Origin of the sequence: Pseudomonas asgharzadehiana, from assembly GCF_019139815.1 — a bacterium.
Classification (GTDB): domain Bacteria; phylum Pseudomonadota; class Gammaproteobacteria; order Pseudomonadales; family Pseudomonadaceae; genus Aquipseudomonas; species Aquipseudomonas asgharzadehiana.
This window is the reverse complement of sequence record NZ_CP077079.1, coordinates 6010355-6107031: the sequence shown is the minus strand read 5'-3', so window position 1 is coordinate 6107031 and position 96677 is coordinate 6010355. Positions and strand designations below refer to the sequence as shown.

The 96677-nt window shown below is 61.3% G+C and carries 96 protein-coding genes and 1 other RNA gene; 51 read left to right on the top strand and 46 right to left on the bottom strand.

The window, feature by feature from the left end; genetic code table 11:
* The first annotated feature begins 255 nt into the window (after positions 1-255).
* Positions 256-1920 (top strand): putative bifunctional diguanylate cyclase/phosphodiesterase, encoded by a 1665-nt coding sequence (locus tag KSS96_RS27875; protein ID WP_017526835.1) that lies wholly within the window; start codon positions 256-258, stop codon positions 1918-1920.
* Between the two features lie 27 nt (positions 1921-1947).
* Here KSS96_RS27875 and KSS96_RS27870 read toward each other — a convergent pair whose 3' ends face one another.
* Positions 1948-3351 carry a NorM family multidrug efflux MATE transporter gene (locus KSS96_RS27870; RefSeq protein ID WP_065879261.1) on the bottom strand — a complete coding sequence of 468 codons (1404 nt, stop codon included), beginning with the start codon at positions 3349-3351 and terminating at the stop codon, positions 1948-1950.
* 152 nt (positions 3352-3503) lie between these two features.
* On the opposite strand from KSS96_RS27870, the gene KSS96_RS27865 reads away from it, so the two are divergent.
* Together KSS96_RS27865 and KSS96_RS27860 are read left to right on the top strand one after the other, a co-directional pair.
* Positions 3504-4424: a LysR substrate-binding domain-containing protein gene (locus KSS96_RS27865; RefSeq protein WP_065879262.1), complete on the top strand. Its 921-nt coding sequence runs from the start codon at positions 3504-3506 to the stop codon at positions 4422-4424.
* Between the two features lie 178 nt (positions 4425-4602).
* Complete coding sequence (locus KSS96_RS27860) at positions 4603-6579, top strand: methyl-accepting chemotaxis protein (RefSeq protein WP_017526838.1); 1977 nt, start codon at positions 4603-4605, stop codon at positions 6577-6579.
* A gap of 41 nt (positions 6580-6620) precedes the next feature.
* Here the strand turns inward: KSS96_RS27860 and KSS96_RS27855 are convergent, their stop codons facing one another.
* Together KSS96_RS27855 and KSS96_RS27850 are read right to left on the bottom strand one after the other, a co-directional pair.
* Positions 6621-8117 (bottom strand): YifB family Mg chelatase-like AAA ATPase, encoded by a 1497-nt coding sequence (locus KSS96_RS27855; RefSeq protein ID WP_017526839.1) that lies wholly within the window; start codon positions 8115-8117, stop codon positions 6621-6623.
* A 152-nt stretch (positions 8118-8269) separates the two neighbouring features.
* Positions 8270-8530 (bottom strand): accessory factor UbiK family protein, encoded by a 261-nt coding sequence (locus KSS96_RS27850; RefSeq protein WP_017526840.1) that lies wholly within the window; start codon positions 8528-8530, stop codon positions 8270-8272.
* A gap of 422 nt (positions 8531-8952) precedes the next feature.
* Between KSS96_RS27850 and glnK the strand changes: the two genes are divergently transcribed.
* The 4 genes from glnK (at position 8953) to sutA (ending at position 11737) form a co-directional block, all read left to right on the top strand.
* Entirely contained in the window at positions 8953-9291 is a 339-nt protein-coding gene (gene glnK, locus KSS96_RS27845) for a P-II family nitrogen regulator (RefSeq protein WP_002555808.1), read from the top strand.
* A gap of 34 nt (positions 9292-9325) precedes the next feature.
* A complete protein-coding gene (locus KSS96_RS27840; protein ID WP_017526841.1) occupies positions 9326-10663 on the top strand; it encodes an ammonium transporter in 1338 nt (445 codons plus the stop codon).
* Between the two features lie 210 nt (positions 10664-10873).
* Positions 10874-11299, top strand: coding sequence for a secondary thiamine-phosphate synthase enzyme YjbQ (locus KSS96_RS27835; protein WP_017526842.1), 426 nt, complete (start codon positions 10874-10876; stop codon positions 11297-11299).
* A 102-nt stretch (positions 11300-11401) separates the two neighbouring features.
* Positions 11402-11737, top strand: coding sequence for a dormancy-specific transcriptional regulator SutA (gene sutA, locus KSS96_RS27830; RefSeq protein WP_017526843.1), 336 nt, complete (start codon positions 11402-11404; stop codon positions 11735-11737).
* Positions 11738-11931: 194 nt separating this feature from the next.
* On the opposite strand, the gene KSS96_RS27825 is transcribed toward sutA, so the two are convergent.
* The 6 genes from KSS96_RS27825 to lptM are packed head-to-tail and all read right to left on the bottom strand — an operon-like array spanning position 11932 to position 16517.
* The gene (locus tag KSS96_RS27825) at positions 11932-12627 is read right to left on the bottom strand and encodes an HAD family hydrolase (protein ID WP_065879264.1); all 696 of its coding nucleotides are present in this window, start codon (positions 12625-12627) and stop codon (positions 11932-11934) included.
* Positions 12624-13523 (bottom strand): tyrosine recombinase XerC, encoded by a 900-nt coding sequence (gene xerC, locus KSS96_RS27820; RefSeq protein ID WP_065879265.1) that lies wholly within the window; start codon positions 13521-13523, stop codon positions 12624-12626. The genes KSS96_RS27825 and xerC overlap by 4 nt, the downstream gene beginning before the upstream one ends.
* Positions 13524-13525: 2 nt before the next feature.
* Positions 13526-14242: a DUF484 family protein gene (locus KSS96_RS27815; RefSeq protein ID WP_065879266.1), complete on the bottom strand. Its 717-nt coding sequence runs from the start codon at positions 14240-14242 to the stop codon at positions 13526-13528.
* A gap of 13 nt (positions 14243-14255) precedes the next feature.
* Complete coding sequence (gene dapF, locus KSS96_RS27810) at positions 14256-15086, bottom strand: diaminopimelate epimerase (protein ID WP_065879267.1); 831 nt, start codon at positions 15084-15086, stop codon at positions 14256-14258.
* A 3-nt stretch (positions 15087-15089) separates the two neighbouring features.
* Positions 15090-16337 (bottom strand): diaminopimelate decarboxylase, encoded by a 1248-nt coding sequence (gene lysA, locus KSS96_RS27805; RefSeq protein ID WP_068935965.1) that lies wholly within the window; start codon positions 16335-16337, stop codon positions 15090-15092.
* Between the two features lie 9 nt (positions 16338-16346).
* A complete protein-coding gene (lptM, locus tag KSS96_RS27800) occupies positions 16347-16517 on the bottom strand; it encodes an LPS translocon maturation chaperone LptM (protein WP_017526849.1) in 171 nt (56 codons plus the stop codon).
* A 238-nt stretch (positions 16518-16755) separates the two neighbouring features.
* Between lptM and cyaY the strand changes: the two genes are divergently transcribed.
* The 3 genes from cyaY to rnk all read left to right on the top strand — a co-directional run bounded on the left by cyaY (position 16756) and on the right by rnk (position 17854).
* Positions 16756-17088 carry an iron donor protein CyaY gene (gene cyaY, locus KSS96_RS27795; protein ID WP_017526850.1) on the top strand — a complete coding sequence of 111 codons (333 nt, stop codon included), beginning with the start codon at positions 16756-16758 and terminating at the stop codon, positions 17086-17088.
* Positions 17089-17090: 2 nt separating this feature from the next.
* Positions 17091-17309: a DUF1289 domain-containing protein gene (locus KSS96_RS27790; protein ID WP_026067180.1), complete on the top strand. Its 219-nt coding sequence runs from the start codon at positions 17091-17093 to the stop codon at positions 17307-17309.
* A 131-nt stretch (positions 17310-17440) separates the two neighbouring features.
* Positions 17441-17854, top strand: a complete 414-nt coding sequence (rnk, locus tag KSS96_RS27785; protein ID WP_017526852.1) for a nucleoside diphosphate kinase regulator — start codon at positions 17441-17443, stop codon at positions 17852-17854.
* A 10-nt stretch (positions 17855-17864) separates the two neighbouring features.
* On the opposite strand, the gene KSS96_RS27780 is transcribed toward rnk, so the two are convergent.
* From KSS96_RS27780 to KSS96_RS27770, 3 genes are all read right to left on the bottom strand, one after another.
* Positions 17865-20705, bottom strand: a complete 2841-nt coding sequence (locus tag KSS96_RS27780; RefSeq protein WP_065879269.1) for a class I adenylate cyclase — start codon at positions 20703-20705, stop codon at positions 17865-17867.
* A 159-nt stretch (positions 20706-20864) separates the two neighbouring features.
* A complete protein-coding gene (locus KSS96_RS27775; RefSeq protein ID WP_003195403.1) occupies positions 20865-21119 on the bottom strand; it encodes a TIGR02647 family protein in 255 nt (84 codons plus the stop codon).
* Between the two features lie 95 nt (positions 21120-21214).
* The gene (locus KSS96_RS27770; RefSeq protein ID WP_017526854.1) at positions 21215-21499 is read right to left on the bottom strand and encodes a hypothetical protein; all 285 of its coding nucleotides are present in this window, start codon (positions 21497-21499) and stop codon (positions 21215-21217) included.
* A 125-nt stretch (positions 21500-21624) separates the two neighbouring features.
* Here KSS96_RS27770 and KSS96_RS27765 point away from each other — a divergent pair, with 125 nt between their 5' ends.
* Positions 21625-22284, top strand: a complete 660-nt coding sequence (locus KSS96_RS27765) for a glutathione S-transferase family protein (RefSeq protein ID WP_017526855.1) — start codon at positions 21625-21627, stop codon at positions 22282-22284.
* A gap of 64 nt (positions 22285-22348) precedes the next feature.
* Here the strand turns inward: KSS96_RS27765 and argH are convergent, their stop codons facing one another.
* On the bottom strand, positions 22349-23743 hold the full coding sequence (argH, locus tag KSS96_RS27760) for an argininosuccinate lyase (protein ID WP_017526856.1): 1395 nt from the start codon (positions 23741-23743) through the stop codon (positions 22349-22351).
* A 502-nt stretch (positions 23744-24245) separates the two neighbouring features.
* Between argH and KSS96_RS27755 the strand changes: the two genes are divergently transcribed.
* From KSS96_RS27755 to rsd, 7 genes are all read left to right on the top strand, one after another.
* Entirely contained in the window at positions 24246-24992 is a 747-nt protein-coding gene (locus KSS96_RS27755) for a LytR/AlgR family response regulator transcription factor (RefSeq protein ID WP_217855552.1), read from the top strand.
* Between the two features lie 138 nt (positions 24993-25130).
* Entirely contained in the window at positions 25131-26072 is a 942-nt protein-coding gene (gene hemC / locus KSS96_RS27750) for a hydroxymethylbilane synthase (RefSeq protein WP_017526858.1), read from the top strand.
* Positions 26069-26818, top strand: a complete 750-nt coding sequence (locus tag KSS96_RS27745) for a uroporphyrinogen-III synthase (protein WP_217855550.1) — start codon at positions 26069-26071, stop codon at positions 26816-26818. Before hemC ends, KSS96_RS27745 begins: the two co-directional genes overlap by 4 nt.
* 41 nt (positions 26819-26859) lie before the next feature.
* Entirely contained in the window at positions 26860-27987 is a 1128-nt protein-coding gene (locus KSS96_RS27740) for a uroporphyrinogen-III C-methyltransferase (protein ID WP_065879271.1), read from the top strand.
* 5 nt (positions 27988-27992) lie between these two features.
* Positions 27993-29234 carry a heme biosynthesis protein HemY gene (locus KSS96_RS27735; protein ID WP_017526861.1) on the top strand — a complete coding sequence of 414 codons (1242 nt, stop codon included), beginning with the start codon at positions 27993-27995 and terminating at the stop codon, positions 29232-29234.
* A 234-nt stretch (positions 29235-29468) separates the two neighbouring features.
* The gene (locus KSS96_RS27730) at positions 29469-29990 is read left to right on the top strand and encodes a disulfide bond formation protein B (RefSeq protein WP_068935496.1); all 522 of its coding nucleotides are present in this window, start codon (positions 29469-29471) and stop codon (positions 29988-29990) included.
* A 210-nt stretch (positions 29991-30200) separates the two neighbouring features.
* The gene (gene rsd, locus KSS96_RS27725) at positions 30201-30659 is read left to right on the top strand and encodes a sigma D regulator (RefSeq protein WP_135196218.1); all 459 of its coding nucleotides are present in this window, start codon (positions 30201-30203) and stop codon (positions 30657-30659) included.
* Positions 30660-30712: 53 nt separating this feature from the next.
* Here the strand turns inward: rsd and KSS96_RS27720 are convergent, their stop codons facing one another.
* Entirely contained in the window at positions 30713-31390 is a 678-nt protein-coding gene (locus KSS96_RS27720; RefSeq protein ID WP_017526864.1) for an FKBP-type peptidyl-prolyl cis-trans isomerase, read from the bottom strand.
* Positions 31391-31582: 192 nt separating this feature from the next.
* On the opposite strand from KSS96_RS27720, the gene KSS96_RS27715 reads away from it, so the two are divergent.
* On the top strand, positions 31583-32515 hold the full coding sequence (locus tag KSS96_RS27715; protein WP_217855548.1) for an AlgP family protein: 933 nt from the start codon (positions 31583-31585) through the stop codon (positions 32513-32515).
* Here the strand turns inward: KSS96_RS27715 and KSS96_RS27710 are convergent.
* Positions 32512-32979, bottom strand: a complete 468-nt coding sequence (locus KSS96_RS27710) for a TIGR02444 family protein (protein WP_068935502.1) — start codon at positions 32977-32979, stop codon at positions 32512-32514. The two genes, KSS96_RS27715 and KSS96_RS27710, sit on opposite strands and share 4 nt — an antisense overlap.
* Positions 32980-33029: 50 nt before the next feature.
* On the opposite strand from KSS96_RS27710, the gene KSS96_RS27705 reads away from it, so the two are divergent.
* The 3 genes from KSS96_RS27705 (at position 33030) to KSS96_RS27695 (ending at position 36234) form a co-directional block, all read left to right on the top strand.
* A complete protein-coding gene (locus KSS96_RS27705; protein ID WP_017530839.1) occupies positions 33030-34940 on the top strand; it encodes an ATP-binding cassette domain-containing protein in 1911 nt (636 codons plus the stop codon).
* Complete coding sequence (locus KSS96_RS27700; protein WP_003176850.1) at positions 34940-35512, top strand: mechanosensitive ion channel family protein; 573 nt, start codon at positions 34940-34942, stop codon at positions 35510-35512. Before KSS96_RS27705 ends, KSS96_RS27700 begins: the two co-directional genes overlap by 1 nt.
* Before the next feature lie 89 nt (positions 35513-35601).
* The gene (locus tag KSS96_RS27695) at positions 35602-36234 is read left to right on the top strand and encodes a LysE family transporter (protein ID WP_217855546.1); all 633 of its coding nucleotides are present in this window, start codon (positions 35602-35604) and stop codon (positions 36232-36234) included.
* A gap of 78 nt (positions 36235-36312) precedes the next feature.
* On the opposite strand, the gene KSS96_RS27690 is transcribed toward KSS96_RS27695, so the two are convergent.
* The 5 genes from KSS96_RS27690 to KSS96_RS27670 are packed head-to-tail and all read right to left on the bottom strand — an operon-like array spanning position 36313 to position 39723.
* Positions 36313-37053, bottom strand: coding sequence for a hypothetical protein (locus tag KSS96_RS27690; protein ID WP_017530841.1), 741 nt, complete (start codon positions 37051-37053; stop codon positions 36313-36315).
* A 3-nt stretch (positions 37054-37056) separates the two neighbouring features.
* Positions 37057-37644, bottom strand: a complete 588-nt coding sequence (lpoB, locus tag KSS96_RS27685; RefSeq protein WP_017530842.1) for a penicillin-binding protein activator LpoB — start codon at positions 37642-37644, stop codon at positions 37057-37059.
* 35 nt (positions 37645-37679) lie between these two features.
* Positions 37680-38051, bottom strand: coding sequence for a YcfL family putative periplasmic lipoprotein (locus tag KSS96_RS27680; protein WP_017530843.1), 372 nt, complete (start codon positions 38049-38051; stop codon positions 37680-37682).
* 10 nt (positions 38052-38061) lie between these two features.
* Complete coding sequence (locus tag KSS96_RS27675; protein WP_065879276.1) at positions 38062-39459, bottom strand: COG3014 family protein; 1398 nt, start codon at positions 39457-39459, stop codon at positions 38062-38064.
* Between the two features lie 42 nt (positions 39460-39501).
* The gene (locus KSS96_RS27670; RefSeq protein ID WP_137220028.1) at positions 39502-39723 is read right to left on the bottom strand and encodes a hypothetical protein; all 222 of its coding nucleotides are present in this window, start codon (positions 39721-39723) and stop codon (positions 39502-39504) included.
* Positions 39724-39725: 2 nt separating this feature from the next.
* Here KSS96_RS27670 and KSS96_RS27665 point away from each other — a divergent pair, with 2 nt between their 5' ends.
* Both KSS96_RS27665 and KSS96_RS27660 read left to right on the top strand, forming a co-directional pair.
* Entirely contained in the window at positions 39726-41621 is a 1896-nt protein-coding gene (locus KSS96_RS27665) for an FTR1 family protein (protein ID WP_068935505.1), read from the top strand.
* Positions 41622-42077 carry a YaiI/YqxD family protein gene (locus KSS96_RS27660; protein ID WP_017530846.1) on the top strand — a complete coding sequence of 152 codons (456 nt, stop codon included), beginning with the start codon at positions 41622-41624 and terminating at the stop codon, positions 42075-42077.
* A 35-nt stretch (positions 42078-42112) separates the two neighbouring features.
* On the opposite strand, the gene elbB is transcribed toward KSS96_RS27660, so the two are convergent.
* Positions 42113-42778, bottom strand: a complete 666-nt coding sequence (gene elbB, locus KSS96_RS27655; protein ID WP_017530847.1) for an isoprenoid biosynthesis glyoxalase ElbB — start codon at positions 42776-42778, stop codon at positions 42113-42115.
* A gap of 116 nt (positions 42779-42894) precedes the next feature.
* Here elbB and KSS96_RS27650 point away from each other — a divergent pair, with 116 nt between their 5' ends.
* Positions 42895-44130 (top strand): sterol desaturase family protein, encoded by a 1236-nt coding sequence (locus KSS96_RS27650; RefSeq protein ID WP_017530848.1) that lies wholly within the window; start codon positions 42895-42897, stop codon positions 44128-44130.
* Here the strand turns inward: KSS96_RS27650 and KSS96_RS27645 are convergent.
* The gene (locus tag KSS96_RS27645) at positions 44111-44743 is read right to left on the bottom strand and encodes a DedA family protein (RefSeq protein ID WP_017530849.1); all 633 of its coding nucleotides are present in this window, start codon (positions 44741-44743) and stop codon (positions 44111-44113) included. The genes KSS96_RS27650 and KSS96_RS27645 overlap by 20 nt on opposite strands.
* Positions 44744-44950: 207 nt before the next feature.
* Between KSS96_RS27645 and hemB the strand changes: the two genes are divergently transcribed.
* Positions 44951-45964 (top strand): porphobilinogen synthase, encoded by a 1014-nt coding sequence (gene hemB / locus KSS96_RS27640; RefSeq protein WP_017530850.1) that lies wholly within the window; start codon positions 44951-44953, stop codon positions 45962-45964.
* An 18-nt stretch (positions 45965-45982) separates the two neighbouring features.
* A complete protein-coding gene (gene ppk1, locus KSS96_RS27635) occupies positions 45983-48205 on the top strand; it encodes a polyphosphate kinase 1 (protein WP_017530851.1) in 2223 nt (740 codons plus the stop codon).
* A gap of 77 nt (positions 48206-48282) precedes the next feature.
* Here the strand turns inward: ppk1 and ppx are convergent, their stop codons facing one another.
* Positions 48283-49785 carry an exopolyphosphatase gene (gene ppx / locus KSS96_RS27630; RefSeq protein WP_017530852.1) on the bottom strand — a complete coding sequence of 501 codons (1503 nt, stop codon included), beginning with the start codon at positions 49783-49785 and terminating at the stop codon, positions 48283-48285.
* A 478-nt stretch (positions 49786-50263) separates the two neighbouring features.
* Here ppx and KSS96_RS27625 point away from each other — a divergent pair, with 478 nt between their 5' ends.
* The 4 genes from KSS96_RS27625 (at position 50264) to KSS96_RS27610 (ending at position 54808) form a co-directional block, all read left to right on the top strand.
* Positions 50264-50920 carry a DUF1120 domain-containing protein gene (locus KSS96_RS27625; RefSeq protein ID WP_026067497.1) on the top strand — a complete coding sequence of 219 codons (657 nt, stop codon included), beginning with the start codon at positions 50264-50266 and terminating at the stop codon, positions 50918-50920.
* 127 nt (positions 50921-51047) lie between these two features.
* The gene (locus KSS96_RS27620) at positions 51048-51758 is read left to right on the top strand and encodes a fimbria/pilus chaperone family protein (RefSeq protein WP_217855544.1); all 711 of its coding nucleotides are present in this window, start codon (positions 51048-51050) and stop codon (positions 51756-51758) included.
* Positions 51748-54240: a fimbria/pilus outer membrane usher protein gene (locus KSS96_RS27615; protein ID WP_217855543.1), complete on the top strand. Its 2493-nt coding sequence runs from the start codon at positions 51748-51750 to the stop codon at positions 54238-54240. Before KSS96_RS27620 ends, KSS96_RS27615 begins: the two co-directional genes overlap by 11 nt.
* Positions 54241-54376: 136 nt before the next feature.
* Positions 54377-54808, top strand: a complete 432-nt coding sequence (locus KSS96_RS27610; RefSeq protein ID WP_317617120.1) for a DUF1120 domain-containing protein — start codon at positions 54377-54379, stop codon at positions 54806-54808.
* 4 nt (positions 54809-54812) lie between these two features.
* On the opposite strand, the gene KSS96_RS27605 is transcribed toward KSS96_RS27610, so the two are convergent.
* Genes KSS96_RS27605 through KSS96_RS27590 form a run of 4 tightly spaced genes read right to left on the bottom strand, consistent with a single transcriptional unit; the run spans position 54813 to position 57655 of the window.
* A complete protein-coding gene (locus KSS96_RS27605; RefSeq protein ID WP_017530857.1) occupies positions 54813-55550 on the bottom strand; it encodes an amino acid ABC transporter ATP-binding protein in 738 nt (245 codons plus the stop codon).
* Entirely contained in the window at positions 55537-56187 is a 651-nt protein-coding gene (locus KSS96_RS27600) for an amino acid ABC transporter permease (protein ID WP_017530858.1), read from the bottom strand. The genes KSS96_RS27605 and KSS96_RS27600 overlap by 14 nt, the downstream gene beginning before the upstream one ends.
* Positions 56184-56852 (bottom strand): amino acid ABC transporter permease, encoded by a 669-nt coding sequence (locus KSS96_RS27595; protein ID WP_010207407.1) that lies wholly within the window; start codon positions 56850-56852, stop codon positions 56184-56186. The genes KSS96_RS27600 and KSS96_RS27595 overlap by 4 nt, the downstream gene beginning before the upstream one ends.
* Before the next feature lie 17 nt (positions 56853-56869).
* Positions 56870-57655, bottom strand: coding sequence for a transporter substrate-binding domain-containing protein (locus KSS96_RS27590; protein ID WP_017530859.1), 786 nt, complete (start codon positions 57653-57655; stop codon positions 56870-56872).
* A 254-nt stretch (positions 57656-57909) separates the two neighbouring features.
* Here KSS96_RS27590 and KSS96_RS27585 point away from each other — a divergent pair, with 254 nt between their 5' ends.
* The 5 genes from KSS96_RS27585 to KSS96_RS27565 all read left to right on the top strand — a co-directional run bounded on the left by KSS96_RS27585 (position 57910) and on the right by KSS96_RS27565 (position 63140).
* Positions 57910-58605 carry a FadR/GntR family transcriptional regulator gene (locus tag KSS96_RS27585; protein ID WP_017530860.1) on the top strand — a complete coding sequence of 232 codons (696 nt, stop codon included), beginning with the start codon at positions 57910-57912 and terminating at the stop codon, positions 58603-58605.
* Between the two features lie 120 nt (positions 58606-58725).
* Positions 58726-59055, top strand: a complete 330-nt coding sequence (trxA, locus tag KSS96_RS27580) for a thioredoxin TrxA (RefSeq protein ID WP_017530861.1) — start codon at positions 58726-58728, stop codon at positions 59053-59055.
* Between the two features lie 234 nt (positions 59056-59289).
* Positions 59290-60549, top strand: a complete 1260-nt coding sequence (gene rho, locus KSS96_RS27575; RefSeq protein WP_003176825.1) for a transcription termination factor Rho — start codon at positions 59290-59292, stop codon at positions 60547-60549.
* A 156-nt stretch (positions 60550-60705) separates the two neighbouring features.
* Complete coding sequence (gene ubiD / locus KSS96_RS27570; RefSeq protein ID WP_017530862.1) at positions 60706-62172, top strand: 4-hydroxy-3-polyprenylbenzoate decarboxylase; 1467 nt, start codon at positions 60706-60708, stop codon at positions 62170-62172.
* On the top strand, positions 62172-63140 hold the full coding sequence (locus KSS96_RS27565) for a CDP-6-deoxy-delta-3,4-glucoseen reductase (RefSeq protein ID WP_017530863.1): 969 nt from the start codon (positions 62172-62174) through the stop codon (positions 63138-63140). Before ubiD ends, KSS96_RS27565 begins: the two co-directional genes overlap by 1 nt.
* Here the strand turns inward: KSS96_RS27565 and KSS96_RS27560 are convergent.
* Positions 63137-63613, bottom strand: a complete 477-nt coding sequence (locus tag KSS96_RS27560; RefSeq protein ID WP_017530864.1) for a hypothetical protein — start codon at positions 63611-63613, stop codon at positions 63137-63139. The genes KSS96_RS27565 and KSS96_RS27560 overlap by 4 nt on opposite strands.
* Before the next feature lie 274 nt (positions 63614-63887).
* Between KSS96_RS27560 and KSS96_RS27555 the strand changes: the two genes are divergently transcribed.
* On the top strand, positions 63888-64541 hold the full coding sequence (locus tag KSS96_RS27555) for a gamma-glutamylcyclotransferase (RefSeq protein ID WP_017530865.1): 654 nt from the start codon (positions 63888-63890) through the stop codon (positions 64539-64541).
* Here the strand turns inward: KSS96_RS27555 and glpT are convergent.
* Both glpT and KSS96_RS27545 read right to left on the bottom strand, forming a co-directional pair.
* Positions 64538-65875 carry a glycerol-3-phosphate transporter gene (glpT, locus tag KSS96_RS27550; RefSeq protein ID WP_017530866.1) on the bottom strand — a complete coding sequence of 446 codons (1338 nt, stop codon included), beginning with the start codon at positions 65873-65875 and terminating at the stop codon, positions 64538-64540. The two genes, KSS96_RS27555 and glpT, sit on opposite strands and share 4 nt — an antisense overlap.
* Positions 65876-66073: 198 nt before the next feature.
* Positions 66074-67051, bottom strand: a complete 978-nt coding sequence (locus tag KSS96_RS27545) for an NADPH:quinone oxidoreductase family protein (protein WP_217855542.1) — start codon at positions 67049-67051, stop codon at positions 66074-66076.
* Positions 67052-67201: 150 nt separating this feature from the next.
* On the opposite strand from KSS96_RS27545, the gene KSS96_RS27540 reads away from it, so the two are divergent.
* The gene (locus tag KSS96_RS27540; protein ID WP_017530868.1) at positions 67202-67609 is read left to right on the top strand and encodes a flagellar basal body-associated protein FliL; all 408 of its coding nucleotides are present in this window, start codon (positions 67202-67204) and stop codon (positions 67607-67609) included.
* Here the strand turns inward: KSS96_RS27540 and KSS96_RS27535 are convergent.
* The 5 genes from KSS96_RS27535 to KSS96_RS27515 form a co-directional block, all read right to left on the bottom strand.
* Positions 67599-69620: an acyltransferase family protein gene (locus KSS96_RS27535; RefSeq protein ID WP_217855541.1), complete on the bottom strand. Its 2022-nt coding sequence runs from the start codon at positions 69618-69620 to the stop codon at positions 67599-67601. The two genes, KSS96_RS27540 and KSS96_RS27535, sit on opposite strands and share 11 nt — an antisense overlap.
* A gap of 81 nt (positions 69621-69701) precedes the next feature.
* The gene (locus tag KSS96_RS27530) at positions 69702-70820 is read right to left on the bottom strand and encodes an ABC transporter permease (protein ID WP_017530870.1); all 1119 of its coding nucleotides are present in this window, start codon (positions 70818-70820) and stop codon (positions 69702-69704) included.
* Entirely contained in the window at positions 70820-73543 is a 2724-nt protein-coding gene (gene rbbA / locus KSS96_RS27525) for a ribosome-associated ATPase/putative transporter RbbA (protein ID WP_017530871.1), read from the bottom strand. Before rbbA ends, KSS96_RS27530 begins: the two co-directional genes overlap by 1 nt.
* On the bottom strand, positions 73540-74505 hold the full coding sequence (locus KSS96_RS27520) for an HlyD family secretion protein (RefSeq protein WP_026067501.1): 966 nt from the start codon (positions 74503-74505) through the stop codon (positions 73540-73542). Before KSS96_RS27520 ends, rbbA begins: the two co-directional genes overlap by 4 nt.
* A gap of 69 nt (positions 74506-74574) precedes the next feature.
* Positions 74575-75024, bottom strand: coding sequence for an EVE domain-containing protein (locus tag KSS96_RS27515; RefSeq protein ID WP_017530873.1), 450 nt, complete (start codon positions 75022-75024; stop codon positions 74575-74577).
* A 195-nt stretch (positions 75025-75219) separates the two neighbouring features.
* On the opposite strand from KSS96_RS27515, the gene KSS96_RS27510 reads away from it, so the two are divergent.
* Positions 75220-75369 (top strand): hypothetical protein, encoded by a 150-nt coding sequence (locus KSS96_RS27510; RefSeq protein WP_017253679.1) that lies wholly within the window; start codon positions 75220-75222, stop codon positions 75367-75369.
* Positions 75370-75376: 7 nt separating this feature from the next.
* On the opposite strand, the gene KSS96_RS27505 is transcribed toward KSS96_RS27510, so the two are convergent.
* From KSS96_RS27505 to KSS96_RS27490, 4 genes are all read right to left on the bottom strand, one after another.
* Positions 75377-76006, bottom strand: a complete 630-nt coding sequence (locus tag KSS96_RS27505; RefSeq protein WP_068935511.1) for a 5-formyltetrahydrofolate cyclo-ligase — start codon at positions 76004-76006, stop codon at positions 75377-75379.
* A 58-nt stretch (positions 76007-76064) separates the two neighbouring features.
* Positions 76065-76243: non-coding RNA, 6S RNA (gene ssrS / locus KSS96_RS27500), on the bottom strand.
* A gap of 30 nt (positions 76244-76273) precedes the next feature.
* Entirely contained in the window at positions 76274-76591 is a 318-nt protein-coding gene (locus KSS96_RS27495; RefSeq protein ID WP_017530875.1) for a cell division protein ZapA, read from the bottom strand.
* Positions 76588-76797, bottom strand: a complete 210-nt coding sequence (locus KSS96_RS27490; protein ID WP_007982902.1) for a TIGR02449 family protein — start codon at positions 76795-76797, stop codon at positions 76588-76590. The genes KSS96_RS27495 and KSS96_RS27490 overlap by 4 nt, the downstream gene beginning before the upstream one ends.
* A gap of 139 nt (positions 76798-76936) precedes the next feature.
* Here KSS96_RS27490 and KSS96_RS27485 point away from each other — a divergent pair, with 139 nt between their 5' ends.
* The 9 genes from KSS96_RS27485 to gcvH all read left to right on the top strand — a co-directional run bounded on the left by KSS96_RS27485 (position 76937) and on the right by gcvH (position 86283).
* Positions 76937-77494, top strand: coding sequence for a YecA/YgfB family protein (locus tag KSS96_RS27485; protein ID WP_015886444.1), 558 nt, complete (start codon positions 76937-76939; stop codon positions 77492-77494).
* Positions 77495-77514: 20 nt separating this feature from the next.
* Positions 77515-78837: a Xaa-Pro aminopeptidase gene (gene pepP, locus KSS96_RS27480; protein ID WP_017530877.1), complete on the top strand. Its 1323-nt coding sequence runs from the start codon at positions 77515-77517 to the stop codon at positions 78835-78837.
* A complete protein-coding gene (ubiH, locus tag KSS96_RS27475) occupies positions 78834-80021 on the top strand; it encodes a 2-octaprenyl-6-methoxyphenyl hydroxylase (protein WP_017530878.1) in 1188 nt (395 codons plus the stop codon). Before pepP ends, ubiH begins: the two co-directional genes overlap by 4 nt.
* Complete coding sequence (locus tag KSS96_RS27470; RefSeq protein ID WP_017530879.1) at positions 80014-80499, top strand: DUF4442 domain-containing protein; 486 nt, start codon at positions 80014-80016, stop codon at positions 80497-80499. The genes ubiH and KSS96_RS27470 overlap by 8 nt, the downstream gene beginning before the upstream one ends.
* Before the next feature lie 9 nt (positions 80500-80508).
* Complete coding sequence (locus KSS96_RS27465; RefSeq protein ID WP_175404223.1) at positions 80509-81726, top strand: 2-octaprenyl-3-methyl-6-methoxy-1,4-benzoquinol hydroxylase; 1218 nt, start codon at positions 80509-80511, stop codon at positions 81724-81726.
* 95 nt (positions 81727-81821) lie between these two features.
* Positions 81822-82829, top strand: a complete 1008-nt coding sequence (locus KSS96_RS27460; RefSeq protein WP_065879285.1) for an extracellular solute-binding protein — start codon at positions 81822-81824, stop codon at positions 82827-82829.
* A gap of 163 nt (positions 82830-82992) precedes the next feature.
* Positions 82993-84609, top strand: a complete 1617-nt coding sequence (locus KSS96_RS27455) for an ABC transporter permease (protein ID WP_065879286.1) — start codon at positions 82993-82995, stop codon at positions 84607-84609.
* Positions 84610-84765: 156 nt separating this feature from the next.
* Positions 84766-85848: a glycine cleavage system aminomethyltransferase GcvT gene (gene gcvT / locus KSS96_RS27450; protein WP_217855540.1), complete on the top strand. Its 1083-nt coding sequence runs from the start codon at positions 84766-84768 to the stop codon at positions 85846-85848.
* 51 nt (positions 85849-85899) lie between these two features.
* Positions 85900-86283 (top strand): glycine cleavage system protein GcvH, encoded by a 384-nt coding sequence (gene gcvH / locus KSS96_RS27445; RefSeq protein WP_017530884.1) that lies wholly within the window; start codon positions 85900-85902, stop codon positions 86281-86283.
* 126 nt (positions 86284-86409) lie between these two features.
* On the opposite strand, the gene KSS96_RS27440 is transcribed toward gcvH, so the two are convergent.
* The 6 genes from KSS96_RS27440 to KSS96_RS27415 all read right to left on the bottom strand — a co-directional run bounded on the left by KSS96_RS27440 (position 86410) and on the right by KSS96_RS27415 (position 91655).
* Positions 86410-87552, bottom strand: coding sequence for a DegT/DnrJ/EryC1/StrS family aminotransferase (locus KSS96_RS27440; RefSeq protein ID WP_068933704.1), 1143 nt, complete (start codon positions 87550-87552; stop codon positions 86410-86412).
* 163 nt (positions 87553-87715) lie between these two features.
* Positions 87716-88030 (bottom strand): DUF2388 domain-containing protein, encoded by a 315-nt coding sequence (locus KSS96_RS27435; RefSeq protein WP_003176799.1) that lies wholly within the window; start codon positions 88028-88030, stop codon positions 87716-87718.
* 69 nt (positions 88031-88099) lie between these two features.
* Entirely contained in the window at positions 88100-88546 is a 447-nt protein-coding gene (locus KSS96_RS27430) for an NfeD family protein (RefSeq protein WP_017530886.1), read from the bottom strand.
* Positions 88547-88556: 10 nt separating this feature from the next.
* Entirely contained in the window at positions 88557-89477 is a 921-nt protein-coding gene (locus tag KSS96_RS27425; RefSeq protein ID WP_003176797.1) for an SPFH domain-containing protein, read from the bottom strand.
* Positions 89478-89580: 103 nt separating this feature from the next.
* On the bottom strand, positions 89581-91233 hold the full coding sequence (locus KSS96_RS27420) for a GspE/PulE family protein (protein ID WP_068933702.1): 1653 nt from the start codon (positions 91231-91233) through the stop codon (positions 89581-89583).
* Positions 91234-91316: 83 nt separating this feature from the next.
* Positions 91317-91655, bottom strand: a complete 339-nt coding sequence (locus tag KSS96_RS27415; RefSeq protein WP_065879290.1) for an ACT-like domain-containing protein — start codon at positions 91653-91655, stop codon at positions 91317-91319.
* Between the two features lie 127 nt (positions 91656-91782).
* Between KSS96_RS27415 and KSS96_RS27410 the strand changes: the two genes are divergently transcribed.
* Positions 91783-92253, top strand: coding sequence for an Lrp/AsnC family transcriptional regulator (locus KSS96_RS27410; RefSeq protein WP_017530889.1), 471 nt, complete (start codon positions 91783-91785; stop codon positions 92251-92253).
* A gap of 64 nt (positions 92254-92317) precedes the next feature.
* On the opposite strand, the gene KSS96_RS27405 is transcribed toward KSS96_RS27410, so the two are convergent.
* Entirely contained in the window at positions 92318-93685 is a 1368-nt protein-coding gene (locus KSS96_RS27405) for a CYTH domain-containing protein (protein ID WP_017530890.1), read from the bottom strand.
* 158 nt (positions 93686-93843) lie between these two features.
* On the opposite strand from KSS96_RS27405, the gene argE reads away from it, so the two are divergent.
* Together argE and argA are read left to right on the top strand one after the other, a co-directional pair.
* The gene (gene argE, locus KSS96_RS27400; RefSeq protein ID WP_068933701.1) at positions 93844-94992 is read left to right on the top strand and encodes an acetylornithine deacetylase; all 1149 of its coding nucleotides are present in this window, start codon (positions 93844-93846) and stop codon (positions 94990-94992) included.
* A gap of 135 nt (positions 94993-95127) precedes the next feature.
* Positions 95128-96429: an amino-acid N-acetyltransferase gene (gene argA / locus KSS96_RS27395; RefSeq protein WP_065879292.1), complete on the top strand. Its 1302-nt coding sequence runs from the start codon at positions 95128-95130 to the stop codon at positions 96427-96429.
* The last annotated feature ends 248 nt before the right edge of the window (positions 96430-96677 follow it).

Sequence of the window (96677 nt, the reverse complement as noted above, 5' to 3'; positions counted from 1 at the left end):
ACAGAGTTCAGGGAGTCGTTGTTCAAAAGGGCGGGCATTTTAACAGGCTGGCGAGATTCTGCTGCTCTGGATCGACGGTGTGACGTACCACTCGATCTAAATTTGCCGCTTTTGCTACTTTGCCGCAGGATGTATTAGTTTTTAAGACAATTGCTTACAGCCTGCGTATTTGATAACCCCTGTCATTGGTGATTGTCAGGTCGCACGTCATAATGCCCGCCGCCAACGAATTTTTGCAGAGTCTAGGGAGCTAGCTTGTCTACGCCTGTCGAACCCTTGCGTTTGCTGCTATTGGCCGATGCGCCTGAGTGGGCAGCTTTGTTGCGCGAGTGCCTGGCGCCGATGGGCGAAGGGGCTGTGCTGATCAGCGCACCCAACTGGGACTCGGTGAGTCGTCTGTTCGATGACGACCAAAGCGCCGTGCTATTGACCACGCCCAGCCTGCAGCCCGGGCCTGGCCGTTGCAGCCTGCCGTGTGTGTTGCTGCTGGAAGAGGAGCCGTTGGTAGCGCCGTTGGGCGTCAGTGATTGGCTGATCCATGATGGATTGGACGCCGACACTGTGCGCCGTTGCCTGCGCCATGTGCGCGAGCGTGGTGTGCTGGAAAACACCCTGCAGCGCCTGGCCGAGCAAGACCCCCTCACCGGTATCGCCAACCGCCAGGGTTTCCAGACCCTGCTGGCCGCGCGGCTGGCCGAGAACGAAGGTCGCGGCCTGGCCCTCGGTCACCTGGACCTCGACAATTTCCGTCACGCCAACGACGCCCTCGGCCACCAGGCCGGCGACCGGTTGATCCTGCAGGTGGTCTCGCGGCTCAAGAACCAGCTTGAGGTCGGCGACCAACTGGCCCGCCTGGGCAGCGATGAATTTGCGCTGTTGATCGACACCCGCCGTGCGCCCCAGCGCGCCGAATGGATGGCCGAGCGCATTACCGAAGCGATGGCCGAACCTTACTGGGTAGATGGCGAAAGCCTGCTGATCGGTTGCAGCCTGGGCGTGGCGCATGCCCGTGCGCGCGCCGGCGCCGACCCGCTGATGTGGCACGCCCATATCGCCATGCAGCAAGCCAAAAGCACTCAGGGCTGCACCTTTCATATCTTCAACGAACGCATCAACCGCAATGCGCGCAGCCTGGCCGACCTGGAAAGTGAACTGCGCCGTGCCCTGCGTCGCGATGAGTTGGAGTTGCATTACCAGCCACGCCTGGATCTGGACGATGGGCATATCGTCGGCCTTGAGGCCCTGGTGCGCTGGCGCCACGGCGAACGCGGCCTGTTGCCCCCCAGCGAATTCGTGCCCCTGGCCGAACAGAGCGGCCTGATCGTACCGCTGGGCTACTGGGTGATCTCCCGGGCCCTGCGCGACATGCAAGACCTGCGCGAGCGCGGCCTGCCGCCGCTGCACATGGCGGTCAACCTGTCGTTCCGCCAGTTCCAGGACAGCCAGTTGCTCTCCACGCTCAGCCGGCTGATCAGCGAGCGCGGCGTGGAGGCGCAGTGGTTGGAGTTCGAGCTGACCGAAACCGCCGTGATGCGCCGCAGTGACCTGGTCAAGCAGACCATGGATGCCCTCGGTCGCCTGGGTGTGCGGTTTTCCCTGGATGACTTCGGCACCGGTTTCTCATCGTTCGTGCACCTCAATAGCTTGCCGATCGCCTTGTTGAAGATCGACAAGAGCTTTGTCGGCGGCATGGAAGAGCGCGAAGAGAACCGCAAGCTGGTACACGCGATGATCAACCTGGCACACAATCTCAACCTGGAAGTGGTGGCCGAAGGCGTGGAAACCCCGGAGCAACTCGCGTTGCTGAGGCTGTTTGGCTGCGACCAGGCCCAGGGTTACCTGATCAGCAAACCGTTGCCGCTGCCGGAGTTGGTGGAGTACTTGAAGTTCGACAAGGGCCAGCAGGCGTTACTGGGTTGAGCTGTAAACCCAACCCAAGTGCCCGCGCTAGTCAGGTTGCATGGCTGGGAATTTCGCGTGTACTTGCGGTTCCTGGCGAATCATTCGCTTCATCTTCGCTTCAAACGCCCAAGTCAGGCTGACCGCTGCACACGCCAGGCCCAACGCCAAACCCCACCACACACCGGTCGGCCCCCAGCCCAGGGTGAAGGCCATCAGCCAGGCCGAAGGCGCGCCGATCAGCCAGTAGCATCCCAAGCCCACCAGAAAGGTGGTCTTGGCATCCTTGAGCCCTCGGATGCAGCCCATGGCGATGGTCTGCACGCCATCGAACAGCTCGAACCAGGCCGCGACGGCCAACAGGCTGACTGCCAGCACGATCACGTCGTGGAACGCCGGGTCGTCATGGTCGAGGAAGAGCCCGATCAAAGGGTCGGAAAACAGCCACAGCACGGCGGCAAATCCCAACATCACCGCCGCGCCAAAACTGATCCCCACTCGCCCCGCCATGCGCGCTTGCAGCAATTGCCCGGCCCCATAGTGCTGGCCGATGCGCATGGTCACCGCGTAGGACATGCCGGCCGGAACCATGAACGCCACCGAGACAATTTGCAGGGCGATCTGATGCGCCGCCAACTGCGTACTGCCCATGGTACCCATGCACAGCGCGGCAAAGGCGAACAACCCGACCTCCACCGCGTAGGTGCCGCCAATCGGCAGGCCCAGGCGCCACAATTCGCGCAGATAGTGGGTGTTGAGGCGCAGCAGGCCGTTGCTCAGCGGGTAGGCAGCGTAGGCGCGGTTGCTGCGGATGTACCACATCAGCGCCAGCGCCATGCCATTGGCGACGATGGCGGTGACCAGGCCGATGCCCATCAAGCCGAGTTTCGGCAGGCCGAACATGCCTTCGATCAGCGCGTGATTGAGCAGGTAGTTGAGCACCGTGCCGCCGAGGCTGATCACCATCACCGGGGTGGCCTTGCCGATGGCACTGGTGAAGCCGCGCAAAGCCATGAAGCTCAGGTAGCCGGGCAAGGCGAACGGCAGCACCGTGAGGAACTGTCCCGCCGACTGCACGTTGGTTTCGGTCTGGCCGAACATCAGCAGCACCGGTTTGAGGTTCCATAGCAGCAAGGCCGCCGCCAGGGCCATCAGCCAGGCAAGCCAGAGCCCGGCCTGGGTCAGGCGGGTGGCGCCTTCGATATCGCCGGCGCCGTGACGGATAGCGACCAGCGTCCCCACGGCGGCAATCACGCCGATGCAGAAGATCGACACGAACGAATAACTCGCCGCGCCCAGGCCGCCGCCAGCCAGGGCTTCCGGGCTCAGGCGCGCCATCATCAAGGTGTCTGTCAGCACCATCAACATGTGCGCCAACTGCGAGGCAATCAGCGGCCCTGACAGCCGCAGAATGGCCCAGAGTTCGGTACGTGCCGGATGCTGCATGATCATCACGCTCAACAAATCAGAGGGTTGGGAGAGGGTTGATTTTCGGCGCTCTGCGCCCAATGCACAAAGGGATAAAAGCGATCGTTCGCATGATTAAAACTCATGCCTGATTGATTCTGGTAGGGTTCGGGCATTGCGCTGTCGGAGCTTTCAACATGTCTCGTCGTCTTCCTCCTCTGTATGCCTTGCGCGCATTTGAAGCGGCCTCCCGGCACCATTCCTTTACTCGCGCCGCTGAAGAGCTGTCGATCACCCAGAGTGCGGTGAGCCGGCATATCCGCACCCTGGAAGAACATTTCGCCTGCCGCCTGTTTCAGCGCAGCGGCCGCAATTTGCAGCTCACCGAAGCCGCGCGCCTGCTGTTGCCCGGCGTGCGCGAAGGGTTTGCCGCACTGGAACGGGCCTGCCACACCCTGAACGCCGAAGACGACATTTTGCGCATGAAGGCGCCGTCGACCCTGACCATGCGTTGGTTGTTGGCGCGGCTCAGTCGCTTCCGGGCGTTGCAGCCGGGCAATGAGGTGCAACTGACCAGCGCCTGGATGAGCGTGGATGAGGTGGATTTCAACCAGGAGCCTTTCGATTGCGCGGTGCTCTTGAGCAACGGGCATTTTCCAGCGGATTGGGAGGCCTGCTATCTGTTCCCCGAGCTGTTGATTCCGGTTGGCGCGCCGAACTTGTTGAGCGACGGGCCTTGGGATATAAACCGCCTGGCCGGCGCCGAGTTGCTGCACCCCACGCCAGACCGTCGCGACTGGCGCAGTTGGCTGGAGCGCATGGGGTTGTCGTCCCAGGTTTCGCTCAAGGGCGGGCAGGTGTTCGATACGCTTGAGCTGGGCATGATCGCCGCCGCCCGTGGTTACGGCGTGTCCATGGGCGACCTGCTGATGGTGGCCGAAGACGTGGCCCAGGGGCGTTTGAGCCTGCCGTGGCCGACCGCGGTGGCCAGTGGGGAAAATTACTACCTGGTGTGGCCGAGAACCCGTCCCGGTGGTGAACGCTTGCGGCGCCTGGCGGATTTCCTTCAGGGCGAAGTGCAAGCCATGGTCCTGCCGGCGGTCGAGCGCCTCGATTGAGGGGGTTGCAGGCCTGGCGCGCAACCGTTTGCGTGATACCCCTGCGACTCGCTCAAGTATTGCCGAGCGCCGCCGAAGTAGGTGTGTTGGCACCATCGTCCTCCAACGTTTCCCACCAGATAATTTGCCGAGCAGCGCTATGAGATCAGGATGATCCTGGCCTCGGCCAGGAGCAGTCATGTCTCAACCTCGCGCCCGGATCGCCTCCCAGTTAGGCCTCGCATTAGCCTTGATTCTGGCTGTCGTCATCAGCGGCAGTACCGTTTTCGCCCTGCGGTCCCTCGATGCCGCCAACCTCGATACCCGCGAGGAGCACCTGGCCAGCGAAGCGCGTTTGCTCGCCGACCAGCTCAATACCTTCCACAGTACGTTGCGCGAAAGCACCCAGCGCCTGACGGGGTTGTTTGAGAAGCGCTTCAGCGCCGGGCTGTCGGTGCAGGCCGATCACCCGGTCACCGTGGCCGGGGTGCAGACGCCGAGCCTGTTGCTGGGCAGCGAAGTGCTCAACAACAACTTCACCGAAGTAGACGAGTTCAAGCAAATGTCCGGCGGCGTGGCCACGGTGTTCGTGCGCAGCGGCGACGACTTTATCCGCGTCAGCACGTCCCTGACCAAGCAGGACGGCAGCCGCGCGATCGGCACCGTGCTTGATCGCCAAGGCCCGGCTTACCAACGTGTTCTCGGTGGCCAGGCCTATATCGGGCGAGCAGTGTTGTTCGATCGGTCCTATATGACCCAGTACAGCCCTGTACGCGACGCCGGCGGCAAAGTGATTGCCGTGCTGTTCATCGGGTTTGACTACACCGACGCTCAGGCCGCGCAGTTCGAAAACCTCAAGCGCTTCCGCATCGGCCAGACCGGCTCCCTGGCGTTGCTCGACGAGCAGAAGCGCTGGCTGGTACCGCCGGCGGGTGTACAGGCGTTGGATCAGGCGGTGCCGGTGATGTTGGATCTGGCCAAGACCCCTGGCAAAGGCCGCTTCTGGAGCGACAAGAACGAAGATTTCTACAGTGTTTCGGTACCCTTCGACGGTGGCCCTTGGGCCGTGGTTGCGAGCATGCCGAAAGCTGAAATCCGCGCGGTTACCTGGGCGGTCGGGATTCGCCTGGTGATCGGCAGCGTGCTGGCGATGCTGCTGGCGGTGGGTGCCACGGTGTGGCTGCTGCGCAGCAAGCTGCAGCCGCTGAGCGACCTGGTGCGCCAGGCCGAAGCCTTGGGCGCGGGTGATTTGAGTGCACGCCTGAACGTGTCCAGCCATGACGAAATTGGCCAACTGGCGCGCAGTTTCAACCAAATGGGTGAAGCGCTGTCGACCATGGTTTCCCATATCCGCAAGGCGGCCGAAGAGGTCAATAGCCGTGCCCAGGCGCTGTCCGGTTTGTCTGGCGGTGCTTATGACGGCATGGAACAGCAGTCCGGCGAGATCACCAGCATGGCCGGCGCGGTTGAGGAGTTCAGCGCCACGTCGCTGAATATCGCCGACAATATGGGCGCCACCGAGCGCCTGGCCCAGGAAAACGCGCAACAAACCCGTATCGGTCGCAACTCGATGCAAGAGGCGTCGTCGTCCCTGGAACACATCGCCACCGCCCTGAACAGCACCGCGTCCGTGATCAACACCTTGGGCCAACGCTCCCAGGAGATCGGCGGAATCGTCGGCGTGATCACCTCCATCGCCGAGCAGACCAACCTGCTGGCGCTCAACGCCGCCATCGAAGCCGCACGGGCCGGTGAACAGGGTCGCGGTTTTGCCGTGGTAGCCGACGAGGTGCGCAACCTGGCGTCGCGTACCCGCGAAGCCACGGATGAAATTTCCGGGATGATCCAGAGCATCCAGAAGGAAACCGGCAATGCCATCAGCACCATGGAGCACGGCAATGCGCTGATGCAGGAAGGCCTGTCGCGCAACGCCGACGTGGCCTCGGCCCTGGCACGTATCGACGAGCAAAGCCGCTCGGCCGGTCAGCAGTTCGCAGCGATTACCACCGCGACCCAGGAGCAAAGCAGCACCGCGACCTTGCTCAGCAGCAACTTGCAGAGCATCGCGCTGGCCAATAGCGAGCAGCGTGAAGTGGTGTCGAATTTGGCGATTACCGCTAAGGAGTTGGAAACGTTGGCGGCGGGCCTGCGCCATGAAGTGGATCGGTTCCGCTGAGATTACGCTGTGCAAAATGTGCGAGGGGGCCTACGCCAGACTCAAGTGATTGCTGGGGGTCGGTATTGCAAGGCCTCCTTGAGATGATCGCGGGTGATCGCCTGCACCTGATCCAAGTCCGCCAGAGTGCGTGCCACCTTGAGTAGCCGATGTGCTGCGCGCAGCGACAACGTCAGCCGCTCGCAGGCACCCTCCAGCCAGCTTTCATCGGCTTTCAGTAATTGGCAGTGCTCGCGCAGGCTCGGTAGATCAAGGAAGGCATTGGCGCAGCCCTGGCGCCGTTGCTGACGGTCCCTGGCTTCGGCCACGTGGGCCGAGGCTGTAGCCGTCGTGTCACCGGCCTGCCGGGTTGGATTCAACGCGGTTGTTTCACGTGCCACGGTAAGGTGCAGGTCGATTCGATCCAACAGCGGCCCGGAGAGCTTGTTTCGATACCGCTGGATTTGCTCCGGCGTGCAGCGACAGCGCCCACTGGGTTCGCCCATATAGCCGCAAGGGCAGGGGTTCATGGCCGCCACCAGTTGGAAGCGCGCCGGGAAACTCACTCGGTCGCGAGCGCGGGAAATCACGATATGTCCCGACTCCAGTGGCTCGCGCAGCACCTCCAGTACTTTGCGATCGAACTCTGGCAATTCATCCAGGAACAACACCCCGTGATGCGCCAGGGTAATTTCCCCTGGCTGCGGTTTCGAGCCGCCACCCACCAGCGCCGGGCCTGAAGCGGAATGGTGCGGCTGGCGAAACGGCCGGTGTGGCCAGTGGCTCAGCGGCGCGAGGCTGACCACCGATTGGATCGCCGCCACTTCCAGAGCCTCCTGTTCGCTCAGTGGCGGTAGCAAACCGGGCAGGCGGCTGGCGAGCAAGGTCTTGCCGGTGCCCGGTGGCCCGCTGAACAGCAGGTTATGCGCACCCGCCGCTGCGATCAGCAATGCACGCTTGGCGGCGAGCTGGCCCTGCACTTCGCTCAAGTCTGGGTAGGGCTTGTTCAGGTACAGCAAGCCATCGGATTTGTAGGGCTCAATCGGCACCTGCCCATTCAAGTGCGCTACCACCTGCAGGAGGTGATCCACCGCTATCACCTTCAACCCGCAAGCCAGGCAGGCCTCCTCGGCATTCGCCCGCGGCACTATCACGGTGCGCCCGGCCTTGCGCGCCGCCAATGCGGCTGGCAACACACCTTTGACCGCGCGCACTTCACCGGACAGCGCCAATTCGCCCAGGCATTCGACCTCATCGAGCATCAACGCCGGTACCTGCACGCTGGCCGCCAGAATCCCCAAGGCGATGGCCAAATCAAAGCGCCCGCCGTCCTTGGGCAGGTCGGCGGGCGCGAGGTTGAGGGTGATGCGGCGCGAGGGATATTGCAGGGCACTGTTGAGGATGGCGCTGCGCACGCGGTCCTTGCTTTCCTTGACGGCGGTTTCGGGCAGGCCCACCAGGGTCAGGGAAGGCAAGCCATTGGCCATGTGCACTTCTACGGTGACGGCGGGGGCTTCGACGCCGACCTGGGCGCGGCTGTGGACAATGGCGAGGGACATGCTCGTTCCTTGAAATGGGGGGCCGCTTCCTGCGGTTTTTCAAGGGTAGACGAGGTGGGGAAGAGCGAAGCGCGGAGGTTTTACAGAACGTATCCAGAGAAAAAGGTGACGCGCGTGTGGAGGGAGCCAGCCCCCTTCCACACGGGCTGCGTTTATTCAGCGGGTGGTGTTAACCGCGCTTCCAACTCCGCGACTTTCGCTTCCAGGCTCTCCAGCCGCGCACGCGTGCGGGCCAGCACCACCATTTGGCTATCAAACTCTTCTCGGCTTACCAGGTCGAGCTTGCTGAAGCCACTTTGCAGCAAGGCCTTGAACTGGCTTTCGATTTCATTGCGGGGCAGCGGGGTTTCGCCGCTGAACAGGCGAGAGGCATGGCCGCTCAGGGCGTCGAGGAGGTCTTTGGGCGCGAGCATGGGAAATATTCCGGAAAACTGTTGGCGGGCAGTGTATCACGCAGCGTCTATAGTCTTTTTCACGGCCTGCGGCGCACGCTTTTCGCGCATCGCGCCGGACGGCGGCGCACTGTTTTCGTGCGCATTGCGGCCGCCAGACAGCCCTGCGGGTGGGCTTAAGTGGGCAATGGACTGATTTCAGTGGTTTTTACGGAGCTGGCAAGGTTTCTGCTTAGACGATCATGACCCATGCACTGATGCAGTCGCTGTGACGAATGCAGTGCGCCGACGGATCAGGGGTACAGGTTTCGTCACCAGTGGTTAGCTGGCGTCGCAATGGCAACTGCCCTTGCGACGATGCGTTACAAAGCCAGGCACTGCGCTTAGACTTGAGACGGGTTTGTTTTCCTGGGGCAAGTCCACCAATTCGGGAGAGAGTTTTCATGAAGCTAGTCACTGCCATCATCAAGCCGTTCAAGTTGGACGATGTACGCGAGTCACTGTCCGAGATCGGCGTGCAGGGCATTACCGTTACTGAGGTCAAGGGCTTCGGTCGGCAGAAGGGTCACACCGAGCTGTATCGCGGCGCGGAATACGTAGTCGATTTCCTGCCGAAGGTGAAGATCGATGTCGCTATTGACGACAAGGATCTTGACCGGGTTATCGAGGCGATAACCAAGGCCGCCAACACCGGCAAGATCGGTGACGGCAAGATCTTCGTGGTCAATCTGGAACAGGCGATTCGCATCCGTACCGGCGAAACCGATACCGACGCAATCTAAGCCGCCAAACCCCAACGCCCCAGGAGAAAACAATATGACTCTGCGTAAATTCGCAGGGCTCGGAGCCCTGTTGTCCATCGTAATGCCAAGCCTGGCCATGGCGGCAGACGAAGTGGCTGCTCCAGTCCTCAACTCCGGCGACACCGCCTGGATGCTGACCGCCACCGCACTGGTGCTGTTCATGACCATCCCGGGCCTGGCGCTGTTTTACGGCGGCATGGTCCGCTCCAAGAATATTCTGTCGGTGATGATGCAGTGCTTCGCCATCACTGGCCTGATCAGCATCCTGTGGGTCATCTACGGTTACAGCATCGCGTTCGATACCACCGGTATGGAGCAGGGCGTAGTCAACTTCAATTCCTTCTTCGGCGGCATGGGCAAGGCGTTCCTGGCGGGTGTCACTCCGGCCAGCATCACCGGGCCTGCGGCGCTGTTCCCGGAAGCGGTGTTCATCACTTTCCAGATGACCTTCGCCATCATCACCCCGGCGCTGATCGTCGGTGCGTTCGCTGAGCGTATGAAGTTTTCCGCAATGCTGATTTTCATGGGCATCTGGTTCACGCTGGTCTATGCGCCGATCGCGCACATGGTCTGGAGCGGCAACGGTGGCCTGATGTGGGACTGGGGCGTGCTGGACTTCGCCGGCGGCACCGTGGTGCACATCAACGCCGGTGTGGCCGGCCTGGTAGCTTGCCTGGTACTCGGCAAGCGCAAGGGCTTCCCGACCACACCGATGGCCCCGCACAACCTCGGTTACACCCTGATCGGTGCGGCCATGCTGTGGATCGGCTGGTTCGGCTTCAACGCCGGCTCGGCTGTGGCGGCCAACGGCACTGCGGGCATGGCGATGCTGGTGACTCAGATTGCAACTGCCGCTGCGGCGCTGGGCTGGATGTTCGCCGAGTGGATCACTCACGGTAAGCCAAGCGCACTGGGCATCGCCTCGGGTGTGGTGGCTGGCCTGGTCGCGATCACGCCGGCCGCCGGCACCGTGGGCCCGATGGGCGCACTGATCATCGGCCTGGCGGCGGGTGTGGTGTGCTTCTTCTGTGCCACTACTCTCAAGCGCAAGCTGGGCTACGACGATTCCCTGGATGCCTTCGGCGTACACGGCATTGGCGGTATTCTCGGCGCGATCCTTACCGGTGTATTCGCAGCCCCTTCTCTGGGCGGTTTCGGCACCGTGACTGATATCGCGGCTCAAGTCTGGATCCAGTGCAAAGGCGTCGGTTTCACCGTGATCTACACGGCCATCGTCACCTACATCATCCTGAAGGTGCTGGACATGGTCATGGGCCTGCGTGTCAGCGAAGAGGAGGAGGCTGTTGGCCTCGACCTGGCGCAACACAACGAACGCGGCTACAACTTGTAAGTACGCGAAAAAAAGATGCCCGGCTTGCCGGGCATTTTTTTGTCTGGCGTTTGTCAGTCATAACAAGCTGTGCCGGTTTTACGTCGAGTTTGTGATAGGACGCACACGGCACTTTTTAGCGTGCGAATGTCTTACAGGCATGTAGGCGTATTCGGCACTTTGTTTTTTCCCAGAGCGCGCTAGAATGCGCGCCGATGGGCGGAGAACTGTATGTGGCAACAGACCCTGATAACCCTGCGGGCCAAGCCTCGGGGCTTTCACCTGGTAACCGATGAGTTGCTTGCCGGCCTGCCTGAGTTGAAGGCGTGTCGTGTGGGCCTGTTGCACCTGTGGTTGCAGCACACTTCGGCCTCGTTGAGTGTCAACGAGAATGCCGACCCGGCGGTTCGCCGTGACTTTGAGCGTTTTTTCAACTCGCTGGTGCCGCAAGGCCGGGCAGGTTTCGAGCACAACGACGAAGGTCCGGATGATCTGCCGGCGCATTTCAAGGCCAGTCTCCTGGGCTGCCAGCTGAGTTTGCCGGTGAAGGCCGGCCGCTTGGCGATGGGGACCTGGCAAGGTGTTTATCTGGGCGAGCACCGTGATCATGGCGGTGCTCGTAAAGTCCTCGCCACCTTGCACGGTGATGAGGCATAGGCCACTGGTTATCCGGTGGACGTTGATTTTTTTCCGGCAGCCTCGACAGAGGATGAAGCTGGGCTATAACTAATCTGCTTTTCGCAAGTCATGAGGTAGAACATGAGCGACGATGATCTGGAAAACGACGACCTTGAAGTAGGTGAGGACGACGAGGCTGAAGACGGTCTTGATGCGGCAGCAGTTGACGACGTTGCTGAGGACGCCGATGAAAGTGGTGGCGACGACGCCGCGCCCAAGGCCAAAGGCAAAGCCAAGGCTGCTGTTTCGGTAGATGAACTGCCGAGCGTTGAGGCCAAGAACAAAGAGCGCGATGCCCTGGCCCGCGCGATGGAAGAGTTTCTTGCCAAAGGCGGCAAAGTGGTCGAAGTCGAGCCCAATGTGGTTGCCGACCCGCCCAAGAAGCCGGATAACAAGTACGGCAGCCGACCTATCTAAGCTCTGCCACCTGCTTGTCAGAAAACGCCCGCCGTCGCTGCGGGCTTTTTCATGGCTGATGATTTATCCGGGCCTTGTGGTGTTCTAACTGTGGGAGGGGGCTTGCTCCCGATAGCGGCAGGTCAGTCGACTCCTCCATCGACTGTCACTCTCCTATCGGGAGCAAGCCCCCTCCCACATTTTGATCGACAGTGTTACTGCCAACTCTGCAGCAACGCAGGCAACTCCGTCAGGCTACGAATTTCTGCATCCGGGCGCTTTGATGCTTCCCACACTTTGCCCGTCGGGTTAAACCACACCGCCCGCAACCCGGCCAGCTGTGCCCCGGCGATGTCATCCCCAGGGTGATCGCCTACATGCACTGCCGCACCGGCGTCCACGCCACCGCGCTGCAACGCCTCTTCAAACAAGCGCGCATCCGGCTTGGCGATGCCGATATCTTCGGCACGTAGCGCGAAGTGAAAATAGTCCGCCAGGCCCACGCGCTGCACATCCGCATTGCCGTTGGTGATCACCCCCAGCAAAAAGTGCTGGCGCAGGGCTTTCAACATGGGCTCGGCTTCAGGGAATACGGTGAGTTGATGGCGCGCATCAATGAACGCCTCAAAGCACACATCCGCCATTTCCCTGGCCTCAGGCTGTGGATAACCCGCCTCTTCAAACGCGTGGATCAGTACGCGGTGGCGCAGGAGGCTGATGCGGTGTTTCAGCTCGGGGTGACGCTGCAGCACCTGCTGGCGCAGGCTGGCGAAATGTTCCAGCGGCAGGTCGCCCACCTTGGTGGCGTTAATCGCCAGCCATTCGCGCATCGACGCTTCGGCGCTGATGATGACCGGTACGTTGTCCCAGAGCGTGTCGTCCAGGTCGAAGGTGATCAGCTTGATACTCATGAGTCGCCGCCCTTGATGCGTTTGGCCCGTGGATGGGCGCTGTCATACACCGTTGCCAGGTGTTGGAAGTCCAGATGGGTGTAGATCTGGGTGGTCTTGATATCGGAGTGGCCGAGCAGTTCCTGCACGGCGCGCAGGTCCTGGGACGACTCCAGCATGTGGCTGGCAAAAGAATGCCGCAGCATATGCGGGTGCAGGTTCTGGCCCAGTTCGCGTTCGCCGGCGGCCTTGACCCGCACCTGGATCGCACGAGGCCCCAGGCGCCGGCCTTGCTGGCTGATAAACACCGCATCGTCCTTGGGGTTGGCCAGCGCTCGCAGCGGCAACCACAGTTGCAACGCTTCGCGGGCCTTCCTGCCCACCGGCAGCACGCGGGTTTTGCTGCCCTTGCCCAGCACTTGCACCAGGCCGTCCGCCAGGTCCAGTTGGTCGATGTTCAGGCCGGTAAGCTCCGACAGGCGCAGGCCCGAGGAATAGAACAGCTCAAGGATCGCCTGGTCGCGGTGGGCGAGGAAGTCATCCTCCACGGCGCCATCGAGCAATTGCAGGGTGCGGTCGGTGTCCAGGGTCTTGGGCAGGCGTCGCTCGCCCTTGGGCGGAGACAGGCCGTTGGCCGGGTCGTGGTCGCACAGGCCTTCGCGGTTGAGGTAGTGATAAAGCCCACGTACTGCCGACAGCAGGCGCGACAGACTACGGGAAGACTGACCTTGCTGATGCAGGCGCGCGATCAGGCTGCGCAGGCTTTGGATATCCAGGGCTTTCCAACTGGTGACCTGTTGTTTTTCGCAGTACGCCAGAACCTTGTTCAAGTCCCGGCGGTAAGCTTCCAGCGTATGGGGCGACACTTGGCGCTCATTGCGCAGATGCGCGCAGTAAGCGTCCAGTTGTCGTTCCATGGTTAGCGCACCGCGCGCAGGGCGGTGGTGAAGCGTGGCAGGACGCGGCCCAGCACTTCGGCTATGTAAGTCAGAAACAGTGTGCCCACCGAGCTTTTGTAGTGCGCAGGATCGCGGCTGGCGATGGCCAGTACGCCATGCAAGCCTTGATGGCTGAGGGCGACCACGGCGGTGGAGCCGATCTGCTTGCGCTGTTCGGCGCCAAACAGGAAGTCCAGCTCATGCTCGCGCAGGGTGCCGCTGATAGTCTTGCCCTCGGACAACAGCCCGCCAATCGCGGTTTGCGCTTCGCTGCCGCTGACCCAGCGACCCACCGGCATCGGGTTGTCGCTGAACAGGATCAGGCTGACAAACGGCACCTGGAAGTCCTGGCGCAGGCTGTCTTCCACGGCAATCACGGTTTCTTCCAGGCTGGTGGCATCCATCAGGCCAAGAATCAGTCGACGGGTCTTTTCGAACAGGCGGTCGTTGTCGCGGGCTACTTCCATCAGGTGCGAGAGCTTGTGGCGCATTTCAATGTTGCGCTCGCGCAGGATTTTCATCTGCCGCTCCACCAGCGACACGGTATCGCCGCGCTGGTGGGGTATGCGCAGCGCCGGCAGCAGTTCTTCGTGTTCGACGAAGAAGTCCGGGTTAGCCTCAAGGTACGCCGCGACAGCAGCGGCCTCCAGACTTTCGCTTGGGGTAGCTTGGGCGGGTACTTGAGGCTTATCGGTCATTAGCTTGGCTCACTCATAAACGGACCTGTCCTTCGTATACACGCGAGGCCGGCCCGGTCATCAGCACCGGGTGGCCAGGGCCTGCCCATTCGATGGACAAGCGTCCACCGGGCAGGTCGATCAGCAGCGGCGAATCCATCCATCCCTGGCTGATCGCGGCCACGGCAGCGGCGCAAGCACCGGTGCCGCAGGCCTGGGTTTCGCCGGCACCGCGTTCCCATACGCGCAATTGCGCGCGGGAACGGTCGATCACCTGCAGGAAGCCCACATTGACCCGTGCCGGAAAGCGCGGGTGGTGTTCGATCTTCGGGCCCAGTTCATGCACGGGAGCATTGTTGATGTCGTGGACCCGCAGCACGGCGTGGGGGTTGCCCATGGACACGGCGGCGATGTCCAGCGATTGGCCATCCACGTCCAGTGCATAACTGACGGCCTGCTCACTGGCCTGGAACGGAATATCCGCCGGCACCAGGCGCGGCTCGCCCATGTTGACGCTGATCTGGCCGTCGTTGCGGATGTCCAGTTCGATCACGCCGCTCTTGGTCTCGACGCGGATCTGGCGCTTGGCGGTCAGGCGCTTGTCCAGCACAAAGCGCGCGAAGCAGCGGGCACCGTTGCCGCACTGTTCCACTTCGGAGCCGTCGGAGTTGAAGATCCGGTAACGGAAATCCACCTCCGGGTTGCTCGGTGCCTCGACGATCAGCAACTGGTCAAAACCAATCCCGGTATGCCGGTCGCCCCACTGTTTGGCGTGTTTGGGCAGGATGTGCGCGTGCTGGCTGACCAGGTCGAGAACCATGAAATCATTACCCAGCCCGTGCATCTTGGTAAAACGCAGCAGCATGGCTTACTCCGGCAGCAGGCTTTCGCCAGCATACAACTCGGCTACCGTCTCGCGGCGACGCACTTCAAACGCTTGATCACCGTCCACCAGCACCTCGGCGGCACGCCCGCGAGTGTTGTAGTTGGAGCTCATGACAAACCCATAGGCACCGGCCGAATGCACGGCCAGCAGGTCGCCTTCTTCGAGGGCCAACTGACGATCCTTGGCCAGGAAGTCGCCGGTTTCGCAGATCGGGCCGACAATGTCATACGCGCGCGCTTCGCTGTTGCGAGGCGCAACGGCCGTGACGTTCATCCAGGCCTGGTACAGCGCCGGACGGATCAGGTCGTTCATCGCCGCATCGACGATGGCGAAATCCTTGTGTTCGGTGTGCTTGAGATACTCGACCTGAGTCAGCAATACACCGGCGTTGGCGACGATATAGCGGCCCGGCTCGAACATCAGCGTGAGGTCGCGGCCTTCGATGCGCTCGCGTACGGCAGCGATGTAGTCGGCAATCAGCGGCGGCTGTTCGTCGCGATAACGTACGCCCACACCGCCACCGAGATCGATGTGGTGCAGATAGATGCCACATTCGCCGAGGCGTTCGATCAGCGCCAGCAGGCGGTCGAGGGCATCGATGAACGGCGGCAGGGTGGTCAGTTGCGAGCCGATATGGCAGTCGACGCCCAGCACTTCCAGGTTCGGCAACTGCGCGGCGCGGATGTATACGTCCTCCGCGTCGGCAATGGCGATGCCGAATTTGTTCTCTTTAAGACCGGTGGAGATGTACGGGTGGGTGCCGGCATCGACATCCGGGTTGACGCGCAGGGAGATCGGTGCGCGGACGCCCATCTCGGCGGCCACGACTTGCAGGCGCTCCAGCTCGTCGGTGGACTCCACGTTGAAGCAATGCACGCCGACTTCCAGGGCGCGGCGCATGTCTTCGCGGCTTTTGCCGACGCCGGAAAATACGATTTTGTCAGCCTGGCCGCCGGCGGCCAGTACACGTTCCAGCTCGCCACGGGACACGATGTCGAAACCGGCGCCCAGGCGCGCCAGGACATTGAGTATGCCGAGGTTGGAGTTGGCCTTGACCGCGTAGCACACCAGGTGAGGTACGCCGTTCAGCGCGTCGGAGAACGAGCGATATTGCGCTTCGATATGCGCACGGGAGTACACATAGGTCGGCGTGCCAAAACGTTCGGCAATCGCGGACAACGCCACGCCTTCCGCGAACAGCTCGCCGTCCCGGTAGTTAAAAGCGTCCATGGAGTTCCCTTATTCGAAGGTGTCGTGCTTATGCGCTTTGGATGGCTTTTGCGACGATTGCGCCTGTTCATTCGGGTCTTTGCTGTCATCGGGCAGGTACAGCGGGCCTTTTTGACCACAGGCACTAACGAGGCAAGCGACCGCGACGAGCGCAGCAAGGGAAGAGATCAGGCGCTTCATGGCGAAATCCTTGAATATGCATTAATTGCGCCCGAGTATACCGACCACCCGCCAGCTTGCCTATGCGCTGGAATACCCGTCCGGCGGGGGTTTGCCGACACGACTGAGAAGCGGACTACGCTGGTTGGGGATATTTCACGCCGTCAATCGCGTTGAAATCGGTATCCTTTGCAATCGGCGAAGCTCGCCCGTATCGTGCGGCGCTTGAGCAAAACCAGACACTTTTGAGGTTGCCACAATGAGTTTGACCGAAGCCCGTTTTCACGACCTGGTGGATGCCACCCAGGAGAAGCTGGAAGATATTTTCGATGACAGCGACCTGGATGTGGACCTGGAAAACTCGGCCGGCGTGCTGACCGTCAAATTCGAAAGCGGCCAGCAATTGATCTTCAGTCGCCAGGAGCCTCTGCGTCAGCTATGGCTGGCGGCGCGCTCAGGCGGCGTTCACTTCGACTACGACGAAGAAAGCGGCAAATGGCAGTGCGACAAGAGTGAAGAGTTGCTGGGTGAGATGCTCACGCGACTGGTGCAGGAATACACCGGCGTCGAGCTGGATTTCGACGAGATCTGATGGTGAGTGAGCCTGCAACCGTACGCCCGCCCAAGCCGCTGTTCAGCAATGTCAGCCCGGCGGTGCCGTCACCTTGTATCAGTTTGTGTCGGCTGGATGAGCAAAAAGTCTGCCTCGGCTGCTTCCGGCATGTGGAAGACATCCGCGAATGGCGCTCCGCCGACGATGCCCGGCGCCGAGTGATCTGCGCGCAGGCCGCGCAGCGCAAGGCAAACGCCTGAGGCTGTCTTGTTTATTTGTGACGCTGTGGTAGTGTCCGGGTACGCCTCAACTCATCGAGGCCCGTGAGAACCCCGCCTTTTCCTGGCGGGGTTTTGCTTTTTTGTGCAGAAAAAAGGAGTCTGCCTGAATCATGACCACCGCACCGTCCATCATCCTCACCCGCCTTGACGTGCAGCGTCTGGAGCAATTGATCGACCGCTTGGGCGACGAATTCCCCGGCGTCGAAGCGTTGCAAGCCGAACTCGACCGCGCCGAAGAGGTGGTGGGTCACGATGAAGTGCCTGCGGGTGTCGTGACCATGAACTCCAGTGTGCATTGCCGGGAACAAGGCAGCGGCAAGGATTACCACCTGACCTTGGTCTACCCCAAGCACGCGAATGCCGACGAAGGCAAGATTTCGATCATGGCGCCAGTCGGCAGCGCCTTGCTCGGCCTGCAAGTGGGGCAGCACATCGATTGGCCGGCACCCGGCGGCAAGACCCTCAAGCTTGAATTGCTCAGCGTCGAAGGCCAGCCCAAAGACGGCGGCGCGTTTCCTCTGTGAAGGCGTCGCGCTAGATCTGGCTTAACGCCTCGTTGAGCGACAGTTCCAACTCGGCTTTATAGCGCAGGTACAGGTTGCTCGGGCTTTGCACGTCACCGAGCAGGCCCGACAGGTCGAGGTCGGTGATATAGCAGCGGTAGCGCTCGGTCTCCCGGCGCTGCCCGATGATCTCTTGGGCGACCACGGCAAATAGCTGGTCGCCGAATTCCAACTCACAAAACTCCCGCTGATTACAGTACAAGGTGATGCCTACCTGGCCAGGCGAGGCCTTGCCGATAATCGCCTGCACGTCGTAAAACGGTTTATTCGCCGGGTTTTGCGGCGCCGGCCGAGGTTCGATGCTGCGTGCGCGATTGCCGCCAGACGGCAACAGTTGGTAATACAGGGTTTGCACCGCACCCGTCGGCTGTTGCGGGTCCAGCGTGGAAAGCGCGTCGCGACGGTAAATGATCGACTGAAGGAAGCGCTGCAGCGGTGCCAACAGGCTCTGCTCATCATGAAACGGCAGGCGCTGCTGCCAGAGCGCGTTGAATTCATCCAGTACATACAGCTCGGCAAAACCTTCATTGACCCGGTAAAACACTTGCACGCAGTCGGGCATGCCCATGGGCAGCAAGAGTGCCAGGTCATGGTCTTCCAGGGCCATGGCGTCCAAGTGCAGCGGGCTGTAGCTGGCCAGCTCTTCGCTGAGGTAGGCGATCAATGCGTCCCGGGTCGCCAGTGACACGTGGGTGGCTTGGCCCGGTATCAATTCCATCACGTGATAATGCTGCTGCACCTGCAGCAAATAGCGGTGGTTGGACTGGCCCAGCAGCAGGTGCTGCGCGGTCTCGAAGATTTCTTCCACGCGTTGGGCAATGAACTGCGCGCGGTTGTGACAGAAGCAGCGCACCCGCAACCGTGGCAGGTGGTCCGGCGGCAATTGGTTGAGGTAATCACGCAGGCAGTCTAGCAAGGCGTGCGGGCCGTCGTAGCGGCTGACCATGACCTCGTTCCAGCTGTTGAGCGTGACCTGGTCCAGGGTCAGCACCAGGTTGTCGCGCACTCCGGCGTAACTGAGGGAGTCGGTGCGCTCGGTGGTCATCAGAATGTTCAGGTCACGGTGATGCTTGAGCGGGTCGACGCCGACGTTGATCAGCAACAACACTTCCTCGGGCACCGCCGAGCGCAGCAGGCGGACTTCATCGACGCTGCTCAGGGGCAGGGCGACAGTCTGTTGCAGGCTGCCCAGCAGGTTGAACAGCTCGAACTCGGTCATGTCGCTGGTGCCGGGATGCAGCGCCAGGCGCGTGCTGCTGTCGATCACGCCATTACGATGGCACCAAGTGAGCATCTCCAGCAGGTCGCGGCTGCGCTTGATCGGTGCAAAGTGCTCCCATTCCAACGCGGTGAGGTTGCCGTTGTAGAGGCCCCAGTGGTGTTGGCCGGGCTCCTTGCGATTGGGCGAATGCACCAGGGTCAGGGTGTCTTCGGCCAAATCCGGGGCTATACCGGGGTTGATGAATTCGACTTTGCCCGCCTTGCGCTCGAAGGCCGCATACAGGCGTCGCCCAAGTACATTGAGGTCGCGCTTGTTGATCAGGCTGACGGTTTGCTCGGTGCGAGCGAACTGGGTCAGGAAGCGGTAGCTGTAGTTCAGTTCAGCGACCAGGGCGCGGCGTTCAGAGGCGACCTGGCGTACTTTCCACTGGCTGCGGCTGTCCAGCAGGGCCAGTTGGCGCTGGTCCCAGCCCCATTCGTGGGCCAGTCGCTCCAGCAGCAAACGCTGCCAACTGGGGGTGCGCTGACCGGCGCTGAGTTTGCGGTTGACCTTCAGATACAGCGCGCGCCGCACCAGCTCCAGGCGCTCGGGCTCGTTGCGCGCCTTGAGGTATTCCTCAATGCGGCGGTACACCACGATGTACGGGTCCAGCTCATCCAGATCCACCTGATTGGCGAATACCGCCCGCTTGAAACGCAGGCTCAGGCACTGCACGTTCGGGTGTTCGCTGGCGTAGACCTCGGTCAACAGCAGCTTGAGCACCGACTTGTAGGGCGACTCGATGCCCTTGAACAGTTGCCACAGCCCAGCGCCGATGAATTCGCCCGGAGGGATGCGCGCCAGGTGGCCGAGGTCGAGGGTTTCATCAGCGCGGATAAACCGCTTGGAGATCAGCGTGTGGGTAAATTCGGAGTACCGGCGTTCTTCGTACACAGGCACCAACCACCAGATCGGCGTGCGCCCGGCCAGCCAGATGGCGGTGCGGTAGAACTCATCCAGCAACAGGTAATGCTGGGTGGTGCCACAGTCATCGGAGCTCAGTTGGGTATCGCGCTCGCCCAGCACAAAGCGCGTCGGCTCGATCAGGAAGAAGTGCGCCTCGGCGCCCATGCCCAGGGCCCAGGTTTCGAGCAGTTGGCATTTCTTGCGCAGTTCGGCCAGTTCGCTCTCACCCAGACCGGGGGCATGGCACACCCACACGTCCATATCGCTCTGGTCCGCCTGCGCCAACGTACCAAGGCTGCCCATCAGGAACAGGCCATGGATCGGCCTGGGCTGATTGACCGGGCGCGGCTTGTAAGAGAACGAACGGGTCAGGCGCTGAGCTTCGGTAAGGGCCTGGGCGTCGGGTTCGAAATTGGACAGGCCGGCTGGCGTGCTGCCTGACACATAACCGGGCAGCAGCGGGTGATTGACGTGGAAAAACAGCGGCAGCAGGGTCAACACGCTTTGCTGACGCGGCGTCAGCCCCTCGACGGCCCTCGCCATGCGGCCTTCATTGAGGGCCATGAAGCGCGCACGCAATTGGCCCAGCACCTTGCGGTCGATGCCTTCGTCCAGGTCGGGGCGGATTTCATGGGTGCGGGTCATGTCGAACTCGGTGGCTCGCAGGCCCGACGTGGGCGGCCGTGTAGGAGTTTACAGACAGTAGCGTAGGAGGTTTAGAGGGAAATGGTTTTTGGCGTCAATTTTCATCCCGGCAAAGCCCTCGGAATCCGCAGGAGGCGGACTCCATGGGCGGGATGAGTATCAGGCGGCTTCTTTGGTGCTGGCAGTGGTCAGAATCGTCAGCAGAGTTTGGGCCTGCTCGGCGGCGTCCCGGCCAAGGCTGGTCAGGTAGCCTCCGTCCGGTTGATCGATCAGTCCTTTGGCATGGAGGCGCTTGGCAGCGGCGATGGCAGTGGGAGCAGCGGTCTGGTGGACTTTCAGACCTTCCTTGGTGCTGTCCAAGGGAAAGAGTACAAGGATTTCCAGTTCGGCAACCAACTCAGGGGTATACGACATAAGGACTCCAGACTTTCTAAAATTTATTAGAGGCTAGCAGGCCATAAGGTGAACGCACTTTGCCGAACTGTCCAGCGTGTTGCTGCGTGCCGGGATTATTCCTTTTCAGGCGGCAGCTCAGGCAGTGCCCGCAGCGCTGTTTCATACCATTCGGTATTGAAGGCGCGGTCGTCGTCCAGCATGGCGTCGATTTCGAACGCCAGCACGTGAGCCATGAGATTCAGGATTTCTTCACGGTCATAACCCACCAGGGTCAATTTGTTGAAAGTGGCCTTGGCCGCCGGCGGGTTGTCGCTTTCGATCTGGTTTTCGATCGCTTCGATCAGCGTGGTTTCGGTGAATTCTTCTTCGTCGTTGTCGATATCGGTCGGCTCGCTCATGGCAGGCTCCTCAAGGAAAGGGCGCCAGTCTACCCCCATTCAGCCAGGTGATGCTGCTGGTCAGGTCGGCGGCTTGGATCTATAACTCTTGCAGCCAACCCCGCACACGGCCTGGAGGCTTTGCGATGCTCAAGCTTTACGGATTTTCGGTCAGCAACTACTACAACATGGTGAAACTGGCGCTGTTGGAAAAAGGGCTGCCCTTCGAAGAAGTGCCTTTTTATGCCGGGCAAACCCCCGAAGCCCTGGCAATCAGCCCGCGCGGCAAGGTGCCGGTGCTGGGTGTGGAGCAAGGGTTTATCAACGAAACCAGCGTGATCCTCGAGTACATCGAGCAGACCCAGCAAGGGCCCGCGCTGCTGCCGGCTGACCCGTTCCAGCGAGCCCAGGTGCTGGCGTTGTGCCGGGAAATCGAGCTGTACATTGAGTTGCCTGCACGGGCGTGTTTTGCCGAAGCGTTTTTCGGCATGCAGGTGCCAGAGGCGATCAAGGAGAAGTCCAAGGCTGAATTGCTGCTGGGCGTCGGTGCTTTAGGTCGGCACGGCAAGTTCGGGCCTTTTGTGGCCGGGGAGAGCTTTACGATTGCGGACCTGTATTTCATGTACAGCATGAACCTCGCCTTAGGCGTGGGCGAGAAGCTGTTCGGGATGGATTTGCTGGCTGAGTTGCCGAAGGCGAAGGGGTTGCTTGCGCGCCTGAATGAAATGCCCAACGCGCAGAAGGTGGAGGCGGGCAGGCAGGCGGCGATGCCGGCGTTCATGGCGATGATTGCGGCCAAAAAGTAAATGAGGAGCGTCGTAAGACGAACTAAATGTGGGAGGGAGCAAGCCCCCTCCCACATTGTTTGGTTTAGCGGCTGGCGAGCAACGCCTGGCCGCGCACCACCGCTGCCTTCACCTGAGCCGGCGCCGTGCCGCCCACATGGTTACGGGCATTCACCGAGCCTTCAAGGGTCAGTACGGCAAACACATCCTGCTCGATCTGGTCACTGAACTGGCGCAGTTCTTCCAGGCTCATTTCCGCCAGGTCCTTGCCGGTGTCCACGCCGTATTTCACGGCATGACCGACGATTTCATGGCAGTCACGGAACGGCAGGCCGCGACGCACCAGATAGTCCGCCAGGTCAGTTGCGGTGGAGAAACCGCGCAATGCCGCTTCACGCATGATGGCGTGCTTGGGCTTGATCGCCGGGATCATATCGGCAAAGGCACGCAGTGAGTCGCGCAGGGTATCGGCGGCGTCGAACAGCGGCTCCTTGTCTTCCTGGTTGTCCTTGTTGTAGGCCAGGGGCTGGCCTTTCATCAGGGTCAGCAGGCCCATCAGTGCGCCGAAGACACGGCCGCTCTTGCCACGCACCAGTTCCGGCACGTCGGGGTTTTTCTTTTGCGGCATGATCGAGCTGCCGGTGCAGAAGCGGTCCGGCAGGTCGATGAACTGGAATTGCGCGCTGGTCCACAACACCAGCTCTTCGGAGAAGCGCGACAGGTGCATCATCGCGATGCTGGCGGCGGCGCAGAATTCGATGGCGAAGTCACGGTCCGACACGCCATCCAGGGAGTTGCCGCCGACGGCGTCGAAGCCCAGCAATTGCGCGGTGTATTCGCGGTCGATCGGGTAGGTGGTGCCGGCCAGCGCGGCACTGCCGAGGGGCATGCGGTTGGCGCGCTTGCGGCAGTCCACCAGGCGCTCGTAGTCGCGGCTGAGCATTTCGAACCAGGCCAGCAGGTGGTGGCCAAAGGTTACCGGTTGCGCGGTCTGCAGGTGGGTGAAGCCGGGCATGATAGTGCCGGACTCACGTTCGGCCTGCGCCAGCAGGCCTTGTTGCAGGCGGGTGATTTCAGCCAGGATCAGGTCGATTTCATCGCGCAGCCACAGGCGGATATCGGTGGCCACCTGGTCGTTACGGCTACGACCGGTGTGCAGTTTCTTGCCGGTCACACCGATGCGATCGGTGAGGCGGGCCTCGATGTTCATGTGCACGTCTTCCAGGTCGACGCGCCAGTCGAACGTACCGGCTTCGATCTCACCGCGGATGGTGGTCAGGCCGTCGATGATGCTGTCGCGCTCGGCATCGGTCAGTACGCCGACCTTGGCCAGCATCGTGGCGTGGGCGATGGAGCCCATGATGTCGTGGCGGTACAGGCGCTGGTCGAAGGTGACGGAGGCGGTGAAACGGGCGACGAAGGCGTCGACGGGTTCACTGAAGCGGCCGCCCCAGGACTGGTTGGTCTTGTCGGTGCTCATGGGTTCGCTCGTGGTCTGCTTAATAGAGAGGCATGGAAGTGTGCCGGCGATAATAACAGGGTTGCCCGTGGAGGCGGTGCTGCGGGTGGTCGGCATTTTTATTTGTGCAAAGGATGGCTAAGTGCCTTGCCGTCGAACGCGTCCAGGACGAGACTGGAGACAGGGACGAATTGAAACGATATTTGACGATTGAGCAATGTCGTCGCAGTGAGCGTCTACAGTGGACTGATAGTGTGTGAATGCACCAAAGTCGGGTAATGCGGTCAGAACCTGACTATCCATTTAACAGGGGGGTATTCGGATTGTGTATCAGCAAACCCTACGACGATGCCCGACGGCGGCAGGCCATGGGCGCCCTTGAACCGGTCCGGGTAAATTTGGGTGCCGCTGTCGGGGCACTTTTTGCCGCTCGCGCTAGTCTTAGCGTGGATCGCTGTGACGCAAGTCACCGCACCTGTCTACGCTATCCTTGTGCGAGACTCACGCAGGAATCCAGCGCAATATGAATGTCCTGATCGTTGATGACGAACCGCAAGCCCGCGAGCGACTGAGCCGTTTGGTCAGTGAACTCGAGGGTTATACAGTCCTTGAACCGAGCGCCACCACCGGTGAGGAGGCGTTGACGTTGATCGACAGCCTGAAGCCGGATGTGGTGTTACTCGATATCCGCATGCCTGGCCTCGATGGCCTGCAAGTCGCTGCTCGCCTGAGTGAGCGCGAATCGTCCCCGGCGCTGGTGCTGTGCGCCGCTCACGAAGAGTTTGCCGAACAGTCGCTTGAAGCCAGCGGCGTGAGTTTTGTGAGCAAGCCAGTGACAACCGAGGCCTTGCTCAGGGCGTTGAAAAGAGCCGAGCGTCCCAATCGCGCCCAACTCGCTGCCCTGACGCAGCCCGCCGCCCAAAGCGGGAACGGGCCGCGCAGCCATATCAGCGCACGTACACGCAAAGGTATCGAACTGATCCCCCTTAACCAGGTGGTCTACTTCATTGCCGATCACAAATACGTGACCCTGCGCCATGAGGCTGGCGAAGTGCTGCTCGATGAGCCACTCAAGGCGCTTGAGGATGAGTTCGGCGATCGCTTCGTACGTATCCACCGCAACGCGCTGGTGGCTCGCGAGCGCATCGAACGCCTGCAACGCACCCCGCTTGGGCACTTTCAGCTGTTTCTCAAAGGCTTGAATGGTGACGCCTTGATCGTCAGCCGACGGCATGTCGCCGGCGTGCGCAAAATGATGCAGCAGCTTTAGCCTGAGGGCTGTGGCGATGGGTGCATTCCTTATCCCGGTGCGACGTGGCCAGGGAGGCCCCGCACTTGCTGATTCAAATCAAGGCGTATTTGCCTGAGCTGTTATTATCTGCCGTATCTATTCAGTACGGATTGATCTATGTCCTCTCGCGAAATCCGCATCGCCACCCGTAAAAGTGCGCTGGCCTTATGGCAGGCCGAATACGTCAAAGCACGCCTCGAGCAGGCTCACCCGGGCCTCAAAGTGTCTCTGGTGCCCATGGTCAGTCGCGGCGACAAGCTGCTCGACTCGCCGCTCTCGAAAATCGGCGGTAAGGGCCTGTTCGTCAAGGAACTGGAAACCGCGCTGCTGGAAAACGAAGCCGATATCGCCGTGCACTCGATGAAAGACGTGCCCATGGACTTCCCGCAAGGCCTGGGTTTGTTTTGCATCTGCGAGCGCGAAGACCCGCGTGATGCCTTTGTTTCCAACACTTACCAATCCCTGGATGAATTGCCTTTGGGCAGTATCGTCGGCACCTCCAGCCTGCGTCGCCAGGCTCAGTTGCTGACCCGTCGCCCGGACCTGCAGATTCGCTTTCTGCGCGGCAACGTCAACACCCGTCTGGCCAAGCTGGATGCCGGCGAGTACGACGCGATCATCCTCGCCGCCGCCGGCTTGATCCGTCTGGGCTTCGAAGACCGCATCACCTCGGCCATCAGCGTTGAAGACAGTTTGCCGGCGGGTGGGCAGGGTGCCGTGGGCATTGAATGCCGCACCGCCGATACTCAAATACATGCGCTGCTCAAACCGCTTGATCACCCCGACACCGACGTGCGCGTCACGGCCGAGCGCGCCCTGAACAAACACCTGAACGGTGGCTGCCAGGTGCCGATCGCCTGCTACGCCGTGCTCGAAGGTGAAAACCTGTGGTTGCGTGGCCTGGTGGGTGATCCGGACGGCGGCACGCTGTTGACCGCCGAGGTACGTGGGCCACAGTGCGATGCGACGGCCTTGGGTATTCAGGTGGCCGAAGCGCTGCTGGAAAAAGGCGCCGGCACCATTCTGCAAAAAGTCTACGGTGAGGCCGGTCCACAGTGAGCGGTTGGCGAGTGCTGCTGACGCGCCCGGCCGAGGAGTCGAAGGCCCTGGCGTCGTCGTTGTCCGAAGCTGGAATCTTCAGCAGCAGCTTGCCCTTGTTGGAGATCGAGCCGTTACCCGTTACCGCTCAACAGCAGGCAGTCTTCCATGACCTGGGTCGCTACTGCGCGGTGATTGTTGTCAGCAAGCCCGCCGCGCGCCTGGCCGTGCAACGGTTGGATCAAGCATGGCCGTCACTGCAATGGTTCAGCGTCGGCGCTGCCACCGCGCAAGTACTGGCCGACAAAGGCCTGGATGTTAAGTATCCCCCTACTGGCGATGACAGCGAGGCCTTGCTTCAATTGCCTGCGTTGCGCGAGGCTATCGCACGGCCTGATGCGCGGGTGTTGATCCTGCGTGGCGAGGGCGGTCGAGAGCTGCTGGCGCAGCGTTTGGGCGAGAGAGGTGCTAGTGTCGACTATCTGGAGTTGTACCGCCGTTTCCTTCCGGCCTATGACGACCGTGTATTGATGCGACGCATCCAGTTGGAACGCTTGAACGGCCTGGTGGTCAGCAGTGGGCAGGGTTTTTCGCACCTGCACGCCCTGGCAGGCGCCGATTGGCCAGCGGTGGCGCAGTTGCCGTTGTTCGTGCCCAGCCCGCGCGTCGCCGAGATGGCACGGGCTGCTGGCGCAGAAAAAGTTGTGGATTGTCGCGGTGCGAGTGCCGCGGCTTTGTTAGTGGCGTTGCGCAGCACTGCCCCCTGAGGCCGGCCGCTCCCACTCTCTGATACGCAAAGGACGGATACGTGAGCGAAACAGCCTTGCCTAAAGATGAAGCCCAACCCGCACTTGATGCGCCGGTTGAGTCACCGGTCCCCGCGCCGCGCCGTGGCAATGGCCTGGCAATGGTTGCCCTGTTGCTGGGTGTCGCCGGCGTTGCCGCCGGCGGTTGGGGGATCTGGCAGGTCCGTGCCCTGCAAGCCAGCAGCCAGCAACAGCTGGGCCAGGTGCAGACCCTGGATGACCAGTCCCAATCCCTCAAGCAGGGCCAGCAGCAACTGGCCGCGCGCCTGGCTCAATTGCCGCCCGCCGATGAGCTGGAAGAACGTCGCCGCCTGGTGGCCCAACTGCAGGGTGACCAGCAGCGCCTCAGCCAGCGACTGGAAACCGTGCTGGGTGCCAGCCGCAAGGATTGGCGCCTGGCCGAAGCCGAGCATCTGATCCGCCTGGCGAGTTTGCGCTTGTCCGCCCTGCAAGATATCAACAGCGCCCAGGCACTGGTTCAGGGCGCCGATGAAATTTTGCGGGAGCAGAGCGATCCTGGCGCCTATGCGGCGCGCGAACAATTGGCCAAGAGCCTGGCCGCGCTGCGCAGCACCGAGCAGCCTGACCGCACCGGGCTTTATCTGCAATTGGCCGCCCTGCGTGACCAAGTGGTGCAGCTGGCGGCCATCGCGCCTGAATACCAACTCACCGAGCCTGCCTCCGAGGGACGCCCGAGCACCGACACAGATAACCGGTGGGGCCGGTGGTGGGAGCAGATTTCGCGCTACTTCCGCATCGACTTCAACCCTGACGACAACATCCGTCCGCTGCTGGCCGGTCAAGGCTTGAACCAGGTGCGCCTGGCCTTGAGCCTGGCCTTGGAGCAGGCGCAGTGGGCAGCGCTCAATGGTGAGGCGGCGGTGTATAGCCGCTCGCTGGGCGAGGCACGCAGCGTGTTGCAGGACAACTTCAACCAAGACAACCCGCAGAGCAAGGCGATGCTGGCGCGTATTGCCGAGCTTGAGCCCAAGGCTGTCTCGGTAGTGACGCCGGACCTGGCCGCCAGCCTGGCCGCGGTGCAGGCCTATCTTGAACGTCGTCATTTGTCTGCGGACGAAGCCAAGGCGGCGGCCGGCAAGCCGGCGGCCACGTCGGCGAAGCAGGAGTAGAGCCGATGAAGCGTTTCTATGTGATCCTGGTGCTGGCGATTGTGATCGCCCTGGCCCTGGCGGTGGGCGTTTCAAAACACACCGGCTACGTGCTGATTACTTATCCGCATGTGCTGCATTACGAGTCGAGCCTGTGGGCGACCTTGGTGGCGGTGTTTGTCATCGGCCTGGCGATCTACCTCATTCGCGTATTGCTGAGCCTGCTGGGCACCTCGGGTGGCGTGGTCAACCCGTGGTCGCGGCGTAACCGCAGCCGCCGCGTACAGATCGCCATCGAACAAGGTCAGATGGACCTCGCCGAAGGCCGCTGGGCCGCCGCCGAACGGCACCTGCACCGGGCCGCCGAGGCCGAGCGCCAGCCATTGCTGTACTACCTCGGTGCGGCACGGGCGGCGAATGAGCAGGGTCGTTATGAGGAGTCGGACGGTTTGCTTGAGCGTGCCCTGGAGCGCCAGCCCCAGGCTGAATTGGCGGTTGCGTTGAGCCATGCGCAGCTGCAATTGGACCGTGGCGATACGGACGGCGCACTCACCACCTTGCAGGCGATGCACGAGCGGCATCCCCATAACGCTCAAGTGTTGCGTCAATTGCAGCGTCTGCACCAACAGCGGGGCGACTGGTCATCGGTAATCCGCCTGCTGCCCCAGTTGCGCAAGGACAAGGTGTTGCCTGCCACTGAACTGGCTGAGCTGGAGCGTCGCGCCTGGGGTGAAAACCTGACCCTGGCGGCCCAACGCGAAGAGCAAGGCGAAGCGGGTTTGCAATCTCTTGAGCGAGCCTGGCAGCAACTCACCGCCGCCCAGCGCCAGGAGCCGCAATTGATCCTGGCCTATGCCGAACAGCTGCGCCAATTGGGCGCCGACGCCACGGCGGAGGAGGTGTTGCGCGGTGCGATCAAGCGCGGTTATGACAGCCACCTGATCCGGCTCTATGGGCTTTTGCGTGGCAGCGATCCGGCCCGCCAATTGAAGTTCGCCGAAAGTTGGCTCAAGGATCACCCAGCCGACGCCAGCCTGCTGCTGACGTTGGGCCGCTTGTGCCTACAAAACAGCTTGTGGGGCAAGGCGCGGGACTATCTGGAAAACAGCCTGCACGTGCAGCGCAATCCGGAGGCGTGTGCCGAGCTGGCGCGCTTGTTGGCCCAGTTGGGCGACACCGAACGTAGCAACCAGCTGTTCCAGGAAGGCCTGGGGCTGTTGGATAACCGCTTGCTTGCATCTGCGCTGCCAGTCCCTTCCCGGGCTTGATGTAGGAAAGGAGCCGAGTTGAACTCAGATTCATCTGCGAACCAGCCCTGATAAATCGTGAAAACGCGATTTTAAGGGCTTTGCAGCAAACTCCTACGTTCTGTTGCTAGAAGTCCTCCTCCTTCTGGTGGGATGTCCTAACGCTTTAACGGAATAGTCTCCTCTGGCACGTATTGAAAGCGGTCAGGCCTTTCCTCTACCGTAACGACCTATCTTTTGCGGTGCGGATAAAGCATGTCTTTGGCCCCTTCACGCTCCTTGTTTTTCCTCGCGTTCATGGCGGGTGCGCTGACATTGGGCGCGTCCTTTTATCTAGAGTTCGGTGCATCGTTGCGCCCCTGCTTCCTATGCCAGATGCAGCGCGGGTTTCTGGCCGTCTTCACGCTGATCAATCTGGTCGCGGCCCTCCACAACCCCGGGCGCGTGGCCATCTACCTGTACGGGCTGGCGGGCATGACCTGTGCGTTACTGGGCGCTGTCACCGCAGTGCGGCAGATGCTGTTGCAAAATGCCGCACCGGGCCAGGCCGCCGATTGCTGGCCCAGCCTGAGCCACATGATCGAAAACCTGTCGCTGTGGCAGGCGTTGCAATCAACGGTCAAAGGCACGGTGGATTGTGTTGAAATCAACTGGACCCTGTTTGACTTGAGCCTCCCCGAATGGAGTTTGCTGTTCTTCCTCGGGATGTTCGCTCTGGGCGTCATGCACTTTTCACACTTGTTTTTCAGCCGGCATGTACGCCAGGTCGGGTACTGAATGCCGCGCGCAGATTGTAGGGCGGGATTAAACACTTGTATGAACTTTCTCTCCTGCGTACCTTGAAGCCATGGTCATGCGGGCATAATCTGGCCCGCACGCATTATCGAAACCGTTTGTCCGAGTCGGCTATGCCCCGCAGCTGTTTTATCTTTAAGCATTAGGGGGGGCATCAGGCGGCAGCGCCCCTATTAGGGAAGAGAGATCATCATGTTGGAAAGTTGTCAGAATGCTCAGGAACGCTGGGGTGGGGTGCATAAGCTGATCGACACATGGTTGAAGGCACGTCACGAACTGATTCGGACCTTTGATACTCTCGGCGCAAAGCCCGAGGCATTGGCTAAGAATCGCGAACCGCTACAAGATTTCTGTGGCGTGTTGGTGGACTATGTGTCGGCAGGGCATTTCGGCGTCTATGAACAACTGACCAAGGAGGCGCAAGCCTTCGATGATCAGCGTGGCCTGAAGCTGGCCGAAACTATCTACCCGCGTATCGATGTCATCACCGAGAAGCTGTTGGCGTTCACCGACCTGTGTGATGCCGGTGAGTGTGTCGCCGAAAAATTCAAAGAATTGGGTGCGCTGCTCCACGAGCGTTTCGAGCTGGAAGACTGTCTGATCGAAGTGCTGCACAACGCCCACAAAGAAGAACCCGCCACTCAGGCTTGAACCTTGAGGGCGAAGTAAAAAACGGTGCGCATGGCGCACCGTTTTTTATTGGGTCAATGGCGAGTACCGAGCAATTCGATCTCGAATACCAATGGCGTATAGGGCGGGATCAACTCGCCGGCACCGTCGGCGCCATATGCCTGTGCCGAAGGAATCACCAGGCGCCATTTCGCGCCCACCGGCATCTGCTGCAAGGCGCTGCTCCAGCCGCTGATCACACTGTCCAGGCGAAACCATTGGGGCTGGGTGCTCTGATCGAATACCGTGCCATCGGGCAACCGACCTACGTATTTCACCTGGACCTGGTCGCTGGCGGACGGCTTACTGCCGGAGCCAGGGGATAGCTCGGTGAGCAGGATGCCATCCGCCAATTCGCGCACCCCTTTTGATGACTTTTCCCTGGTCAAAAACTGCTGTTCGGCTGCCAACGCTTTTTCACTTTCAGGCACCGGCGCGTCGGCTTCATTTTGCGCTTCGTGCTGGGCAAGAATCTGTTCGATGCGTGCGTTATCCAGTGCCAGCGGCTTGCCTTGATAGGCTTGCTTGAGGCCGTCGATCAGAGCTTGAATCTGTAGGTCCGGGACTTCCTGGCGCAGGCGTTCACCGAGGCTGGCACCCAGGCTGTAGGCGAGGTCGTGCTGATTCTGTTCAGGGTTTTTTGCGGGCGCTTGCTCGTTCGCATTGGCGACAGAAATCGCCAAGCCAAGCATAAGAAAAAGGTAACGCGACATGGGCATTCTCCCGCCGAAAGTGCGACGGATTATGCCAGTGTGAAGGGATAAAAAGTGCCGCGTATTTTCGTTATATAAATAAGAATTTTCGTACGGTGCAACGCAAGGCAAACGATACTGTCAACATGCGCTAGCGGCGGTAAGAGCAGAGGGCTAGTATGAGCCGCACCCACGTCAGCCAGGAGGTAAACCATGTCGGCCAAACAGAAGCCTGTTAATACCCCGTTGCACTTACTCCAACAACTGTCGGGCAGCCTGCTCGAACATCTGGAAAGCGCTTGTTCCCAAGCCTTGGCCGATGCAGAAAAACTGCTCGCCAAGCTGGAAAAACAACGCGGTAAAGCGCAAGAAAAGCTGCACAAATCCCGTACCAAACTGCAAGACGCCGCCACTGCCGGCAAGGCCAAGGCACAAGCCAAAGCCAAAGATGCTGTCAAAGAACTTGAGGACCTGCTCGACGCCCTCAAGGATCGCCAAGCCGAAACCCGCGCCTATATTTCCCAACTCAAGAAAGATGCCCAGGAAAGTCTGAAACTGGCCCAGGGCGTTGGCCGTGTGAAAGAAGCTGTAGCGAAAGTGCTGGGCGCGCGTACACCGGCAAAAGCTGCCGCGGTGAGCACGGCAAAAAAGCCAGCCGCTAAACCCGCTGCTAAAACTGCTGCCGCCAAACCAGCCGCGAAGCCAGTTGCTAAAACCGCTGCCGCCAAACCAGCCGCGAAGCCAGCTGCTAAAACCGCCGCCGCCAAACCAGCCGCGAAGCCGGCTGCCAAAACCGCCGCTGCCAAACCAGTCGCGAAGCCAGCTGCTAAAACCGCTGCCGCCAAACCGGCTGCGAAGCCAGCTGCCAAAACCGCCGCTGCCAAACCGGCCGCAAAGCCAGCTGCTAAAACCGCTGCCGCCAAACCAGCCGCGAAGCCAGCTGCTAAAACCGCCGCCGCCAAACCGGCCGCAAAGCCCGCTGCGAAACCAGCCGCCAAGCCAGCCGCTAAACCTGCTGCCGTCAAACCAGCACCGGCCAAGCCAGCAGCTCCAGCGACCCCGGCAGCCACCACCGCTCCAACCGCATCGGCCAGCAGCACGCCTGCACCGGTAGCGCCAAGCACCACCCCAACCAGCGCTTCCTAAGTGCCGGTGGCCATGACGCGCAGCTGCTGCAGCGCGTCGTGGTCAAGGTTGGCGGCATCCTCAGCCGCCAGTCCTTCCAGCCATCTCTGTTGATCGGCACCCTCGTTTGATGGCCATTGCTGTGCCAGAACATCGAGGCGCATCAACAATTGCCGTTCCGCATCCAGTTCCAGGGCTTTGACCCTTTCACGTAACGCGGCCAGTCGTTCATCCTTCCCCGCCATGGCTCGCCATTGCACACGCACCTGTCGCAACGGTTCGATCACCTGCGCCTGCCAGGGCCTGGCGATCTGCTGGAGCGCCTCTATACGCTCGGCCGTCAGCGCCACCCCGCGTTGTTCCAGCCAGGCCCCACAAAGCAGCAGGCACACATCCGCCCCTTGTTCCTGCAGGCTCAGGCAGGCGGCTTCGACGCCCGGGCGGGCATAGGTCGAGAGGGCAAAGCTCCACAGGTCAGCGCACATATTCACACCCAAGCCAGCGGCCAACGAAGCTGGTAGACTCCGCCGCCATTATGATCCGACTTCAAAGCCTAACATTACAGCGTGGCCCGCAACGTCTTCTCGAAGACGCCGAGCTGACCCTGCACGCCGGTCACAAAGCCGGCCTGATCGGTGCCAATGGCGCCGGTAAATCCACGTTGTTTGCCCTGTTGCTGGGTGAACTGACCCCGGACTCCGGCGACTGCCTGCTGCCGGCCGACTGGCGCATCGCCCATATGCGCCAGGAGATCGACACCCTGGACCGCATCGCGATCGACTACGTGCTCGATGGCGACCTGCGTCTGCGCCAGGTGCAACACGACCTCGCCGAGGCCGAGAAAGCCCAGGACGGCGCCGCCCAGGCCCGGTTGCACTCGGAGCTGGACAGCGCCGACGGCTATACCGCCGATGCTCGCGCCCGCAAGATGCTTGCCGGCCTTGGCTTTACCAACGAACAAATGGATCGCCCGGTCGCGGACTTCTCCGGTGGCTGGCGCATGCGCCTGAACCTGGCGCAGGCACTGATGTGCCCTTCGGACCTGTTGCTGCTCGATGAACCGACCAACCACTTGGACCTCGATGCGATCCTGTGGCTGGAAGATTTCCTCAAGAACTACCAGGGCACTTTGTTGCTGATTTCCCACGACCGGGATTTCCTCGACGCCGTGGTCGACAACATCGCCCACGTCGAACAGAAGAAAATCACGCTCTACCGTGGCGGCTACTCCGCGTTCGAACGCGCGCGTGCCGAGCGCCTGGCCCAGCAGCAACAAGCCTACGAGAAACAGCAGGCGCAGCGCGCGCACATGGAAAGCTACATTGCCCGGTTCAAGGCCCAGGCCACCAAGGCCCGCCAGGCCCAGAGCCGGATCAAAGCGTTGGAACGCATGGAGGAACTGTCGGCGGCCCACGTCGATTCGCCGTTCGATTTTGTGTTCCGCGAGTCGGTGAAAATCTCCAGCCCGCTGTTGGACCTGTCCGATGCTCGCCTGGGCTACGGCGACAAGACCATCCTGGAGAAGGTCAAACTACAGCTCACGCCAGGTGCGCGTATCGGCCTGCTGGGCCCGAACGGCGCGGGCAAGTCGACGCTGATCAAGAACCTGTCGGGCGAACTCGAACCGTTGGCCGGCCGCTTGACCCGTGGCGAGAACACGGTGGTGGGCTACTTTGCCCAGCACCAGTTGGACTCCCTGGACTCCAAGGCCAGCCCATTGCTGCACCTGCAACGCCTGGCGCCGACCGAGCGCGAGCAAACCCTGCGGGACTTCCTCGGTGGTTTCGATTTCCGTGGCGCGCGTATCGATGAGCCGGTGCTGAACTTCTCCGGCGGCGAAAAAGCCCGCCTGGCCCTGGCTCTCATCGCCTGGGACCGGCCGAACCTGCTGTTGCTCGACGAACCGACCAACCACCTGGACCTGGAAATGCGCCTGGCGCTGACCATGGCCTTGCAGGAGTTCAGCGGTGCGGTACTGGTGGTGTCTCACGATCGCCACTTGCTCAAGAGCACCACCGATAACTTCCTGTTGGTGGCCGACGGCAAAGTCGAGGAATTCGATGGCGACCTGGACGACTATGCACGCTGGCTGACGGATTACCGTCTGCGCAATGCGCCGGCGAGCAACACCCCGGTCAACCCGGACAAGACCGACAAGAAAGCCCAGCGTCAGGCCGCCGCCGCGTTGCGTCAGCAACTGGCGCCGCACAAGCGCGAAGCCGACAAGCTGGAAGCCGAGTTGGGCAAGGTGCATGAGCGCCTGGCCAAGATCGAAGCCAGCCTGGGCGACAGCGCCGTATACGAGGCGGCACGCAAGGACGAGTTGCGTGACCTGCTGGCCGAACAGGCCAGGCTCAAGGTGCGCGAAGGCCAATTGGAGGAAACTTGGATGGAGGCCCTCGAATTGCTCGAAACCCTGCAAGCGGAGCTGGAGGCGCTGTCCTGATGGAAGCGTTACAGCTGCCGCTACCGGCGCAATGGATAGAACCGGTATGGATCGGCGTGCAAATCCTGCTGATCCTGTTGGCCGGTTACCTCGCGCAGCGCTTCGTTGCCAAAGGCCTGACGCGCCTGGGCGAGCGTTACCCGTTCCCGCCGCAATTGCTGATGCCGCTGCGGGGTGGCTTGCGCTGGCTGATCATGGGCAGTGCGCTGATCTTCGTGCTGGGCCGCCTGGGCGTGTCCGCCACGGTGCTGTGGACGGCGCTGTCGGGGTTTGTCGCGGTCGCCGCCGTGGCGTTCTTTGCCATGTGGTCGGTGCTGTCCAACCTGTTGTGCGCCATCCTGATCTTTACCGTCGGGCCGTTTCGCCTCGGTGACATCGTCGAGCTGGTGGATACCGTCGACAAACCCGGCGTAAAAGGCCGGGTCGTGGCGATCAATCTGCTCTACACCACGCTGATCGAGGTGGAAGCGGCGGGCACCGACAGCGCCATTGTGCAGGTGCCTAACAGCCTGTTTTTCCAGCGCTCCGTGCGGCGTTGGCCTGGCACCCACGTGTTTCCGGGCGATCGCTAGTATTCACATCTTGTAAAAATCTATAGCCAGCCCTCGGTCGGCGGAGTTAGCTTAAGGCCACAACAGCAAACTCCCCTCCGAGGTGTGCAATGGCGCTCGATACGTGGCTGGCCTTTTTCCTGGCCAGCTGGATCATTTCCCTTTCTCCTGGCGCCGGCGCTATCGCTTCGATGTCCAGCGGTCTGCAATATGGTTTCCTGCGCGGCTACTGGAACGCCATTGGCCTGCAACTGGGCCTGGCGATGCAGATTGCCGTGGTGGCCTGTGGGTTGGGAGCCATTTTGGCGACGTCGTCCACGGCGTTCTATGCGATCAAATGGTTTGGCGTGGCCTATCTGGTGTACCTGGCCGTCAAGCAATGGCGTGCGCTGCCCATGGACATGAGCGATGACGCGACCCCGCGCCCCGTGGGCAAGCCGATGGCGATGATGTTCCGCGGCTTTCTGGTCAACGCCAGTAACCCCAAGGCCGTGGTGTTCATGCTCGCGGTACTGCCGCAGTTCGTGAACCCGCAGGCGCCGTTGCTGATCCAGTACCTGATGTTGGGCGCGACCATGATTAGCGTCGATATGATCGTGATGGCCGGGTACACCGGGCTGGCATCGAAGGTGTTGCGCCTGTTGCGCACGCCCAAACAGCCAAAACGCATGAACCGTACGTTTGCCGGGTTGTTCGTGGGGGCTGCGGGCTTCCTTGCCAGCTTGCATCGCGCAACGGCCTGACTGACGAAACCGAATCAAAATGTGGGAGGGGGCAAGCGCCCTCCCATATTGGTTTTGTGTTGCCTGGAGGACTACCGCTCAGCGCAATATCTTCGGCGCTTCATCCCGTGGCAGGTTGTTGCGCAGCACTGGCTGGCCGGGGTCTTGGTAGCCGCCGCCCAGTTGTTCCGCCAATTGGCGCGCCACATCCTCACCCAACGCTTTCGACACTTCTTTGACCACCCGCGGCCGGTTGAGGCTCACGCGCACGTCGCGGCTGTTCACCAGCTTGGTGTCCTGGCCTTCACCCATGGCGGTAAACGCCGAGGTGATTTCGAAGGTGCGTGTGTTGATCAAACTGAAGTCCGCCACCAGGGTCAGGCCCAGCACCGCCGAGTAGCTGTTGGTGTGGTCCAGGGCGTTGATGTCCTGGGTGAAGTCGATGTCCGACAGCGTGCCGAACAGCACGTAGTCCGCGCCTTTGAAGTGACCGGCCTTGATGCGCTTGATCACGTCATAGACGTCACCCTTGGCATCGGCGGTGTAGGGCGTGCCTTGCACCAGTTGGAACTGGCGGGACTTGAGGATCTCGCCCTTGATGTCACCGCTGAACTTACGCAGCTCGGTCTGTTCGATGTAGCTGGTACGGCTTTCATACTCGCTGTAGTTCGAGGCGCCGCTGGCGTGGTAGCTGCTTGCCTGGAAGTTGTTGCTGGCCGAGACCTGGTGGATGTATTCCTCGACCCGCGCCTCGTAGGCCAGGTCGGTCACCGCGATCTTCGGCGCGGCCGAGGCGCCAAAGGCGCACAACAGGCCGATCATGCCGATCCATGCACGCATTGCTTAGCGCTCCGTAGTCTTGCGGATTTCTTTTTCGTCCATCCACTCGGCCAGGCCGCTCTCGACGTCGATCAACTGCAGGCTGAATTTGTAAAAGACGTCCTTGTAGTCCGAGCTGCGCTTGACGATGGAGCTGATGGAGCCTTCCAGGCGGTACTTGGCCGCGACCATGTTGCCGGTCTTGCTCACAGTGGTCTTCTTGTACAGGCCGCTCTGGTTCTGCAGCTTGAGCTGGTCAACCTGGCTCTGCATGTCGGTGTTGTCACTGGCAAAGCGTGCGGTGCCGGTCTTCATCAGCTGGGTTTTGATCGACGTGGTGATCTCACGGGTGTCGATGTACTCGCTGGTCTTGTTCTTCACGTCGTACACCTGGACTACCGGGCGGCCGTGCAGGATGCCGGATTGGGCCAGGGAGCGGGTCATGCTTTCGGCGATCATCTGCAGATCGGTGGAACCGAACTCATTGGTCACCGTTTCCACGGCCTTGGTGTCGCCGTAGTTAATGTTCTTACTGCCCAGTACCGGCGAAGTATTGGCGCAGCCGCTGACCAGTACGGCAACCACGGCGAGAATCGAAAAGCGTGCAAACATGGGGAAATCTCTCTGGCGCTTAAGAAGGGGACGGCTCAAGGGGTTTTGACTTCAAGACGGAAATCCGCCGCCTGGGGCAAGTTGGCGATGGCCGGCAGGAACGTCGCCTGGTTGGCGTACAGGTTCAGCACTTTCCAGGTGTCTTCGTCGCCCACCGGGAAACCGTCGGCGCCCAGCCAGGCGAAGCGGTAATACATCGTCTGGTTGCTGCTGGTGATGTTGCTCAATTGCACCTTGGCGGTGAGGAAGCCGTTTTCGCGCGCAACGCGAATGGCGCCGACCGCGATGCCCTTGAACTTGCCCATCACCACGATTTTGCTCGCGGCGCTGCCGGGCTCCGGCGGCGGCGGGGTGGCGCAGCCGGCGAGCAGGACCAGCGCCAGGGCGCCGAGGATGAAGTGACGCATAGCGTGCTCCTTACGGTTGTTTGAGGGTGGCAATGGCCTGGGGCGGTGTGCTCGGTATGACATGGGCCGCGAGGCCGCCGGCGAATACTTGATTGCCGACCACGCGCAGGGTGATCACTTGGTAGCGCTGGTCGGCCTTGACCGTCACCAGCGTGCCACCCAAGGCATTGGGCAGGCTGACTTGATGCTCGCCGTGCTTGAGGCGCAGGCGAGTCACTTGGGTCAAGTCCGGCAGGGTGCGCCAGGTGCGGGTGTCGGCGCCTTCGGTCACGGCCGAGGCGATGCCCAATACCAGGCCGGCCATGGGGTTGGTCTTGTTCAAGTTGTTTTGTGCCACGCCGCGGGTCACCGCGCGCACGGTGGTCCGCAGGATGATCCCCGGCATGTCATCACGCAGTGCGCGACGCGACATGGCGGTGGTGCTGTTGAGCGCAGTGAGGTTCTGTTGCTGTCCATCGACGCCGATCTGGGCAAAGGTGGCGGTGGATGTATCGGCCTTGATCACCGGGAACGACAGCGGGGTAATCACCAGGTTGCCGTTGATCGGGATCGGCAGCGGCAGGCGGATCGAGTCGCGGGCCGGGGCCAGGCCGCTCTGCACCACAATCAGCACCTCGGTTTCATTGGCGCCGACCTTGGATTTGTCCAGATCCAGCAAGGCCTTTTCCAGCAACGGCGTATTGGGGCGCAGCTCGGCGGCCTTGCGGTAGCCGGGGGCGGCCAAGTCTTTTTCGCCGAGGGCCTCGTAGATGAAACCTGCCAGGTAATGGCTGAACGCACTCTGGTAGCTGTTTTTGAGGCCGACCACTTCCGGCGCGTTCAGGGCTTGCACCGGGTAACCGCTCAGGTCTTTCATCTGGGTGGTCACGCCTTCACGCTGGGCTTCGTCCTCGCGCTTGAGGTATTCCTTGTCGCGCAGGTCGGCGATCACGGCTTCGCGTTCGTGGGTCTTCTTGATCTCGGTACGCGCGCCGTCGAAGTCATTCAGGGCCAGCAGGTTGAGTGCCATCTGCGTGGTCAGCATGACTTTTTCGTAGTCATAGCCTTCGTAGCGACGCACCTTGTCGTTGGCCAGGAAACTGCCGAACTGGGACAGGTACTTTGCGCTGTCGAACTTGACCGACTCTTCCCACTTATAGACTTGCAGGTCGGCGCTGCGCCAGGCGGTCTGGCTGCCGGTCAGGTCGCCCTTGGCCCGCAACAACTCGCCCTTTTCGAAGAAATAGAGCAAGTCCTTGTCTTGGCTGGTGTTGTTTTTTTCCAGCAGGGTCAGGGCGCCGTCGACATTGCCGGTGGCCAATTGCTGGTTAGTGGCTTGCAGCTCGGTGTCGTAGCTGCGAAACATCGAGCAGCCGCTGAGCAACGTCACCGCCGCGAGCGCGAGCGGAGTTAAGGCGCGAAATGCCATGCAGCTTCTTCCCTGAAAGTGATCAACCGATATGGTGATTCCTCATAAAGACGAGGAACGAAAATTCCCTTTCGCACTAACAGGGCGCGGCATTATAAGCGCCATTACTGGCAAAACAATGGCTTTTTGCTGTGTTGTTCGCGGTAAAAATGCCACTACTGCGCCTAAAATCTCAGCGCGCGCACGCGCCAAATCACATACGCCTTGAGTCAAAGCCCTTAAAGCTGAACAATATGTTACTTCTTGTTTCCCTTTGAGATTCATTCATGACTGCCCCCTTCCGTTTTCTCGTCTGGCTGTTGTTGCCGGCGTTGATGTCGTGCAGCGTCAACCTGTTGGCCGCAACTGCCGAGGGCGCCCCCCAGGCACTGCATTTGCTGGACTACATTGGTGCTGACTACCCGCCAACGGTGGAGGCGGGCAAGGTGGTGGATGATTCGGAATACCGCGAGCAGGTGGAGTTTCTCGGGGTATTACAGGGCCTGGTGGCGGACTTGCCGCAAAAACCCGAGCGTGCCGAGTTGATAAAGGGCGTTGATGAATTGCTGGCGGCGGTCACCGCCCACCAGGACGGTGCGACCGTTGCCCGCCAGGCCCGTCAGTTGGGCGCCAAGCTGGCGGTGGCGTATGAGGTCAGCCAGGCCCCGGCCATCACGCCCGACCCCACGCGGGGTGCGCCGCTCTACGCCCAACAGTGTTCGGTATGCCACGGCACTACCGGTGCCGGTGATGGCCCGGCGGGCGTAGGCCTCACGCCGCCTCCCGCGAACCTGCACGATGCCGCACGCCTGGACCGCCTGAGCCTCTACGCGATCTACAACACGTTGGGCCTGGGTGTCGAAGGCACCGACATGCCGTCCTTCGCCGACCAGTTGGACGACCGCCAGCGCTGGGACCTGGCCACCTACATTGCCGGCTTCACGGCCGACCCCGCTGCGGCGAAAAGCGAGCAGCCCTTCAATCTCGCCGACTTGGCGCGCCAAACCCCCAACGAAGTGCTGGCCGCGCAGGGGCCCGATGCCGCTGCAACCTTCCGTGCCCAGCGTGCGCAACCGCCGCAGGTCAAGCGTGGCCCTGCGCAGTTGCTCGACTACACCGCGACGACGTTGGACAAGAGCCTCGCCGCGTTCCGTAACGGCGATCACGAGCAAGCCTACGACCTGTCCGTAGCGGCCTACCTGGAAGGCTTCGAGCTGGTGGAAAGCTCGTTGGACAACGTCGACGCCAACGTGCGCAAGGACACCGAGAAGGCCCTGATGGCCTACCGGCAGTCGTTGCAGGACGGCTTGCCGATCGAGCAGGTGCAGCAACGCCTGGACGTGGCCAAGGGCAAACTTACCGAGTCCGCCGGTTTGCTGGGCAGCGATGGCCTGAGCTGGTCGTTGAGTTATATCTCGGGCCTGCTGATCCTGCTGCGCGAAGGTCTGGAAGCGATTCTGGTGCTGGCGGCGATCCTGGCGTTCCTGCGTAACACCGGCCAGCAGTCGGCGGTGCGCAGCGTCAACGCGGGTTGGGGGTTGGCGCTGCTGGCCGGTTTGGCCACCTGGGCGTTGGCGGCCTATGTGATTGACGTGAGCGGCGCCCAGCGCGAACTGCTCGAAGGCTGCACCGCGCTGTTCGCCAGCGTCATGGTGCTGTGGCTCGGCGTATGGATGCACGACCGGCGTCACGCCGCCGCGTGGCAGGACTACATCAAAAGCAGCCTGGTCGGCGGCGGTGGGCGTTTTGGCTTTGCGCTGCTGGCGTTCTTCTCGGTGTATCGCGAGCTGTTCGAGGTGATCCTGTTCTACGAGACCCTGTGGCTGCAATCCGGCCCGGCCGGGCACAACGCGGTGCTGGCGGGTGGCGCCACCGCGCTGGTGCTGTTGGTGGGCCTGGCATGGATCATCCTGCGTGGTTCGGCGAAGCTGCCGCTGGCGTTGTTCTTCGGTATCAACGCTGCACTGCTGTGCGCGCTGTCGGTAGTGTTTGCCGGGCATGGCGTCAAGGCGCTGCAAGAAGCCGGCATCTTCGGCACACGGCCGGTGGCGTTCTTTGACTTCGATTGGCTGGGCATTCACGCCGATGCCTATTCGCTGAGTGCGCAGGCCGTGGCGATCCTCGCGATTGTGGTGTTGTATGGCCGCAGCCGCCTGGCGGAGAAACGCCGGGTGGTGGCGTAGGTGCGCGTATGGATCGATGCTGACGCCTGCCCTCGGGCAGCCAAGGACCAGGTGGTGAAATTCGCCCTCAAGCGCCAGTTCGAGGTGGTGCTGGTGGCCGGGCAGAGCCAGATCAAGCCGAGTTTTGCCTGCGTGAAGCTGATCGTGGTGCCCAGTGGCCCGGATGCAGCCGATGATTACTTGGTAGAACACGCCGTGCCGGGTGAGCTGGTGATCTGCAGCGATGTGCCGTTGGCCGACCGGCTGGTGAAGAAGGGCGTCACGGCCCTGGACCCTCGGGGCAAGGAGTTCAGCCCCGCGAACATGAGCGAGCGCCTGGCGGTGCGTAACCTGTTCACCGACCTGCGCGAGCAGGGCCGGATGGGCGGTGGCCCACCGCCCCATGGGGAGAAAGACAAACAGGCGTTCGCCAACTCGCTGGACCGCATCCTCACTCAATTGATGCGCCCGGCCTGAGCCCGCTCATTACCATTTAGTGCTCTGTCAGTTGATCAGTCGTTCTCGTGGGTCAGCTCCAGCACCCGATCCACCAGCTTGTTGATGCCCGACGCCACCTCACTGATGTTCTTGCCGAGCATATAAGCCGGCGTGCTCACCAGCTTGCGCGCCGTGTCTTCGACGATGTCTTCAACCGTGCATTCCTGGTGCGTGGCGCCCATCTTGTCCAAGGCGGCGGCGGTGTCGGGACAGTTGCCGATAGTGCAGGTCACGCCCGGGCCGTAGATTTTTGCGGCCAGGGCCGGCGCGATGCAGATCAGCCCCACGGGTTTGCCGGCTTCGGCAAAGGCTTCGGCCAGCGCCAATACCTGCGGATTAACGCTGCAACCGGCGCCTTCCCCGGCGAAATTCGACAGGTTCTTCGCCGCGCCAAACCCGCCGGGCACGATCAGTGCGTCGAACTGGGTGACGTCGGCCTCGCCGATGTTCTTCACGGCGCCGCGGGCGATGCGTGCCGACTCCACCAGTACATTGCGCGACTCGGGCATTTCTTCGCCGGTGAGGTGGTTGATGACGTGCAGTTGCGCAATATCCGGCGCAAAACATTCCACCTGAGCGCCGCGCTGGTCCAGGCGCAGCAGGGTGATTACGCTTTCATGGATCTCGGCACCGTCGTACACGCCGCAGCCGGAAAGGATCACTGCAATCTTTTTGCTCATGGGCATTTCTCCTGAGGTCTTGGCGTTAAATGTCTACTAATTTGTAACCTGTTGCCAATGGGATCTCGCGCGGCTGCACCTAATCTTGATGTAACAAAAATAGACCGGACCAGACCATGGACTTCGTGCCTTACGCGGTACCGTTTTTCATCGCCTTGATCGTGGTGGAACTGCTCCTCGACCGCTGGCGGGGCCAGCGCAACTACCGGGTAGCGGACGCCATCAACAGTCTCAGTACCGGCGTGCTGTCCACCACCACCGGGTTGTTGACCAAGGGGGTAGGGCTGCTGACTTACGCATGTGCCCTTAAATACCTGGCTGTGGTTGAACTGCCTGCCCAACGTGCATGGACCTGGGTGTTTGCCTTTGTGTTCTATGACTTCTGCTACTACTGGCTGCACCGCATGGGCCACGAGCGCAATATTTTGTGGGCCGCGCATTCGGTGCATCACCAGAGCGAGGACTACAACCTCAGCACCGCCCTGCGCCAGACCAGTACCGGTTTCCTGCTGAGCTGGATTTTCTACCTGCCCCTGGCCGTATTGGGCGTGCCGTTGGTGGTATTTATCAGCGTGGCTTCGCTCAACCTGCTGTACCAATTCTGGGTACATACCCGCCACGTGCCCAAGCTCGGCTGGTTCGAGTGGTTCTTTGTCACACCGTCCAATCATCGGGCCCACCATGCACAGAACGCTCTCTACATGGATCGCAACTACGGCGGGGTGTTCATTCTTTGGGACCGGCTGTTCGGTACGTTCCAGGAAGAAGACGACAACGAACCGGTGATTTTCGGCGTGACCACGCCCTTGGCCAGTTGGAACCCGCTGTGGGCCAACCTGCAGTTTTACGCGCAGCTGTGGAGTGATGCGCGGCGCACCGAACGCTGGCGGGACAAGCTGCGCATCTGGTTTATGCCCACCGGCTGGCGCCCGGCCGATGTAAAGGCCAAATACCCGTTGGCCAAGCCGGACCTGAGCCAGTTCCGCAAATTCGACGTGCCGCTGGAGGCGCGCCAACAGGTGTATATCGCCCTGCAGTTTGCGGTGTATGTGGGGTTTGGCAGCTACTTGATGAATTTTGGCGAGGGGCTGCACAGCTCAGCGCTGGTCCTGGGCTGGAGTGTGATGGCACTGGGGCTCTTTACCCTGGGCGTGGCCCTGGAGAACCGGCCGTGGGCGTTGAAGGCCGAGTGGGCACGCCTGGCGCTGAATGTACCGCTGGTATGGCTGGCACCGCTGGTAGGGCTGTGGCCGGCCAGCCACTTGGGCTGGCTGGGTTTGTCGAGTTACAGCCTGCTCAGCGTGATCGGTCTTTACTGCTGCCGGGGCCGGGTTACTCGGCTGGCGTCTTAGGCGTTTGCACCGGGGCCGGTTCGGCGAGCTGGGCCTTGGCGTCGGCACAGGCCTGGCGGGCGATACGCGCGTTTTTGAAACGGCGGCGCAGCCACAGGCCGAAGCCCAGTAACAGCAAGGCTCCCAGTACCCACAGCTCGTATTTCTTGACGCTGCCGAGCATGCCTTCAAGGACCGCGCCAAAATGGTAGGCCGCAGCGCCCAGCGCGGCGGCCCAGATCGCGGCGCCGATGCCGTTGAGCACTAGATAGCGCAGCGGTGGGTAGCCGGAAAGGCCAATCGCCACCGGCATGACGGTGCGCAACCCGTACACAAAGCGGAAGCTCAGCACCCAGATATCCGGATGTTTGCGGATATGTTCCAGGGCCTTGTCGCCCATCAATTGCCAGCGCGGCTTGCGCGCCAACAGCTTGCGGCCATGCTTGCGGCCCATGTAGTACCAGAGCTGGTCGCCGGCGTAGCTGCCAAAGAAGGCAACGACCACCACCAGGTTGATATCCATGTAGCCACGGAATGCCAGGAAGCCTGCGAGAACCAAGATGGTTTCGCCTTCAAAGAAGGTGCCCAGGAAGAGGGCAAAGTAGCCGAAGTCATGCAGAAATTGTTGAAGCATGGTCTGGGTGCTGGCGAAATGAACGCGCAGCCTACGCCTTCGTGAACATTCATGAAAGTATCGAGATGTGTCACGAAGTGAACAATTCCTACATAAACGACGAATGCGACTACAGGTCGCATCGTTAAGCACAACTGTAATACCTTCGTCATAATGGCCGCTTATAACTGCAACGCTCGCCCGTAAAACCGGGCTCAGGAGTCTGTCGTGAGCTTTACCCCTGCCAATCGTCTGTTCCCTGCTACCCGGCTGCGTCGCAATCGTCGTGATGATTTTTCGCGCCGTCTGGTACGTGAAAACGTACTGACGACGAATGATCTGATCCTGCCGGTTTTCGTGCTCGATGGTGAGAATCGGCGCGAAGCCGTGGCGTCGATGCCGGGGGTGGAACGTTTGACCATCGATTTGCTGCTTGAAGAAGCGGCGAACTGGGTCGAGCTGGGGATTCCGGCGTTGGCGCTGTTCCCGGTCACGCCTTCGGAACTCAAGTCCCTGGACGCTGCCGAAGCCTGGAACCCGCAGGGCATTGCGCAGCGCGCCACCCGTGCCTTGCGCGAGCGTTTCCCGCAACTGGGGGTGATCACCGACGTGGCGTTGGACCCGTTCACCACCCACGGCCAGGATGGCATTCTCGACGAAGACGGTTATGTGCAGAACGACATTACCGTCGATGCGCTGGTCAAACAGGCCCTGTCCCACGCTGCCGCGGGCGCCCAGGTGGTTGCACCGTCGGACATGATGGACGGCCGCGTCCAGGCGATTCGCGAAGCGCTGGAACTGGCCGGCCACGTCAATGTGCGAATCATGGCCTATTCAGCCAAGTACGCCAGCGCCTATTACGGCCCGTTCCGTGACGCGGTGGGCTCGGCCCTCAACCTGGGCAAGGCCAACAAAGCCTCCTACCAGATGGACCCGGCCAACAGCCATGAAGCCTTGCACGAAGTCGCGGCCGATCTGGCCGAAGGCGCCGACATGGTAATGGTCAAGCCGGGGATGCCCTACCTGGACATCCTTTGGCGGGTCAAAGACGAATTCAAGGTGCCGACCTTTGTCTATCAGGTCAGCGGCGAATACGCCATGCACATGGCTGCAATACAAAATGGATGGTTGAGTGAAGGGGTGATTCTTGAATCCCTGACGGCCTTTAAACGTGCCGGGGCCGATGGCATTCTGACTTACTTTGCCGCCCGCGCCGCCCAATTGCTTAGAGAGCAACAATAGCCCTCACAGGAACACTCGATGAATACCGAAGGACTCTCCGAAGTTGCAGTAAAAGACGCTCACCCGGTGATTGAACAAGTCGCCGAAACCCCACCGGAGCTGGAGCCTGCGCCGCCTGCCGCGGTGGCCGAGCCGCCCGTGCCGGCCCCGGTGGTCACGGTGACCAACCTGGATGACAGCAGCCTGTACATCCATCGCGAGCTGTCACAACTGCAATTCAACATCCGCGTGCTGGAGCAGGCGCTGGATGAGTCCTATCCGCTGCTGGAACGGCTGAAATTCCTGCTGATTTTCTCCAGCAACCTGGATGAGTTCTTCGAAATCCGCGTGGCCGGTCTCAAGAAGCAGATCACCTTTGCCCGTGAACAGGCCGGTGCCGATGGCTTGCAACCGCACCAGGCCCTGGCGCGCATCAGCGAGCTGGTGCACGGCCATGTAGACCGCCAATACGCAATTCTTAACGACATCCTGCTGCCGGAACTGGAAAAACATCAGGTTCGTTTTATCCGTCGCCGCCACTGGACCACCAAGATCAAGACCTGGGTGCGCCGTTATTTCCGCGACGAGATCGCGCCGATCATCACCCCCATCGGCCTCGACCCAACGCACCCGTTCCCGTTGCTGGTGAACAAGAGCCTCAACTTCATTGTGGAATTGGAAGGTATCGACGCCTTCGGTCGCGATTCCGGCCTGGCGATCATCCCGGCGCCGCGCTTGTTGCCACGGATCATCAAGGTACCGGAAGAGGTAGGGGGGGCTGGCGACAACTATGTATTCCTGTCGTCAATGATCCACGCCCATGCCGATGACCTGTTCCAAGGCATGAAGGTCAAGGGCTGCTACCAGTTCCGCCTGACCCGTAACGCCGACCTGGCGCTGGACTCCGAAGACGTCGAAGACTTGGCCCGCGCCCTGCGCGGCGAGCTGTTCTCGCGGCGCTACGGCGATGCGGTGCGCCTGGAAGTGGCTGACACCTGCCCTAAACACCTGTCGGACTACCTGCTCAAGCAGTTCAACCTGGGCGAGACCGAGCTGTACCAGGTCAATGGCCCGGTGAACCTGACGCGCCTGTTCAGCATCACCGGGCTGGACAGCCACCCGGAGCTGCAATACACGCCGTTCACCCCGCAGATCCCGAAACTGCTGCAAAACAGCGAGAACATTTTCAGCGTGGTGAGCAAGCAGGACATTCTGCTGCTGCACCCGTTCGAGTCCTTCACCCCAGTGGTCGACCTGCTGCGCCAGGCCGCCAAGGACCCGCACGTTCTGGCCGTGCGCCAAACCCTGTACCGCTCCGGCGCCAACTCGGAAATCGTCGATGCGCTGGTGGACGCCGCGCGTAACGGCAAGGAAGTCACTGCGGTGATCGAGCTGCGTGCGCGGTTCGACGAAGAGTCCAACCTGCAACTGGCCAGCCGCCTGCAAGCGGCCGGTGCGGTGGTGATCTACGGCGTGGTCGGCTTCAAGACCCACGCCAAGATGATGCTGATCCTACGCCGCGAAGCCGGTGAGATCGTGCGTTACGCGCACTTGGGCACCGGCAACTATCACGCCGGCAACGCCAAGCTCTACACCGACTACAGCCTGCTGACCTCCGACGACGCCTTGTGTGAAGACGTCGGCAAGCTGTTCAGCCAGTTGATCGGCATGGGCAAGACCTTGCGCATGAAGAAACTGCTGCACGCGCCGTTCACCCTCAAGAAGGGCATGCTCGACATGATTGCCCGCGAGACCCAGTTTGCCCTTGAGGGCAAGCCGGCGCACATCATCGCCAAGTTCAACTCGCTGACCGATCCGAAGATCATCCGCGCGCTGTACAAGGCCAGCCAATCCGGCGTGCGTATCGACCTGGTGGTGCGCGGCATGTGCTGCCTGCGTCCAGGCATCGTTGGCGTGTCGCACAATATTCACGTGCGTTCGATCATCGGCCGCTTCCTGGAGCACACCCGGGTGTTCTACTTCCTCAACGGCGGCGAAGAGCAGATGTTCCTCTCCAGTGCTGACTGGATGGAACGCAACCTCGATAAGCGCGTGGAGACGTGTTTCCCGGTAGAAGGCAAGAAGCTGATCATGCGGGTCAAGAAGGAGCTGGAAAGTTACCTCACCGATAACACCCACAGCTGGAGCCTGCAGTCGGACGGCCGCTACGTGCGCAACACGCCAACCGGCAACCAGAACCCCCGCAGCGCCCAGGCGACGTTGCTGGAGAAACTGGGTAGCCCGATTCTGGCGGTGAACTAAGCCCAGACACGGTCTGGAACATGTGGGAGGGAGCAACCCCCCTCTCACATGTGGTTTACGGTGTTGTTTGGATCGAGTCAGCGCACGTTCAGCGTGAACCCCACCCGCGTCAGCCATTCCGCTTCCTGGGCGAAGTCCGCCTGGGTCAGCTGGTTTTCATCCAGCCAGCCTTTGGGGAACATCACATCCAGGCTGTCGCCATCGGCGCGCAGTTTGACCTGGGGCATTTCCTGGGTGCCACGGATGTGGTGGAACAGGATCGCAAAGCGCAGCAGCGCGCACAGGCGAATCAGCTTGATGCCTTCATCACCGAACTCAGCGAATTTGTCCTTGGGGATATTGCGACGGTGGCCGCGCACCAGCAGCGCGAGCATCTGTTGGTCTTCCCGGGAGAAACCGGCCAGGTCGGAGTGCTCGATCAGGTAGGCGCCGTGCTTGTGGTAATGGTAGTGGGCGATATCCAGGCCCACTTCATGCACCTTGGCGGCCCAGCCCAGCAGTTCGCGCCATACGCCGTCTTCCAGGTCCCAGTCCGCGGCCACCTGATCGAAGGCGTGCAGGGCTTTGCGCTCCACGCGCATCGCTTGCTCCAGGTCGACGTGATAACGCTCCATCAGCGAGCTGAGGGTGCGCTCACGCACGTCTTCGTGGTGATGGCGGCCGAGCAGGTCATAAAGCACCCCTTCACGCAGTGCGCCGTCACAGTGGTCCATGCGTTGCAATTCGAGGGCGTCGAAGATCGCCTCGAGAATCGCCAGGCCGGCCGGGAAAATGGTACGACGGTCGGGCTTTATACCGTCGAAGTCGATTTTCTCGGCATCGCCCAGCTTGAATAGCTTGCGTTTGAGCCAGGCCAAGCCTTCGGCGTTGACCTCGCCGGTGCCGTGGCCGCCGGCCTTGAGTGCCAGGCCAATGGCGCGAATGGTGCCGGACGAGCCGATGGCTTCATCCCAGGTCAGGCGGTGCAGGGCGTGCTCGATGCTCATGATCTCCAGCCGTGCCGCCGTGTAGGCCTGGGCATAGCGCGCCGGGGTGATCTTGCCGTCCTTGAAATAGCGTTGGGTGTAACTGACGCAACCCATCTGCAGGCTTTCGCGCAGCAGCGGTTCGAAGCGCTGGCCGATGATGAACTCGGTACTGCCGCCGCCGATGTCCGCCACCAGGCGCTTGCCGGGGGTATCGGCCAGGGTGTGGGATACGCCGAGGTAGATCAGGCGCGCTTCTTCGCGGCCGGAGATGACTTCTACCGGGTGCCCGAGGATTTCTTCGGCGCGGCGGATGAATTCGCCACGGTTGCGCGCTTCACGCAGGGCGTTGGTACCGACAATGCGCACGGCGCCCAGGGGCATGCCGTTGATCAACTGGGCAAACCGCTTGAGGCAATCGAGCCCGCGCTGCATCGACTCTTCATTGAGCTGGCGTGCGTCGTCGATCCCGGCGGCCAACTGCACTTTTTCGCCGAGCCGCTCAAGGATGCGGATCTCACCGTTCTGGGCCTTGGCCACGACCATGTGAAAGCTGTTGGAGCCCAGGTCTATGGCGGCGATCAGGGACAGATTCTTGGCTTGGGATTGCGGCATGGTTTGGGGGTCTCGGTCGATAACCTGACCATCGTGCCACGATCGACCGCTGGAGCCAACGCGTTGTGCTGGGTGAATCATCTTATCGGTGTCTGTGCGTAGGATTTGCCAGGGGTGTAGGGCGAGTTACTTTGGAAGTAGTGAATGGTTTCCAGAGTAAGTAAGGGATAATGAAAGTGTAGTGCTTATAATGCGCTGTTCGACTTTCCCTACGCGTGCGCCGATTTTTTATTTGAAATATTTCATTCTGGGCTACGTGAGCGCTCATTGAGGCGTACAACGATTTTTCCCCGTTCTGACGATAATCAAGGGGCTTTCTTGTTTTTTGTGAATCACTAAAAGGTGAGACTGCGCCACGGCAATGATGCCGTGGTGTTATTTGTTTGTGGCTTTTTACGTCAGGGATCGTGTCTTGGGGAAGCGGAGCTTCCGGCCCTTAATAAATAGTGCCTGTTAATTTTCTAATAACGGGTAAAGCATGAAAAAAGTATTTGGTTTGGCAATGGGTCTTACGTGTCTGGTCGCCAGTGTGGGCGCTTATGCCACGACCACCCCGACCGGTAATCTGATCGTTAAAGGTACGATCTCGCCCGCTGCTTGCAATATCAGCATCGGCGCCGGCGGGATCATCGACTACGGCACTATCCGGGCCGCGGAATTGTCTTCGACGAACTTCAACCCGCGTGAAGAGCGCACCACTGCGCTGTCGGTCAATTGCGGCCATACCCCTGCAAGGTTTGGCCTGACCGTCACTGACCTGCGGGCCGGCACCAAGGTCGCGGGTATATTGGGCGCCGGTTACACCGAGGCCCAGAACTATGGCCTGGGCGCACCGGGCGGCAGGCGTACCGGCGGTTACTCGGTGACCCTCAGGAACCTGAGCTCCGGCGCTGTGGCGCTCGCCCCGATCGTGCGCTCGAGCACTGCCTCCGGCTGGTTCGCCGGCGACGGCAAGGTCTCCCAGGCGCCGAGCCAGCATTCCTGGCGCAGCGGCAGCGTTATCGCACCTGCTGCGATCTCCCAACTCAACGGTGTTATTGCGGTACGGGCGGTGATCAATCGCGCCAGCGCTTTGGACCTTACCGGCAATGTGGCGCTGGATGGTCACGCCACGCTGGTATTGAATTACATCTAAGCGCGTGAATAACAGTCGACAGTAACTTCGGTAGTCAAGGAACTTCTGGTGTGCTGTCGGCTGTTTTTAATGTGTTCAAAAACTGAGTGCCTCATTGTTTGTTTATTAATGTTCCAGGGAGAACTCGGTGAGCAGTTTTTCAAGAGTAGTTTCTTGCCTGTCGTTTTCTGTGATGTTGCTGTTGCAGGGTTCAGTAAGTGCCGATGGCATGCTGCCTGAAACAACGGTCGTGATTCTTTATGAGGACGATGGCGAGGCCACTATCAATATCAAGAACACGGACTCCGGGCCGGCGTTGTTGCACTCCGTTATTGAAAATGTGCCCGAAGATCCTGAACCCCTATTGATTGTTACCCCGCCCATCGCTCGCGTAGAGGCTGGAGACACGCAACTGGTACGGTTTATCAGCACCTTGAAGACGCCGCTCAAGACCCAGCGTCTGAAACGTGTTTCGTTTGAGGGCATTCCCCAGGCGCGTGCCGCTGGCGGTGCGACCATTGGTATCACCTTGCGCCAGAATCTGCCGTTGATTTTGCACCCCGCAGGCTTGCCTCGGCATCAGGCGCCGTGGGAGCTGCTCAAGTGGAAGCGCCAGGATGATCGCTTGAGCGTGCATAACGACAGTGCCTATGTGGTGCGGCTGGGGTTGGAGGTGCAACTGAACCCGTTGAACCAGACGGGTTTGCTGCCGCGCAGCTATATCCTGCCCGGTGAAGTGCTGGTGCTCCAGACCGAAGGCGCGCTGTCCAAGGTTTCCTCGGTGATACTGCAGCCGGCCACGTTGTTCGGCTTTGCGGTCGATCACTACCAGGCGGATGTGCTGGGCCATGAAGGTTAAGGGGGCGCTGACCGGTGTGAAGGTGCGCCACCCAGGGTTGTTCATGGGGTTGGCGACGCTGTGGGCAGCCCCAGGTTTCGCTTCGGCGGTTGAGCTGGGAGAAGGGTTTGATCTTGCGGCCTTGGCCAGCTACGGCATCGACCCGAAGGTCTCGGACTACTTTCGCAGCGCGGCGCGTTTTCGCGAGGGTGCGCAGGTGGTGGGGCTGCGGGTCAACGGTAACCCTCTGGGGTTGGTCGAGGCGCGTTTCGACTATCAGGGGCAGCTGTGTTTCACGCCGGGCCTATTGGAAAAAGCCGGTTTGAAAGTGCCCTCGGCCATCGTGCAGTCGGGTATCTCGGCCGAGCAGGCGTGTCACGATTTTGTCGGTGAGTTCCCGACCACCCTCATCAGGTTGCAGCCGAGCAGTGAAGAGGTGGCTTTGATCGTGCCCACGCACTCCCTGCGTGAGCCTGAATGGCAGGCGGGGAGCTTTGCCGACGGCGGTGGGGCGGCCTTGCTCAACTACGATGTGCTGGGGTTTGATGCGCGCTCAGACAGTGGCCACAGCCGTTTTGTCTCGGCTTACACGGAGGCGGGGTTCAACCTGGGCAACTGGGTGGTGCGCAGCCGGCAATTCTCTATCTCCGATAACGGTAAAAGCCGCACCCACCATGTGCAGGCTTACGCCCAGCGTGATGTGGCCGCCTTGCGGTCGACGTTCCAGGTGGGGCAGATTTCCACCAGAAGCCCTGTGTTCGGTGGGGTTCAGTTGTCCGGCCTGCAGCTGTTTCCCGACGGTATCTCTCGCATGGGTGCCGATAAAGGGGTTGTCGTGGAGGGTTTGGCCCACAGCCAGGCCCGTGTAGAGGTGCGCCAGTCCGGAGCGCTTATCCATACCACCCTGGTACCTGAAGGCCCGTTTAGTCTGACAGGCCTGCCGTTGCTCAACGGCACCAGTGACCTTGAAGTCAGTGTGATCGGTACAAGCGGCGGCATGCGCAGTTTCGTGGTGCCGGCGGCGTCTTTTGGCGCGGCTGTCGCCATCACCCCGGGTTTTGACTTCGCCCTTGGCCGGGTGCGAGAACAACAGGTCGGTGGCAAGGAGCCGCCAGTCGTTGCCATGGGCAGCGGCACCTGGGGCCTGGGCAGGCAGTCATCCGTGGGTTTTGGCCTGTTGAGCACGGATGAATATCAGTCGGCCGGTGGCACCTTGAGCAGTGTGTTTTTCCAGCGGGTTACCGTCGCCGCCCGGCATACCTTGTCGCGCGATCGCGAGGGCGGTGTTGAGGGCAGTCGTAGTGCGCTGTCCTTGAGCAGCCCGCTGGCGGCCAAGGTTGACATGAGCCTGAGCGCGACGACCCAGACCCAGGGTTATCGCGATGTGATCGAGGCTGGCCGATCCCTGAAAAAAGACGATCTGCAGACGCGCTTCCAGCATCAATACACTGCGGGATTCAACTGGGCTGACCCGGTCATGGGCGCCTTTTCGGTCAGTTATTCGCGCAGTTCACAGTTTGACGGCCAGGTTGCCGAACATGTCTTCGCCTCATGGGCCAAGGGCTTCAGGCAGGTCGATGTGGCCCTGATCGCCGATTCTCAGGTGGGCGCCTCGCGTCGACGCAAGCCCGCAGGCCGGGCACGCAGCGCGAGTGATGAGGTGTCACCGCAGGGGCTGTCCTTGCGCCTGCAAGTCACGATTCCCCTTGGCGACGATCGCCGCCTCACGACCTACGCCAGCCGCCGCAATGGGCGGGCTGATAGCGGGGCGGCGTTGTCCGAACGGGTCAACGACTACGTGAACTATGAAGTGGGCGTGGAGCGAGACGTGCGGGATCGTCAGCAAGCGGTCCGCGCCAACCTGGACGTAATGCCGCGTTACACCCGGGTGGGACTGGGGATGAATCGCACCCCCACGAGCACCAGCTACAGTGGGCAACTGCAGGGCGCGGTGGTGGCTCACGAGCGCGGCCTGACCTTTTCTCCCTACGCGGTTCAGGACACCTTCGGTGTGCTTTCGGTGGGTGATGTGTCGGCGGCCAAGGTCTCAACGCCGCAAGGCCCGGTGTGGACCGACTACCGTGGGCACGCGGTGATTCCTGGCTTGCCGGCCTACACCACCAGCCATCTGGAAGTGCAGACCCAATCCCTGCCCAAGCGGGTCGACCTCAAGAACGGCACCAAAATCCTCGCGGTCGGGCGCGGTTCATTCAATACCGTTGATTTCCCGGTGGTGAATGTTCGCCGGGTATTGCTTGAGGTCCAGGATGAACACGGCCGGCCATTGCCTCAGGGCGCCTCGGTGTTGGGACCGGACAACAGGTTCCTGACCAGTGTGGTGGGGGATGGCCTGATTTTTCTGAACGATATGGATGACGGGCAAACCCTCAGCGTTTCGCTGCCGAACGCCTCTCGCCCCTGTGTGCTGCAACTGAACCTAACGTCGCAACCCCAAAAGGACACGCTTTATGAAACGGCTTCGGCGGTCTGTCGTGCGCAGTAACGCGGTTGAACGACCTGCGCGCAAGGTGCGCGCGGCACTTGGCTACGTGCTGTTGGCTTTGTTGGGGATGGCTGCCAGGGAGGGAGTGGCGCAGGAGTGTCGTCTTTCGCTCAGTCAACCGAAGGTGGATTACGGCGTGCTCAGGCGCACAGAGCTGCTGGATGAGCAAACCAGCGGCCGCAACATCGTCCTGGGCAAGCGAACCCTGCAACTGAGCGTCTTGTGCGCCGAGCCGGGCACGGTTGCCTTGCGTTTTACCGGCGCCCCGGCGGGTGCGCAGGGCTTTCGATTCGGCCGCCACGGCAGCTTTACCCTGGCGCTCAAGAACGCCCAGGTCGATGGTCGCGCGGTAGAGTTGAGCGCGGCGCAACCGACAGACGTATCGGCCGGCGGGCTGCTGTTGCCCGGCCAGGTGGTGATCGCCAAAGCGGGCGGAACACCACTGGCCGGAAAACGCTTTTCGGCTCAAGTGCACATCGACACCTATTTGCCGCCCGATGCCTTTTCCGTGCGCCAGGAAACCCAGTTCGAGGGGCAGGGGCACTTTGAGTTACTGCCAGGCGGCTGAGGGTTCAGGCAAGCAGATCGCCGGTGCCAATAAAATTGGCCAATTCGGCGGTTCTCGGGTTCGCGAACAAGGTCTTGGGATCGCCGACTTCATGCACCTTGCCCTGGTGCATGAACACCAGCTTGTCCCCCACTTCCCGGGCGAAGCGCATTTCATGGGTCACCATGATCAGCGTCATGCCGTCCTTGGCCAATTGGCGCACCACGCTGAGCACTTCATTGACCAACTCCGGGTCGAGGGCCGAGGTGATTTCATCGCACAGCAGCACCTTGGGTGACATCGCCAGTGCGCGAGCGATAGCGACGCGCTGCTGCTGGCCGCCGGACAGACGATCAGGGAAGGCGTCGAATTTCTCGCCCAGCCCAACGCGTTCCAACATCTGCTTGGCCAACTGGGCGGCCTTGGCCTTGGGCATTTTCTGCACCACCTGCGGCGCGAGCATCACGTTTTCGCCCACGGTCAGGTGCGGGAACAGGTTGAACTGCTGAAATACCATGCCGACTTTTTGCCGCAGGCTGCGCAGGTCGGCGCGCGCTGCGTCGAGGTATTCGCCGTCGACTTCGATCACGCCATCGTTGATCGATTCCAGGCCATTGAGGGTACGCAACAGGGTGGACTTACCCGATCCGCTGCGCCCGATGATCGCCACCACCTGGCCTTCTTCAACGGTCAGGTCAATGCCTTTGAGTACGTGATGGTCGCCGTAGTACTTATGCAGGGCGGTAATTCTAAGCAGAGGCATGCAGTCTCCTTTCCAGGTAGCGCGCACTGAGGGACAAGGGGTAGCAGAGCAGGAAGTAACCGAGGGCCACCAGGCCATAGACCATGAAGGGCTCGAAGGTCGCGTTGGCGAGCATGCCGCCGGTCTTGGTCAACTCGGTAAAACCGATGATAGAGGTCACAGCGGTGCCCTTGACGACCTGCACCGAGAACCCCACCGTCGGCGCGACTGCGATGCGCAGCGCCTGCGGCAGGATCACGTAGCGCAATTGCTCAAGCGGGTTCAGGGCCAGGCTGGCGGAGGCTTCCCACTGCCCATGGGCGATGGAGTCGACGCAGCCGCGCCAGATTTCGGCGAGATAGGCGCTGGTAAACAGCGTCAGGGCAATCGCCGCCGCCAACCAGGGCGAGATATCCACCCCCAGCAAGGCAACGCCGAAGAACACCAGGAACAGTTGCATCAATAGCGGCGTGCCCTGGAACAGCTCGATATAGGTGCGCGCGACATTGCGCGCGAAGGCTTTGCGGCTGATGCGCAAGGTCATCACCAGCAGGCCGATCACGCCGCCGCCGATAAACGCCACCAGTGACAGCAACAGCGTCCATTGCAGGCCGGTGAGCAGGTTGCGCACGATGTCCCAGAACGAAAAATCACTCATCGGCTGTTCCTCATCACAAAACGACGGCCGATCCAGTTGAGCAACTGGCGAATCATCAATGCCATGCACAGGTACACCAGGGTAGTCAGGGCATAGGTTTCAAACGCGCGAAAATTGCGCGATTGGATAAAGTTGGCGGCAAAGCTCAGCTCCTCGGTGGCGATCTGTGAACACACCGCCGAACCGAGCATGACGATGATGATCTGGCTGCTCAGTGCCGGCCACACCTTGCCCAGCGCGGGCAGCAGCACCACGTGGCGGAATGCTTCGAAGCGCGTCATCGCCAGGGCTGCGGCGGCTTCCAACTGGCCACGCGGGATGGCCTGGATACCGGCGCGGATGATTTCGGTGGAGTAGGCCCCCAGGTTGATCACCATCGCCAATACGGCGGCTTGCCACTCGGTGATCTTCAGCCCCAAAGACGGCAGGCCGAAGAAGATGAAAAACAGCTGCACCAGAAACGGCGTGTTCCGGATCAATTCGACATACACGCCGAAGCACCAGGCGAACGGCTGGATCTTCCACGCTCGCACCACTGCGCCGACGGTGCCCAGCGCCACCCCCAGGATCGCGCCGATAGCCGTCAGCTCAAGGGTGAACAGCGCGCCGCGCAACAGCAGGTCGGTGTTGGCCAGCACCGGTACAAAGTCAAATTGATACGCCATGGGTCAGCTCCGTCGTATCAAAGGTCGGCGGGCAGCGGCTCTTTCAGCCATTGCATCGCGTTCTTTTCCAGGCTGCCATCGGCCTTGGCCGCGACCAGGATCTGGTTGACCTTCTCCAGCAACGCCGGCTCGTTTTTGTTCACGCCCACGTATACCGGTGAATCCTTGAGCTTCACCTTCAGCGCCGGTACGCGTTTGGGGTTGCGCTCGCTGATCGCGACCATCACCACGTTGCCGCTGGCGATCAGGTCAACCTGGCCGGCCAGGTAGGCGGCGATGGTTGAGTTGTTGTCTTCGAAGCGCTTGATGGTGGCTTCCTTGGGCGCCACGGCGGTCAGCTCGATGTCTTCGATGGCGCCACGGGTCACGCTGATGGTCTTGCCCTTGAGGTCGTCAGTGCTGCTGATGGCGGCGTCAGGCGGGCCAAACACGGCCAGGTAGAACGGCGCGTAGGCCTTGGAGAAATCAATGACCTTTTCCCGCTCCGGGTTCTTGCCCAGGCTGGAAATCACCAGGTCGACCTTGCCGGTGGTGAGAAACGGGATGCGGTTGGTGCTGTTGACCGGGGTCAGCTCCAGCTTGACCTTGAGCTGGTCGGCCAGCAGCTTGGCGGTGTCGATGTCCAGGCCACGGGGTTTCATGTCGGGGCCGACCGAGCCGAACGGCGGGAAGTCCTGGGGCACGGCAACCTTGAGGGTGCCACGGGCGACGATGTCGTCCAGACCGTTGGCCTGGGCGGGAGCCTGGCTGAGCATCAGGCTGGCAAACAGGGCAGTGAGCAGGGCGCTGTAGCGCTTGGTCATGACAACTCTCCGAGAAGGGCGAAGGGATTTCTACAAATGCTCAGTGCACAGCCCATGCCAGCACCCTCGCAATCGTCTGCAAGGCCGGGATTTGTTGAGGTCGGGTGGTCTTACTGGTCTGAACAGTTCCTGGCCGTTTCGCACCCTTTTCGAGCGTTGGCAAAACCTTGCGAGCCCCTTTGGGGCGTGGCTTGCCGCCGGCCGCGAATAGCTTTACAACTAGCCGCTCAGTTGTCTGGAACCTTGAGTTTTTTATGAATTCCATCGCCCAAGCCGTACCGGAGGCGGCCCTGCAGGCCATCCGCAAACTGATCAAGGAGCAGGGCTTTGGGCCGGGCGATGCGCTGCCGTCCCAGCGCGAACTGGCACTGCAGTTGGGCGTGAGCCGGGCGTCGTTGCGTGAGGCGTTGTCGTCCTTGAGTGCCTTGGGCGTGGTGAGCGTGCAGCCGGGCAAAGGCGTGTTCGTGCAGGCGGCGGACGAATCGCCGGGGTTTGCCTGGCCTTTCGCGGCCCAGGCTACGCCATTGGATATTTTCCAGTTGCGCTACGCCCTTGAAGGGTTTGCGGCGGGGCTGGCGGCAGTGACCTTGACGATTGATGAACTCGACAGCCTGGAGGATAACGTCGAGGCAATGCGCAAGGTGCTCAAGGCCGGTGACTTCGAAGCGGCCGCGCGGCTGGACTTCGAATTCCACCAGCGCATCCTGATGGCCAGCGGCAACCAGGCGATGGTGAGCATTCTGAGTGCCAGCGCGGAGGTGTTTTTGGAGAGCCAGAAACTACCGTTCATCCGGCCGGAGCGGGCCATGGAGACTTGGCAGGAACACCGCAAGATCCTGCGCGCCCTGGCCCGGCGCGCCAGCGCGGCGGCGCAGAAAACCATGCAGGAACATGTACGTAATGCGGCATTGCGTACAGGTATTGCCTTTGTGACGCCAGTGACGCCCTGATCGGCTCATACCCAAACTCATGCGCCTCTATAGCAAGACTCCATCAGAGGCGGCTTCCTGAACGGGGGAAGGGCGGCTATGATGGGCAACGTTTTTTTTGCTTACAATCCGGAGACATCCATGAGCAACGATCTTATCAAGCACGTCACCGACGCGACCTTTGAGGCCGAAGTACTCAAGGCTGCTGGCCCGGTGCTGGTTGACTACTGGGCTGAATGGTGCGGCCCTTGCAAAATGATCGCTCCGGTTCTGGACGACATTGCGACCACTTTCGAAGGCAAGCTGACCATCGCCAAGCTGAACATCGACGACAACCAGGAAACCCCGGCCAAGCACGGCGTGCGCGGTATTCCTACGCTGATGCTGTTCAAGAACGGCAACGTCGAAGCCACTAAAGTGGGCGCGCTGTCGAAGTCCCAGCTGCAAGCTTTCCTCGACGCCAACATCTAAGCGTCGTCAAAAAAGCCCCGCAAATCGCGGGGCTTTTTCGTAAAACAGGGCTAGACGCTCCGAAACTCAGGTGGTACATTCGGCCCCGCACTGGTTTCTCCACTGCCCCCTGCAAGCCGTCGCCGACGCACTCCTTTTCGATTAGTACGCGATCCTGTCGCCTTCTCCGCGGCGCGGCCTCATTAAGCCAAAAGCTTAATTTCCCCCCTCCATAAATGATTACGTCATTCCTATATGAATCTGACTGAACTCAAGCAAAAGCCGATTACCGACCTGCTCCAACTGGCCGAAGAAATGGGCATAGAAAATATGGCCCGTTCGCGCAAGCAGGACGTGATTTTCTCCCTGCTCAAGAAGCACGCGAAAAGCGGCGAGGAAATCTCCGGTGATGGCGTGCTGGAGATTCTCCAGGACGGCTTCGGCTTCCTCCGCTCCGCAGACGCTTCCTATCTCGCCGGCCCAGACGATATCTACGTCTCGCCGAGCCAGATCCGTCGTTTCAACTTGCGCACCGGTGACACCATCGTTGGCAAGATCCGACCTCCGAAGGAAGGCGAGCGCTATTTCGCCCTGCTCAAAGTCGACACGATCAACTTTGATCGTCCGGAGAACGCGAAAAACAAGATTCTCTTCGAGAACCTGACCCCGCTGTTCCCGACTGTGCGCATGAAGATGGAAGCCGGTAACGGTTCCACCGAAGACTTGACCGGCCGTGTGATCGACCTGTGTGCGCCCATCGGTAAAGGCCAGCGTGGTTTGATCGTCGCACCGCCGAAAGCCGGTAAGACCATCATGCTGCAGAACATTGCAGCGAACATCGCGCGTAACAACCCTGAAGTTCACCTGATCGTGCTGCTGATCGATGAGCGTCCGGAAGAAGTGACCGAAATGCAGCGTACCGTGCGCGGCGAAGTGGTTGCCTCGACGTTCGATGAGCCGCCAACCCGCCACGTGCAGGTTGCCGAAATGGTGATCGAGAAGGCCAAGCGCCTGGTCGAACACAAGAAGGATGTGGTGATCCTGCTCGACTCCATCACCCGTCTGGCCCGTGCCTACAACACCGTGATCCCGAGCTCCGGCAAGGTATTGACCGGTGGTGTCGATGCCCACGCCCTGGAGAAACCGAAACGTTTCTTCGGCGCCGCGCGGAACATCGAAGAAGGCGGCTCGCTGACCATTATCGCCACCGCGCTGGTTGAAACCGGCTCGAAGATGGACGAAGTGATCTACGAAGAGTTCAAGGGCACCGGCAACATGGAATTGCCTCTGGACCGTCGCATCGCCGAAAAACGCGTGTTCCCTGCGATCAACATCAACCGCTCCGGCACCCGCCGCGAAGAGTTGCTGACCGCCGACGACGAACTGCAGCGCATGTGGATCCTGCGCAAGCTGCTGCACCCGATGGACGAAGTAGCTGCCATCGAGTTCCTGATCGACAAGCTGAAAACCACCAAGACCAACGACGAGTTCTTCTTGTCGATGAAGCGCAAGTAATACGCCGCTGTTGGTCCGAAAAAATGGCGCCCCCTGGGGGCGCCATTTTTTTTGCGCGTTTTTTAAACGCATTCCGCGCTCAAATGCACGTCGATAAGCTGCCAGCTGCCCTCAGAGCAGGTAGGATGTACGCCTATTTTACGGGTGGCATGGTTAATGAAATTCAAGGATCTTCGGGATTTCGTGCAGCAACTTGAGCAGCGCGGAGAGTTGAAACGTATCCAGATGCCGATTTCCCCGGTGCTGGAAATGACTGAGATTTGCGACCGCACCCTGCGTAACAAGGGCCCGGCGCTGCTGTTCGAGAACCCGACCGGCTACGACATTCCGGTGCTCGGCAACCTGTTCGGCACCCCCGATCGCGTGGCTTTTGGCATGGGCGCCGAGTCGGTCAGCGAGCTGCGCGAGATCGGCAAGCTGTTGGCCTTCCTCAAGGAGCCCGAGCCACCCAAGGGCTTGAAGGACGCTTGGTCGAAGCTGCCGATCTTCCGCAAGATCATTGCCATGGCGCCCAAAGTGGTCAAGGACGCGGTGTGCCAGGAAGTGGTCATCGAGGGCGATGACGTCGACCTCGCCATGCTGCCGGTGCAGACCTGCTGGCCCGGCGATGTCGGGCCACTGATCACCTGGGGCCTGACTGTCACCAAAGGCCCGAACAAAGATCGCCAGAACCTCGGTATCTATCGCCAGCAAGTGATCGGCCGTAACAAGGTGATCATGCGCTGGCTGAGCCACCGTGGCGGTGCCCTGGATTACCGTGAATGGTGCGAGAAGCACCCGGGCAAGCCATTTCCGGTCTCCGTGGCCCTGGGCGCCGACCCGGCCACCATCCTCGGCGCCGTGACCCCGGTGCCGGACAGCCTGTCCGAGTACGCCTTCGCGGGCCTGTTGCGCGGTAACCGTACCGAGTTGGTGAAATGCCGTGGCAACGATCTGCAAGTGCCGGCCACTGCGGAAATCATCCTTGAAGGCGTGATTCATCCGGGCGAGATGGCCGATGAAGGCCCTTACGGCGACCACACCGGCTATTACAACGAAGTCGACAGCTTCCCGGTGTTCACCGTGGAGCGCATCACCCACCGCATCAAACCGATCTACCACAGCACCTACACCGGTCGTCCGCCGGATGAACCGGCCATTCTCGGCGTGGCGCTCAATGAAGTGTTCGTGCCGATCCTGCAAAAGCAATTCCCGGAAATCACCGATTTCTATCTGCCGCCCGAAGGCTGCTCTTACCGCATGGCCATCGTGACCATGAAGAAGTCGTACCCAGGGCATGCGAAGCGGGTAATGCTCGGTGTGTGGTCGTTTTTGCGACAGTTCATGTACACCAAGTTCGTTATTGTCACCGACGACGACATCAATGCCCGCGACTGGAATGATGTGATCTGGGCCATCACCACGCGCATGGACCCCAAGCGCGATACGGTGATGATCGACAACACCCCGATCGACTACCTCGACTTCGCGTCGCCGGTGTCTGGCCTGGGTTCGAAGATGGGCCTGGACGCCACCCACAAATGGCCGGGTGAAACCACTCGCGAGTGGGGCCGGGTGATCGTCAAGGATGAAGCCGTGACCGCGCGCGTCGATGCGATCTGGAAAGAATTGGGAATAGATTGATGCGTGTGACCCTGCAACCTTCCGGCGCTGTGCTGGAGCTGATCCCAGGCGAGCGAATCCTCGAAGGCGCGCGTCGCCTGGGCTACGAATGCCCCCAGGCGTGTCGCAATGGCGTATGCCATGTGTGCGCTGCGTTGCTGGTGGAGGGCAGGGTGCGGCAAGCCGATGAAGTGCGTGACCATGGCGAGTTCTACACGTGCATCGCCGAACCGCTGGAAGACTGCATTGTGTTGTGGGACGGCGTGTTGGCGCCGGGAGAATTGCCGTTGCGCAAGTTGTCATGCCAGTTGAGTGAGTGCGTTGAGGTAGGGGGCGATGTATGGCGCGTGCGCCTGCTTGCGCCTGCCGGCAAGCTCGTGCGTTACCACGCGGGGCAATACCTGATGATCGAACGGGAAAATGGCGAGAAGTCCGCCTTTTCCCTGGCCTCGGCGCCCCATGCAGGCCGCGAGCTGGAACTGCATGTACTGGCCCGCGAAGACAGTGCCCGCAACCTGCTGGAGCAACTGCAACGTAACCGGATGGCCCGCATCGAGCTGCCATTTGGCGATACCCACCTGGCCGAGCTGCCGGACGGGCCGCTGGTGTTGATCGCCGCCGGCACTGGCATGGCGCAGATGCACAGCCTGATCGAACATTGCCGGGCTTCGGGCTTCAAGCACCCGGTGCATCTGTACTGGGGCGTGCGTCGCCCGGAAGATTTCTATCGGATCGAACATTGGGAACAATGGCGGCAACTGCCCAACCTGTTCCTGCACAAAGTAGTCAGCGATTTGTGCGGCTGGGAAGGGCGCTGCGGCTTATTGCATGAAGCGGTGTGTGAAGACATTACCGACCTCAAGGGCGTGCATGTGTATGCCAGCGGTTCACCGGCGATGATCTATGGCACCCTGGATGCGCTGGTCGACGCCGGCATGGATGCGCACCAGATGCGCGCCGACGTATTCGCCTACGCGCCGCGCCCTTAGAAACGCACGCCGGCGGTCAGCATCGCCGCATTCAAACCCAGCAGCACCAACTCACTGGAGACGGGGCCGAAGTTCACCCCCACGGCAGGGATGATCGCCGGCGCTACGCCAAAACGGTTGAGCGGGATTTTGTCGCGGTACTTGCCGCGATAGCCCTGCAGTGCGCCTGCGGTCACCTTCACGTAGAGCGGTGAATCGGCGATGTCATAGCGTTTGCCGGCGTAGACGTAATACGAGCGCTGGCTGAACGAGTTGCGAAACGTCGCCCCGCCATACACCAACCCCGATGCTTCGTTACGCTCCAGGTTGATCAAATCCTGATGATTGTTGTGCTTGGGATCCGGCGAAAAGTGCCGGGTGTAAAGGCTGGTTTGTGCGTACCAGAAGCCTTTGTCGTCTTGAGTGGTCGCGTCGGTAGCCAGGGCGGCAGTGGCCTGCAGCAATAGCAGCAAACCGGAAAAAAGATGTTTCATGCATCGACCTCGGTAGTCGTTTGAATGGGCGGCTAGTGTGGGTCGCTAAACCCGTGCAGTTTGGCGGGTAATGGCCGGAGGGGCCTGAACCTGCGCTGAAAATATTGCCGCCTATGCTTATGCATTTAAGGTATTACTTCTGTAGGAAAAATCTCATTAGGCTATAAGTAGACGGAAGGCGGTTTTTTTACGCCATACGGTTACAGCGCTTCGGTTCGATTACGGTAAAGTTGCTTACAACTGGTAACACTCAGGAGGCGCACCGCTTTTCGCCATGACCGCCATAGAAACCGATCTTCTGCAATTGGCTTACCCTCCGCGGCTCGATCTGGGGCCGCAACTCACTCACGAACAGTTGATGAGCTCGATGCAGGCCACCATGGGCCGGCATAAAGGTGGGCCGGTCTGGCTATTTGCGTACGGTTCGCTGATCTGGCGCCCTGAATGTTCATCGAGCGAGCGTGTGCGTGCGCGGGTCCATGGCTATCATCGCGGCTTGTACCTGTGGTCTCACGAGCATCGGGGGACGCCGGAATTGCCGGGGTTGGTGTTCGGTCTGGACCGCGGCGGCTCGTGCAGCGGGTTTGCCTACCGCTTGCCGGAAGACCAGTTGGAGGCCTCGCTTTACGCCTTATGGCAGCGCGAGATGCCTTACCCTTCCTACCGGCCGCACTGGCTCAGCTGCCGCCTCGAAGATGGCAGCCAGGTGCAGGCTTTAGGGTTTGTATTGGAGCGGCACTTGCCCAGCTACGCCGGTAACTTGCCGGATATCGTGCTCAACCATGTGCTGCAAAGCGCTTGCGGGCGTTACGGCACCACTCGCGATTATGTCGAGCAGACCGTGAACGCCCTGCGCAGCCACGCCATGCCAGATAAGAATCTGGAGGCGCGGCTCAAGCGTTGTGCCAAGGGTTGCCCAGGCGATTAACGCGCCGAGCTGACGCTATTGGTGTGCCACAGCGTCGGGACCAGGAAGGCGATCGCCAGCAGGCACGCGCCGATCAACAGGACGAAACCGCCGTCCCAGCCGAAATGGTCCACGGTGTAGCCCATGGCCGCGCTCGCGGCCACCGAGCCGCCCAGGTAACCGAACAGCCCGGTGAAGCCCGCAGCCGTGCCGGCGGCCTTCTTCGGTGCCAGCTCCAACGCCTGCAGGCCGATCAGCATGACCGGGCCGTAGATCAGGAAACCGATGGATACCAACGCGATCATGTCGACCATTGGGTTGCCCGGCGGGTTGAGCCAGTACACCAGGGTCGCCACGGTCACCAGCGCCATGAACACAATGCCGGTCAGGCCGCGGTTGCCACGGAAGATTTTGTCCGACATCCAGCCGCATAGCAGCGTGCCCGGTATGCCCGCCCACTCATAGAAAAAGTAGGCCCACGACGACTTGTCGACCGTGAAATGCTTGGCTTCCTTGAGGTAGGTAGGGGCCCAGTCCAGCACGCCGTAGCGCAGCAGGTAGACGAAGACGTTGGCGAAGGCGATGTACCACAGCATTTTGTTGCGCAGCACGTATTTGACGAAGATTTCCTTGGCGCTGAATTCTTCTTCATGGCTGGCATCGTAGCCTTCCGGGTAATCGTTCTTGTACTGTTCGATAGGCGGCAGGCCCACCGATTGTGGGGTGTCGCGCATGGTGATGAAGGCAAACGCCGCCACCAGCAGGGCCACGGTGGCCGGGACATAGAATGCTGCATGCCAGTCGTTGAACCATGCCATGCCCAGCAGGAACAGTGGGCCGATCAAGCCGCCGCCGACGTTATGCGCCACGTTCCATACCGACACCACGCCGCCGCGTTCTTTCTGCGACCACCAGTGCACCATGGTCCGCCCGCTTGGCGGCCAGCCCATGCCCTGGGCCCAACCGTTGATGAACAGCAAGATGAACATCATGGTCACGCTGGAGGTGGCCCAAGGCGCGAAACCGAAAATGAACATCACACCCGCCGACACCAGCAGGCCGAAGGGCAGGAAGTAGCGCGGGTTGGAACGGTCCGACACCAGGCCCATGAGGAACTTGGACAGGCCGTAGGCAATCGCGATGGCCGACATCGCCAGGCCCAACTGACCCCGGGTGTAACCCTCGTCGATCAGGTAAGGCATGGCCAGGGAGAAGTTCTTGCGCAGCAGGTAGTAGCCGGCATATCCGAAGAAAATACCGGCGAAGATCTGCCAGCGCAGGCGTCGGTAGGTGCTGTCTATTTTTTCTTCAGGCAGGGGCGCCTGGTGTGCGGCAGGGCGAAAGAAAGCAAACATTCAAGAGCTCCAAATTTCTTGTTTTGACTGCGGATGCGAATGTTACAGTTTCGTTACCGAAAATAGCATCGCCTCTTGGCGGCAAACACAGGAAATGAGAGCAATTGCATGTTCTCTTACGAACATGTCGCGAATAGGTAAGACGTGGTCGGTATCGAGTTCTGCAGGGCCCTGGAGATCCAAATGTGGGAGGGGCGCTCAGCGGATCTGGACGACCACCTTGCCCACCGCCTTACGCTGCCCCAGATCATTGATAGCCTGCGCGGCCTGTTCCAGCGGATACACCTGCGACACCAGTGGCTTGAGCTTGCCCTCGCCATACCAAGTGAACAGTTGCTGGAAGTTCGCCGCATTATCCTGCGGCTGGCGCTGGGCGAACGAGCCCCAGAACACCCCCACCACCGCCGCACCCTTGAGCAGCGCCAGGTTCACCGGCAGCTCGGGAATGCGTCCGCTGGCAAAACCCACCACCAGCAAACGGCCATTCCAGGCAATGGCGCGGATGGCCTGGTCGAACAGGTCGCCGCCGACCGGGTCGTAGATCACATCGGCACCGTTGCCGTCGGTGAGGCGCTTGATCTCGTCCTTCAGGCTGGTTTCGCTGTAATTGATCAGTTCATCGGCACCGGCGGCCTTGGCCACGGCGAGTTTGTCGGCGCTGCTGGCGGCGGCGATCACGCGAGCGCCCATGGCTTTGCCGATTTCCACGGCGGCCAGGCCCACGCCGCCGGAGGCGCCGAGTACCAGCAGCGTCTCGCCGGGTTGCAGGTTGGCCCGCTGCTTGAGCGCGTGCATCGAGGTGCCGTAGGTCATGCTGAAGGCGGCAGCGGTATTGAAGTCCATGCTCGGCGGGATCGGCAGCACGTTGTAGCCCGGCACCGCGACCTGTTCGGCAAAGCTGCCCCAGCCGGTGAGCGCCATGACCCGGTCACCCACTTTCAGATGGCTGACCTTTTCCCCCACCTCGCTGACCACGCCCGATGCTTCGCCGCCCGGTGAAAACGGAAAGGGTGGCTTGAACTGGTATTTGCCTTCGATGATCAGCGTGTCCGGGAAATTCACCCCTGCTGCGTGCACATCCAGCAGAATTTCATTCTTCTTGATCGCCGGGCTGGCTGTCTCTTCCAGCACCAGGGTTTCGGCGGGGCCGAAGGCTTTGCACAGCACAGCTTTCATCGGGCTATTCCTTTTGGTGTCGTGGCCGATAAGTGTAGAAGGGTGCGCCCCCGGGTCAACGAGCATGCCCCGGCCTGATAAGTCGCCATAAGCTTGTACTCAGCCTTGCTAGCGTTATGCTACCCGGCAACCGAATTCGAGGAATGAACTGTGAAAGCGTGGATCCTGTTGATGCTGGCCCTGACCCTGCCGATGGCAGCCCAGGCCGAAGAAGCCAAAGAAGGCGAGGCGCCGAAGGTCAGCTATATCAGCCTGAGCCCGCCTTTCGTGGGTAACTACGGCCTGGACGGCACGGCGAAACTCAAGGTGTTCAAGGCCGATATCGCCTTGCGCGTGACCGGTACCGAAGCCGCCGCCGCCGTCAAAGCCAACGACGCGTTGATTCGTAACCAATTGGTGGCGCTGTTCACCCAGCAGACCAACGACGCTATGAGCACTGTCGAAGGCAAAGAGAAACTGCGTCAGGAAGCCCTCAAGCAAACCCAGCAAGTAATGAACGACGAAACCGGCAAGCCGGTAGTGGAAGACCTGTTGTTCAACAACCTGATCATTCAGTAGCCGGCGGCGTCACACCCCAGATCTTCAGCAACGCTGCGCTGAAGGATGGCTCGAGCACGCGGTTGCCGTGGCCGCTGAGGTGGTTTGAGTCAAAAAACAATGGCTTGGCGTTTGCGTCATAGGCCGAGCAGATCGGGCCGGGGCACAGCAGCGGTAGCGGATCCCAGGCGTGCAACGCCGGATAGCTTGCCTGCAGCTGTTGCAACAACGCCATTTGCGGCGCGCGGAGCCGTTCAAGTTGGTCCCGCGCCATCGTCAGGCCAGGCGCGCAGACGGGGTTCATGCGGTTGAACGCATCCGAGCAGCGGTTGGGCGCGGCCTTGAACAGCGGCTTGGGCGCATCGATCAGCACAGTCAGCTGCGCGTTCTGCAAACGGCTTAACAGCGCGTCGGCGGCCAATCGCGCCGCTTCAATGTTATCGGCCGTCAGTTCGCCCAAAGCGTCATCGACCATGGCGGCCTCACCTTCGCGCCACGCCCGTCCGGCCAGCTCCGGCATGCGCAGCGAGGCGAGGAATACCACGTCGCCCGGCTTGGCGCGGGCCAAGATCTCCTGGAGTTGGGCTTCTCGCAACGCCGCGCAATGTGCAGGGTCCGGGCCGATCAGGCTGACGACGCCGCAACCGCCTTGTTCGTACTCCGTCACGGTTACCCCCAGTTTGAGCGAGACGAGCTTGAGCAAGGTGCGGTAGGCCGCGGTATGCGAATCCCCCATGACGAACAATTGCCGTCCCTTCAGGCGTGGGTCGTCGAGGCGGGCAAAATCTTCCTGGGGATAATGTTTGTAGGCGTACCAGGTATAGGTATCGCGGGTCTGGCTGAGTGACAGCGTCGATGGGTTGACCGACACCCACAGCGCGCCCAGCCACATCAGGCCGGTGACACTCAAACCGGCCGCAAACGTGAACCCCGCCTTGCGTTGCACCGCCGAGTGGCCGCTACGGATCGGTGTTTCTATCCAGTGATAGGACGCTGCCGCAAGCAGCGCCACCAGCACCGGGTAGAGCCACTGCACGATCAGCAGCTCCATCCCGACGGTCCAGCGCAGGAACACCGCGACCGGCCAGTGCCACAGGTACAGCGAATAGGACAGCCGGCCGATATACGTCGCCAATGGAGTTTGCAGCACGCGCTGCAACGCACCGGGCGAGCTGTCGGCGCGCAATACGATCCCCGCGATCATTAACAGCGAGCCGGCCACGGTGACCATGGCCCAGGGGTAGGGAAACTGCCGGGGTTGGGCGAACAGGAAACCGACCATCACCAAGCCCAGGCCACCGATCAACAGGGCAGGGGCCAGCCGATTGAGGCGGGGCGTGACATCGCGGGTGCCGATGGCTTGAAACAGGATGGCGCCGGCGGCCAGCTCCCAGAAGCGCCCAGGCAACAGGTAAAACGCCGACAGCGGCGCGACCTTTACCTGATACGCGCCGATGATCATCGAGGCAATCGCCAACAGCGGCAGCACTGCCCAGGCAAACCCGACCCGTTGCCGATAACGCAGCCATATAAAGAACAGCGCGGGGAATATCACATAGAACTGTTCCTCAACCCCCAGTGACCAGGTATGCAGGTAGGGGTTGAGTTCGGCGCTGGGCGAGAAGTAGGTGTCGGTGTTCCAGGCCAGCACCAGATTGCTCAGGCCAAAAAAGGCCGCCAGGCCCGTGCGATTGATCAGCTCGCTGAGCCAGTATTGCGGCATGAACATCGCGCTAAGCACAACACTCACACACAGCACGGTCAGCAATGCGGGCATGATGCGTAGCAATCGGCGCCGGTAGAAGTCCGCCAGGTAACGGCCCAAGCTCAGGTCGCGGCGCTCCCATAGCGACTGGCTGATCACATACCCGGAAATCACGAAGAACATATCTACGCCGGTAAAACCGCCGGGCAACAGGCTGAACACGTCCAAGTGGAAGACGATGACGCTGAGAACCGCAATGGCCCGCAGGCCATCGATGGCCGGTTTGTAGGTGCTGGCGAACTGGGACACGCGAAGGTCCTTGGGCATGAGCGAGCCCCGGATTCTGCCAAAGCCTGCGCCGGGTGACGACTAGCCGTTCGGACAGGTATGCGACCAGGTGTTACCCGATCAGGACGCCAGGCTTTTGCGGAACCTGGCCAGTGCCACGGCAAAAAACAGCAAGCCAATCGCGGCCAGCGCCAGCAAATCCGGCCACACCACGCTGACGCCCGCATCCCGGAACAGAATCGCCGCGCTCAGGCTCACAAAATGCGTCGACGGCGAGCCCTGCATCACCCACTGCAACCATTCGGGCATGCTGTCCAGCGGCGTACTGCCGCCGGAGAGCAGCAGCATGGGGATGATCACCGGGATCGCCAGCAAGCCGAATTGCGGCGTCGAGCGGGCGAGGGTGGCGAGGAAGATCCCCAAGGCGGTGCTGGCAAACAGATACAGCGCGGTCACCAGCAAAAACAGGCTCAGCGACCCGGCCAGCGGCACGCCAAGCAAACCTTTGACCACCACCTCCAGCGACACCCAGGTGCACAGCACCACCACCAGCATGTTGCTCCAGATTTTTGCCAGCATGATTTCCAGCGCGGTCAGCGGTAGCACCAGCAGGTGATCGAGGGTGCCGTGTTCGCGCTCACGCAACAGTGCGGTGCCGGTGAGTACGATGGCGAGGATGGTGATGTTGTTGACGATCTGGATCACCGCCAGGAACCAGCCGCCTTCCAGGTTGGTATTGAATAACGCGCGGGTGGTCAGCCGTGCCGGGGACTGCCTGGCGGCGTCGGCCTGGCCGCTGTAGTCAAGCCACTCGCGCTGGAAGATGCGCCCGATGTAGCCGGCGCCCATGAAGGCCTGGCTCATGGCCGTGGCATCCACGTTCACCTGCACGCCCGGCTCGCGGCCTGCCAGTAGGTCGGCCTGGAAGTTGGCTGGCACATTGACCACAAAGGTGTACTGGCCACTGTCCATCACCTTGTCCAATTGGTCATAGGCCAGGGGCACCGGTGGGTGGAATTCCGGCGGTTGCAGGGCCTCGGCCATCTGTCGTGAGAGCGCGCTGTGATCCTCATCGACAAACGCCACGCTGGCGTTGTGCACGCCAATCACTGAGCCGGCGGCGGGCATGTAGATGGCGACGGTGAAGGCGTAGAACAGAAACAGCAGCAGCACGCTGTCGTGGCGCAGGCTGGTGAGTTCCTTGATCCCCAGGCGCAGGATGTGCGTGAACTTATGCATCACACCTCCTGCTTCTTGAGCATGACCAGGCTCAGCCCGGTGAACCCGACGAAAAACCCGAACAGCGCCAGGCACTGCGGCCACAGTTGGCGCAGGTCCAGGGCCTTGGTAAAGGTACCCACCGCGATATCCAGGAAGTGCCCGGCCGGAAACAGCGTGCCCATCAGCGCGGCCGCGCCCTCCAGCGAGGAGCGCGGCACGATCAGCCCGGAAAACTGGATGGTCGGCAGGCTGGTGATGATCATGGTGCCGAGGATGGCCGCGATCTGCGTGCGGGTGAACGCGGAAATCAGCAGGCCCATGCTGGTGGTGGCCAACACATAGAGCAGGCCGCCAAACGCAAGCGTCAGGCCGCTGCCCTTGAATGGCACACCCAATAGCCACCGGTTCATCGCCACCAGCAGCGCCAGGTTGACCAGGCTCACGGCCAGGTACGGCGCTTGTTTGCCCAGCAGGAATTCCAGGCGCGTCAGCGGCGTGGCGTAAAAGTTGGTGATCGAGCCCAGTTCTTTCTCGCGCACGATGCCCAAGGCGGTGAGCATCGCCGGGATAAACGCCAGGATCAGCGCCATCACGCCGGGGCCGATGGCGTTCACACTGACCACGTCCTGGTTATAGCGAAAGCGGGTCTGCAGCTTGGCGCCGGTTTGGGTGCTGCGCGGCAGGCTGCTCAGTTCGGCCAGTTGCTGCAGGTTGCCCTGATGCACGGCTTCTACATAGTTGCGGCTGGTTTCTGCGCGAAACGGCATGCCACCGTCGAGCCAGGCGGCGACCGTGGGTTGGCGCCCGGCATAAAGGTCGCGGCCAAACCCCGGCGGGATCTCCAGGGCCAGTTTGATTTCCGAGCGCTGCAGGCGCCGGTGTAATTCTTTGGCGTCTTGGATCGGCGCTTGCTCGGCGAAGTAGCGCGAGCTGCGAAAGGCCTCCAGGTAGGCGCGGCTCTGCGGAGTCTGGTCTTGGTCGTAGACGGCGAAGGCGAGGTTTTCCACGTCCAGGGAAATGCCGTAGCCGAAGATCACCATCATGAACATCGCCCCGAGCAGGGCGAAGGCCATGCGCACTTTGTCGCGCAGCAACTCTTTGCCTTCGCGGCTGGCCACAGCCAGTAGTCGAGACAGGCGCAAGCCGTGTTTGCTGATGGGCGGTGGGCCTGTTTCGCTGACGGTGTCGGCTGGCGCCGTGGGTTTGGGGCCGGGTTCGCCTTGAGCCTGTTCCAGGCACGTCACGAACGCGGCTTCCAAGGTGTCGCCATGGAACTGCCGCTGCAAGGCATCAGGGGTATCGCAGGCCAGTACCTTGCCCGCATGCATCAACGAGATGCGGTCGCAGCGCTGGGCTTCGTTCATGAAATGGGTGGACAGGAAAATGGTCACCCCTTGCTCGCGCGACAATTGGACCAGCAGCCGCCAGAAATCATCCCGCGCCGCTGGGTCGACACCCGATGTGGGCTCATCAAGGATCAGCACTTCCGGGCGATGCAGCACGGCGACCGCCAGGGACAGGCGTTGGCGCAAGCCCAGGGGCAATTCGCTGGAGGGTTGCTCGGCCACCGCGCCAAGGTCAAAACGCTGGATCAATTCATCAATGCGCGGGCCGCTGTCGGCCTTGGGCAGGTCGAACAGTTGCGCGTGCAATATCAGGTTCTGGCGCACGCTGAGTTCGCCATACAGCGAGAAACTCTGTGACATGAAGCCCACGCGTTTACGGGTGGCCAGGTCCTTGGCGTTCACTGGGTTGCCCAGCAGCGTCGCACGGCCTTCGGTGGCGGGCATCAGCCCGGTGAGGACTTTCATGGTGGTGGTCTTGCCGCAGCCGTTGGAACCGAGGAAACCGAAAATCTCACCCCGGCCGATGGCAAAGCTGACCTTGTTCACCGCCGTAAAATCACCGAAACGCAGCGTCAAGTCATGCGCTTGGATAGCGATATCGCTGCTGGCGCCTACGCGCGGCGGTATCACCAATGGCTGGTTGCCATGCGCGCTGTCGCCCTGAAAGTGGGTGAAGGCTTCGTCCAGTTTGCCGCTGGGCGTCACTGCCGCCAGTTCGTGGCTGAGGCCGTCGGCGATCAGTTTGCCGCGGTCGAGCATCAGGCAATGTTCGAACTGCTCGGCTTCCTCCATGTAGGCCGTGGCCACCAGCAGTGTCAGTTGCGGGCGCCCACTGCGTACGGTGTCGACCAACTCCCAGAAGCGACGACGCGACAGCGGGTCGACGCCGGTGGTGGGTTCGTCGAGGATCAGCAAGTCCGGGTCGTGGATCAGCGCGCAGCACAGGCCGAGTTTTTGCTTCATGCCGCCCGAGAGTTTGCCCGCCGGGCGCTCGGCAAAGCGCGCCAGGTCGGTGGCCAGCAGCAGGTTGTGCATGCGCTGGTTGCAGTCGGCTGTAGACAAGCCGAACAGGGTGGCGAAGAAGCGGATGTTCTCGCTGATCGACAATTCGGGATATAGATTGCCGCCCAGGCCCTGAGGCATAAAAGCAATGCGCGGGTAAAGGTTGTTGCGGTGTCGTCGGTCGTCAATGGCGCCGCCGAGCACCTCCAGTTGCCCTGTCTGAAGCTTTTTGACCCCGGCGATCAGCCCCAGCAGGGTTGATTTGCCCGCCCCGTCCGGGCCGATCAGCCCGCAGCGTGTGCCGGCGGGCAGGCTGAACGCGATGTCGAGCAGCGCCTGTTGTTGGCCGTAACGGTGCTGGATGCCCGTGGCGTGCAGCGCCAGGCCGGTCATTGCAGGTTGGCCGGCCAATCGATGTCGGCGGTGCGCACGTAGCCGGCACCCGGCATGCCGGGCTTGGCCTGGGGTACGGCGCTGGGTTGGGTCAGGCGCAGTTTGACGCGAAATACCAGTTTTTGGCGTTCATCGCGGGTTTCCACTTCCTTGGGGGTGAATTGCGATTTGGCGGCGACAAAACTGATTTTCGCCGGCAGCGGCTGGTCGGGCAGGGCATCGAGCAGAATCCGCGCGTCACTGCCGACGGTCAGGCGGCCCGTGACGGAGGCGGGCAGGTAAAGGTTCATGTACTGATCATTTGGGTCGATGAGCAGCAACACGCGTCCACCCGCGCCGAGCACTTCGCCGGGTTCGGCCAGGCGCAGCTGGATAACGCCGTCGATGGGCGCGCGCAGGCTGCTGTCGTCGATTTCACTGGTGAGCTGGGCGACCTGGGCCTGGGCGGCACCGATGGCGGCCTTGACCGAATTGACCTGGGCTTGGGCAGCAATCACGGCGGCGTTGCCGGTGTTTTGGCGCGCTTGCTGCTGGTCGATCAATTGGCTGCTGGCGAAGCCGCGCTTGTACAGCTCTTGGGTGCGCTTGAGTTCCTGGCTGGCCAGCAGTTGTTCGCTTTGGCGCAGTTGCACATTGGCTTGGGCGGCGGAGAAGTTTTCCTTGGCGCGCAGCACTTCGGCTTCGGCCTGGGCGCGTTGGGCCTCCAGGGTGCGGGTGTCCATGCGCGCAAGCAGTTGGCCCTTGAGTACCTTGTCGCCTTCATCCACCCGCACGTCGGCCAGACGCCCGGGGATCTTGGCGGCGATCTGCACTTCGGTCGATTCCAGACGGCCATTGCCCATGCTCAGGCCAGGGGGCAGGCGGTCCTGGATGGAACGCCAATAACCAAAGCCGCCGGCGCCCAGCAACAGGGCGATCAAGGCGATGGCGAAAACGCGGGAGGTGTGATGGTTCGTCGACATGGCGGCTTCCTGCGGCATTAGCGTCCTAGTTTGAGCGGTTTGCCCCGAGCAGGGCTTGATGCCGGTCAGCTAAAGCAGGTTGATCACGGCGGCCCATTGCTCGGGCGTCACGGCCATCACCGACAGCCGGCTGCCTTTTTGCACCAGGGGCAACTCGGCGAGGGCGGTTTGCTGTTTCAGGTAACCCAGGCCCAGCACTCGGGGAAACGTCTGGACATGCGCGACGGTGATCGCGCTCCAGGGGTTTTTCTGCGCGGTGGCCTTGGCGTCGAAATAATGGCTGTCCGGCTCCAGCGCGGTTGGGTCCGGGTAGGCTGCCTTGACGATTTTGCCGATGCCGGCAATACCCGGCTCAGGGCAGCTGGAATGGTAGAAGAAGAACTCGTCACCCACGGCCATGGCCCGTAGAAAGTTGCGCGCCTGGTAATTGCGCACCCCATCCCAGCGGGCTTCGCCGAGGGTTTCCAAGCCGTTGATAGAGAGTTCCTCGGGCTCGGATTTCATCAGCCAGTAGGCCATTTTTGGGCTCCTGAAAAAGGCAGTGGGCAAGTTGTCTGGCAATTTGATGACAAACCGACAGTCGGTTGGCGTCAAGGTTTGCGTGTTGGTTCACGTTATCGCAGAATGCCGGGATTTTAAGCTTGACGCAGCTGCAACGGACTACTTTGGAACGTTGTTGTCATCGTGTACGAGGTGCCTGAAGGGGGGCAATCGATGCAACGTAAACCGGATTTACTATGGATTTTGGTGATTTTGTTTGGTCTGGGCGTCGTGACCACCGGGTATGCGCAAAGCTTGTGGTCGAACAAGACCGATGCACCGGTGGAGCTGACTCAACAGCAGTCGCAACCGTTCAAGCGTTAACCCTTACTCAAGACGCCGCTGCTTCCAGCGGCGTTTGTGCCACATACCACCGCTTATCGGTGACGGTGCCCGCCAGCGGCACATCCCAACTGGCCTGTGCCAATCGATTGACCTTCTGACATTCATGGGCCAGGCCCAATAGCGTCGGCTTGCGCCAGCGTTGACGGCGCGCCAGGTAGGCCAGGCTGCGGTCATAGAAACCGCCGCCCATGCCCAGGCGCCCACCGCTTTCATCGAACCCCACCAATGGCAGCAATACCAAGTCGAGCGCCCATACCTGGCGTTGGCATTTGGCATTGCCCCGTGGTTCCAGAATGCGAAAGCGATTGGGCAGCAGCTTTTCCCCAGGCCGCACGCGCTGGAACACCATCTTGGTTCGCGGCCAGGCGCTCAGTACCGGCAGATAGGTAGCCTTGCCTCGGCGCTGGGCGGCACCCAGCAACAGGCGCGGATCGATTTCACCGTCCGTCGGCAGATACAGGGAAATATGCTTGGCCCGGCGAAACAGCGGGTGCTGTGCCAGTTGCCGATACAGGCCATGGGCGGCCTTGCGCTGCTCGCTCGGCGTGAGGGCGCGGCGGGCCTTGCGCAACATGCGTCGAAGGTGCGGACGTGAAAGCGGCGCAGGTTCGGTCATGGGGTTTGGGCTCATAAAACAATGCCAGTCCGGAGACTGGCATTGAGTTTGGGAATTCAGGCTCCCCGACAGAGCCGCTGTCGACTTAGCCCTTGAACCCGAAAGTTCAAGGTGGAAGATGCAGTAGGCTTTAAGGCTTTCCGTCTAGCGGACATGCACACCAGCCCAACGTGCAACTTCCAGGGTAGTGCGAATCGGCTCAGGGACATCGCCGACTGGCAAACACGCCAGGGAGTGGGGCGAGTATACCTTAAACACCGGCAGCAATCAGCCCTTGGGTGCGTCCGAATCGCTGGACAGCACCAGATCCACGCGTTCAAGCAGGTCACGCACTTGCTCGCGGGTCGAACCGTTGGCCTGTACATCCGGGCGTTCCTGCTTATGCAGCAGGTCGTGGGTAATGTTCAGCGCGGCCATCACGGCAATACGGTCGGCGCCGATCACTTTGCCGCTGCTGCGGATCTCACGCATCTTGCCATCCAGGTAGCGGGCGGCGCTCACCAGGTTGTTACGCTCTTCCTGGGGGCAGATGATCGAATATTCTTTGTCGAGAATCTGCACGGTGACGCTATTGCTTGAACTCATGAGTCTTGCTCCAGGGCCTTCAGGCGCGAAATCATCGATTCGACCTTACGCCGAGCGATTTCGTTTTTTTCAATGAGGTGAGCGCGTTCCTCGCGCCAGGTCTTTTCCTGAGCTAATAGGAGTCCGTTTTGACTCTTAAGTTGCTCGACCCGAGTAATTAGCAATTCGAGTCTGGCCATCAGCGCTTGCAGGTCGGTGTCTTCCATTGGGTTCCACTGGATTTTGTCTGATGAATGGCAACTGCAGGATAAACGATCTGACGCCCTCGATAGTCTTGGTACGTCTGCCGGTGCTAGGATACAGCGCTCCATTCTAGACATTGCGCCGTCTGGCGCCTAGCTCACCATGCCCATTCAGAACTCCCCGTACGATGCTTTTTCCAAACTGCTGAGCACCAGCGGCCATCCATGCTCGCCTGCCGAACTGCACGGCGTGTTGTTGGGCCGCAGTTGCACCGGTGTCGGCTTCGATGCCGACAACTGGCTGGCCGATGTGGCCGAGCTGCTGGAAACCGAACCGACCGACAACGTGCGTAACGCGCTGATCGGCCTGCAAGAGATGGTCAAGGGCGAGCTGACCGGTGATGACGTCACCGTGGTCTTGCTGCTGCCGACCGACGACGCGCCGCTCACCGAACGCGCCGCCGCACTGGGCCAATGGTGCCAGGGCTTCCTCCATGGTTTCGGCGTGAACGCCGGCGGCCTGGAGCTGAGCACCGACGCCAAGGAAGTGCTGCAGGACCTGGCCGCTATCTCCCAAGTGCAAGATGCCCTGGAAGAGTCCGAAGACGGTGAAGGCGACTACATGGAAGTCATGGAATACCTGCGCGTCGCACCCTTGCTGCTGTTCACCGAGACCAAGAAGTCCGCTGAGCCTGCCGCACCCAAGCCTTCGCTGCACTGAGAAAGGAAGCCCATCTGCCCATGATCCATATCCCCAAAGCGGAATACACCCGGCGCCGCAAGGCGCTCATGGCGCAGATGGAACCCAACAGCATCGCGATCCTGCCGGCCGCCGCCGTGGCGATCCGCAACCGCGATGTCGAGCATGTGTACCGCCAGGACAGCGACTTCCAGTACCTGAGCGGCTTCCCCGAACCGGAAGCGGTGATCGTGCTGATGCCCGGGCGCCAGCATGGCGAGTACGTGCTTTTCTGCCGTGAACGCAACGCCGAACGCGAACTGTGGGATGGCCTGCGCGCCGGTACCGAAGGCGCTATCCGCGATTTTGGCGCTGACGATGCCTTCCCCATCACCGATATCGACGACATCCTGCCCGGCCTGATCGAAGGCCGCGACCGGGTGTACTCGGCCATGGGCAGCAACGCCGAATTCGATCGCCACCTCATGGAGTGGATCAACGTGATCCGCTCCAAGGCCCACCTGGGGGCGCAACCGCCGAACGAATTCGTTGCCCTGGATCATCTGCTGCACGACATGCGCCTGTATAAATCGGCGGCGGAAGTGAAAGTGATGCGCGAGGCCGCGCGGATTTCCTGTGCGGCCCACGTCAAGGCGATGCAGGCCAGCCGCGCCGGTTTGCATGAGTTCAGCCTGGAAGCCGAGCTGGATTACGAATTCCGCAAGGGCGGCGCGAAAATGCCCGCCTATGGCTCCATCGTCGCCGCCGGGCGCAACAGCTGCATCCTGCACTACCAACAGAATGACGCACCGCTCAAGGACGGCGACCTGGTGCTGATCGACGCCGGTTGCGAGATCGACTGCTACGCCAGCGACATCACCCGCACCTGGCCGGTCAATGGCAAGTTTTCACCTGAACAGAAAGCGATCTACGAGATTGTGCTGGCCTCGCAAGAGGCCGCCTTCATGCAGATCGCACCGAACAAACACTGGAACCAGGCCCATGAGGCGACGGTGCAGGTCATCACCGCCGGGTTGGTGAAGCTGGGGTTGCTGCAGGGGGACGTCGACCAACTGATCGCCGACGAAGCCTACAAACCCTTCTACATGCACCGCGCCGGCCACTGGCTGGGCATGGATGTACACGATGTGGGCGAATACAAAGTGGGCGGCGAATGGCGCGTGTTGGAAGCCGGTATGGCACTCACCGTGGAGCCGGGCATCTATATTTCTGCGGACAACCAGAACGTGGCAAAGAAATGGCGGGGCATTGGCGTGCGCATCGAGGATGACGTGGTAGTGACCAAGCAAGGCTGTGAAATCCTGACCGGCGGCGTGCCCAAGACCGTCGCCGAGATCGAAGCCCTGATGGCGGCTGCACGATGAGCCGGGTCAACCTGGCGATCATCGGCGGCGGCCTGGTGGGCGCCAGCCTGGCGCTGGCGTTGCAGGCCGGGGCCAAGGCCCGGGGTTGGAAGATTGTGCTGATCGAACCGTTCGCACCGGGTGACAGCTACCAACCCAGCTACGACGCACGCTCGTCGGCGTTGTCGTTTGGCGCCCGCCAGATTTATCAGCGCCTGGGTGTGTGGCAGGCTATCTCCCCGCGCGCCGAGCCGATCAAGCAAATTCACGTATCGGACAAAGGCCGCTTCTCCACCGCGCGCTTGTCTGCCATGGAGGAGGGCGTGCCGGCGCTGGGCTATGTGGTAGAAAACGCCTGGCTCGGCCAGTGCCTGTGGCAAGGCCTGGACAAAGACGTGGTGAGTTGGCGCTGCCCGGCGGAAGTCGCGCGCATGGAGCCGCTGCCCGATGGCTATCGCCTGACCCTCAACGATGAAACCGTACTCGAATGCGACCTTGCGGTACTCGCCGATGGCGGCCGCTCCGGCTTGCGCGAGCAATTGGGCATCGGCGTGAAAACCCGGCCGTACAACCAAAGCGCGCTGATCGCCAACATCACCCCAAGCGAGTCCCACAACGGCGAAGCCTTCGAGCGCTTTACCGATGAAGGCCCGATGGCCTTGCTGCCGCTGCCGGACAACCGCTGCGCGCTGGTCTGGACCCGCATCGGCATGGACGCCCAGCGCCTGGCGGCCCTCGACGAGCGCAGTTTCCTGAATGAATTGCAGGGCGTGTTCGGTTACCGCCTGGGCACGTTGAAACAAGTCGGCGCGCGACATCTGTATCCGCTGACCTTGGTAGAAGCCGAAGAGCAAGTACGCTCGCACCTGGCGATCCTCGGCAATGCCGCCCACAGCCTGCACCCGATTGCCGGGCAGGGGTTCAACCTGTCCCTGCGCGATGCGAACGCTTTGGCCGAAGCCCTGCTGGCCGGGCCGGCGGTGCCGGGCGACCTGGCCACATTGCAGGCTTATCGCGAGCGCCAACGCCTGGACCAGAAGTTGACCGTGGGTTTCTCCGACCAAGTCACGCGCCTGTTCGGCAGCGCGCAACCGTTGGTGGCATTGGGTCGCAATATGGGCCTGCTGGGCCTGGACCTGTTGCCGCCGGCCAAGCGCTGGTTCGCCCGTCAGGCCATGGGCCTGGGTACGCGTCCCGATGCTTAAGTGGCTGATCGAACGGCTGGGCAAGGCGCGGCTGTTGCGCTGGGTCATGACCCTGTACCCGCCGTACCTGGGGGCCGGGGTCAGCGTGCAGCACATGAGCGCTGATTTTCGTCACGTCAAAGTGCGCATGGGCCTGGGCTGGTACAACCGTAATTACGTCGGCACGCAGTTCGGCGGCAGCCTGTACTCGATGGTCGACCCGTTCTACATGCTGATGCTGATGGAGAACCTGGGCCGCGACTACATCGTGTGGGACAAGGCCGCGAGCATCGACTTTATTTCGCCGGGCAAAGGCCCGGTGTACGCCGAATTTTTTATCGACGATGCGTTGTTGGATGAAGTGCGTCGGCAGACCGAAGGCGGCGAGAGGTATTTGCCGCACCTCAAGGTCCAGATTCATGACGGCGCCGGCACGCTGGTGGCGCGTGTCGACAAAACCCTTTACGTGCGGCGCAAGCCGCCAGCGAGACAGGCTTAAAGCATGGACATGCGCGCAGATGTGCTGATTGTCGGGGCCGGAATGGTCGGAAGCGCCCTGGCGCTGGCGTTGCAGGGCAGCGGCCTGCAGGTGCTGCTGCTCGACGGCAGCCCGCTGAGTGTCAAACCGTTCGACCGGGATGCGGCCTTCGAACCCCGTGTGAGCGCCTTGTCGGCGGCCAGCCAGCGCATCCTCGAACGCCTTGGCGTATGGGAAGGCATCGTCTCGCGTCGCGCCAGCCCTTATGGCGAGATGCAAGTGTGGGACGGCAGCGGCACCGGGCAGATCCACTTCTCGGCGGCCAGCGTACACGCCGAAGTACTCGGGCATATCGTCGAAAACCGCGTGGTACAGGACGCCTTGCTTGACCGCCTGCACGACTGCGACCTGGGTTTGCTGGCCAATGCGCGGCTGGAGCAAATGCGTCGCTCCGGCGATGACTGGCTGCTGACCCTGGCCGATGGCCGTACCTTGCGCGCGCCGCTGGTGGTCGCCGCCGACGGCGCCAACTCCGCTGTGCGCCGCCTCACCGGTACGGCGACCCGTGAATGGGACTACCTGCATAACGCCATCGTCACCAGCGTGCGCAGCAGCCAGCCGCACCAGCGCACCGCCTGGCAACGCTTTACCGATACCGGCCCGCTGGCGTTTTTGCCGCTGGAACGGGACGGGCAAGAGGATTGGTGTTCGATCGTCTGGTCGACCACGCCGGCTGAATCCGAACGCCTGATGGCGTTGGATGACCCAAGCTTCTGTCGTGAACTGGAGCGCGCTTTTGAAGGGCGCCTGGGTACGGTCGTCAATGCCGACCCACGGGTTTGCGTGCCGTTGCGTCAACGTCACGCCAAACGCTACGTGGCCGAGGGGCTGGCATTGATCGGCGATGCGGCTCATGTGATCCACCCGTTGGCTGGGCAGGGCGTGAACCTGGGTTTCCTTGATGCGGCGGTGCTGGCCGAAGTGTTGTTGTCGGCGACCGAACGCGCTGAGCGTCTGGCGGATGTGAAAGTGCTGAGCCGTTACGAACGCAGGCGTATGCCCCACAACCTGGCGCTGATGGCGGCGATGGAAGGTTTCGAGCGGTTGTTCCAGGCCGATCAGCTGCCGTTGCGCTGGCTGCGCAATGCCGGCTTGAAGATGGTCGACCAGATGCCCGAAGCCAAGGCGGTGTTTGTGCGCCAAGCCTTGGGCTTGACCGGCGATCTGCCGGAACTCGCCAAGCCCTGAGGGGTTTGTGCAACATCTGGTAACGCCTCCGTTGAGCGTTACCAAATGTGAGTCCTTATCATTTGCTCTCTTTTTGCAAATGAGAGACCGCACCCATGTTGGCACCCAAGCGCCTCCTGACTGTCCTGGCACTCACCCTCATCGGCAGCACCAGCGCCGTGCGGGCAGCCGACGAGGTGGTGGTCTACTCCTCGCGCATCGACGAGTTGATCAAGCCGGTGTTCGACGCCTACACCCAGAAGACCGGTGTGCAGGTGAAGTTCATCACCGACAAGGAAGCCCCGTTGATGCAACGCATCAAGGCCGAGGGCGAAAACGCTACCGCCGACCTGCTGCTGACCGTGGATGCCGGCAACCTCTGGCAAGCCGAGCAGATGGGCATCCTGCAACCGTTCACCTCCCCGGTGATCGACAAAAACATCCCCTTGCAATACCGCTCATCCGCTCACGCCTGGACGGGTTTGAGCCTGCGCGCGCGGACCATCGCCTATTCCACCGCCCGGGTAAAGCCGGAAGACCTGACGACCTACGAAGCCCTGGCCGACAAGCAATGGGAAGGTCGCCTGTGCCTGCGCACTGCCAAGAAGGTCTACAACCAATCGCTGACCGCCACCCTGATCGAAACCCACGGCGCGGCCAAGACCGAAGCAATCGTCAAGGGTTGGGTGAATAACCTGTCCACTGACGTGTTCTCCGATGACATCGCCGTGCTGGAAGCCATCAACGCCGGGCAATGCGACGTGGGCATCGTCAATACCTACTACTACGGTCGTTTGCACAAGCAGAAGCCGGACCTGGCGGTGAAGCTGTTCTGGCCGAACCAGGGCGACCGTGGCGTGCATGTGAACCTGTCGGGCATCGGCCTGACCAAGCACGCGCCACACCCGCAAGCGGCCAAGGCGCTGGTGGAATGGATGACCACGCCTGAAGCACAACAGATTTTTGCCGACGTGAACCAGGAGTTCCCGGCCAACCCGGCAGTGCCGCCTTCGGCCGAAGTGGCCACGTGGGGCAAGTTCGTCGCGGACACCTTGCCGGTGGAAGTGGCGGGTAAGCGCCAGGCCGAGGCGATTCGGTTGATGGATCGGGCGGGCTGGAACTGAATACAATCTGCAGGACGCCGCAGTTCTGAATGTGGGAGGGGGCTTGCTCCCGATGGTGGTGGATCAGTCACTGATGAGTAGACTGACACTCCGCCATCGGGAGCAAGCCCCCTCCCACATTGGAGTGTGGTGTTTTTCGAGTTTATTTACTGAGAGCTGACCCTTGGCCCACCCCGCCCAACGCCGCTGGTACCTGCCGGTGTTCACCGTCGCCGCCCTGGTGCTGCTGCCGCTGAGCGTGCTGTTGCTGTCCTGGCAAAGCATCGACCTACAGATCTGGTCCCACCTCTGGGAAACCCAGATGCCACGCCTGTTGGGCAATACCCTGACGTTGGTGGTGGGCGTCGGCATAGGGGTAACGCTGCTGGGTGTCAGCCTGGCCTGGCTGACCAGCCTTTGCGAATTCCCCGGGCGGCGGTGGCTTGACTGGGCGTTGATGCTGCCGTTCGCCATCCCGGCGTATGTGCTGGCCTTCGTATTCGTAGGCCTGCTGGACTTTTCCGGCCCGGTGCAAACCCTGCTACGCGAGTGGTTCGGCACGGGCTTGCGCCTGCCACGCGTGCGGTCCACCAGTGGCGTGATCATTGTGCTGGTGTTGGTTTTTTACCCTTACGTTTACCTGCTGGCGCGTAGTGCATTCCTGGCCCAGGGCAAAGGCTTGATGGAAGCCGCGCGCGTGCTGGGGCAATCGCCGTGGCAAGCGTTCTGGCGTGTGGCCCTGCCCATCGCGCGGCCGGCGATTGGCGCCGGGGTCGCCCTGGCGTTGATGGAAACCCTGGCAGATTTCGGCGCAGTCTCGGTGTTCAACTTCGACACCTTCACCACCGCCATCTACAAGACCTGGTACGGCTTTTTCAGCCTGTCCAGCGCGGCGCAACTGGCTAGCCTGTTGCTACTGGTGGTGATGCTGGTGCTGTACGGCGAACGCCGTGCCCGTGGGGCCAGTCGGCCCGGCAATGAGCGGCCACGGGGCAAGGCGTTGTACCACCTGACGGGGTTCAAGGCGGCAGCGGCCAGCATGTGGTGTGGCCTGGTGTTCGCGTGTGCCTTTGTGATTCCCGTGCTGCAACTGATCGCCTGGTTCTGGCAGCGCGGCCGCTTCGATCTGGATGAGCGTTATTCGGGCCTGATCATCCATACCCTTTACCTGGGCGGCATCGCGGCGCTGATCACGGTGAGCGTGGCGCTGATGCTGGCGTTTGCCAATCGACTGGCGCCGACCCGGGCGATCCGTTCCGGTACCGGCCTGGCCAACGTCGGCTACGCCTTGCCAGGCTCGGTGCTGGCGGTGTCGATCATGCTGGCGTTCAGCTATTTGGACCGCGAAGTGGTGGTGCCGCTGTCGGGTTGGCTGGGCGGCGCGGGCAAGCCGTTGCTGCTGGGCAGCCTGTCGGCGCTGGTGCTGGCGTATCTGGTGCGTTTCCTGGCGGTGGCCTACGGGCCGCTGGAAAACAGCCTGGCACGTATCCGTCCATCGTTGCCCGAGGCGGCACGCAGTCTGGGCGTGAGTGGCCCGCGACTGTTTTGCAAAGTGTATCTGCCGCTCTTGCTCCCCGGCACCTTGAGCGCCGCGCTGCTGGTGTTTGTCGATGTGCTCAAGGAAATGCCCGCCACCCTGCTGATGCGCCCGTTTGGCTGGGACACCCTGGCGGTGCGCATCTTTGAAATGACCAGCGAAGGCGAGTGGGCGCGGGCTTCTTTGCCGGCGCTGACATTGGTGTTGGTCGGCCTGTTACCGGTCATCGGGCTCATTCGACGCTCCGCCCGCTCCATCAGTTAGGTGTCAGTCCTACGGCTTGCGGCTACAATGCGCGGCATTCGGTGCGCTCCGTCTTTCGGATCGCGTTGTTGTTTGTGGCTGCAGCCCCTGTAATTCAAGGGGTTCAGCCGGTACAGCGACGCTGCGCACCCTCGCCACGCCCGGAAGGAGAAACCCATGGGACAGCGTACGCCTCTGTATGACCTGCATCTCGCCCTTGGCGCGAAAATGGTCGATTTTGGCGGTTGGGATATGCCTCTGCACTACGGCTCGCAAGTTGAAGAACACCACCAGGTTCGACGCGACTGCGGGGTGTTCGACGTATCTCATATGACCGTGATCGATGTCACAGGCCCCCAGGCCAAGGAATGGCTCCAGCACCTGCTGGCCAATGACGTTGACCGTTTGCATGGCTGCGGCCGTGCGTTATACAGCGCCATGCTCAACGAGAGGGGCGGCGTGGTGGACGACATGATCGTGTATCGCACCGAGGCCGCTTACCGACTGGTGGTCAACGCCGCCACCCGCGACCAGGACATGGCCTGGATGCAGGCCCGACTGGGTAGCTACAACGTGCAGATGCATGAGCGGCCCGAGCTGGCCATGCTGGCCATTCAAGGCCCCCATGCCCGGCAGAAGATTGCCGAGCTGGTCACCCAGTCACGCAGCAGCCTGATTCACCAGCTCAAGCCCTTTGAAGGCCAGGCCGATGGCGATTGGTTTATCGCTCGCACGGGGTATACCGGCGAAGACGGCTTGGAGATTGTCCTGCCTGCCGATCAGGCCCCCGGTTTTTTCAACGATCTGGTGGGCGCCGGTATTTCACCTATCGGCCTGGGCGCACGGGACACGCTGCGCCTGGAGGCTGGCATGAACCTGTACGGCCAGGACATCCACCAGGATGTTTCGCCCCTGGCGGCCAACATGGCCTGGAGCATCGCCTGGGAACCTGCTGGGCGTAATTTCATCGGCCGCGCTGCGTTGGAAGCAGAGCTGGCGGTGGGCGTGCAGTTCAAATTGGTCGGGCTGGTGCTGGAAGAACGCGGGGTTTTACGCGCTCACCAGGTGGTTCGTATCGCCAATGTTGGCGAAGGGGAGATCACCAGTGGTAGTTTCTCTCCTACGCTGAGCAAATCCATTGCCCTGGCGCGTGTACCGACGGCGACTGCCGATCGGGCCGAAGTGGAAATCCGCGGCAAGTGGTACCCGGTTCGGGTGGTCAAACCGACCTTTGTGCGCCATGGCAAAACCTTGATCTAACTATTTCCGGCAGGCCGAAGGCCGCTGACATTTTTCTTGAGGACACAGACTATGAGCAATATCCCGGCCGACCTGCGTTTCGCCGAGAGTCATGAATGGGCCCGTCTGGAAGCTGACGGCACCGTGACCGTCGGGATCTCCGACCATGCCCAGGAAGCGTTGGGGGATGTGGTGTTTGTTGAGTTGGCCGAAGTCGGCAACGTGTTTGCCGCTGAAGATCAAGCGGGTGTGGTTGAGTCGGTGAAGGCCGCTTCGGATATCTACTCGCCAATTGCTGGCGAAGTGATTGCGGTTAACGACGCGTTGAGTGGTGAGCCTGAACTGTTGAACACCGACCCTTACGGCACCTGGATCTTCAAACTCAAGCCAAGCAACCCGGCTGACCTGGAAAAACTGCTGGATGCTGCCGGCTACAAAGCGGCCATCGGCGAATAAACGCAAGACCCGTGTGGAAGGGGGCTTGCTCCCGATGACGGAGTGTCAGTTCACTGATCAGTAACTGACCACCGCCCATCGGGAGCAAGCCCCCTTCTACATTCAACCGAGGTCAGCCGTGATTGTTCAGTTTGCGCTCAGGACTGCTTTTACCGCCGCCACCGACCGTTCCACATCTGCCTCCGTCATTGCGGTAAACATCGGCAACGACACAATCAAACGCCCCACTTTCTCCGCCACCGGGAACATCCCTTCCTTGAACCCCTGTGCCCGATACAGGCTCAGCAGGTGGATCGGCGGGTAGTGATAGCCAATGCCGACACCGTGGGCCTGCATCTGCTCCATAAACGTAGCGCGAGCGGGCAGGCCATCCTGACGCTCCGGCAGCACCAGCTGGAACAGATGCCAGTTGCTGTTTTCGAAATCCGCCGGCGGCAGTTGCGCGCCGTATTTCTCTTCAAAGTCGCTGCCGAAACACTTGAAGTAATGCCGCGCCAGGTTCTGTCGGTGCGCGGTGATCTTCTCGATATGCGCGAATTGCCCCAACCCAATGGCGGCGGCGATATCGGTCATATTGAACTTGCCACCCAGTACATCCACATCCAGGCCATCGAAGCCGCTGCGGGTCACGCCTTGCAGACGGTACTTTTCTGCCAGGCGCGCCTCCTCGGCGTTATTCAATACCAGGCACCCGCCCTCGGAGGAGGTGATGTTCTTGTTGGCCTGGAAGCTGAATGACACGAAATCCCCGGTGGCGCCGATGCGCTCGCCATCCCAGCTGGAGCCCAGGGCTTGGGCTGCGTCTTCGACGATACGCAGGTTGTACTTGTTGGCCAGTGCGTAAAGCATCGGCATATCCAGGGGCAGGCCGGCCAGGTACACCGGGATAATCGCCTTGGTGCGCGGGGTGATCGCGGCTTCCACCTGGGCCAGGTCAATATTGCGGGTCACCGGGTCGATATCGGCAAACACCGGTGTGGCGCCCACCTCCAGAATCACATTGGCCGTGGCCACCCAAGAGATCGGCGTGGTAATGACTTCATCCCCAGGCCCGATACCGGCGATACGCAGGGCAATCTCCATGGTACAGGTGCCCGAGTTGAACGTACGCACCGGTCGACCGCCAAAATACTCCGACAACTGCGCCTCGAACGCCTGCACTTTTGGCCCGCTGGTAATCCAGCCGGAGCGCAATACATCGCCAACCGCCGAGATGGTGGCTTCATCGATGGTAGGTTTGGAGAATGGCAGAAAGGGCTGTTGGCTCATAACGACGAAGGCGTCCGTTCAGATTGGCGATGAGTGAGGGGCTTATCAGTGCAGGCATGGTTGCACGGCATGACTGAATATAGCCTGTCGCCTGTGAATGAATCGTCACTTCGCGGGCAAAAAAATGCCGCTTCACAGCGGCATTTTTTTCAGCGTATGGCTATCACTCGGTGACAGCGTTCTTCGCGAGGATGGCGTTGGCCAACTCCATATCCGTGGCTTGCAGGCCAGGGTTGTCGGCGCGCACTTTTTGCATGGCGGCTTCCAGGTACGGGCCGCGGATGCCGCCGTCGCTGGCAACAAAGCTGCCTGCGTCGTCTTGTGCGGCAACCACCAGCTTGTGGTCCTTGAAGGTCAAGTACGTCGAGCCAGTGGTGGCGCCCGACGAGATGACATTCCGCCAGAAACTGTCGGCCATGGCTGAACCGACAGGAAGGGAAAGCACAGCGAGGGTTGCGACAGCATATTTGAGACGCATGATGGGTGACTCCGGTGGGGTTATCTGTGGGTTTTGATTGTAGATAGCCCGGTCGAGTTCCATCACTGACTAAACAGTTTCAACCTTTAAGATCACTCCGTCCTGGCCAACTACGCGCACTTGAGTACCTACCGGGGTGTCGGGGCCGGTCACCATCCACACGCCATCACCGACTTTCACCTTGCCGCGCCCGTCCACAATTGCCTGGTGCACCATGAAGGTGCGACCCACCAGTTCCGAGCCGCGTTCATTCAGCCCAGGCTGGTCACTGGCCTTGGCGCTGCTGCGTTGGCGTTTCCACCAATACACGGCCGTCAATATCGACAACACGGCGAACAACAGCAGTTGCCATTCCAGGCCGAGGGGCGGCACCAGGAACTTGATCACCCCCACGGCCGCCGCCGCGATACCCATCCACAACAGGTAACCACCGGCGCCGAATACCTCAAGAATCAACAGCACCGTGCCCAGTGCCAACCAATCCCAAAATGACAGGTGCTGCAGGAAATCCCACATGGTGCTGGCCTCAGCCTTTCTTGTTATCGAACGTTGCCTTGACGATCTCGCCGATACCGCCGACCGCACCGATCACTTGGCTGGCTTCCAGCGGCATCAGGATGACCTTGCTGTTATTGGCCGAAGCCAGCTTGCCCAGGGCGTCGATGTATTTTTGCGCAACGAAGTAGTTGACCGCCTGCACGTTGCCCGATGCGATGGCTTCAGATACCACCTGGGTTGCGCGTGCTTCCGCCTCGGCCTGACGCTCGCGGGCTTCGGATTCAAGAAACGCCGCCTGGCGGCTACCCTCAGCCTCAAGGATCTGCGCCTGTTTCTTGCCTTCGGCGGTAAGGATCGCAGATGCTCGCAGGCCCTCGGCCTCGAGGATTTGCGCCCGCTTGATGCGCTCCGCTTTCATCTGGCCGGACATGGCAGCCATCAGGTCGGCAGGCGGGCTGATGTCCTTGATCTCGATACGGGTGATCTTGATACCCCACGGCGCGGTGGCTTCATCCACGGTTCTCAGCAGTTTTTCGTTGATACCGTCACGCTGGCTGAGCATGGCATCCAGCTCCATGGAGCCGAGTACCGTGCGGATATTGGTCTGCAACAGGTTGCGGATGGCGTGTTCGAGGTTGTTGACCTCGTAGGCGGCCTGGGCCGTATTGACCACCTGAAAGAAGCACACGGCGTCGATCTGCACGGTAGCGTTGTCGGCGGTGATCACTTCCTGGGGCGGGATGTCCAGCACGCTTTCCATCACGTTGATCTTGCGACCGATACGGTCCATGACCGGGATGATGATGTTCAGGCCAGGTTTCAGCGTGTTGGTATAGCGGCCAAAACGCTCGACCGTCCATTGATAGCCCTGGGGCACTACCTTGAAGCCCATGAACAGGATGGCGATGGCCAAGCCCACGAAAAGAAGCAGTACGGTTCCGATCTGCATAGCGATTCCCTATCTGATGGTGTCAGTGAAACGACGTTCGGCCGATTGTAACGGTGTTGTCACTGAGAAGAACGGTTTCAAAGCGCTGCAATCAAAGGATTTGTTACCGACCCCCCGGCGTCACCCGCAAGACCTCCGCCAGGGTGGTCAGCCCCGCGTTTACTTTGCCCATGCCGGCCATGCGCAGGTCACACATGCCGTGGGCGATGGCAGCCTGACGCAAGGCCTGCACGTCGGTACCCGCTGTGATCAGCGGCTTGAGTGTGTCGTCCAGCACCATGATTTCGTAGACCCCGGCTCGGCCCCGATACCCGCTGTTTCGGCACTCGGTGCACCCCCCGGCCTCGTACACCTCGCCCGCCGCCTGTTTACAGTGAGGGCACAACACACGCACCAGTCGCTGCGCCATGACCCCCAGCAAGGTGGCCTTGATCAAATAATGAGCAATGCCCAGTTCCTGCAAGCGGCTGATGGCGCTGGGTGCATCATTGGTGTGCAGCGTCGACAGCACCAGATGCCCGGTCAGGGCGGCCTGGATCGCCATTTCCGCGGTTTCCTGGTCGCGTATCTCGCCGATCATGATGATGTCCGGATCCTGGCGCAGCAGGGCGCGGATGCCACTGGCAAAGGTCAGGTCTATGTTGTGCTGCACCTGCATTTGGTTGAACGCCGGTTCGACCATTTCGATGGGGTCTTCCACCGTGCACAGGTTGATCTCGCGGGTCGCCAGTTGCTTGAGCGTGGTGTAGAGGGTGCTGGTCTTGCCCGAGCCGGTAGGGCCGGTGACCAGGATGATGCCGTTGGCCTGGCGGGTCATGGCGTGCCAGCGCTGCTGGTCTTCACTGGACAGGCCCAACTGGTCGAAGTCTTTGAGCAGTACCTGCGGGTCGAAGATCCGCATTACCAGTTTTTCGCCAAAGGCGGTGGGCAGGGTCGACAGGCGCAACTCCACTTCCGCTCCCGCCGGGCTTTTGGTCTTGACCCGGCCATCCTGGGGTTTGCGTTTTTCCGCCACGTTCATGCGGCCCAGGCTTTTCAGGCGGCTGACTACCGCCATCGTCACCTGCGGCGGGAATTGATAGACGTCGTGCAGCAACCCGTCAATGCGAAAGCGCACCCGGCCCTGCTCGCGGCACGGTTCGATATGGATATCGCTGGCGCGCTGGGCGAAGGCGTACTGCAACAGCCAGTCGACGATGTTGACGATATGCGCGTCGTTGGCGTCCGGCTCCTGGTCGCTGGCGCCGAGGTTGAGCAGGTCGAAGTTGCCGGGCACCGGCACTTTTTGATCCGCGCCGCTGACGGACTTCGCCAAGCGATAAAACTCGCCGATACAGCGCTGGATCGCCTGGGGGTTGGCCACTACGCGTTTGATCGAGCGCTTGAGCACCTGCGCCAGCCCGGCTTCCCACCCGGTCACGTGGGGCTGGGCGCTGGCCACGGTGAGGGTGTGTGTGTCCACCGCTATGGCAAGGATCCCGTGACGCTGGGCAAACCCGTGGGACATCAGCGGGACTACCGCGGCCACGTCGATGTTCAGCGGGTCAATGCGCAGATAAGGTTGCCCTGCATGCCGGGCCAGCCACTGCGTGAGGGTTTCCAGGCACGGGCCATGGGCGGCGATGCACTCCAGCGGATGCAGGGTGCTGTCGGCCGGCAGCGCCGATACGCGCCTAGCGATGTCGGGTGTAATCAGCCCTGCCTCGACCAGGGCCGGCAGTAACGCATGCAGTTCCAATCGCTGATCAACAGCCATGAAGGTCTTCCTGGGTAGCCTCGGATGTAAACCCAGGCTAGCCAGCCCCCGACAATCTTCCTCCGGCCATGTATTACAGACTTTTACTGCGCGGCCGCCAACAGCGCTTGAGCCCCCACGGCATCAGCCGGCCACAGGTGTAGCGTGCACACGCTGATCAGGTTTCGAATCTTTTCACCGATCACCTGAGCCCTATGCCAGCTCAGGCCGTCCATCACGATATCGACATTCAGCAGGCCGTCTGCACGGGTCACGGTGACCTGGCTGGGCGTCAAAAACTGCAAGGCAAAAAAGTTGAGTATCCGACACAGCACGTCAGGCTCGGCCTCGGCGACGATCTGGTAGTGCGCCTGGCAGTGGGCGGTGTGGGTGGCCCACGCATCAACGCGGGTGACAGGCTGGGTGGTTTCGACGGCGTGCATGCGGGCTCTCCAGATTCGACTGGAGAAATTTTTACATTCGCTGCGGGAGATTTCTTATCTAAAGTGAGCCTTAATTGGGTTTAATTGAGTTAATCAATTCAAGATAGTCACCATCAAAGGTATTTTTATGCACAGCGAGTTGGACGCCTACGACCGTCGCATCCTGGCCTTGCTCCAAGAGGACGCTTCGCTCTCCAGTGCGCAGATCGCCGAACAGGTCGGCCTGTCCCAGTCACCGTGCTGGCGACGTATCCAGCGGCTCAAGGAGGAGGGCGTGATTCGCGGCCAGGTCACCTTGCTGGACCGCAAGAAAATTGGCCTCAACACGCAGATTTTCGCCGAGGTCAAACTCAACGCCCACGGTCGATCCAACTTCACCGAGTTCACCGAGGCAATTCGCGGCTTTCCGGAAGTGTTGGAGTGCTATGTGCTGATGGGGGCGGTGGATTTTCTGCTGCGCATCGTGGCGTCGGACATCGAGGCGTACGAGCGGTTTTTCTTCGATAAGTTATCGATGGTGCCGGGGATCCAAGAGGTCAACTCGATTGTGGCGTTGTCCGAGATCAAATCCACCACCAGCCTGCCAATATTGCGCTGACAGGCAGGGCCTCATCGGGGCAAGCCCCCACATTTATGTAGGAGGGGCTTGCCCCGATGGGATATCACAGGCGCAGAAGGGTCTTCCAGGCACGGTTCTGATACACCGCAATCGCCTGATGCATGCGCGCATCCAGCGACTCATCGGTGATCGGCTGGTTGGCCAGTTGCACCAACTTGTTCAGCTCGCCATACAAACGGTCCAGTTCCGGGATGTCTACCACCTGACGCGCATGATGCAGCCAGGCCTGGATGCGCTCGATACGCGGCAGTTGTTCAGCCAGGTCTTCCGGTTGTTGCTGGTAGCGCGGCAGTTGCAGGGCGACGGCGTCGTCGGCCAGCAGGCGCGGCAGCCAATTGGTGATTTGCGCGGCGCCCTGGCGGTTGCCGCGCACGTTGCGCTCGGCAGTCCAACTGCGGGCGAGCAGCCAGCGCGAGGTGTTCAGTGAGAACAGGCCCCAGCGCACGTCCTGCAGCTCTTCGGCGAACTGCTCAGGCGCGGCTTTGCGGATGTCTTCGTCGTCATCACCGGCCTGTACCAGCGGGCGCCAGTCTTCCAGCAAGGCATCCAGTGCGCTGCGCAGTTCGCTGGTGGATTGGCGCGGGGCGGCCTGGCCGAGGCTGCCGATCAGGGCGCGTAATTCACCGAGGTTGTCGACCCAGTCTTGCAGCAGGCGCCAGTGGCCATTGAAACGGTATTGCTCGGCCAGGCGCTGACTGCTGCCCAACAGGTGCCACATGATCGCGGCGAAGGCGTCGTCCAATGGCATTTCGGCCTGGATCTGCGGCGCCGGCAGGCTCAGGGAGTAGCTGCCTGCGTCGTACAGGCGGTAGCCGCGCTCGGCCTTGCTGATATCGCACGGCATCAACGCCAGGGTCGCGGCCAATTCGGCGGCCAGTTCCAGCAGGGCGGCGGGTTCGCCTTCACGCAGTTCCAGCTCCAACTCGCAGATCTCTTCCTTCTGCTTGCCGACCACCACGTGGCCCAGGTCCAGGGCGGCTTCGATGACCACTTTGGTCTTGCCACGGCCCCAGGCGATTTCGGCGCGTTCGCGCACGAAGTCGGTGGTGAAGATCGGCTTGAGGGACTTTTTATCCAGCTCGGCCAGTTGCTCGGGCCAGCATTCGCCGTCGAGTTTCTTCACGTCGAGCTTGGCTTTGGGCAGGTCCCAGTTGTACTCGTTGCGTTCCGACAAACCGGCAACACTTTGGCCGCGGGTCTTGAGGGTCTGGATGATCTCGTCACCGTCCTTGCGCAAACGCAGGGCGACTTTGGCCTGGGCCAGGTCGCGCTCGGGGGTGTCGAAATACTGGTTCATCAACTCACGGCGTTCCCAGCCACTTTTGTTGCGTTTTTTCAGTAACGGGTGCTCACGCAGCGCGGCGAGTGTTTCGCGGCTGACGCGGAGTTTGATTTCGGTTTCTTTCTGCATGGCCGGAAAATCCAGGATCGGGAGCGCAGCCGGGGAAAAAGGTGGCTGCCAAGGTCGTGCAGTGTACAGGACTGAGCCCGGCAACGTGCCGCAACGGTTTATTGTGCCCAGCGGATGGTTCTATAGTGGGGCTCATCCGGGAAGTTGGGAGACCGCGCATGTCATTACCCTCCATGAAAGAGCAATTCGCCGCGCTGATTGCCGCGCCTTCGGTCAGTTGTACCCAAGCGTCTCTCGACCAGACCAACCGCCCGGTGATCGATTTGCTCGCCGGTTGGCTGGGCGATCTGGGGTTTGCCATCGACATCCAGCAGGTCAGTCCCGGCAAATTCAACCTACTGGCAAGTTTCGGCAGTGGGCCTGGCGGCCTGGTGCTGGCGGGCCACAGCGATACGGTGCCCTATGACGCAGCCCTGTGGAAAACCGACCCGCTCAAGCTGACGGAAGTCGATGGTCGCTGGGTAGGATTGGGCAGTTGTGACATGAAGGGCTTTTTCGCCCTGGCGATTGAAGCGGTGTTGCCGTTGCTGGACCAGCCGTTCAAGCAGCCGTTGCTGATTCTCGCCACCTGCGATGAAGAAAGCTCCATGTCCGGTGCTCGGGCCTTGGCCGACGCTGGACGCCCGCTGGGCCGCGCGGCGGTGATCGGCGAACCGACCGGGCTCAAGCCGATCCGCCTGCACAAAGGTGTGATGATGGAGCGCATCGACATCCTTGGCCAAAGCGGCCATTCCTCTGACCCGAGCCTGGGCCATAGCGCCCTTGAGGCGATGCATGATGCCATCGGCGAACTGCGCGGCCTGCGCCTGGCCTGGCAACGTGAATATCGCAACCCGCAATTCAGCGTGCCGCAGCCGACCATGAACTTCGGCTGTATCCATGGTGGCGATAACCCCAATCGCATCTGCGGCCAGTGTTCCCTGGAATTCGACCTGCGGCCCTTGCCGGGCATGGACCCGCGGATGCTGCGCGCCGCCATCCGGCAGAAGCTCGAACCCCTGGCCGAGCGCCATAAGGTCAAGATCGACTATGCGCCGCTGTTCCCCGAAGTGCCGCCGTTCGAACAACCTGAAGACGCCGAACTGGTACGGGTGGCGGAACGTTTGACCGGTCATCGTGCCGAAGCAGTAGCGTTCGGGACCGAAGCGCCTTATCTTCAGCGCCTTGGTTGTGAAACCCTGGTATTGGGCCCTGGCGATATCGCTTGTGCTCACCAGCCGGGCGAGTACCTCGAAATGTCACGCTTGACGCCTACAGTGCGTCTATTGCGGGAGCTGATCGAGCATTACTGCTTGAAACCCGCATAAATTAACCCCGGTCTGTTCGTACATAAAAGGAGAGTGAGCGTGTCGCCAAGCCTGTTCCGACGATAACCATCAGCCCGCTGTGCGCTTTCACGGTTCATCCTTTTTTGGCTGCTTTTTATTACAGGCCCAGGTGTTATGCCCGAATACGTTAATTGGCTTCGTCACGCGTCCCCCTATATCAATGCCCACCGCGACTGCACCTTTGTCGTCATGTTGCCCGGCGATGGTGTGGACCATCCGAACTTCGGCAATATCGTCCACGACCTGGTGCTGCTGCACAGCCTGGGCGTGCGCCTGGTACTGGTCCATGGTTCGCGCCCACAGATCGAAGCGCGTCTTGAAGCACGCGGCCTGATCCCGACCTACCACGAAGGCATGCGCATCACCGATGCGGCGACGCTGGAGTGTGTGATCGACGCGGTCGGCCATCTGCGGATCGCTATCGAAGCGCGCTTGTCGATGGACATGGCCTCGTCGCCGATGCAAGGCTCGCGCCTGCGGGTGGCCAGCGGCAACCTGGTGACCGCGCGCCCGATCGGCGTACTCGAAGGCGTGGACTACCACCACACCGGCGAAGTACGCCGCGTCGACCGCAAGGGCATCAACCGCCTGCTGGACGAGCGCTCCATCGTGTTGTTGTCGCCCCTGGGCTATTCGCCCACCGGTGAGATTTTCAACCTGGCCTGCGAAGACGTCGCCACCCGCGCGGCCATCGACTTGGGGGCCGACAAGCTGTTGCTGTTCGGCGCCGACCTCGGCCTGATCGATGAAAACGGCCGCCTGGTGCGCGAACTGCGCCCGCAACAAGTGCCGGCCCACTTGCAACGCCTGGGCAGCAGCAACTACCAGGCCGAACTGCTCGACGCGGCGGCCGAGGCTTGCCGGGGTGGAGTAGGGCGCAGCCATATCGTCAGCTACGCCGAGGACGGCGCCCTGCTCACCGAACTGTTCACCCGTGATGGTGGCGGTACGCTGGTCGCCCAGGAGCAATTCGAACAGGTGCGCGAGGCGGCGATTGAAGATGTCGGCGGCCTGCTCGACCTGATCAGCCCGCTGGAAGAGCAGGGCATCCTGGTGCGGCGTTCACGGGAAGTGCTGGAGCGCGAGATCGAACAGTTCAGCGTGGTCGAGCGCGAAGGCATGATCATCGCCTGTGCGGCGCTGTACCAGATCGCCGATTCGGACGCGGGTGAGCTGGCATGCCTGGCGGTGAACCCGGAATACCGTCATGGCGCGCGGGGGGATGTGTTGCTGGAGCGCATCCAGGCCCGTGCGCGGGCGCAGGGGTTGAAAACTTTGTTCGTACTCACCACGCGCACCGCCCACTGGTTTCGTGAGCGGGGGTTTGTGCCGAGCAGCGTGGATCGCCTCCCATCGGCGCGGGCGTCGCTCTACAACTACCAGCGTAATTCGAAGATTTTCGAAAAAGCCTTGTAAACCCTTCCTCCCTTCGACCACCGAGCAGGCTTGCGTAAGCACCGGCCTGCGCGGTGGCTCGGTCTTTCACGTTACAGCTGAAATTTAAGCATTCTTGATCTCACGCCGATAACGGGATGGCGACTGTGGGTAGATTGCGGTCGGCAAAGAAATTATTAGTGACACAAAAACTGTAACAAATTGACTGGAGGATGTGCGTTTCGCCATGATGGCGTCGCCTTTTTGATCATGGGTGACGTATGTAATGG

What these genes read in the sequence shown, in the direction of transcription:
- KSS96_RS27870 (WP_065879261.1), bottom strand. Translation starts at nt 3,351, where the DNA reads ATGATCATGCAGCATCCGGCACGTACCGAACTCTGGGCCATTCTGCGG.
- KSS96_RS27865 (WP_065879262.1), top strand. Translation starts at nt 3,504, where the DNA reads ATGTCTCGTCGTCTTCCTCCTCTGTATGCCTTGCGCGCATTTGAAGCG.
- KSS96_RS27860 (WP_017526838.1), top strand. Translation starts at nt 4,603, where the DNA reads ATGTCTCAACCTCGCGCCCGGATCGCCTCCCAGTTAGGCCTCGCATTA.
- KSS96_RS27855 (WP_017526839.1), bottom strand. Translation starts at nt 8,117, where the DNA reads ATGTCCCTCGCCATTGTCCACAGCCGCGCCCAGGTCGGCGTCGAAGCC.
- KSS96_RS27850 (WP_017526840.1), bottom strand. Translation starts at nt 8,530, where the DNA reads ATGCTCGCGCCCAAAGACCTCCTCGACGCCCTGAGCGGCCATGCCTCT.
- glnK (WP_002555808.1), top strand. Translation starts at nt 8,953, where the DNA reads ATGAAGCTAGTCACTGCCATCATCAAGCCGTTCAAGTTGGACGATGTA.
- KSS96_RS27840 (WP_017526841.1), top strand. Translation starts at nt 9,326, where the DNA reads ATGACTCTGCGTAAATTCGCAGGGCTCGGAGCCCTGTTGTCCATCGTA.
- KSS96_RS27835 (WP_017526842.1), top strand. Translation starts at nt 10,874, where the DNA reads ATGTGGCAACAGACCCTGATAACCCTGCGGGCCAAGCCTCGGGGCTTT.
- sutA (WP_017526843.1), top strand. Translation starts at nt 11,402, where the DNA reads ATGAGCGACGATGATCTGGAAAACGACGACCTTGAAGTAGGTGAGGAC.
- KSS96_RS27825 (WP_065879264.1), bottom strand. Translation starts at nt 12,627, where the DNA reads ATGAGTATCAAGCTGATCACCTTCGACCTGGACGACACGCTCTGGGAC.
- xerC (WP_065879265.1), bottom strand. Translation starts at nt 13,523, where the DNA reads ATGGAACGACAACTGGACGCTTACTGCGCGCATCTGCGCAATGAGCGC.
- KSS96_RS27815 (WP_065879266.1), bottom strand. Translation starts at nt 14,242, where the DNA reads ATGACCGATAAGCCTCAAGTACCCGCCCAAGCTACCCCAAGCGAAAGT.
- dapF (WP_065879267.1), bottom strand. Translation starts at nt 15,086, where the DNA reads ATGCTGCTGCGTTTTACCAAGATGCACGGGCTGGGTAATGATTTCATG.
- lysA (WP_068935965.1), bottom strand. Translation starts at nt 16,337, where the DNA reads ATGGACGCTTTTAACTACCGGGACGGCGAGCTGTTCGCGGAAGGCGTG.
- lptM (WP_017526849.1), bottom strand. Translation starts at nt 16,517, where the DNA reads ATGAAGCGCCTGATCTCTTCCCTTGCTGCGCTCGTCGCGGTCGCTTGC.
- cyaY (WP_017526850.1), top strand. Translation starts at nt 16,756, where the DNA reads ATGAGTTTGACCGAAGCCCGTTTTCACGACCTGGTGGATGCCACCCAG.
- rnk (WP_017526852.1), top strand. Translation starts at nt 17,441, where the DNA reads ATGACCACCGCACCGTCCATCATCCTCACCCGCCTTGACGTGCAGCGT.
- KSS96_RS27780 (WP_065879269.1), bottom strand. Translation starts at nt 20,705, where the DNA reads ATGACCCGCACCCATGAAATCCGCCCCGACCTGGACGAAGGCATCGAC.
- KSS96_RS27775 (WP_003195403.1), bottom strand. Translation starts at nt 21,119, where the DNA reads ATGTCGTATACCCCTGAGTTGGTTGCCGAACTGGAAATCCTTGTACTC.
- KSS96_RS27770 (WP_017526854.1), bottom strand. Translation starts at nt 21,499, where the DNA reads ATGAGCGAGCCGACCGATATCGACAACGACGAAGAAGAATTCACCGAA.
- KSS96_RS27765 (WP_017526855.1), top strand. Translation starts at nt 21,625, where the DNA reads ATGCTCAAGCTTTACGGATTTTCGGTCAGCAACTACTACAACATGGTG.
- argH (WP_017526856.1), bottom strand. Translation starts at nt 23,743, where the DNA reads ATGAGCACCGACAAGACCAACCAGTCCTGGGGCGGCCGCTTCAGTGAA.
- KSS96_RS27755 (WP_217855552.1), top strand. Translation starts at nt 24,246, where the DNA reads ATGAATGTCCTGATCGTTGATGACGAACCGCAAGCCCGCGAGCGACTG.
- hemC (WP_017526858.1), top strand. Translation starts at nt 25,131, where the DNA reads ATGTCCTCTCGCGAAATCCGCATCGCCACCCGTAAAAGTGCGCTGGCC.
- KSS96_RS27735 (WP_017526861.1), top strand. Translation starts at nt 27,993, where the DNA reads ATGAAGCGTTTCTATGTGATCCTGGTGCTGGCGATTGTGATCGCCCTG.
- KSS96_RS27730 (WP_068935496.1), top strand. Translation starts at nt 29,469, where the DNA reads ATGTCTTTGGCCCCTTCACGCTCCTTGTTTTTCCTCGCGTTCATGGCG.
- rsd (WP_135196218.1), top strand. Translation starts at nt 30,201, where the DNA reads ATGTTGGAAAGTTGTCAGAATGCTCAGGAACGCTGGGGTGGGGTGCAT.
- KSS96_RS27720 (WP_017526864.1), bottom strand. Translation starts at nt 31,390, where the DNA reads ATGTCGCGTTACCTTTTTCTTATGCTTGGCTTGGCGATTTCTGTCGCC.
- KSS96_RS27715 (WP_217855548.1), top strand. Translation starts at nt 31,583, where the DNA reads ATGTCGGCCAAACAGAAGCCTGTTAATACCCCGTTGCACTTACTCCAA.
- KSS96_RS27710 (WP_068935502.1), bottom strand. Translation starts at nt 32,979, where the DNA reads ATGTGCGCTGACCTGTGGAGCTTTGCCCTCTCGACCTATGCCCGCCCG.
- KSS96_RS27705 (WP_017530839.1), top strand. Translation starts at nt 33,030, where the DNA reads ATGATCCGACTTCAAAGCCTAACATTACAGCGTGGCCCGCAACGTCTT.
- KSS96_RS27700 (WP_003176850.1), top strand. Translation starts at nt 34,940, where the DNA reads ATGGAAGCGTTACAGCTGCCGCTACCGGCGCAATGGATAGAACCGGTA.
- KSS96_RS27695 (WP_217855546.1), top strand. Translation starts at nt 35,602, where the DNA reads ATGGCGCTCGATACGTGGCTGGCCTTTTTCCTGGCCAGCTGGATCATT.
- KSS96_RS27690 (WP_017530841.1), bottom strand. Translation starts at nt 37,053, where the DNA reads ATGCGTGCATGGATCGGCATGATCGGCCTGTTGTGCGCCTTTGGCGCC.
- lpoB (WP_017530842.1), bottom strand. Translation starts at nt 37,644, where the DNA reads ATGTTTGCACGCTTTTCGATTCTCGCCGTGGTTGCCGTACTGGTCAGC.
- KSS96_RS27680 (WP_017530843.1), bottom strand. Translation starts at nt 38,051, where the DNA reads ATGCGTCACTTCATCCTCGGCGCCCTGGCGCTGGTCCTGCTCGCCGGC.
- KSS96_RS27675 (WP_065879276.1), bottom strand. Translation starts at nt 39,459, where the DNA reads ATGGCATTTCGCGCCTTAACTCCGCTCGCGCTCGCGGCGGTGACGTTG.
- KSS96_RS27670 (WP_137220028.1), bottom strand. Translation starts at nt 39,723, where the DNA reads ATGAATCTCAAAGGGAAACAAGAAGTAACATATTGTTCAGCTTTAAGG.
- KSS96_RS27665 (WP_068935505.1), top strand. Translation starts at nt 39,726, where the DNA reads ATGACTGCCCCCTTCCGTTTTCTCGTCTGGCTGTTGTTGCCGGCGTTG.
- elbB (WP_017530847.1), bottom strand. Translation starts at nt 42,778, where the DNA reads ATGAGCAAAAAGATTGCAGTGATCCTTTCCGGCTGCGGCGTGTACGAC.
- KSS96_RS27650 (WP_017530848.1), top strand. Translation starts at nt 42,895, where the DNA reads ATGGACTTCGTGCCTTACGCGGTACCGTTTTTCATCGCCTTGATCGTG.
- KSS96_RS27645 (WP_017530849.1), bottom strand. Translation starts at nt 44,743, where the DNA reads ATGCTTCAACAATTTCTGCATGACTTCGGCTACTTTGCCCTCTTCCTG.
- ppk1 (WP_017530851.1), top strand. Translation starts at nt 45,983, where the DNA reads ATGAATACCGAAGGACTCTCCGAAGTTGCAGTAAAAGACGCTCACCCG.
- ppx (WP_017530852.1), bottom strand. Translation starts at nt 49,785, where the DNA reads ATGCCGCAATCCCAAGCCAAGAATCTGTCCCTGATCGCCGCCATAGAC.
- KSS96_RS27625 (WP_026067497.1), top strand. Translation starts at nt 50,264, where the DNA reads ATGAAAAAAGTATTTGGTTTGGCAATGGGTCTTACGTGTCTGGTCGCC.
- KSS96_RS27615 (WP_217855543.1), top strand. Translation starts at nt 51,748, where the DNA reads ATGAAGGTTAAGGGGGCGCTGACCGGTGTGAAGGTGCGCCACCCAGGG.
- KSS96_RS27605 (WP_017530857.1), bottom strand. Translation starts at nt 55,550, where the DNA reads ATGCCTCTGCTTAGAATTACCGCCCTGCATAAGTACTACGGCGACCAT.
- KSS96_RS27600 (WP_017530858.1), bottom strand. Translation starts at nt 56,187, where the DNA reads ATGAGTGATTTTTCGTTCTGGGACATCGTGCGCAACCTGCTCACCGGC.
- KSS96_RS27595 (WP_010207407.1), bottom strand. Translation starts at nt 56,852, where the DNA reads ATGGCGTATCAATTTGACTTTGTACCGGTGCTGGCCAACACCGACCTG.
- KSS96_RS27590 (WP_017530859.1), bottom strand. Translation starts at nt 57,655, where the DNA reads ATGACCAAGCGCTACAGCGCCCTGCTCACTGCCCTGTTTGCCAGCCTG.
- KSS96_RS27585 (WP_017530860.1), top strand. Translation starts at nt 57,910, where the DNA reads ATGAATTCCATCGCCCAAGCCGTACCGGAGGCGGCCCTGCAGGCCATC.
- trxA (WP_017530861.1), top strand. Translation starts at nt 58,726, where the DNA reads ATGAGCAACGATCTTATCAAGCACGTCACCGACGCGACCTTTGAGGCC.
- rho (WP_003176825.1), top strand. Translation starts at nt 59,290, where the DNA reads ATGAATCTGACTGAACTCAAGCAAAAGCCGATTACCGACCTGCTCCAA.
- ubiD (WP_017530862.1), top strand. Translation starts at nt 60,706, where the DNA reads ATGAAATTCAAGGATCTTCGGGATTTCGTGCAGCAACTTGAGCAGCGC.
- KSS96_RS27565 (WP_017530863.1), top strand. Translation starts at nt 62,172, where the DNA reads ATGCGTGTGACCCTGCAACCTTCCGGCGCTGTGCTGGAGCTGATCCCA.
- KSS96_RS27560 (WP_017530864.1), bottom strand. Translation starts at nt 63,613, where the DNA reads ATGAAACATCTTTTTTCCGGTTTGCTGCTATTGCTGCAGGCCACTGCC.
- KSS96_RS27555 (WP_017530865.1), top strand. Translation starts at nt 63,888, where the DNA reads ATGACCGCCATAGAAACCGATCTTCTGCAATTGGCTTACCCTCCGCGG.
- glpT (WP_017530866.1), bottom strand. Translation starts at nt 65,875, where the DNA reads ATGTTTGCTTTCTTTCGCCCTGCCGCACACCAGGCGCCCCTGCCTGAA.
- KSS96_RS27545 (WP_217855542.1), bottom strand. Translation starts at nt 67,051, where the DNA reads ATGAAAGCTGTGCTGTGCAAAGCCTTCGGCCCCGCCGAAACCCTGGTG.
- KSS96_RS27535 (WP_217855541.1), bottom strand. Translation starts at nt 69,620, where the DNA reads ATGCCCAAGGACCTTCGCGTGTCCCAGTTCGCCAGCACCTACAAACCG.
- KSS96_RS27530 (WP_017530870.1), bottom strand. Translation starts at nt 70,820, where the DNA reads ATGCATAAGTTCACGCACATCCTGCGCCTGGGGATCAAGGAACTCACC.
- rbbA (WP_017530871.1), bottom strand. Translation starts at nt 73,543, where the DNA reads ATGACCGGCCTGGCGCTGCACGCCACGGGCATCCAGCACCGTTACGGC.
- KSS96_RS27520 (WP_026067501.1), bottom strand. Translation starts at nt 74,505, where the DNA reads ATGTCGACGAACCATCACACCTCCCGCGTTTTCGCCATCGCCTTGATC.
- KSS96_RS27515 (WP_017530873.1), bottom strand. Translation starts at nt 75,024, where the DNA reads ATGGCCTACTGGCTGATGAAATCCGAGCCCGAGGAACTCTCTATCAAC.
- KSS96_RS27510 (WP_017253679.1), top strand. Translation starts at nt 75,220, where the DNA reads ATGCAACGTAAACCGGATTTACTATGGATTTTGGTGATTTTGTTTGGT.
- KSS96_RS27505 (WP_068935511.1), bottom strand. Translation starts at nt 76,006, where the DNA reads ATGACCGAACCTGCGCCGCTTTCACGTCCGCACCTTCGACGCATGTTG.
- KSS96_RS27495 (WP_017530875.1), bottom strand. Translation starts at nt 76,591, where the DNA reads ATGAGTTCAAGCAATAGCGTCACCGTGCAGATTCTCGACAAAGAATAT.
- KSS96_RS27490 (WP_007982902.1), bottom strand. Translation starts at nt 76,797, where the DNA reads ATGGAAGACACCGACCTGCAAGCGCTGATGGCCAGACTCGAATTGCTA.
- KSS96_RS27485 (WP_015886444.1), top strand. Translation starts at nt 76,937, where the DNA reads ATGCCCATTCAGAACTCCCCGTACGATGCTTTTTCCAAACTGCTGAGC.
- pepP (WP_017530877.1), top strand. Translation starts at nt 77,515, where the DNA reads ATGATCCATATCCCCAAAGCGGAATACACCCGGCGCCGCAAGGCGCTC.
- ubiH (WP_017530878.1), top strand. Translation starts at nt 78,834, where the DNA reads ATGAGCCGGGTCAACCTGGCGATCATCGGCGGCGGCCTGGTGGGCGCC.
- KSS96_RS27470 (WP_017530879.1), top strand. Translation starts at nt 80,014, where the DNA reads ATGCTTAAGTGGCTGATCGAACGGCTGGGCAAGGCGCGGCTGTTGCGC.
- KSS96_RS27465 (WP_175404223.1), top strand. Translation starts at nt 80,509, where the DNA reads ATGCGCGCAGATGTGCTGATTGTCGGGGCCGGAATGGTCGGAAGCGCC.
- KSS96_RS27460 (WP_065879285.1), top strand. Translation starts at nt 81,822, where the DNA reads ATGTTGGCACCCAAGCGCCTCCTGACTGTCCTGGCACTCACCCTCATC.
- gcvT (WP_217855540.1), top strand. Translation starts at nt 84,766, where the DNA reads ATGGGACAGCGTACGCCTCTGTATGACCTGCATCTCGCCCTTGGCGCG.
- gcvH (WP_017530884.1), top strand. Translation starts at nt 85,900, where the DNA reads ATGAGCAATATCCCGGCCGACCTGCGTTTCGCCGAGAGTCATGAATGG.
- KSS96_RS27440 (WP_068933704.1), bottom strand. Translation starts at nt 87,552, where the DNA reads ATGAGCCAACAGCCCTTTCTGCCATTCTCCAAACCTACCATCGATGAA.
- KSS96_RS27435 (WP_003176799.1), bottom strand. Translation starts at nt 88,030, where the DNA reads ATGCGTCTCAAATATGCTGTCGCAACCCTCGCTGTGCTTTCCCTTCCT.
- KSS96_RS27430 (WP_017530886.1), bottom strand. Translation starts at nt 88,546, where the DNA reads ATGTGGGATTTCCTGCAGCACCTGTCATTTTGGGATTGGTTGGCACTG.
- KSS96_RS27425 (WP_003176797.1), bottom strand. Translation starts at nt 89,477, where the DNA reads ATGCAGATCGGAACCGTACTGCTTCTTTTCGTGGGCTTGGCCATCGCC.
- KSS96_RS27420 (WP_068933702.1), bottom strand. Translation starts at nt 91,233, where the DNA reads ATGGCTGTTGATCAGCGATTGGAACTGCATGCGTTACTGCCGGCCCTG.
- KSS96_RS27415 (WP_065879290.1), bottom strand. Translation starts at nt 91,655, where the DNA reads ATGCACGCCGTCGAAACCACCCAGCCTGTCACCCGCGTTGATGCGTGG.
- KSS96_RS27410 (WP_017530889.1), top strand. Translation starts at nt 91,783, where the DNA reads ATGCACAGCGAGTTGGACGCCTACGACCGTCGCATCCTGGCCTTGCTC.
- KSS96_RS27405 (WP_017530890.1), bottom strand. Translation starts at nt 93,685, where the DNA reads ATGCAGAAAGAAACCGAAATCAAACTCCGCGTCAGCCGCGAAACACTC.
- argE (WP_068933701.1), top strand. Translation starts at nt 93,844, where the DNA reads ATGTCATTACCCTCCATGAAAGAGCAATTCGCCGCGCTGATTGCCGCG.
- argA (WP_065879292.1), top strand. Translation starts at nt 95,128, where the DNA reads ATGCCCGAATACGTTAATTGGCTTCGTCACGCGTCCCCCTATATCAAT.